This is a genomic window from Vibrio sp. St2, from assembly GCF_947311885.1.
Taxonomy (GTDB): Bacteria; Pseudomonadota; Gammaproteobacteria; order Enterobacterales; family Vibrionaceae; genus Vibrio; species Vibrio coralliilyticus.
Window position 1 is genome coordinate 402,707 of sequence record NZ_CAMZNA010000002.1, and the last position, 115,343, is coordinate 518,049.

The 115,343-nt window shown below is 45.4% G+C and carries 100 protein-coding genes (2 of these 100 running past the window's edge); 53 read left to right on the plus strand and 47 right to left on the minus strand.

All coding sequences use genetic code 11. The features are described from left to right. The 3 genes from QMA41_RS08310 to QMA41_RS08320 form a co-directional block, all read left to right on the plus strand. On the plus strand, positions 1 to 587 hold the final stretch of the coding sequence (locus QMA41_RS08310) for an ATP-binding protein (protein WP_171339524.1). The gene continues 1,354 nt to the left of window position 1, outside the view; only the last 587 of its 1,941 coding nucleotides appear in the window; its start codon lies off the left edge, out of view; its stop codon occupies positions 585 to 587. Between the two features lie 149 nt (positions 588 to 736). Beyond that, complete coding sequence (locus tag QMA41_RS08315) at positions 737 to 1,510, plus strand: transporter substrate-binding domain-containing protein (protein ID WP_171339525.1); 774 nt, start codon at positions 737 to 739, stop codon at positions 1,508 to 1,510. A gap of 84 nt (positions 1,511 to 1,594) precedes the next feature. Next, the gene (locus QMA41_RS08320; protein ID WP_281629355.1) at positions 1,595 to 2,254 is read left to right on the plus strand and encodes an HAD family hydrolase; all 660 of its coding nucleotides are present in this window, start codon (positions 1,595 to 1,597) and stop codon (positions 2,252 to 2,254) included. A 34-nt stretch (positions 2,255 to 2,288) separates the two neighbouring features. Here QMA41_RS08320 and QMA41_RS08325 read toward each other — a convergent pair whose 3' ends face one another. Then, a complete protein-coding gene (locus tag QMA41_RS08325) occupies positions 2,289 to 2,777 on the minus strand; it encodes a GNAT family N-acetyltransferase (protein ID WP_006961375.1) in 489 nt (162 codons plus the stop codon). Positions 2,778 to 2,953: 176 nt separating this feature from the next. Between QMA41_RS08325 and QMA41_RS08330 the strand changes: the two genes are divergently transcribed. From QMA41_RS08330 to QMA41_RS08345, 4 genes are all read left to right on the plus strand, one after another. After that, the gene (locus QMA41_RS08330; RefSeq protein ID WP_281629726.1) at positions 2,954 to 4,342 is read left to right on the plus strand and encodes a DUF3404 domain-containing protein; all 1,389 of its coding nucleotides are present in this window, start codon (positions 2,954 to 2,956) and stop codon (positions 4,340 to 4,342) included. Continuing rightward, positions 4,339 to 4,989: a response regulator transcription factor gene (locus QMA41_RS08335; protein ID WP_281629356.1), complete on the plus strand. Its 651-nt coding sequence runs from the start codon at positions 4,339 to 4,341 to the stop codon at positions 4,987 to 4,989. Before QMA41_RS08330 ends, QMA41_RS08335 begins: the two co-directional genes overlap by 4 nt. Continuing rightward, positions 4,986 to 5,795: a DUF2861 family protein gene (locus QMA41_RS08340; RefSeq protein WP_281629357.1), complete on the plus strand. Its 810-nt coding sequence runs from the start codon at positions 4,986 to 4,988 to the stop codon at positions 5,793 to 5,795. Before QMA41_RS08335 ends, QMA41_RS08340 begins: the two co-directional genes overlap by 4 nt. Before the next feature lie 93 nt (positions 5,796 to 5,888). Next, positions 5,889 to 8,162 carry a glycoside hydrolase gene (locus QMA41_RS08345; RefSeq protein WP_281629358.1) on the plus strand — a complete coding sequence of 758 codons (2,274 nt, stop codon included), beginning with the start codon at positions 5,889 to 5,891 and terminating at the stop codon, positions 8,160 to 8,162. Positions 8,163 to 8,189: 27 nt separating this feature from the next. On the opposite strand, the gene QMA41_RS08350 is transcribed toward QMA41_RS08345, so the two are convergent. Continuing rightward, positions 8,190 to 8,918, minus strand: coding sequence for an alpha/beta fold hydrolase (locus QMA41_RS08350; protein WP_172844781.1), 729 nt, complete (start codon positions 8,916 to 8,918; stop codon positions 8,190 to 8,192). A gap of 488 nt (positions 8,919 to 9,406) precedes the next feature. Here QMA41_RS08350 and QMA41_RS08355 point away from each other — a divergent pair, with 488 nt between their 5' ends. From QMA41_RS08355 to QMA41_RS08365, 3 genes are read left to right on the plus strand one after another with little or no spacing between them, the layout of a single operon-like run. Beyond that, positions 9,407 to 10,057, plus strand: coding sequence for a TetR/AcrR family transcriptional regulator (locus QMA41_RS08355; RefSeq protein WP_006961381.1), 651 nt, complete (start codon positions 9,407 to 9,409; stop codon positions 10,055 to 10,057). Between the two features lie 4 nt (positions 10,058 to 10,061). Further along, entirely contained in the window at positions 10,062 to 11,378 is a 1,317-nt protein-coding gene (locus tag QMA41_RS08360) for an HlyD family secretion protein (RefSeq protein WP_281629359.1), read from the plus strand. Beyond that, positions 11,375 to 14,476 carry an efflux RND transporter permease subunit gene (locus QMA41_RS08365; protein ID WP_281629360.1) on the plus strand — a complete coding sequence of 1,034 codons (3,102 nt, stop codon included), beginning with the start codon at positions 11,375 to 11,377 and terminating at the stop codon, positions 14,474 to 14,476. The genes QMA41_RS08360 and QMA41_RS08365 overlap by 4 nt, the downstream gene beginning before the upstream one ends. Positions 14,477 to 14,524: 48 nt before the next feature. On the opposite strand, the gene QMA41_RS08370 is transcribed toward QMA41_RS08365, so the two are convergent. The 3 genes from QMA41_RS08370 to QMA41_RS08380 all read right to left on the minus strand — a co-directional run bounded on the left by QMA41_RS08370 (position 14,525) and on the right by QMA41_RS08380 (position 20,081). After that, positions 14,525 to 15,685, minus strand: a complete 1,161-nt coding sequence (locus tag QMA41_RS08370; RefSeq protein ID WP_281629361.1) for a MerR family transcriptional regulator — start codon at positions 15,683 to 15,685, stop codon at positions 14,525 to 14,527. 120 nt (positions 15,686 to 15,805) lie between these two features. Next, on the minus strand, positions 15,806 to 18,931 hold the full coding sequence (locus QMA41_RS08375) for an efflux RND transporter permease subunit (RefSeq protein WP_281629362.1): 3,126 nt from the start codon (positions 18,929 to 18,931) through the stop codon (positions 15,806 to 15,808). A 10-nt stretch (positions 18,932 to 18,941) separates the two neighbouring features. Next, entirely contained in the window at positions 18,942 to 20,081 is a 1,140-nt protein-coding gene (locus QMA41_RS08380; RefSeq protein WP_281629363.1) for an efflux RND transporter periplasmic adaptor subunit, read from the minus strand. Between the two features lie 350 nt (positions 20,082 to 20,431). Between QMA41_RS08380 and QMA41_RS08385 the strand changes: the two genes are divergently transcribed. Beyond that, positions 20,432 to 20,905 carry an HAD family hydrolase gene (locus QMA41_RS08385; RefSeq protein ID WP_281629364.1) on the plus strand — a complete coding sequence of 158 codons (474 nt, stop codon included), beginning with the start codon at positions 20,432 to 20,434 and terminating at the stop codon, positions 20,903 to 20,905. A 40-nt stretch (positions 20,906 to 20,945) separates the two neighbouring features. Here QMA41_RS08385 and QMA41_RS08390 read toward each other — a convergent pair whose 3' ends face one another. The 3 genes from QMA41_RS08390 to QMA41_RS08400 form a co-directional block, all read right to left on the minus strand. Then, entirely contained in the window at positions 20,946 to 21,557 is a 612-nt protein-coding gene (locus QMA41_RS08390; RefSeq protein ID WP_006961391.1) for a YitT family protein, read from the minus strand. A gap of 188 nt (positions 21,558 to 21,745) precedes the next feature. After that, on the minus strand, positions 21,746 to 23,107 hold the full coding sequence (locus QMA41_RS08395; protein ID WP_043009996.1) for a diguanylate cyclase: 1,362 nt from the start codon (positions 23,105 to 23,107) through the stop codon (positions 21,746 to 21,748). 3 nt (positions 23,108 to 23,110) lie between these two features. Then, positions 23,111 to 24,082: an ABC transporter substrate-binding protein gene (locus QMA41_RS08400; protein ID WP_019275337.1), complete on the minus strand. Its 972-nt coding sequence runs from the start codon at positions 24,080 to 24,082 to the stop codon at positions 23,111 to 23,113. A gap of 310 nt (positions 24,083 to 24,392) precedes the next feature. On the opposite strand from QMA41_RS08400, the gene QMA41_RS08405 reads away from it, so the two are divergent. Further along, positions 24,393 to 25,100 carry an SDR family oxidoreductase gene (locus QMA41_RS08405; RefSeq protein ID WP_281629365.1) on the plus strand — a complete coding sequence of 236 codons (708 nt, stop codon included), beginning with the start codon at positions 24,393 to 24,395 and terminating at the stop codon, positions 25,098 to 25,100. Here the strand turns inward: QMA41_RS08405 and QMA41_RS08410 are convergent. Together QMA41_RS08410 and QMA41_RS08415 are read right to left on the minus strand one after the other, a co-directional pair. Next, positions 25,073 to 25,228, minus strand: coding sequence for a DUF2256 domain-containing protein (locus QMA41_RS08410; protein ID WP_095570931.1), 156 nt, complete (start codon positions 25,226 to 25,228; stop codon positions 25,073 to 25,075). The genes QMA41_RS08405 and QMA41_RS08410 overlap by 28 nt on opposite strands. A gap of 4 nt (positions 25,229 to 25,232) precedes the next feature. Then, positions 25,233 to 26,474 carry an NADH:ubiquinone reductase (Na(+)-transporting) subunit B gene (locus QMA41_RS08415; RefSeq protein ID WP_281629366.1) on the minus strand — a complete coding sequence of 414 codons (1,242 nt, stop codon included), beginning with the start codon at positions 26,472 to 26,474 and terminating at the stop codon, positions 25,233 to 25,235. 138 nt (positions 26,475 to 26,612) lie between these two features. On the opposite strand from QMA41_RS08415, the gene QMA41_RS08420 reads away from it, so the two are divergent. Both QMA41_RS08420 and cydB read left to right on the plus strand, forming a co-directional pair. Next, the gene (locus QMA41_RS08420) at positions 26,613 to 28,001 is read left to right on the plus strand and encodes a cytochrome ubiquinol oxidase subunit I (protein WP_281629367.1); all 1,389 of its coding nucleotides are present in this window, start codon (positions 26,613 to 26,615) and stop codon (positions 27,999 to 28,001) included. 10 nt (positions 28,002 to 28,011) lie between these two features. Then, a complete protein-coding gene (gene cydB / locus QMA41_RS08425; RefSeq protein ID WP_281629368.1) occupies positions 28,012 to 29,010 on the plus strand; it encodes a cytochrome d ubiquinol oxidase subunit II in 999 nt (332 codons plus the stop codon). A gap of 102 nt (positions 29,011 to 29,112) precedes the next feature. Here the strand turns inward: cydB and QMA41_RS08430 are convergent, their stop codons facing one another. Beyond that, positions 29,113 to 29,766, minus strand: coding sequence for a Qnr family pentapeptide repeat protein (locus tag QMA41_RS08430; RefSeq protein WP_006961398.1), 654 nt, complete (start codon positions 29,764 to 29,766; stop codon positions 29,113 to 29,115). A 283-nt stretch (positions 29,767 to 30,049) separates the two neighbouring features. Between QMA41_RS08430 and QMA41_RS08435 the strand changes: the two genes are divergently transcribed. Continuing rightward, entirely contained in the window at positions 30,050 to 30,526 is a 477-nt protein-coding gene (locus QMA41_RS08435) for a peptide-methionine (S)-S-oxide reductase (RefSeq protein ID WP_281629369.1), read from the plus strand. A gap of 53 nt (positions 30,527 to 30,579) precedes the next feature. Here the strand turns inward: QMA41_RS08435 and QMA41_RS08440 are convergent, their stop codons facing one another. The 3 genes from QMA41_RS08440 to QMA41_RS08450 form a co-directional block, all read right to left on the minus strand. Further along, entirely contained in the window at positions 30,580 to 32,271 is a 1,692-nt protein-coding gene (locus QMA41_RS08440) for a methyl-accepting chemotaxis protein (protein ID WP_281629370.1), read from the minus strand. Between the two features lie 11 nt (positions 32,272 to 32,282). After that, on the minus strand, positions 32,283 to 32,708 hold the full coding sequence (locus QMA41_RS08445) for a BLUF domain-containing protein (RefSeq protein WP_281629371.1): 426 nt from the start codon (positions 32,706 to 32,708) through the stop codon (positions 32,283 to 32,285). A gap of 391 nt (positions 32,709 to 33,099) precedes the next feature. Continuing rightward, a complete protein-coding gene (locus QMA41_RS08450) occupies positions 33,100 to 34,035 on the minus strand; it encodes a DMT family transporter (protein WP_281629372.1) in 936 nt (311 codons plus the stop codon). Between the two features lie 114 nt (positions 34,036 to 34,149). On the opposite strand from QMA41_RS08450, the gene QMA41_RS08455 reads away from it, so the two are divergent. Continuing rightward, a complete protein-coding gene (locus tag QMA41_RS08455) occupies positions 34,150 to 34,635 on the plus strand; it encodes an Lrp/AsnC family transcriptional regulator (protein ID WP_038159838.1) in 486 nt (161 codons plus the stop codon). A gap of 56 nt (positions 34,636 to 34,691) precedes the next feature. Here QMA41_RS08455 and QMA41_RS08460 read toward each other — a convergent pair whose 3' ends face one another. Next, positions 34,692 to 35,591: an EamA family transporter gene (locus QMA41_RS08460; protein WP_281629373.1), complete on the minus strand. Its 900-nt coding sequence runs from the start codon at positions 35,589 to 35,591 to the stop codon at positions 34,692 to 34,694. A gap of 101 nt (positions 35,592 to 35,692) precedes the next feature. Between QMA41_RS08460 and QMA41_RS08465 the strand changes: the two genes are divergently transcribed. Next, a complete protein-coding gene (locus tag QMA41_RS08465) occupies positions 35,693 to 37,078 on the plus strand; it encodes a PLP-dependent aminotransferase family protein (RefSeq protein ID WP_281629727.1) in 1,386 nt (461 codons plus the stop codon). Here the strand turns inward: QMA41_RS08465 and QMA41_RS08470 are convergent. Further along, positions 37,075 to 37,896 carry an AraC family transcriptional regulator gene (locus QMA41_RS08470; protein ID WP_281629374.1) on the minus strand — a complete coding sequence of 274 codons (822 nt, stop codon included), beginning with the start codon at positions 37,894 to 37,896 and terminating at the stop codon, positions 37,075 to 37,077. The genes QMA41_RS08465 and QMA41_RS08470 overlap by 4 nt on opposite strands. 249 nt (positions 37,897 to 38,145) lie before the next feature. Between QMA41_RS08470 and QMA41_RS08475 the strand changes: the two genes are divergently transcribed. Beyond that, positions 38,146 to 38,760 (plus strand): LysE family translocator, encoded by a 615-nt coding sequence (locus QMA41_RS08475; RefSeq protein ID WP_038159844.1) that lies wholly within the window; start codon positions 38,146 to 38,148, stop codon positions 38,758 to 38,760. Positions 38,761 to 38,919: 159 nt separating this feature from the next. Beyond that, entirely contained in the window at positions 38,920 to 39,969 is a 1,050-nt protein-coding gene (locus tag QMA41_RS08480) for an ArsO family NAD(P)H-dependent flavin-containing monooxygenase (protein WP_281629375.1), read from the plus strand. 62 nt (positions 39,970 to 40,031) lie between these two features. On the opposite strand, the gene QMA41_RS08485 is transcribed toward QMA41_RS08480, so the two are convergent. Next, positions 40,032 to 41,207, minus strand: coding sequence for a PLP-dependent aminotransferase family protein (locus QMA41_RS08485; RefSeq protein WP_038159865.1), 1,176 nt, complete (start codon positions 41,205 to 41,207; stop codon positions 40,032 to 40,034). A gap of 127 nt (positions 41,208 to 41,334) precedes the next feature. On the opposite strand from QMA41_RS08485, the gene QMA41_RS08490 reads away from it, so the two are divergent. Both QMA41_RS08490 and QMA41_RS08495 read left to right on the plus strand, forming a co-directional pair. After that, positions 41,335 to 42,204, plus strand: coding sequence for a GyrI-like domain-containing protein (locus tag QMA41_RS08490; protein WP_043009986.1), 870 nt, complete (start codon positions 41,335 to 41,337; stop codon positions 42,202 to 42,204). A gap of 94 nt (positions 42,205 to 42,298) precedes the next feature. Further along, complete coding sequence (locus QMA41_RS08495) at positions 42,299 to 43,099, plus strand: arylamine N-acetyltransferase (RefSeq protein WP_281629376.1); 801 nt, start codon at positions 42,299 to 42,301, stop codon at positions 43,097 to 43,099. A 116-nt stretch (positions 43,100 to 43,215) separates the two neighbouring features. Here the strand turns inward: QMA41_RS08495 and queF are convergent, their stop codons facing one another. From queF to QMA41_RS08510, 3 genes are read right to left on the minus strand one after another with little or no spacing between them, the layout of a single operon-like run. Then, positions 43,216 to 44,034 (minus strand): NADPH-dependent 7-cyano-7-deazaguanine reductase QueF, encoded by an 819-nt coding sequence (gene queF / locus QMA41_RS08500; RefSeq protein WP_281629377.1) that lies wholly within the window; start codon positions 44,032 to 44,034, stop codon positions 43,216 to 43,218. Further along, a complete protein-coding gene (locus tag QMA41_RS08505) occupies positions 44,021 to 44,902 on the minus strand; it encodes a queuosine precursor transporter (RefSeq protein WP_006961413.1) in 882 nt (293 codons plus the stop codon). The genes queF and QMA41_RS08505 overlap by 14 nt, the downstream gene beginning before the upstream one ends. Next, entirely contained in the window at positions 44,895 to 45,491 is a 597-nt protein-coding gene (locus QMA41_RS08510; protein ID WP_006961414.1) for a helix-turn-helix domain-containing protein, read from the minus strand. Before QMA41_RS08510 ends, QMA41_RS08505 begins: the two co-directional genes overlap by 8 nt. 143 nt (positions 45,492 to 45,634) lie before the next feature. Here QMA41_RS08510 and QMA41_RS08515 point away from each other — a divergent pair, with 143 nt between their 5' ends. Further along, the gene (locus QMA41_RS08515) at positions 45,635 to 45,808 is read left to right on the plus strand and encodes a hypothetical protein (RefSeq protein ID WP_006961415.1); all 174 of its coding nucleotides are present in this window, start codon (positions 45,635 to 45,637) and stop codon (positions 45,806 to 45,808) included. 139 nt (positions 45,809 to 45,947) lie between these two features. Here the strand turns inward: QMA41_RS08515 and pulA are convergent, their stop codons facing one another. Then, a complete protein-coding gene (gene pulA, locus QMA41_RS08520) occupies positions 45,948 to 51,992 on the minus strand; it encodes a pullulanase-type alpha-1,6-glucosidase (RefSeq protein WP_281629378.1) in 6,045 nt (2,014 codons plus the stop codon). Between the two features lie 400 nt (positions 51,993 to 52,392). Beyond that, the gene (locus tag QMA41_RS08525) at positions 52,393 to 52,872 is read right to left on the minus strand and encodes a MarR family transcriptional regulator (RefSeq protein WP_006961417.1); all 480 of its coding nucleotides are present in this window, start codon (positions 52,870 to 52,872) and stop codon (positions 52,393 to 52,395) included. A gap of 132 nt (positions 52,873 to 53,004) precedes the next feature. On the opposite strand from QMA41_RS08525, the gene QMA41_RS08530 reads away from it, so the two are divergent. Together QMA41_RS08530 and QMA41_RS08535 are read left to right on the plus strand one after the other, a co-directional pair. Then, positions 53,005 to 53,919 carry an EamA family transporter gene (locus QMA41_RS08530; protein WP_006961418.1) on the plus strand — a complete coding sequence of 305 codons (915 nt, stop codon included), beginning with the start codon at positions 53,005 to 53,007 and terminating at the stop codon, positions 53,917 to 53,919. Further along, on the plus strand, positions 53,916 to 54,509 hold the full coding sequence (locus QMA41_RS08535) for an NAD(P)H-dependent oxidoreductase (protein WP_281629379.1): 594 nt from the start codon (positions 53,916 to 53,918) through the stop codon (positions 54,507 to 54,509). Before QMA41_RS08530 ends, QMA41_RS08535 begins: the two co-directional genes overlap by 4 nt. A gap of 57 nt (positions 54,510 to 54,566) precedes the next feature. On the opposite strand, the gene QMA41_RS08540 is transcribed toward QMA41_RS08535, so the two are convergent. From QMA41_RS08540 to QMA41_RS08550, 3 genes are all read right to left on the minus strand, one after another. After that, positions 54,567 to 55,133, minus strand: a complete 567-nt coding sequence (locus QMA41_RS08540; RefSeq protein ID WP_281629380.1) for a hypothetical protein — start codon at positions 55,131 to 55,133, stop codon at positions 54,567 to 54,569. A 174-nt stretch (positions 55,134 to 55,307) separates the two neighbouring features. Beyond that, on the minus strand, positions 55,308 to 55,997 hold the full coding sequence (locus tag QMA41_RS08545) for a flavin reductase (protein ID WP_038159882.1): 690 nt from the start codon (positions 55,995 to 55,997) through the stop codon (positions 55,308 to 55,310). A gap of 174 nt (positions 55,998 to 56,171) precedes the next feature. Then, positions 56,172 to 57,635, minus strand: a complete 1,464-nt coding sequence (locus tag QMA41_RS08550) for a deoxyribodipyrimidine photo-lyase (protein ID WP_281629381.1) — start codon at positions 57,633 to 57,635, stop codon at positions 56,172 to 56,174. Between the two features lie 79 nt (positions 57,636 to 57,714). Here QMA41_RS08550 and QMA41_RS08555 point away from each other — a divergent pair, with 79 nt between their 5' ends. Next, positions 57,715 to 58,020 carry a DUF6482 family protein gene (locus QMA41_RS08555; protein WP_171339552.1) on the plus strand — a complete coding sequence of 102 codons (306 nt, stop codon included), beginning with the start codon at positions 57,715 to 57,717 and terminating at the stop codon, positions 58,018 to 58,020. Positions 58,021 to 58,106: 86 nt separating this feature from the next. Here QMA41_RS08555 and QMA41_RS08560 read toward each other — a convergent pair whose 3' ends face one another. After that, on the minus strand, positions 58,107 to 59,648 hold the full coding sequence (locus tag QMA41_RS08560; protein WP_281629382.1) for a sodium:solute symporter: 1,542 nt from the start codon (positions 59,646 to 59,648) through the stop codon (positions 58,107 to 58,109). A gap of 339 nt (positions 59,649 to 59,987) precedes the next feature. On the opposite strand from QMA41_RS08560, the gene QMA41_RS08565 reads away from it, so the two are divergent. The 3 genes from QMA41_RS08565 to QMA41_RS08575 all read left to right on the plus strand — a co-directional run bounded on the left by QMA41_RS08565 (position 59,988) and on the right by QMA41_RS08575 (position 63,449). Next, on the plus strand, positions 59,988 to 61,283 hold the full coding sequence (locus QMA41_RS08565; protein WP_281629383.1) for an MFS transporter: 1,296 nt from the start codon (positions 59,988 to 59,990) through the stop codon (positions 61,281 to 61,283). 99 nt (positions 61,284 to 61,382) lie between these two features. Beyond that, entirely contained in the window at positions 61,383 to 62,399 is a 1,017-nt protein-coding gene (locus tag QMA41_RS08570; RefSeq protein WP_281629384.1) for a nuclear transport factor 2 family protein, read from the plus strand. A gap of 171 nt (positions 62,400 to 62,570) precedes the next feature. After that, on the plus strand, positions 62,571 to 63,449 hold the full coding sequence (locus QMA41_RS08575) for an AEC family transporter (protein WP_281629385.1): 879 nt from the start codon (positions 62,571 to 62,573) through the stop codon (positions 63,447 to 63,449). Here the strand turns inward: QMA41_RS08575 and soxR are convergent. Next, entirely contained in the window at positions 63,420 to 63,887 is a 468-nt protein-coding gene (gene soxR / locus QMA41_RS08580; protein WP_021455811.1) for a redox-sensitive transcriptional activator SoxR, read from the minus strand. The genes QMA41_RS08575 and soxR overlap by 30 nt on opposite strands. Positions 63,888 to 64,002: 115 nt before the next feature. On the opposite strand from soxR, the gene QMA41_RS08585 reads away from it, so the two are divergent. Together QMA41_RS08585 and QMA41_RS08590 are read left to right on the plus strand one after the other, a co-directional pair. After that, complete coding sequence (locus QMA41_RS08585; protein WP_281629386.1) at positions 64,003 to 65,214, plus strand: MFS transporter; 1,212 nt, start codon at positions 64,003 to 64,005, stop codon at positions 65,212 to 65,214. 138 nt (positions 65,215 to 65,352) lie between these two features. Continuing rightward, the gene (locus tag QMA41_RS08590) at positions 65,353 to 66,945 is read left to right on the plus strand and encodes a bacteriohemerythrin (protein ID WP_043009976.1); all 1,593 of its coding nucleotides are present in this window, start codon (positions 65,353 to 65,355) and stop codon (positions 66,943 to 66,945) included. Here QMA41_RS08590 and QMA41_RS08595 read toward each other — a convergent pair. The 3 genes from QMA41_RS08595 to QMA41_RS08605 are packed head-to-tail and all read right to left on the minus strand — an operon-like array spanning position 66,937 to position 69,265. Beyond that, the gene (locus QMA41_RS08595; protein WP_281629387.1) at positions 66,937 to 67,806 is read right to left on the minus strand and encodes a DUF3626 domain-containing protein; all 870 of its coding nucleotides are present in this window, start codon (positions 67,804 to 67,806) and stop codon (positions 66,937 to 66,939) included. The two genes, QMA41_RS08590 and QMA41_RS08595, sit on opposite strands and share 9 nt — an antisense overlap. A gap of 8 nt (positions 67,807 to 67,814) precedes the next feature. Next, positions 67,815 to 68,336 carry a MerR family transcriptional regulator gene (locus QMA41_RS08600; protein ID WP_040121876.1) on the minus strand — a complete coding sequence of 174 codons (522 nt, stop codon included), beginning with the start codon at positions 68,334 to 68,336 and terminating at the stop codon, positions 67,815 to 67,817. An 8-nt stretch (positions 68,337 to 68,344) separates the two neighbouring features. Next, a complete protein-coding gene (locus tag QMA41_RS08605) occupies positions 68,345 to 69,265 on the minus strand; it encodes a DMT family transporter (protein WP_281629388.1) in 921 nt (306 codons plus the stop codon). 153 nt (positions 69,266 to 69,418) lie between these two features. On the opposite strand from QMA41_RS08605, the gene QMA41_RS08610 reads away from it, so the two are divergent. Further along, positions 69,419 to 70,051, plus strand: coding sequence for an SDR family NAD(P)-dependent oxidoreductase (locus QMA41_RS08610; protein ID WP_281629389.1), 633 nt, complete (start codon positions 69,419 to 69,421; stop codon positions 70,049 to 70,051). Positions 70,052 to 70,088: 37 nt separating this feature from the next. Here the strand turns inward: QMA41_RS08610 and QMA41_RS08615 are convergent, their stop codons facing one another. Both QMA41_RS08615 and QMA41_RS08620 read right to left on the minus strand, forming a co-directional pair. Then, a complete protein-coding gene (locus tag QMA41_RS08615) occupies positions 70,089 to 70,214 on the minus strand; it encodes a hypothetical protein (protein ID WP_257001158.1) in 126 nt (41 codons plus the stop codon). Positions 70,215 to 70,584: 370 nt separating this feature from the next. Further along, positions 70,585 to 72,495: a methyl-accepting chemotaxis protein gene (locus QMA41_RS08620; protein ID WP_040121879.1), complete on the minus strand. Its 1,911-nt coding sequence runs from the start codon at positions 72,493 to 72,495 to the stop codon at positions 70,585 to 70,587. A 373-nt stretch (positions 72,496 to 72,868) separates the two neighbouring features. Between QMA41_RS08620 and QMA41_RS08625 the strand changes: the two genes are divergently transcribed. Continuing rightward, complete coding sequence (locus tag QMA41_RS08625; RefSeq protein WP_006961438.1) at positions 72,869 to 74,488, plus strand: methyl-accepting chemotaxis protein; 1,620 nt, start codon at positions 72,869 to 72,871, stop codon at positions 74,486 to 74,488. A gap of 64 nt (positions 74,489 to 74,552) precedes the next feature. Here the strand turns inward: QMA41_RS08625 and QMA41_RS08630 are convergent, their stop codons facing one another. Both QMA41_RS08630 and lamB read right to left on the minus strand, forming a co-directional pair. After that, positions 74,553 to 75,392: a MalM family protein gene (locus QMA41_RS08630; RefSeq protein ID WP_019275957.1), complete on the minus strand. Its 840-nt coding sequence runs from the start codon at positions 75,390 to 75,392 to the stop codon at positions 74,553 to 74,555. 115 nt (positions 75,393 to 75,507) lie between these two features. Beyond that, a complete protein-coding gene (lamB, locus tag QMA41_RS08635; RefSeq protein ID WP_019275956.1) occupies positions 75,508 to 76,731 on the minus strand; it encodes a maltoporin LamB in 1,224 nt (407 codons plus the stop codon). 451 nt (positions 76,732 to 77,182) lie between these two features. Here lamB and glgX point away from each other — a divergent pair, with 451 nt between their 5' ends. Continuing rightward, positions 77,183 to 79,132, plus strand: a complete 1,950-nt coding sequence (glgX, locus tag QMA41_RS08640) for a glycogen debranching protein GlgX (RefSeq protein ID WP_281629390.1) — start codon at positions 77,183 to 77,185, stop codon at positions 79,130 to 79,132. A gap of 110 nt (positions 79,133 to 79,242) precedes the next feature. Then, entirely contained in the window at positions 79,243 to 80,109 is an 867-nt protein-coding gene (locus QMA41_RS08645) for a glycerol kinase (RefSeq protein WP_082315123.1), read from the plus strand. A gap of 117 nt (positions 80,110 to 80,226) precedes the next feature. Here QMA41_RS08645 and gcvT read toward each other — a convergent pair whose 3' ends face one another. Both gcvT and QMA41_RS08655 read right to left on the minus strand, forming a co-directional pair. Next, entirely contained in the window at positions 80,227 to 81,345 is a 1,119-nt protein-coding gene (gcvT, locus tag QMA41_RS08650; RefSeq protein ID WP_021458255.1) for a glycine cleavage system aminomethyltransferase GcvT, read from the minus strand. Positions 81,346 to 81,603: 258 nt separating this feature from the next. Then, positions 81,604 to 82,227, minus strand: coding sequence for an XRE family transcriptional regulator (locus QMA41_RS08655; RefSeq protein ID WP_006961443.1), 624 nt, complete (start codon positions 82,225 to 82,227; stop codon positions 81,604 to 81,606). Between the two features lie 382 nt (positions 82,228 to 82,609). Between QMA41_RS08655 and QMA41_RS08660 the strand changes: the two genes are divergently transcribed. From QMA41_RS08660 to QMA41_RS08675, 4 genes are all read left to right on the plus strand, one after another. Beyond that, positions 82,610 to 83,905 carry a serine hydroxymethyltransferase gene (locus tag QMA41_RS08660; RefSeq protein ID WP_281629391.1) on the plus strand — a complete coding sequence of 432 codons (1,296 nt, stop codon included), beginning with the start codon at positions 82,610 to 82,612 and terminating at the stop codon, positions 83,903 to 83,905. Between the two features lie 37 nt (positions 83,906 to 83,942). Further along, positions 83,943 to 84,323, plus strand: a complete 381-nt coding sequence (gene gcvH, locus QMA41_RS08665) for a glycine cleavage system protein GcvH (protein WP_006961445.1) — start codon at positions 83,943 to 83,945, stop codon at positions 84,321 to 84,323. A gap of 119 nt (positions 84,324 to 84,442) precedes the next feature. Then, on the plus strand, positions 84,443 to 87,307 hold the full coding sequence (gcvP, locus tag QMA41_RS08670) for an aminomethyl-transferring glycine dehydrogenase (protein ID WP_281629392.1): 2,865 nt from the start codon (positions 84,443 to 84,445) through the stop codon (positions 87,305 to 87,307). Positions 87,308 to 87,666: 359 nt separating this feature from the next. Then, the gene (locus tag QMA41_RS08675; RefSeq protein ID WP_281629393.1) at positions 87,667 to 89,391 is read left to right on the plus strand and encodes a BspA family leucine-rich repeat surface protein; all 1,725 of its coding nucleotides are present in this window, start codon (positions 87,667 to 87,669) and stop codon (positions 89,389 to 89,391) included. Positions 89,392 to 89,473: 82 nt separating this feature from the next. On the opposite strand, the gene QMA41_RS08680 is transcribed toward QMA41_RS08675, so the two are convergent. Beyond that, complete coding sequence (locus tag QMA41_RS08680; RefSeq protein WP_281629394.1) at positions 89,474 to 90,124, minus strand: glutathione S-transferase family protein; 651 nt, start codon at positions 90,122 to 90,124, stop codon at positions 89,474 to 89,476. 99 nt (positions 90,125 to 90,223) lie between these two features. Here QMA41_RS08680 and QMA41_RS08685 point away from each other — a divergent pair, with 99 nt between their 5' ends. Continuing rightward, on the plus strand, positions 90,224 to 90,652 hold the full coding sequence (locus QMA41_RS08685) for a helix-turn-helix domain-containing protein (RefSeq protein ID WP_021455563.1): 429 nt from the start codon (positions 90,224 to 90,226) through the stop codon (positions 90,650 to 90,652). A gap of 99 nt (positions 90,653 to 90,751) precedes the next feature. On the opposite strand, the gene QMA41_RS08690 is transcribed toward QMA41_RS08685, so the two are convergent. From QMA41_RS08690 to QMA41_RS08700, 3 genes are all read right to left on the minus strand, one after another. Then, complete coding sequence (locus QMA41_RS08690; protein WP_021455562.1) at positions 90,752 to 91,012, minus strand: DUF5062 family protein; 261 nt, start codon at positions 91,010 to 91,012, stop codon at positions 90,752 to 90,754. A gap of 107 nt (positions 91,013 to 91,119) precedes the next feature. Then, positions 91,120 to 92,196, minus strand: coding sequence for an aminotransferase class I/II-fold pyridoxal phosphate-dependent enzyme (locus QMA41_RS08695; RefSeq protein ID WP_281629395.1), 1,077 nt, complete (start codon positions 92,194 to 92,196; stop codon positions 91,120 to 91,122). A gap of 61 nt (positions 92,197 to 92,257) precedes the next feature. After that, entirely contained in the window at positions 92,258 to 94,078 is a 1,821-nt protein-coding gene (locus QMA41_RS08700) for an ABC transporter ATP-binding protein/permease (protein ID WP_281629396.1), read from the minus strand. Positions 94,079 to 94,444: 366 nt separating this feature from the next. Here QMA41_RS08700 and QMA41_RS08705 point away from each other — a divergent pair, with 366 nt between their 5' ends. The 8 genes from QMA41_RS08705 (at position 94,445) to mnhG (ending at position 101,395) form a co-directional block, all read left to right on the plus strand. Further along, the gene (locus QMA41_RS08705; protein ID WP_281629397.1) at positions 94,445 to 95,380 is read left to right on the plus strand and encodes a universal stress protein; all 936 of its coding nucleotides are present in this window, start codon (positions 94,445 to 94,447) and stop codon (positions 95,378 to 95,380) included. An 82-nt stretch (positions 95,381 to 95,462) separates the two neighbouring features. Next, positions 95,463 to 95,654: a hypothetical protein gene (locus QMA41_RS08710; RefSeq protein ID WP_006961455.1), complete on the plus strand. Its 192-nt coding sequence runs from the start codon at positions 95,463 to 95,465 to the stop codon at positions 95,652 to 95,654. A gap of 173 nt (positions 95,655 to 95,827) precedes the next feature. Further along, positions 95,828 to 98,434: a hydrogen gas-evolving membrane-bound hydrogenase subunit E gene (gene mbhE / locus QMA41_RS08715; protein WP_281629728.1), complete on the plus strand. Its 2,607-nt coding sequence runs from the start codon at positions 95,828 to 95,830 to the stop codon at positions 98,432 to 98,434. Continuing rightward, positions 98,434 to 98,787: a Na+/H+ antiporter subunit C gene (locus QMA41_RS08720; protein WP_039952165.1), complete on the plus strand. Its 354-nt coding sequence runs from the start codon at positions 98,434 to 98,436 to the stop codon at positions 98,785 to 98,787. The genes mbhE and QMA41_RS08720 overlap by 1 nt, the downstream gene beginning before the upstream one ends. Then, entirely contained in the window at positions 98,784 to 100,337 is a 1,554-nt protein-coding gene (locus QMA41_RS08725; protein ID WP_281629399.1) for a Na+/H+ antiporter subunit D, read from the plus strand. Before QMA41_RS08720 ends, QMA41_RS08725 begins: the two co-directional genes overlap by 4 nt. Continuing rightward, complete coding sequence (locus QMA41_RS08730; RefSeq protein ID WP_281629400.1) at positions 100,334 to 100,810, plus strand: Na+/H+ antiporter subunit E; 477 nt, start codon at positions 100,334 to 100,336, stop codon at positions 100,808 to 100,810. Before QMA41_RS08725 ends, QMA41_RS08730 begins: the two co-directional genes overlap by 4 nt. After that, the gene (locus tag QMA41_RS08735; RefSeq protein ID WP_095570976.1) at positions 100,803 to 101,102 is read left to right on the plus strand and encodes a cation:proton antiporter; all 300 of its coding nucleotides are present in this window, start codon (positions 100,803 to 100,805) and stop codon (positions 101,100 to 101,102) included. Before QMA41_RS08730 ends, QMA41_RS08735 begins: the two co-directional genes overlap by 8 nt. Then, the gene (gene mnhG, locus QMA41_RS08740; protein ID WP_006961469.1) at positions 101,099 to 101,395 is read left to right on the plus strand and encodes a monovalent cation/H(+) antiporter subunit G; all 297 of its coding nucleotides are present in this window, start codon (positions 101,099 to 101,101) and stop codon (positions 101,393 to 101,395) included. Before QMA41_RS08735 ends, mnhG begins: the two co-directional genes overlap by 4 nt. Before the next feature lie 9 nt (positions 101,396 to 101,404). Here the strand turns inward: mnhG and QMA41_RS08745 are convergent, their stop codons facing one another. The 4 genes from QMA41_RS08745 to QMA41_RS08760 form a co-directional block, all read right to left on the minus strand. Beyond that, complete coding sequence (locus QMA41_RS08745) at positions 101,405 to 103,399, minus strand: cache domain-containing protein (RefSeq protein ID WP_281629401.1); 1,995 nt, start codon at positions 103,397 to 103,399, stop codon at positions 101,405 to 101,407. Positions 103,400 to 103,545: 146 nt separating this feature from the next. Further along, complete coding sequence (locus QMA41_RS08750; RefSeq protein ID WP_019277988.1) at positions 103,546 to 103,836, minus strand: hypothetical protein; 291 nt, start codon at positions 103,834 to 103,836, stop codon at positions 103,546 to 103,548. A gap of 77 nt (positions 103,837 to 103,913) precedes the next feature. Then, complete coding sequence (locus QMA41_RS08755; RefSeq protein ID WP_281629402.1) at positions 103,914 to 104,954, minus strand: hypothetical protein; 1,041 nt, start codon at positions 104,952 to 104,954, stop codon at positions 103,914 to 103,916. 52 nt (positions 104,955 to 105,006) lie between these two features. After that, a complete protein-coding gene (locus tag QMA41_RS08760; protein ID WP_281629403.1) occupies positions 105,007 to 106,056 on the minus strand; it encodes a hypothetical protein in 1,050 nt (349 codons plus the stop codon). A 407-nt stretch (positions 106,057 to 106,463) separates the two neighbouring features. Here QMA41_RS08760 and QMA41_RS08765 point away from each other — a divergent pair, with 407 nt between their 5' ends. The 4 genes from QMA41_RS08765 (at position 106,464) to QMA41_RS08780 (ending at position 111,180) form a co-directional block, all read left to right on the plus strand. Beyond that, a complete protein-coding gene (locus QMA41_RS08765; protein WP_281629404.1) occupies positions 106,464 to 107,285 on the plus strand; it encodes an AraC family transcriptional regulator in 822 nt (273 codons plus the stop codon). Between the two features lie 71 nt (positions 107,286 to 107,356). Next, the gene (locus QMA41_RS08770) at positions 107,357 to 107,950 is read left to right on the plus strand and encodes a GNAT family protein (protein ID WP_281629405.1); all 594 of its coding nucleotides are present in this window, start codon (positions 107,357 to 107,359) and stop codon (positions 107,948 to 107,950) included. A 331-nt stretch (positions 107,951 to 108,281) separates the two neighbouring features. Next, entirely contained in the window at positions 108,282 to 110,030 is a 1,749-nt protein-coding gene (locus tag QMA41_RS08775) for an ABC-F family ATP-binding cassette domain-containing protein (protein ID WP_281629406.1), read from the plus strand. A gap of 142 nt (positions 110,031 to 110,172) precedes the next feature. Then, positions 110,173 to 111,180 (plus strand): Gfo/Idh/MocA family oxidoreductase, encoded by a 1,008-nt coding sequence (locus tag QMA41_RS08780; RefSeq protein WP_171351816.1) that lies wholly within the window; start codon positions 110,173 to 110,175, stop codon positions 111,178 to 111,180. Between the two features lie 38 nt (positions 111,181 to 111,218). On the opposite strand, the gene QMA41_RS08785 is transcribed toward QMA41_RS08780, so the two are convergent. Then, complete coding sequence (locus QMA41_RS08785; RefSeq protein WP_281629407.1) at positions 111,219 to 111,827, minus strand: LysE family translocator; 609 nt, start codon at positions 111,825 to 111,827, stop codon at positions 111,219 to 111,221. A gap of 161 nt (positions 111,828 to 111,988) precedes the next feature. Here QMA41_RS08785 and QMA41_RS08790 point away from each other — a divergent pair, with 161 nt between their 5' ends. After that, the gene (locus tag QMA41_RS08790) at positions 111,989 to 112,546 is read left to right on the plus strand and encodes an XRE family transcriptional regulator (protein ID WP_281629408.1); all 558 of its coding nucleotides are present in this window, start codon (positions 111,989 to 111,991) and stop codon (positions 112,544 to 112,546) included. Between the two features lie 54 nt (positions 112,547 to 112,600). Here QMA41_RS08790 and QMA41_RS08795 read toward each other — a convergent pair whose 3' ends face one another. Then, positions 112,601 to 113,194, minus strand: coding sequence for a cysteine dioxygenase family protein (locus QMA41_RS08795; protein ID WP_019275920.1), 594 nt, complete (start codon positions 113,192 to 113,194; stop codon positions 112,601 to 112,603). 268 nt (positions 113,195 to 113,462) lie between these two features. Between QMA41_RS08795 and QMA41_RS08800 the strand changes: the two genes are divergently transcribed. After that, entirely contained in the window at positions 113,463 to 114,176 is a 714-nt protein-coding gene (locus QMA41_RS08800; RefSeq protein WP_171339584.1) for an SDR family NAD(P)-dependent oxidoreductase, read from the plus strand. A gap of 63 nt (positions 114,177 to 114,239) precedes the next feature. Here the strand turns inward: QMA41_RS08800 and QMA41_RS08805 are convergent, their stop codons facing one another. Beyond that, positions 114,240 to 115,343: the 3' portion of a S8 family peptidase gene (locus QMA41_RS08805; RefSeq protein ID WP_281629409.1), read on the minus strand. The gene runs 606 nt beyond the window's last position; the window shows 1,104 of its 1,710 coding nt (coding positions 607–1,710); its start codon lies off the right edge, out of view; its stop codon occupies positions 114,240 to 114,242.

Consider the following 115,343-nt stretch of genomic DNA (forward strand, 5'->3'; position numbering starts at 1 on the left):
TTGATCTTGGCAGCAGCTTTTATTTTTCTATCCCAATAGATACTCCATCAACGGCTATTGGGGGTATTGTTCAATCGTCACCAAATCTGGTTGAGTTTCCAGCTTCTTCTGGTACCCAGATGAAGAAGTTGTCTCCGAAATACAAAACTGGCCTCAAAGTGCTGGTTGTTGAAGATACTCGAGTAAACCAACAAGTGATTCAAGTCATGCTTAATTTGCTTGGTTTGGAGGTAGATATAGCGAATAACGGTGTCGAAGCTTTGGAATATTGTCAGCAGAATGAGGTGGACGCCATCTTGATGGACTGTCATATGCCTGTCATGGATGGTTACGAAGCAACACAGAAAATTCGTCAGCTCGAAGGTTGGGCGGCCTATGTTCCTATAATTGCTGTCACAGCTAACGTGATCAAGGAGGATCGTGAGCGTTGTTTTGAAATCGGTATGAATGGTTTTCTCTCTAAACCGGTTAAGCCTAAAGAAATAGAAGAAGCACTAATTGATTACGTCCCAGCTTATCAGAGTGCACAGAACAGAGCCAAAGTCGCCAATGGCAATAGTTTGGACACACCAAGCTCGCGCTCTTAGTATGAGAGCTAAAACCTTGAAGCACCTAGAGGGGCCATACGAAAGGATGAGATAGAAGCATTCACAAATAGTTAATCTTCATGAGTCAGACTACTTATTAATCGAATTATCATCTAAATTTGAAGGTAGATGTGATCAAGGGACGAGCTATGAGTAGGATTTTTGCGATAATTTTGTTGTTCGTGTGCTCACCCTTATCTGTCGCCCAAAATAGTGACAAAGTCGTAAAATTGGTTGTCGGTGATTGGGAACCTTATACCAGCAGCCTTAATAACCCAAATTATAAAATTGCCGAAGACCTGGTCATCGCTGCTTACCAAACGCAAGGCTATAGTGTCACTATCGACTATCATCCTTGGAGCAGAGCTTACCGTTACGTTGAGTCAGGCAAATATGACGGAACATTCCCTTGGTTTAAGAACGATGAACGACAATCCCTTTTCATCTTCTCAGAATCCCTGTTCACACAAAAAATTGTCTTTTTCTACCATGTCGACAGCAACTTTGATTGGCAAAAATCTTTGGATTTAAACAACTACCATATTGGTGCCACACAAGCCTATGAAGTGACCCGCTTGCTCCAGTCTCAGGGCGTAAAAGTCGAGGTTGCCAATGAGGACCAAAGTAATTTTATTAAACTAGGGAAACAACGCATAGACGCTTACCCAGCGGCGGTTGAACGTGGTTACTACATGATGGGCACGATACTTTCTGCGATACAGATAAATAAGATCCGGATTCACCCTAAGCCAATAATGGAAAAAGACATGTACACTATGTTCTCTAAGCATGATCATGAGCGTAGTGCACGCCTTAGTGAAGCACTCAGTTTAGGCATCCAACAATTGATTCAATCGGGTGAATACCAAAAGATCATCAGTGTAGAAAATCAAATTTCTGTCTCTGATCCATCCGACTTATAGAAAGCGCTCTGAGTGAAAATAAACTGTCATAATTAGTCGTTACCCTGCCTTGCGAACACAACCTACATCACTGAGAGACGCTCCATGACCAAACCTTTGTACGTATTCGATCTAGATGAAACATTAATCAAAGCAGACAGTGCGATGATTTGGAATGAGTTTTTAGTCGAGAAAGGTATTGTCGATGATGCAAGTTTCCTCACAGAAGATCAGCGACTGATGGCATTGTATTCTCAGGGAAAGCTAGACATGGATGACTACCTTAAGTTTGCCATGGCCCCTATTACTCACCTCTCTTTAGGAGAAGTTGAGAAGCTGGTCAACGAATGCGTTGATAAATGGATTGCCCCAAAGCAATTTCAACAATCTATCCCGCTGTTAGAACAGCTCAATAAGCAAGGCGTCGATACATTAATTATCTCCGCTACCGTGAGCTTTATTGTCGAAGCCGTGGCACGGCATCTGGGCGTTGAGCAATCCATGGGGATCGAATTGGTCACCGAGGACGATCGCTACACGGCAAAAGTGTCCGGTGTTCCAAGCTATCGAGAGGGTAAGGTGACTAGACTAGAACAGTGGCTCAGTGCCAGAGACGAAGCCTATACAGAGATCCACTTTTACACTGATTCAATCAATGACCTGCCGTTATGTGAGCGCGCTGACTACGCCTACTTGGTCAACCCTTGCCCTCGATTAAAAGCCATCGCTGATCGTCCAAACTGGACCATTCTACATTGGGACTGATAATGTCAATTTAGGCGGTTGCACCGCCTTCAATTCAGGGTGTATACCTCAGCCCAAGCATGGTGCACCCGTCTTCGTAGTAACGACCCGTGATTACTTCAAACCCATAAGCACCGTAATAGTCTTTCAAATGTTCCTGCGATGAAATGAAAATAGAGCTGCTAGTATGTATCTCCCTCAGCGTATCAAAGCTCAATTTCATCAGTTCATGACCAATCTGACGGCCACGATGACTTATCGCAACGATCACTCGCCCGATACATACATCATTGGCGCTGGTATCAATCAGTTCTAACACTTCTTCCGGGTAACCTAGGCCCTGCGGCATCAATCGGCTATACGCAACCAGCTTTCCGTCTTCATAACCCATAACATGTCGCGTTTCAGGGTGAGTATCTTTTCCATCTAAGTCACTGTAGGGCGATTGTTGTTCAACAATAAAGATATCAACTCGTAGACGCAGAAAATCATACAGTTCATTCACGGATAATTCGGCAAACCTCTTTACTCGCCACTCTAACATTGCATTTCTCCTTACATTTGTGGAAGCCAAATTAATATTCACCTCATCAATAATCATTAACCTTTGTTAAGCTAGGCGACAAAACTTCTCAACCGACTAATGTTGACATACAGGTTACAAAGCAAGCCCAAAAGCCGCTAAAATCACAGTGAACCCTATATTTAATGAGTAAATTGATGCCTTTAGGTAAGTTGGCTGCGTGCTTTTTGTTTCTGTTTCCTCTAGCCGCACAAGCGCAGAGTCTCCAAGAAAATTGGCAATCGCTTTATCAGCAAAGTTGGCAGGCTACCGAACTCAAAGTCACACAGCAGCAGCTCAGCCAGTACCCTGCTGAATTACTCAAACAGCAGGCTCGCTACCCAGATTTCAAACAATACAACTGGCAAGAGATCGAGCAGGTTTATCGAGTGTCTCAAACCTGTCAGAAAAATGAGCAGCACAACGCTAACCTTAATGATGCCATCGAGTTTGAACTGGCAATGTGCAATGATCAGTTGCTCACCGATGATTGGTTTCAGGCGCACACGCTGTTGCACCCAGCTGGCGGGAGCTTTGCAGACCGCTACCTGGATCATCAACCTAACTACCAACCTAGCCATACGGTACGTCGCTACTTAACCATCGATAATCCTCAGCACCCTTTGCATGCGGCATTATCCACTCTGTCCAATGAAGGGCGTGAAGCCCTGCTGAACGGATACCGTGCATGGATGGAAAAAGACACGCTATGGCTAAGTGGAGAGCAAGGTTGGAAAGCCGTGACCGCTGAAACGTGGCAGCCTGTTGCAAAGAGACTGGACATCACGCTATCAGGCCCAAATTGCACCTTCCGCTACAGCAACCTTTGCATCAGTGAGGTTGCTGAGAACGTGCTCGCATTACGTTTATTTGTCGCAGGTTTGTCGATTTTGATTCTCTTTATGACGGTCAAAACCCTGTACACGAGACGCCAGCAAAGCCGTGAGAAACGCTTCATATTACAGTTGTTGACCCATGAACTGCGCACACCGATCACCAGCCTAGGCCTAACCGTGGAAATGTTCCGCAGTCAGTTTGATCGCTTACCAAACGACACTCAAGACGCCGTGTGGCGACTAATGTCTGATCACCAACGGCTTTCTCAACTGACTGAAAACAGTAAGATCTACCTCAGCACACAGCGTTCTCAACAATTGCTCAAACAAACGGCTTCTCTGGATGATTGGCTAGAACATACCTGTGAGAAGCACGCCCTTAGCTACCAGCTCAATCAAGATAGAGAACTCACTTTACCCTTTTACTGGTTGTCGATTTGTTTAGACAATTTGATTAAAAATGCCAAACAGCACGGGCATGGCAAGATTGAAATTCGTGCCACTCTCACCCATGAGCTCGTCATTGAAGTGACCGATCAAGGCGACTTTCCTTCCGCCATGGCTCAATTTTTCACTAAGTTCCAAGGGAAAACAAACCATGAAAACATGGGAATAGGCTTGAGCATTGTCGAGCATTTAATGAAACTCATGGGAGGTAAGTTGATTGTACGACGCCGCCCCACTCGCTGTATTTTGGAGCTACCGCTATGAAGAGCTTATTGCTGATCGAAGATGACAAACTACTTGGACAGGGATTAGTTTCTCTATTTGAATCCAATGGCTACCAATGCGTCTGGGTACAAGAAACCAGAAAAGTAGAACAACTCTGGTTTAAAGCGGATTTGGTTATCCTTGATCGACAACTGAGCGATGGAGACAGCCTGAAACATTTACCACACTGGCTGCTTCTCAAGGCCGTACCTGTCATTATCCTGACAGCCAAAATCGACACCGAGCAAAAAGTGGAAGGCCTGATGGCTGGTGCCAAAGATTACGTTACTAAGCCATTTTCCCATGCTGAATTGCTTGCCAGAGTAGTGAGTCAGCTGAGGCCCTTAGGCGCGAGCTCTCTCTGTTATGGCGGAATTGAACTCCATCTAGCGAAACGTGAAGCCATGTTCAACGATCAACTTGTCACGTTAAAACCCAAGGAGTTTCAGTTACTGGTGCTGTTGATTCAAAATCAGGGAAGAGTGTTCCACCGTGATGAACTGCTCAACAAAGTATGGGGCTATCAAGCCTTCCCGAGTACGAGAACGATAGACAACCATATTTTGCGACTGAGGCAAAAGCTCCCGGTCCTTAACATCGAAACACATCGAGGGGTAGGCTATCGTCTCAGTGAGGAGGCGCTATGAAACGTGGACTTTTGAGTATATTGGCCTGTCTCATCTTTCCGCTATCCGCTCACGCTAGTTGGTTTGAAGACACGCCACTTGCGCGCACTTATCAAGCGCTGCTTAACAATCAGCCTCAATTGGCCTGGCAGGAATTACATCTGGCCCTTAACCAGCAAGATATCGAACGTCAATATTGGTTACCGGTCAAACAAGAGATTTTGAACCAGTCTCAGTGTGGTCAGCAACTTATAGCTAACTCTTCACCGCTGCCCGCAGATCTGAGCGTCAGCTTTGTACGCCGTTCAGGCCTGTCTTCACAAGGTTTTCAAATCAAAATTTCGGCTGAAAGCACTCAGAATGACTTAACGATTGAGCTGATTGACCCGTCAGCCAAGCGCCTGTTAAGCGGCAAACTGTCTCAACAACGTGACTATCAGGAAATTGAAACCGACGAGTTGCTGATCGAACCCGTCTCCGGCCTGTATCAGCTCAAGTTAGGGAACACTCTTTACCCTTTGCTAGTGGCCATGCCAGAGAATCAAAATTGGATCCGCCTAGACAATTCGATGCAACAGATACATCTAACCCTTCCAGTAGCCGAAAGCAGCTGCACCAAGCCCACTGCTACGTGGCAATGGTTTGACAGCCAATATTTGATGCTGGGAATGAGAAAACCGATTTCGTCAATTGTTGCTCCTGTTCCTCGCTCAACGCAGATCCCTGACGGCGCCAAACACCTGAGTGCCACCGTGTCTGTGTTTGAATACCAACAAGGCTTAAAGATTGAGTACATTCAACGTATAGCCATTCCTTTTGCTCCCTAAATCCACGAATGGCTACGAATAGAGACAATTGGGTGACAATCATTTAAGCCGCCTCAGCTGTAATGGGCTCCTCAGTTTTTCAAGGAATTCATCATGCTTTTTCAAGCCAGTTCTTTAACGCGATATGCTGCATTGCCTTTGTTGGTATTAGCAACCAGTGCTCAAGCTCAATCCATCGCTCTTAGTGACAAAAACAATCAGATTTCTATTTCACCGCAGGATTTAGAAATTAGCTGGAATGATCTCATTGTTAACAGCCAAGCGATGAAAGTGAATCAACATACTCAGGTAGCTTCTGATGTGGTATCAGTTTCAAAAACAGAAGCCCGCTGGACGCTTCAGCCAAGTGGTATTCGTGTATCGACAAAGCTAGCTAAGGAGGCGTTAACAATAAGATTCGCCGCTCCGAGTAAGCCAGCAATTAAACGTAACCAGCCGCTCACGTTAAGCTGGTTTGATTTGCCTCAGGAGCGAACCAAAACACTCTTCCTTCCTTTCAGTGAAGGTATGCGCATCCCGACAGACAATCAAGTATGGGCAGATTATCTGGCCGAAGAGCACTCTGGTTCTAATACCACCCAAGGCCTCAAGATGCCCTTCTGGACAGCACAACAAGACAATCGCTACATCAGCTATCAGTTACTAAATGCCACTAACAACACGCTAAACTTCTCGAATACTCACCCCAAAATTGACATGTTGGCGGAGCATCAATTCACTCCTCTCAATCAACACCAAGATTTTACTGTTCAGATCAAGCTTGGTAATGATTGGATGGATGGAGCCAAAGCGTACAGGCAATGGCGCATTGATCATAATCAGTCAACGTCACTCGCAGAAAGAATGAAGCACACCCCTCAGCTAAAGCAACTGATTGGGGCAAACCAAGTGTATCTGTTTGGTAAGGATTTGCTGAGCACCGAAGATGTCACCAACTGGTGGGGACTGAAGCAGTGGTATTTTGAGCAGGCAGACCTGACTATTCCTCCACAAGCACTCAAAGAGATTCAACCACTGAAAAAAGGTAAGGACTGGCTAAGTCGCTACCACAAACAGTTGCTGGTTGATTCGCTCAATGATTCGCTACACCTGAAATTTCCTTCACCGGCACCGACACTCAGCAACAATGCGATTGCAGCTCAATATCACGCTGCCCAGCAGCAAAAGCTGTGGCTGAAAGAAAATGCGGCGTATTATCTGCTCAAACCTGAGCGCTGGGGGCAAGCATTATCAACAGATATGTTGACCAACTTAAAACAAGCTGGGCTCACCAAACTCTGGCTCGGTTTTGATAACTGGATGCCGGCGTTTTATCAACCAAACGTCGTGGACGACGCTAAGCAAGCGGGCTATCTGGTCGCCACTTACGACTCTTACAACACTGCCATTCCTCTAGGGCTTAATGACGGATGGCTGACGGCTCAGTTACCCGAACCAATGAGACAACATTGCTCAATAGAGCTTGCTAATGGAGAAAAGAAAAAAGGCTTCCGAGGCAACGGTTACTACCTTAACCCAAACTGCGAACTGGATTACGTAAAACAGCGAGTGCTGGATATCGTCAAATATGGTCGCTTCAACAGCCTATTTCTCGACGTCGATGCCACCGCGATGGCAAGAGAAGATTACAGCGATGGCAGTAGCGAGAACGATATGCTTGAAGCCTTTAACCAACGCATGGACTGGATAGCGAAACAAGACGGCCTCGTACTGGGGTCAGAAGATGGCAACAGCCTGACAACCCGAGGCATCGCGTTTGCTCATGGTCTTGAAACTGTCGGCTTTGGCTGGACAGACAACGAAATGAAAAACGATGCTCGTTCACCGTATTTTCTGGGCCGCTGGTATCCAGACCACAAACCGGACTTTTTCTTTAAACAGGCAAAAGTAAAAGAACCCTATAAAACCCTGCTCTTCGCTCCGCAATATCGAGTACCTCTGTACCAGATTGTTTTCCACGACGAAGTGATCAACAGTCATCATTGGCACAGTGACAGCCTCAAGTTTAGTAATGTGCAGGCAGAACGCGATTTGATCTCAATGCTCTACAACACGCCTCCAATGGTACACCTGACACGAGATGAAGCGAGATCTCCTGATAGCCCAAGACTCAAAGCACTGGCTCATTATCAGCAAGGTTATACCCCCATGCATGAACAGCTTTGGGATAAACAGCTTACCGAGTTCAAATGGCTCGACAAGTCTGGGTTGGTGCAGCAAACGACGTTCAGCGATGGAAGTACGATCACCGCCAATTTCAGCTCGAAACCGATCACCTACGCTAACATTACGCTCCCGGCTCAGTCTGTACTGGCACAACTCAGTACTGATCGAAATATCAAGTGGCAGGCCAATCCAAATCAATGACAACAGAGCGGCGAATACCGCTTTTATCTAGTGGAGAAAATGCCCGGTTTGAAGGTAGCTGATCGTTTGTTTCGCGACCTCGGCATCATAGCGCATCGCAGTGTGACTCACGTCTAAGGTGATAAAATCTGCCATATTGCTTACTTTCGCTGACTCAACAGACACCAGCCCATCGTTGAGTGAATGGAAAAGTTCGGCTGTTCCCGATGATTCTGAAGTACCAGCGATCACTCCAACTGGATAATAAGGAGGTGGCAATCTCTGCCCAAGGGATTGCTCTCCCGTTGTCAGCGACTGGCTGACTTCTCCCGCAATCGACATCAGAAAATGCCCTTTCATGCTGTCAGCCACTTCGCTACCTTTGTTCGGTGTGCCAAGCAGCACAACTTTACCGAGTCGCTTATCTTGCGCCAGTTGTTCATCGTTTGCTAGATATGAGCGAATCGCCAAGCCGCCAAGTGAATGACCGACAAAGTGAACGGTGGAGTAACCTGATACACATTGATCAATCTGGGAGGTGGTTTCTTCTTTCCACTTCTGTAGAGACTGACCAATGGAAGAATAATTGAGACGACACACCGCATACCCTGCGTCAGCAAGACTGTTTTTCAGGCCTCGCATCGCGAAGTCACTGCGACCTAAACCATGAGCGACAACAACAAGTGGCGTATCAGGCGAATACATTGGTGTGGAAGTACAGCCCAACAATAGGCTGGTGAGTATGAATAGAGTCGTCAGTTTAGGTTTGATGTTCATAAGAAATCTCTGATTCAGGGCAGCCTATGAATTATATTTCCCCTTACTCGTATCCGAGATTCATTTAACGCCATTGTGCATTCACATCACGCCATTCTAGCTGCAATCTGTCGCACGAATTTTTCATAAATGGAATTTATAATTTCATATTTATCATTTAAATTAAATTTACATTAATGTTACTTTAAACGGCGTTGGTTACACTGATACAAAGTCATTCTAAAGACCACGAATACTTTATAACAGTTTGGATACGGAAATTAGACCAACAATCTCCAAACTAAAAAATTTAAATTGTTGCCCTTGTTTGCCCGTACAGTCTGCCCACTGTGCGGGTATTTTCTTTCAACCCCACTCTAAAAACTCTACTCTGTTCACAATATTGCTTTAATTAATCATTTGATTAAATAGTGTTGAATTTTTCACATATCGGATACAAATACACCAATCTATAATTAATCAAACGTTTAATATTAGAGGCAGTATTCGTGGCTGATTCTCCCCGTAAAGCAGGCAGGCCGAGCAAAGACATCGATGCTCGGACTCAACTCATTGAACACGCCAGAGATCTCTTCACCGTAATGGCTTATGACAAAGTGTCGACCCGGTTAGTTGCTAAACGTGCGGGCGTGAATGTCGCTATGATTCGCTACTACTTCGGTAGCAAAGAAGGGCTGTTTGAAACCATGCTTCGAGAAACGCTCGAACCAATGAAGCAACAGCTCAAAACACTGGCTGCGGATAGCAATCAGAAGAACTTCCTCGACCTAATGCGCACCTATTATCGTGAAATGGTCAAAATACCCCAGTTTCCTCGGCTGGTCGCGCAAGTCATGAACATGCCACCGTCTGAAACACAACGAAAGCTATTGGAGAAAGTCTTTGACGACATTGGAAAACCGATGCAGCACGTCATCTTCGATCAACTGGCTGATAGTGGTGTACTACGTAAAGACGTTGACCCGACCTTATGCCGCGTTTCCTACGTTAGCTTAATGGTTTTTCCCTTTATTGCTCCGCAAGCCCTACTCAATATCCACGGCATTGAACTCAATGAAGAGTTCTTGAACCGCTTGTTCGAGCACAATATCAAACTTATGACGCAAGGTTTTCTGCAACCTTCACACACAACGGAATGACGTTATGAAACTCAATCGAAAGCTGCTCTTTTTCCCGGCACTTGCTGTCGGAATACTCATCTTAGTTCTCGCGGTTAAAATGAAGCCTGAGTTACCCGTCAAACCTGCTGGTGACCGAGCCCGACTGGTTGAAACTATGTCACTCGAACTAAAATCGGTTGCCCCCATCGCCATCGGATTTGGCAAAGTGGCACCGAAGCTAGAATGGAAGGCAATTGCGGAAGTGACAGGCAAAGTGGTTTATCGCCACCCCCAGCTCAACAAAGGGCAAGTGTTAAGAGCGGGAACGGAAATTCTCAGAATTGACCCACTCGATTATGAACTCAAACTTGTGCAGGCTCAGGCTGACCTTAAATCTTCTCAAACCTCTTTAGCCAAACTGACACTCGAAGAAGAAAACCTTAAGCAGACATTAAAGATTGAAACCAATCGTCTGAACATTGCTAACAAAGAGCTGGAACGCAAACAGAACCTGAGAAAGAAAGGGCTAACCTCTCAATCTGATGTCGACCAGCAAAAGCAGAGTGCGCTGTCACAGCGCAAATTAGTCCTCGACATCGACAATCAGATAGGCCTAATGCCAGATGAAAAACGAGTCGCGGAAGCACTGGTTAAAGTCAATGCCTCTAAAGTTGAAGAAGCACAGCGAGCACTGGAGAAAACCATTATTACGCTTCCATACGATCTCAGAATTGCTGATATAGAAATTGAGCAGAATCAGGTCGTGAACCTTCAACAAACCATGGTTACAGCGCACGGCATTGAAGTAATGGAAGTGGAAGCACAACTCTCGATCCACGATATGCACACCTTGGCGTCGAGCCTTGGTGAGTTCGGTCGTGATTCTGATGGGATTCCACAGCCTGACACCATTTTCATTGGTGCAACCATTGAACTGAACAGCGGTAATCTTAATGCAAGCTGGCCCGCGCGAGTGGCACGTATCAGCGAAACCGTTGACCCAAATCAGGCCACCGTCGGCGTCATCCTCGAAGTGCAGCAGGATTACCGTAACCTTAACCCAACGTCTGTCCCACCTTTAGTTAACGGTATGTTTGTCAGAGCTAAAATTGAAGGTCAGGAAAACCCAAGCTGGGTCATACCAGAACGCGCACTGCATGGCGACCGAATTTACATCAAAGGTCAAGACAACAAGCTGCAGATACGCACAGTGGAAGTGCTTTATCGCCGCGACAATAACGTCATTATCGACGGCAATCTGGAGCAAGGCGAAAAACTGATCATTAACGATCTGCTGCCTGCGATTGAAGGTATGCTGCTTAAGGAAGAGAACCGTGACGCAGAGGGGGCTGAATCATGACTCGATTCTTTGCTAAACACCCGACAGCCGCCAATCTGTTAATGCTGACGTTGCTGATTTTAGGTATCACTTCACTGCCTAATATTAAACGCGAAACCTTCCCCGAGTTTGATCCGCCTTACATTATGGCTGGGGTTACCTATCCAGGCGCTTCACCACAAGAAGTTGAGGAAAGCATCTGTGTACGATTAGAAGATGCCGTTGACGGCTTGGCCAACATTGAAGAAACCCAATGTGAAGCCATCGAAGGCTCTGCTCGTCTCATCTTAAAGCTAAATGAAAAAGCAGACATCGGCCGTATGCTAGTCGATGTTCAGACTCAAATTAACGCCATTAACGACTTTCCTCAGGAGATTGAATCTCCCGTGGTTCAGGAACTGGACTGGAATGAGCCTGTTGTTGATGTTGCGATTACCGCGGATACCACTTGGCCAGAACTGAAAGCCTATGCAGAGCAGCTTAAAAGAACGTTAAAGCTAGATTATGACGTCTCTCTAGTAGAAGTAGCGGGCTTCTCTGATCATCAATTTCGTGTGGAGCTGGATAATCAGGCTATACGACAGCTTGGTTTGAGTGTCGGCGACATTGCCGAACAGATTGGTCGCCAGAACGTCAAACTTCCGAGTGGTAATGTCGAAACACCAGATAAGAACTTTCTGATCCGTTTTGACGAAAGAAGAGTCACCCCACAAGAACTCGAATCCATTGTTGTAGGTTCCGGCCCGAATGGCTCGCTCATTCGTCTACGCGATATTGCGACCATTACCGATCGCTTTGAATTGGACGAACAAAAGGTGCTGTTTGACGGACACCCTTCCGCGCTGCTTAAAGTGAGCAAAAACAAAGAAGATGACGCATTGAGGATCAAAGAGCGTGTTGCTCAGTTTGTTGAAGACCAACAAGCAATAGCACCAGACGGCGTTAAGCTTGAGCTGACCAATGATTTGTCGTCGGTACTTTGGGATCGACTGACCATGATGGTCAAAAACGGTTGGCAAGGGATCATCTTGGTGTTTGCAACCATGTGGCTGTTCTTTAGCCTGCGCTATTCATTCTGGGTGGCAGCGGGATTACCTGTTGCATTTCTCGGTGGTTTGTTCCTCATGGCTCAATTGGGCCTATCCATCAATATCATGTCACTTGTCGGTCTGCTCATGGCCATCGGTATTATGATGGACGATGCGATTGTGATTGCAGAATCTATCGCTGCGCATCTGGATAGAGGAGAAAAGGTCGACGATGCAGTGACCAATGGCGTGAAAAAAGTTCTACCGGGTGTAATTTCGTCTTTCCTTACCACTGTGTGTATTTTTGGTAGCCTGCTGTTCTTACAAGGGGAGATGGGCGCCGTACTTAAAGCCGTACCGCAGGTATTGATCCTGGTACTGACACTCAGTCTTGTCGAAGCATTTCTGATCTTACCTAACCACCTTTCGCACTCATTACACAAAGAGAAAAAGGAAAAGCCACCAGCAAAATTCAAACAGAAATTGCTCGATGGATTTGAAAACTTCCGGAATACCAAATTGGTCAGTGCGGTTGAGAAAGTCGTAGAATACCGTTACGCCTTTATTGGTGGTGTCTTTGCGTTACTTCTGATTTCTGCTGCTACGTTAGCGGGCGGGTTACTCAAATTTCAGCCTTTTCCTGAGCTTGATGGGGATATTGCTGAAGCACGAATCATTCTTCCTCCCGGCTCTTCCCTTTCTCAGACTGAAGCGGTGGTCGATAAGATCGTCGCCTCAGCCCGAAAGCTGGACAAAGAATGGAGTGAGAAAGTCGAAAATGGCACCCCTTTAGTTCAACACATCACTAGCCAGTTCAACGCCAACGCGGACGCCAATGAGTCTGGGCCTCACATCGCCACTGTGCGCTTAGATTTACTCGGTGCTGAAAGCCGAAACACATTGATTGAGGAGTTCATTGCAGCTTGGCGTGAAGACGTCGGCGAGCTCGCTGATCCAATATCTTTGGTCTACAAACAACCAACAATGGGACCTGGCGGGCGTGCCATTGAGATCCGTGCTAAGCATGATGATCTCGACGCGCTTAAAGCCGCTTCTATCGAAATTCAGCAATATCTCAATGAGTTTGATGGCGTGCACGGAGTGTTGGATGACATGCGAATGGGCAAAGAGGAAGTGTTAGTCAAACTTCGCCCCGGTGCCGAAACCTATGGCGTTAACGGCCAGCTCATCGCCAATCAGTTACGCGCTGCCTTTTTTGGCCAAACGGCAGACGAAATTCAAGTAGGTGTGGAGAACATTTCGATCGAAGTGCGTTTGGACAAAGTCCAAGCTGGGGATCTACAACAATTGGCCAACTTCCCCATCATTTTATCTGATGGCAGCCAGATCCCGCTGGCCACTATCGCTACTCTGGATTTCCAACGTAACTATGTGCGAATCCAACGTATTGATGGGCTGCGTACCATCAGCGTATTCGGTGATATTGATAACACCAAAGCCAATTCCACAGCCATCATCGCCCAATTCCAAAAAGACGAAGCGCCTAAGTTGATGCAGAAATATCCGGGACTACGCTTCGATTTTGAAGGCGAAGCAAAAGACACCGCAGAAACGGGCGCTTCAATGGGTAAAGGCTTCTTACTTGGGCTATTTGGTGTGTTCGCCATCCTTAGTTACCAGTTCCGAAGCTACCTCGAACCATTCGTGGTGATGTTAGCCATTCCATTGGCGTTTGTTGGTGTCGTCTGGGGGCACATCCTGCTCGGTCACTCACTCAGCATGCCTAGTTTAATGGGCTTTGTTTCCCTTGCAGGGATTGTCGTCAATGATTCCATTCTACTGGTTCAGTACATCCGACATCATGTGGACGAAGGCGACAATGTTCATGACTCCGTTGTCAAAGCAAGCCGGGAACGTTTCAGGGCCGTCTTCCTCACCTCTATGACCACAGCCGCGGGCTTACTGCCCCTATTAACTGAAACCAGCTTGCAAGCGCAAGTTATCCAGCCATTAGTGATTTCAATTGTGTTTGGTATCTTCGCTTCAACTCTACTGGTTCTGTTTATGATCCCTGCCGCGTACGCTATCCTCGCCGATTTTGGCGTAGTGCGTAAGCATGAGGAGATTTAACAACCTCTATTAACAAGCAAGGGCTGTGAAGTTCACAGCCCTTTTCACTTACACTTTTCTTAGAACAAACATCTGGTAGCCGTATTGATGTAAGTAGTTCTGGTGCATATGTAATTCTGACTTCATATCGATTAGTGCCTGAGAAGCTTGTAAAGAGCTTTCCAGTTCATCAACTCTAGACACGAGAGGATCGACAAAGTTATTCCATGACTGTTGGCTTAGGGTAAACGTCTCTACTACTTCATAGCCTGCCTGACGCATTTGCGCGATGCGCTTATCTACGGTCACCATATCCGGATACTCTTTTTGATAGAAATTCGAGACGTCGGAGTCAGGGTTATCTGTTAACCACACAAGATCGCTCACGACAAGGTAACCGCTTGGTTTTAGGTGGGCTTTCCAGCTTTTGAGCGCATTCTCTACTCCCATGATGTAAGCACTGCCCTCAGACCAAATCACATCAAACTGAGCGGCTTCAAATGGCATGTCCGTCATGCTGGCACAAATCGCATTCACTTGTTTTTCAACGGGTATTCCTTCTTGTAAGCTCCTGAGGCTTGCTTCGTCATTGTCCAATGCGGTAATACGGAATTCCGAATGAGACGCTAAGACCCCGGTGGCGATGCCTTTACCACAGCCAACTTCCAGTAAAGCCCCTTTATTTTGGGATAACGCGCTCAATGCTCGCAATGTATCCTGCTCAGAGCCTGGTCCAAGTCTCTTCAAACCCGCAAAAATCTGCTCGAAATCTGCCATATATTGTTCGTGTTCATTCATATCTTTTGATAACCATTTCAATCTCAATGCCTGCTTTTCGCTGAAGCCCTGTTTTATCAACCATTCCATGTGAGCCGATGGGGCGTTCTCCTCCATCTCCTGATGCCAATCGCGCATTGAATTAATTCCCAACATGGCTGACAGCAGTTCTTTGGCTTTCTGCTTACGTTGGATCTCCTCATCCAGCGCGTTAAGCCTTTGCAGTAACTTGTTTCTGTCGATTTTCGACTCCAGACATTCAAGGCACTCTTCCAATGTCAAACCACCCGCCTGTAGCTGCTGCAACAGACGCACCCTTTGAACATCTTTGTCTGTGTACATCCGGTATCCGTTAGCTTGTCTGGTCCCTTGAATCAAACCCAGTTTTTCGTAATACAAAAGAGTGGAACGGCTTAAGCCGACTTGTTCTGCGAGTTGAGAAATTCGATACATGCTTCATCCTCATGTTGATATCAACACTATAAACTATGAAGCTTTAGACAGGTCAACAGAGAAAACTGGCTTTAGGTGGACTAAAGAAAAGGGGAGCCTAATTGCCCCCTTGTGTCTAAATTACTGTTCAACAACCTCCGCCGTTGAGCGACGGGTCAGTTTCTGTTTTATCCAGCGGAAGATACCCTTAATGTCATCCAACATCAGGTACAAGCAAGGAACGAGCACTAAAGTTAACAAGGTTGCAAATAGCACAGCGAAACCTAAAGCAACCGCCATTGGAATCACGAATCTTGCCTGCAAACTCGTTTCGAACATAATCGGCAAGACCCCAACGAACGTAGTGATTGAAGTCAGTGTAATTGCACGGAACCTTGCACAACCAGCTTCTATCACAGCTTCTTTAATTGCTACCCCACGAGCACGCACATGATTGACGTAATCGGTCATGACCAAGGAATCATTCACCACTACCCCTGCGGCCGCTATCAAACCAAAGGTCGACATCATGCTGAGATCTAAACCAAACCAGTAGTGCCCCCAGATGGCGCCAGTGAGACTAAACGGGATGACTGACATAATGATCAACGGCTGAGTGTAACTCTTCAACGGCACAGCCAATAAGATGTAGACGATGATCATTCCTGCAACAAAGAAGATTTTTTGCTCATCTTGCTGAGCTTGTTGCTCTTCAATGGTTCCACCCAACTGGCTTTTCACCCCAGGGTAACCAGATAAGATATCCGGAATGATCTGCTCATGGACCCGACCTACAATTTCACTTGGCTCCACCAGCTCTTCATCAATAGAGCCGTAGACATACACACTGCGGAAGCCACCTTCTCGGCGAATGCTACTCACTCCCGGCTTCTGGTTGATTTCCACCACGTCTCCCAGCATCACCTTTTTGCCTTCAGGAGTCGTGATCACCGCATATCGTAGAGAGGCGAAGGCTTCTCGCGTCAATTTAGGGTAACGAACCATGACTTTGATCTCTTCGCCATCCCTCAACACCCGTTGTGCTTCACCACCGTAAAAACTGCCACCGACCTGCAAGGCAATATCAGACAAATTAAGCCCGAGGTCGTAAGCGACAGGTGCCAGAGACAGTAAAACTTCCTGACTACCCGCATCAATAGAAGACGAAATATCAAATAAGCCTTCTTCTTGCTTCAGTTTCACAATCAGCGCACGTCCCGCTTCATTCAAAGTGTCAATGTCTGAGCCGTAAAGAAGGAAACCAAACTCGTCCCCTTTCTCATCGTCATTGACGTTGTCAGAGACATTGAGCATCTTCAGCCCCGGTATATTCGGCATCTCTTCACGCCAACGACGCGCCAACTCAAAGGTATTGAAAGGACGCAGTTCTTCGTCAACTAACGGGATCACCAATCGACCTTCTTTGCGACCCTGGCTGAAAGTCAGAATATCCCGGATCATCTTCTGGCCGGTTTGCTGCTCCGTTTCCCTATCGATACGTAACACAGTACTTTCGATCTGTTTGAGCGCTTCAATGGTCTGTTCACTCGACACATTGTCGTTCATCACCAGCTTAATGCTTGGGAAGTCATGCGGCACTTTCGGTGACGGTATAATTCTCACATAGTTCGCCATAACCAAAGCAATGCTGATCACAAGCAACGCTGCGAATCCCGCAAATACACTCCAGCGCCAGTAAGTACAAGTGGTAACAAAGCGCTTGTACGGGCCATAAACAAAACTAAAGAAGCGCTGGTTGAATCTATCTCGCCAGCTTCCCTTTTTAATCGGCTTAAAGTTCGAATGTGCCAAATGTGACGGTAAGATCAGCTTGGACTCAATCAAGCTGAAGATGAGACACAGAATCACTATCGCTGCGATACCAAAGAAAAAGGCACGCTCAATTCCCTTAGACATTAAAAATGGCGCAAATACAGCAATTGTGGTCAGGACACCAAAGGTTGCAGGAGTTGCCACACGCTTAACGCCGCGTACCACGTTATCAACCCCACCGCCGCTTTTCTCTATCTCAGAATAAGCACTCTCACCAATGACAATGGCATCATCGACGACTATCCCTAACACCATAATGAAAGCGAACAATGAGACAATATTGATGCTGACGCCAATCGCAGGCATTAACATCACCGCCCCAAGGAAGCAGACAGGTAAGCCTATCATTACCCACATCGCCAATTTGACACGCAAGAAAAGGCTGAGCATCAATGCAACCAGAACAGCACCTTGCAGCAGGTTTTTAAGCATCATATCGAGGCGTGCGTTGAGGTAATAGGTCATGTCGACCAGCGTTTTGATCTTCAGGTCTGCGGGTAAGCTTGTATTCTTCTGCTCTATATAAGCCTTTACTGACTCCGCTACCGTGACCATATTTTGGTCTTTGGTCGCTTTTACAGACAGGTAAATAGCATTCTCGCCAGAATACTTAAAGTAGCGATCATCTTCGGTAAAACCATCTTTGATGGTCGCAATATCTTGCAGCAAGACCCGACTGCCATTAGCACCTATCTTGACCGGAATATCACGAAACTCTTCACCGCTGTAATACTGATTCTCAATGCGAACCGAAATCATCCCTGCGTTGGTCCTGACCTCGCCCGCCGAGTAGTTAGCGGAATAGCGTTGAATCGCCTGACTCACATCATTGAGAGTGAGACTATATTTGCGTAATACCTGTGGTTCTACTTCAATCGCAATCTCATACTCTGGCGCACTCAGCTCTACCAGAGCAACATTTTGCAACTGCAGCAGCTCATCTTCGATCTGCTTAGCTATCGGTTTGAGTTCCAGTAGCGAACGGTTACCGACCAGCGCCATTTCAATCACATCCTGCCTAAACTCAAACTGGTAAACCTGAATCGGCTCCATCCCCGCTGGGAAGTTAGATACTGAGTCGACCTTTTGTTTGACTTTATCTAGCACGTCTTCGACGTCTTGATCAACATCGACCTCAATTTCAATGGCGCCGCTACCACGGGAAGCTGTAGTGACTGCCTTTTTTATTCCCGTTACATCTTTTAGAGATTCTTCCAGCTTAATGAGAATACTCTCTTCGATTTCTTGAGGCGAAGCGCCAGGATACTGCGCGCTAACATTGATGTAGTTAACCTCAATATTGGGGAACATTTGTCGCTGAATGAAGAAGAAGCTCACCGTTCCAACAATCAGGACAAATACCATCAGCAGGTTAGCGGCGACAGGATTGTGAGCAAAGTAGGCAATCAAGCCCTTTTGTTTAGAATCGTCCATGCTATAACCCCTACTGTTCACTTTCAGTGACGGCAACTTCTACCCGCATACCTTTTTGCGGATATTCAGGTACCGTCAGAACAATCTGGTCATCATCAGACAAGCCTTCGCTGATCAGCATAAACTCTTGCTCGGCGCGTAACACGTTGACGATACGAGGTTCCAATTCGTTATCTTCGTTGACAACCCAAACCTGTCGGTTGTTGACCAACTCCTGAGGTAAACGGTAAATGTGTTTGAGTTCTTTACCGATAAACTGCACTTCCACATAAGAGCCAAATTTGAGCGGTGAAGCGTCGGATTCAATGGCGTATGGGTCATCAACACGCACCACCATATTGATCATTCGAGTAGCGCTATCAACTACGCCAAGATCACGCTCAATTACTCCCTCTCGCTTCGCATCAATAATACCTCGTTGCACCACTGTGGCTGAGACTCCAGCGTAGTTTTCCGGCAAGAAAGCGCTGTCAAAGCCAGCAATCGGAATATGGACCTCACCTGCTTCAATATTGTTAAGCGTCGCGACATGTGCGCCAGCTGAAATATATTGCCCGACACCAATATCGCGCGATACCACCAGCGCATCATAGGGTGCAACGATTTTGCAGTTTTCAAGATCGCGCTTTGCCCGCTTCAGACCAGCCTGCGCTGATTTAACCTGTGCCATGGCACTCAGCACCTGGGGCTTGCGTAAATAAAGATCTGTTACCTGCTTAGCTGGCAGGTTTTTCGCCTGGCGCTTCGCCACCTCCGCTTTTGCTTTTTCTTCAATTAAAGATGCCTGAGCGCTGGCTAGATTTGCTTCTGCCTGTAATACCGCGGCCTGATAGTTATCGCTCTCGATTGAAAACAGCGTCTCTCCACGTTTAACGACCCCACCTGCAACAAAATTGGGGTGCCAGCTCGTTACCTCACCAGATACCTGAGCAGAAACTTGCGTCACCTCAACGGGCAGCAGTTCACCGTGACTGGTGATCAGTACTTTATGGTCGCTTGATTTCACTGACGCTACAGTCACAGTTAACGGCTTTTTCTCTGGTTTTGTTTCTGTGCTTTCTGCTGCGCTTGAGGCAATTGCAGCATAGCCACCGTAGGCTCCTCCGAGAATGACAACGGGAAGCAACCAACGTAACGGCTTAGTTTTCATAAAAAGTCCTTATTAGAATGACAGCCTATTATTTTTCTGCTCTTACGAGGCAGGCTTTGTTTTATACGAGTAAGCTATAGCTTCGACATCATAAAGATATGAAATATCCATAAAATTAGTGCTTTTAATTGGTGATCTCATTTCACCGATGACGAATTGCTTGCACTAAAGGCGTGAGCAAAGAGAATGCCAACAACAAAGTTTATAAAATACAAACAGTTAAATAGAACAAGTCAAACATCGAAATAAATAGATTAGGTGAATATGTTTATATGTTGGCGAAATTTACCTCTGGATTTATGGCAGCCGATTTAAAATAATGAAATCAGCCATGTTAAACGGAGAGAGTAATGAATAAGGTTTATCTTTTTGATTGGGGAAACACGCTCATGGCCGACTTCCCAGATCAGCAGGGGAAAATGTATCTATGGCCGAACGTAGAGGCCGTGGATAAAGCAGAACAGACGCTTAAGTCGCTCAGCCGCCATTTCCCAGTCTACGTAGCAACCAGTGCTCAAGACTCAACCGAACGTGAAATCCAACAAGCCTTTCAAAGAGTCGGATTAGATCCCTACATTAACGGCTATTTCTGCAAGGCTAACTTAGGCCTAGAGAAGAATAGTGCTGAGTTTTATCTCGAAATTGCCAAATCACTTTGCCATCACCCCTCTGAACTGGTGATGGTCGGCGACATTCTTGAGAAAGATATCTACCCCGCCGACAAAGCAGGATTGCAGACCATTTGGTACAACCCAACTAATCTTCCTGTTCCAAAAGGCGTTCACAGTATTCAAAGTCTAGAAGCGCTACTCGAAGACAAATAAAAACGGCTTAACATAGCATTAAACCGTTTGACTGCTTTATCTATGATGCTGAGGATTGCTGGGGTTGATAACGACCCGGTTTATGATTCATTGCCAAGATTAGATTTGTGGCAATGGCGCCAACTACTGAAAGCAGAATAAGAGAAAGATCGACAATAAACAGAGATAAAACAACGATTGTGCAATCCAGTACCATCTGAACTTTACCCGCTCGAATGCCAAAGCGCTCCTGAAGGAATAACGCCAGAATGTTAAACCCTCCTAGGCTCATTTTGTGGCGAAAGATAACTAGCATCCCCATGCCTATTAAGCCTCCACCCAGCAGAGCAGCGTATAAAGGTTCAATACGAGCTATCTCAATGACATGATGCAGATGATCAACAGCAAGGGAAACAATACTGACAGCGACAAATGTATTGACGGTAAATCGCCAACCCATGCGAGCGATAGACAGAGCATAGAACGGCAGGTTAAGCATAAAAAATACCTGACCGAAGCTAAAGTCGCTGACTTTCGTCAGGAAAATCGCCAAGCCAGCAGTCCCACCAGTCAGCAACCCAACTTTATTGAAGAAAATAACTCCGAGAGAGACCAAAGCGCTCCCTAAGATAAGTGCGAGCAAATTCTCACGTAAACTGTGTTCTTTATCCATGTTGGCTTCCTATCCAAATACGATTCACAAAACCATGCGTGAATCAAACGCGGATAAGATGTCGATAATTGACAATAATGTCGAGATAATGCGTTAAATCTATCAATAAACGGGTGTTTAAAGAAATGTACAACCTTTTAGAAAGGCCAGTGAATTTAAAGGCGATTTGAATCTATTCTGCCTTAATTTCAATCATTGATTGAAGTTAACCGAACAGACTTAGAACCTTTTTTGCAGACTGTAGTTTTCCCATCAAAACACGCGGATCCCGCCATCTGTTTCGCTCTGTACATCGCCTCGTCGGCAATACTTAATAAGACTTCTTTGTTCTTAGTCTGATCAGGGAAATAACTGACGCCAATACTGGCTCCTACTTTGAGGGTTCGGCCGTTGAACTCAATCGGTGCGTTAATCGCATCCAGCAGTTGCTCAGCCTTTTTTGCAACAATATCAAAGTCATGCAAAAGATCGAGGCAGATAACGAACTCATCCCCCCCAAAACGACCAACAAAATCAGATTCACGGATTGCCGCTGTGATACGACTTGCCACCTCAATAAGAATGGCGTCTCCCGCTTCATGGCCAAATGTGTCATTGACGGACTTAAAGTCATCCAAATCAATGAAGAAAATAGCCAGTTTGCACTGAGTACGGTTCGCTTTAACGATCGCATTCTCTAATGCTTTATCAAAGGCTCGGCGGTTGACGAGATTCGTCAGAGGATCGTGCTCAGATAAAAAGATCAGCTGCTCCTGCTTATGTTTGAGCTGCTGAGTCTGGCGCATCACCTCTTCTTCCAGTTCTTGCTTAGTCACTGTTGTTTCACACAATGACATTGTCATCTGATTAAAAAATTGCGCCATGATTCGAAACTCAGTATCCATTTTCACTGCTTCGACTTTTGAGTCTAATTTCCCTTCAGCCAAGTCGATAATCGCATTCTTCATGGCTTCGGCACCTGATTTAAAGCGGAACGAAATCAACCAAGCCGTCGCACTGACCAAGACTGAACAGATGATCAACCATGCTGCCGCATAAAGCATAACTTGATGCAGGCTGTTTGCATTACGGTTAAGTACAGACTGATGAACATAAGCCAGCTCTTCTGTCATGTTCTGAACGATCATGTTGTAACGAGAGTGGAGCAAACCTCGCGCATTGATGTTTGCGGACCCCTGCTCGTCGAGCCCATTGATGGATAAAAAGTACACTTGTTTTTCTTTGTTCAGCAGCGCATTTAAGCTGTGATTCATACGCTGAATATTTCCTAGCTGACTGTTGTTCTGCTTATAAGCTGTCAATTTGGTCGCTAATTCCGCCTGAGCCAATTCCACTTGATTGAGACTGGATTCATCACCAAACTGAAGGAAGACCCACAACTGGCTTCTGAGTAAATCGACACACAATTGTAAATCAATGATCTGATCCAATTCGGCTTTTGTTTCACGTTGTTCTCCCGCCACTTTCGCGAAAGAAATGATGATGAACAACGTCAGCATCAGGGTTGTCGTTGATAGTACAAACAGCTTTTTAAACAGTGAATCCAACATAGCTTACTCTCGCAAAGCAATGATTTGTTGATAGGGTTGAGTAAAGAACAAGTCTCTGAAATCGGGTTGCTCGCTCCCGACCAGTCCGCTTTCTACCGCCCATCTCGCTTGTAATTGCAGATTAGACAGCAACGAATTGCCCAGCGATAAACGGAAAACATAGTCTTCCCATGACCACTTAACTTGATTGGCAGGAATATTGAGGCGTTTAGTAATGATGCCCAAAGCCTTGTCCGGATTTGCATTGATCCATTCCACAGCTTCATCAAGAGCGCCCAATAATTGCGTAGGCTCATTACCGGCAAACTCAAGATAAGGAGTGGTCGACAGTAAATTGAAGGACTGTTGATAAATCCCCGGAGTACCCAGATTACTCACTTCGGCAGCAGATAAGATGTCGGCTTTGTAACCCATTGGCTCCCAAGCTGAAATCGCTTCCACACGATAGGACAGCAACGCTGGAACCAACTCATGAGGCTGGAGATAGACTTTTTCTACATTGAGGGTTTTGAGATTGTTGGCAATCAGCACAGAATCAAAATAAAACTCGCTGGCACTGCCTTTTACTACACCTACTTTCTTACCTTGTAGCGCTCCCACGTCTCCGATTTCAGAGGGGTTTAGCGTAAGCAGCTTAAGGTCATTATCTGACTCAACAAAGCTCACCAGCAATGCCAAATCTTTACGCTCAAAACTCTGAAACATCACTACCGATTCGGAGGCGGTCGCGTACTCGACATCTCGATTTAACATCAATTGGGTACAGGCTATTCCACTAGCACAAGGGTACAAAGTGACATCAAGATCATAGTCATCGAAAAGGCCAAGGTGTTCAGCAATCAAAAAGGGAGAAGCCAGCGGCGTCAAAGAGACACCGACTCTTATTTTGGTATCATTGGTCTTGTTTCGCGACTCATACTGACTGGCAAACAAAGCTGCTACTCCAATGAGTAAGGAGCCAAGACCTAAAGCCATTAAATTCCGTTTAACAAGTGGCATAACATACACACTCTAAAATAAGAAACCTAGCACATATAAAGTTAGCTTATAGAATTGTGACTTTGGAAGGGAACACGACTTTTTATAGAAATCTGTGTAACTCTTTATCATTTGCGTGAAATTAATCACATAAATCAGCGACTAAAGCATCACGTTTCTCAAAAAGCGGCGCTCAATAAAAAGTATTCGAACAGTAATCTCTCTCAACTTCTAGGTCGTAAAACAAACTATAAGTCATAGTTATACATTTGAATATCTCTCAAACAGCTTAACTCTAGGGTATCTAATGAAAGTACTTATTTTTGGTGGAAACGGCGGTATTGGACACGCAATTTGCCGGAATTTAGCCCAACATAGTCCTGATATTGAAGTACACGCTACTTATAGAAATCAGCAACCAACCCATTCTCATAAAACAATCATTTGGCACAAACTCGACGTGACAAATGAAGCGCAACTGCAATTACTAGCGAATAAGATAGAGCACCTAGATTGGATTATTAACGCGGTTGGATTGTTGCATGATGAACACCACGGGCCCGAAAAAAACCTCAAATCATTTGATCCCGATTTTTACCTGAAAAACATCATGAATAATGCGATGCCGACGATGCTGATCGCCAAACACTTTCAAAGCGCCTTGAAGCATAGTAGCCAGCCAAAGCTCGCAACTATCTCAGCCAAAGTCGGCAGCATTAAAGATAATCAATTGGGAGGCTGGTATAGCTATCGCTCATCTAAAGCGGCACTCAATATGCTACTCAAAACCCTCAGTATTGAATGGGGAAGAACTATGCCCAAAGCATGCGTTCTTTCACTGCATCCAGGGACAACGGACACCAAATTATCAAAACCTTTTCAAGCCAATGTGCCGGAGGGAAAACTGTTTGAACCTGATAGAGTGGCCGCAGATCTCGTCAAAATCATTTCCGAAGCAACTTCAGATATCAGCGGCAGCTTTCTTGCTTATAACGGCGAAGAACTGCCTTGGTGATTACGACTTCTTCGACATCGCTCCGAGCAATACTTAACCTCCTCCCAACAATGGCGCCACTTACGGCGCCATGTAAATGGTCTGCAGCAGACCACACACATTTTTTTAGGTAAATGCTGTTTCTTCATGCAGTTAGCGCTCACTACGCTTAAGTCTTCTTTTGATATTGCCTTCTTTGACCATGAAATCGAATAACGGCGCGAATAAATTAGCAAATAGAATAGCCAGCATTATCCCCTCCGGGTATGCAGGGTTAAGCGCTCTAATACCTATTGTCATAACACCAATGAGGATGCCATATGCCCATTTACCTTTGTTAGTAAACGCAGCCGAGACAGGGTCCGTGGCCATGAAGAAAGTGCCAAATGCCACACCACCCAATACTAAGTGCCAGTAGAAAGGCATCGAGAACATCGGGTTAGTTTGAGAGCCGATCACGTTAAGCAGTGTTGAAGCAACAGCCAAGCCTATGATAACCCCCGCGACAATCCGCCACGATGCGATTCTCATCGCTATGAGAAGCAAGCCAGCGAGCATGATCAGCAACGTAGAAACTTCTCCCATCGAACCGGGAAGATTACCCAAGAACGCGTCGCTCCAACGCAACACTTCACCAGTCATATTGTTTATCAGAGCACCTTGACCACCTTCATACCATTGACTCAGCGGTGTTGCTCCAGAATAACCATCAGCGGCAACCCATACCGCGCCTCCTGACATGTTGGCAGGATAGGCAAAGTAGAGAAACGCTCTCCCAGCCAGAGCAGGATTCAAAAAATTTCGACCTGTGCCACCAAATATCTCTTTTGCCACGACAATACCAAAGGTGATACCGAGTGCAGCTTGCCAAAGAGGGATGGTGGGAGGGAGAATGAGAGAGAAGAGTACAGAGCTCACGAAGAAACCTTCGTTTACTTCATGTTTCCTCACAACTGCAAACAATACTTCCCAAAAGCCTCCGACAACAAAAACGGTGGCGTAAACTGGTAGAAAGTAACTTGCCCCAAGCAGCATTTTACTCATCCAGCCGGCATCGGCGACACCCTGAGCGGAGCCGAATGCCAACATTAGTCTCCAACTATCAGCAACAACTGTCTCCAATTCAGCCACAGAGTATACGCTTAACAGAGCCATGGAGGACTGGTTACCAACATTGTACATCCCCCAAAACATGGCAGGGAAAGTAGCCAGCCACACCATTATCATAATGCGTTTCAAATCAATGCTGTCACGCACATGTGTCACACCTCTATTCACTAAACCTGGGGTATAAAATATGGTCGCAGCGGCCTCGAACACGGGATAAAACTTCTCATACTTACCGCCCGGTTCAAAATCGGGGGCTATGGCATCCAGTCTACTTTTCAAGCTCATATCTTTACTTCCGAATTAAGTTTTCAATCTTATCTACGAGCATTTTTGCCGTTTGGCGCACTACTAATTTTCTTACGTTGTGAACAATCAACTGCCAGACATCGTACATAACAGCATATTCGTCGCGAGGAGCATGTTATGGAAACGCTGGCAGTGGACTTAGCAAGATTTCAGTTCGCGTTCACAGTATCTTTTCACATCATTTTTCCAGCCTTTACCATTGGATTAGCAAGCTATTTAGCCGTGTTAGAGGGTTTGTGGCTTAAAACAAACAACGAAAAGTACTTACAGCTGTACAAGTATTGGCTGAAAATCTTCGCCATCAGTTTCGGTATGGGGGTAGTTAGCGGCATCGTGCTTAGCTATCAATTCGGCACGAACTGGAGTGTCTTCGCAGACAAGACAGGGCCAATACTCGGACCTTTGATGGGCTATGAGGTTTTCACCGCTTTCTTCCTTGAAGCAGGCTTTCTCGGCGTGATGCTATTCGGAATGGACAGGGTCGGTAAAAAGCTGCACTTTGCTTCGACGTGTGTTGTCGCTTTCGGCACATTTCTTTCTGCATTTTGGATACTTTCCGTTAACAGCTGGATGCAAACACCCGCAGGTTATTCAATCAATGAAGTGGGTCAATTCATCCCAGAAAGTTGGTTTGAAATCGTGTTCAACCCTTCTTTTCCATATCGATTAGTTCACATGCTACTCGCCGCCTACCTAACCACAGCCTTTGTCGTTGCTGCTGTAGGTGCCTACCACTTGCTATCGGCTCCCCACAACCCTCTGGCTAGGACAATGTTCTCAATGGCTATGTGGATGGCGGCCATTGTCACGCCAATACAGATTGTTGCCGGTGACATGCATGGTTTGAATACCTTGGAGCATCAACCAGCTAAAGTCGCGGCTATGGAAGGTCATTACCAATCACACAAAGGTGCGCCGCTAATCTTGTTTGGTATCCCCAATGATGAAACTCAGGAAGTGGAATATAAAGTCGAAGTCCCCAAACTTGGCAGCCTGATTCTGACACATGACTGGGATGGTGAAGTAAAAGGCTTAGATGCGTTTCCAGCCGACGAACACCCTCCTGTTGCTATCGTATTCTGGAGTTTCAGGATTATGGTCGGTATTGGCTTTGGCATGCTATTCATAGGTCTTTGTAGTTTATGGCTAAGAAAGAGAAAAACTCTGTTTAAAACGCCTTGGTTCCACAAACTGTGCGTACTCTTTGGCCCGGCAGGTTTTATTGCTGTACTAGCTGGCTGGATAACCACTGAAGTGGGTCGCCAACCATACACCGTATATGGACTGCTCACTACCGCCGATTCTGCGTCGCCTATTGACGCCGCAGCGATAAGCGTTTCCTTAACCGCGTTTATCGTTGTGTATTTTGTTGTCTTCGGAGCTGGATTCTTTTATCTGTTGCGCTTGATGCGTAAATCACCAACAAAATATGAAGAGTCGTTGGACAGTCGCCTCCCTGATGGCACAGATTCTCCACCTGCTTCTCATTCCAACCATCTAACGTGAGGAAGGCGATATGGATTACGCACTAATATGGTACGGATTAATCGGTTTAGCTGTCCTCATCTATGTAATTTTGGATGGGTTTGATCTGGGAATTGGTATTCTCTACCCCAGCGCTCACAGTAAAAACGAACGCGATCTCATGATGAATAGTATCGCTCCTGTGTGGGATGGTAACGAGACATGGCTGGTGTTGGGTGGTGGCGGCTTGTTCGCGGTATTCCCGCTGGCTTACGCCGTCGTCATGCCTGCACTTTATGCCCCGCTGATCCTTATGCTTTTAGGGCTCATACTACGAGGGGTTTCGTTTGAATACCGCTTTCGAACCAAACGAGGCAAATTCCTGTGGGACGGAGCCTTCTTTTTGGGTTCATTACTAGCAACAGCGATGCAAGGCATTATGCTCGGTGCCCTTCTTCAAGGTATCAAAGTGGATGGACGTTCGTATGCTGGCGGCTGGTTTGACTGGTTAAGCCCATTCAGCGTGTTCTGTGCTGTGGCCTTAGTTTGCGCTTATGTACTGTTAGGTGCTTGCTGGTTAATCATGAAATTGCCCGATGATCTGATCAACCGTTACTACACAGTCGCAAAACGTTGGGGGTTGGCACTCGTTATTTGTATCGCAATCGCTAGCTTATGGTTACCACTCAGTAATGGTTTGGTATTCGAGCGTTGGTTCAGTTTCCCTAACGCGCTGCTGTTCCTTTTCATTCCAATTGCTGCAGCATTGTGTATATGGACACTATTTTCCGCTTTGTTGGAACACAAGGCACTCAAGGCGTACCTATGCGGTATAGGGCTGTTTGTTATCTCTGCGCTTGGTTTTGGCGTAAGCACTTTCCCCTACCTAGTTCCATTTGCACTGACATACCAAGAGGTCGCAGGCCCAGATTCAAGCCTTGCTTTCTTGTTGGTCGGAGCGGCTATTTTGCTGCCCATGATCATCGCCTACAGCGCTTATTCATACTGGGTATTCAGAGGAAAGCTAAAACACGGTGAGGGGTACCACTGATGAAACAATTTGGATGGTTTTTCTTGATCTGGTTGGCGAGTGTTTTTTCACTCGCCGTTATTTCGATGTCAATTCGTTGGATACTTTTTTAGAGGAGTAGGTTTAACCAATCACAACCAAACCAAACTTCGACAGTAGCTGCTCTTGCTGCCAATCACAGATCTTCACACCGTTGAGTGAGACCCTACGCATGTCTAAACCTTCCAGGTCAACATGAGTTAAGTCTGCACTTTCCAAGTTGAATGTGCCCCACTGTTCTTTGCTGAATTCACCACGTGACAAATCCGCGCCCAACATACTGGCTCCGAACAGGTTGGCACCACTCCAACGATTTTCAAACAGCTCGCACTTTTCTAGCAATGCACGTTCAAAGTTGGCGTAACTCAGGTTACACCCAGTTATGTATGCAGAACAAAAGTAAGCTGAATGGCTAATACGATTAACAAAATTCGCTCGCTGAAAGTTCGCACCTTTTAAATCGCACTTTCTAAATTCGATACCAAAACAATCAGCACCAACAAACTGACTCATGGCTAACATACAGTTTTCAAAACTGGCATCCTTGAGGTTGGCATATTGGAAGCTGCACCCTTCCAGCGCTTGCGCTTCAATGAATTTGCAGTTGATGAACTTTGCATCACGTAAATCCGCTCGGTCAAAGCTGCATTTAATGAACTGACAACCCTCATACACCTGCTGCTGTAAGTCCTGATGAGAGAAGTCTTGCTGATGATACGTCTGATCTTTTATAGACATGTGTTCTCCTTAGTTGGCGCAAGACTAGCACTCTAAGCCTTTGTTTTTCCACAAAAATAAAACCTTAAACATCAAGAACTTAAAACACCCCAAAATCGCCAATTTAAGGCATCAAAATGGCGATTTAAGGGTGTGCTACTTTGAAATTCGAAGGCGCGTATCGAGAAAAAAGTTTCAACCTTTAAATTACTGTTCAGATGACCGTTTTAAAAAGTAAAAAGGCATAGAGCAATTGGAGCAGTTTTGCTCTAATACATGGCAGTTAATCTTAAGAGATCATGTAATGGAAGAAATCTATTTTGCCGGAGGCTGCTTATGGGGTGTACAGGAGTTTATGAAACATCTGCCCGGAGTAATCGTAACTGAAGCCGGGAGAGCCAATGGCACTAATCAGGATACCAAAGGGGAATATGATGGCTATGCGGAATGCGTCCGCACTCAGTTTGATCCTGAAAAAGTATCAGTTCTGGAATTGATGGATTTCTTCTTTGAAATTATCGATCCTTACAGCCTCAACAAGCAAGGCGAAGATATCGGTAAAAAATACCGCACTGGCGTATATAGCATAAACCATAAGCATTTAACTCAGGCTCAGGGCTTTATTGAGTCTCGTTCAGATCGCGAACGTATTGTGGTAGAGATACTTCCGCTGACCAACTATGTTAAAAGCGATGATGAACATCAGGATCGCCTAACCTTCCACCCAGACGATTATTGCCACATTCCGATAGATTTACTGCACAAATACAAAAACCAATAAACAAAAAGGCCAGAGCAATGCTCTGGCCTCTCGTTAGCAAGTTCAAACAGCTCTTACACTTGGAACTTGTTAAGGTTTTTGTGTAAATCAATCACATTCATCGCGATGGTTTCACTTGCAGCCGCTGTATTCTTTGTTTCTTCCGCGGTCTCTTCTGCTAACGTCTTGATGCTGGTCAGGTTATTGTCCAAATCTTGCGCCACCGTCGATTGTTCCTCAGCAGCAGCTGCAATTTGTAAGTTCAACCCAGCGATCTGATTGACCGATTCAGCAGCAACAGAGAAGGTATTGGCAGACTCCGAACTCTTCTCTAGACAGAGTTTTGCGGTATCTGTTCCTTTCTTCATACTTGATACGGCATTTTTCGCTTCCGACTGCAATGTATCGACTAACTTCTGAATATCAACGGTTGCTTCTTGAGTGCGCTGAGCGAGTGAACGAACCTCGTCCGCAACCACCGCAAAGCCACGCCCTGTTTCACCTGCGCGAGCCGCTTCGATGGCAGCATTCAAAGCAAGCAAGTTAGTTTGTTCAGCGATACCTTGAATAGATTCCAGTACTTGGCCGATATTGTTGGTCTCAGAAACAAGGTTTTCAATCACACCGGATGATGTGGTCACCTCATTCGCAAGCTCCTGGATAACCTCTTGAGTGGCTAGCGCTTCTTTCTGACCTTCCATTACGTGCTTTCTGACTTCATCAGTCACCGAAGACGCGTTTGCTGTACTGTTCGCCACTTCTTGTGTCGTCGCGTTCATTTGGTTAATCGCTGTCGCTACCTGCTCGATATCACAACGCTGCTTTTCAACGTTCTGCAACGTACGCTGCATAGCTGAAACTGCAACTTCTGATGACTGCCCAAGTTCTTCCGCCTTAGAGTTGATTTGAGTGATGGTTCCCATCAACACACCCAAGAACTTGTTGAATGCGTTTGCCACGGTACCCGTTTCATCGCGGGACGAGTCATCCAATCGAATGGTCAAGTCGCCATCACCTTCAGCCACCTGCTTAAGTCTGTCGATGAGATTCATTATTGGGGTACGAATAGCACGTGTGACCAAGAAAGGCATCAGGATACCTAAAACTATCGACACTGAAGCAATGATCGTCATCCACTTGATTGCGTATTTCTCATCCTCTTCAGCTTGCAGTGCACTGGCGAGAGTAAAGTTTTGCACTTCATCGAGAATCGAAATCAACGATTTATCAATTTCATCTTCATGTGCTTCCACTTTCTTAGAGAACTCGAGCATCTCTTCGATTTGACCATTGCTGCCGAAGTCCATTGTTTTGTCAACTTCATCAACAAGCGTGCTGTAAGACTTTTCGACAACTTTCAGCTTGCCAAGAAGCTTCTTGAATTTTCCTTGAGCCTCAACTGAGTGCAACAGTGGTATGGCTTTCTCTATGAATTCTTCAACTTCATAGAGTTCTTTTTCGGTTTTGACCGTCAGGTCATGAACCTTTTTCTTAGCTTCTTCGAATACACTCATCTGGGCCAATCCTTGCTCAACGCGGATCGCTTTAATGAGTGCTCTTTCGAACAGAATCGCTTGTTCCAACTGATGCTCTGTCACCACCGTCAACATTTTAGTTAACGGGATATCTTCTTCTGCGATATCAACCAGCTCGTTACCAATCTTGTTCATTTGATAAAGGGCAAAACCGCCCATAATCATCATGGCAAGCAATTGGGACAATCCGAGCAAATACACTTTCTGGGCAATGGTTAATCTAGATAACATGCCTATCCCCCTCAATCCTTTTTAACGAAATGCTTGATCATTCGCATGGCAAAGCTTTTATGTTCCAGCAGGTAATCGAAGTCTCCTTTGTGATCCATAAAATCACTAAATCCAGGAATCGACGACCCAAGGTGCTGGTCAAGAACTTTGAAGCCCATTTTCCAATCAGGGAAACTGCGAGTGCTTATATGATGAAAACCAATACGGTTAATGTTGGTGTGACGAGTGTCTTTCTGTATCTTACTGAATAGTGATTCGACGCTGTTTTCAGGCCCTTCTAAAACTTGGATGAAGGTGCCATAACCGTCATAAAGGAGAAGGCCAGTAATTTCGTTGTCCGTATTATTCTTACGTGCTTTCGACAGAATCGCTTCCAATTGATCTTGCTTAAGCCGTTGAACCGCTTTGCTGACATACACGAGTTCAATCATTTCCATTTATGGCTCCCATCACTTTTATGTCCTAAGCCAGGGTGTTCAATTTTTATGACTCGGGCATAACTTGTTCTGAACTGATTTTGCTCCATCAAGACGACAGATAAAGCTTTGATAACAGATTCTTATCAAAAGTGTTTCTTGTATTGAGATACTTTCAAAAGACTCTGCACTAAAACCTTATCACCTAATAGGTAACCAAACATTAACAATATGCTTACAATTTACATGCCAGATGAGAAAGCGTGAACAGCTGTGAGATTTGAGTGAAAACACATGATAATATCCATCAAGTGCATATTATCAATTGCATATTGCAACATAAGTCGCAATATGCAATTGCAATGTGGTTAAAGCCACCAATAGCCACACAAAGTATATGGAAAAGAATTGCTTAGATTTTTTGCTGACTTTTTACGGTTGGCATCAATGCGCCAATCCGCCAGTCAAATTTTACGGCACATACAGCCAACAATATCCCAATAACTCCCAAACCTTGCGATAGATTCATCACATTATCAAAGGCAAAGTAATCCACCACTAAAGCGGTCACGGGGTACACGAAAGATAAAATGGCGATGAGATGAGTGGTGAGTTTTTGAAAGGCGTCATACATGATGACGTACATAAATCCGGTATTTACCAAACCAAGTGTGAGTAACGCTCCCCACTGAACTGGAACCTTCGGCAGCGCCGACCAATCCACCATAGGTAATAGTAAGACAACACCCACACTGACCTGAACAAGTGCAATCAAGCTTGGCGATACTTGGCTGACTTCTTTGGTCAATAATGTCGTCACTGTGTACAACAGTGCAGCACCCAGCGCCAATAACAGCCCAAATAATATTTGCTGGCTGCCAACATCTTCACCTTGCAGCAAAGTACTTAGCTGCGTTAGATCCAGATCAGTCACTAACACCAACCCCAACACTGCTACTGATAGCCACACAATGAGATTCACGCTTGGTAGTTGCCTTGCCATCAGTGAACCAGCAACAACTAACATAATTGGTTGCATGTGGTAAGCAATCGTCGCAATAGAGAAAGGGATATAATCAAAAGAGGCAAAGAGCAAAACCCAGTTACCCACCAAAGTAATACCACCCGCCAAAATCAACCCAAGTACTTTTCTATTCAGGCCTGCAGTAAACGAACCATACTGCCATTTAACGTAACCAGCCAGAAACAGACCTGCGATCAAACAGCGAAAAAATACGACATTCCAAAACGACTGAGCTGACTCAATCACAAACAATCCTATGGTTCCCGATAACACCATAGCGGTAATCATTTTGATGGTGCCTGCTTCTGTATCATTCCTATACATAATTCATCCCCTTGAATCTACTAAGTAATACACATAGATTAAGAAGTAATCCCCCACAAAGGCATGGCGAAATGAAGCTCATTTATCAGTGAGGCTTAAAAAAGGAAGACAAATATGCGTAAGAACCTTAAAAACGAAGATTGGACGCTGGACGCCATCGATAGCCAACTACTCGACTTACTTAACGATAACGCGCGAATGCCAGTCGCAGAGCTAGCCCGAGAAGTGAAAATGTCGTCTCCGAGCGTTAACGAGCGACTCAAACGTATGGAAGAGTTCGGCGTTATTTCAGGATATCGGGTTCAACTCGCACCAGAAAATTTAGGATTCCCACTTGAAGCGATCGTACGTATGCGTCAACTACCAGGAAAGATAAAACAGCTGGAAGCCATGATCATCGAAACGCCAGAGTTTATTGAATGCGACAAAGTCACTGGTGAAGATTGTTTTTATGCTCGGATGCGTTTCGGCACAATGGAGCAATTGGATGAAATCCTAGACAAAGTATCCTCTCTGGCTGAAACCAATACCTCCATTGTGAAATCAACACCCGTCAAACGACGTAACGTGCCTTACCAATATTCTCGCTCACAAAAATAATGGGCGAGCAAAATTCTGCTCACCCATCTTGATCTTTGCTCAATGAATAAATCCATTCATCGACTTTGACCTGCTAACTTAGCGCTTGCAGCTCTGTGTTTTTCCGTGGCAGGTTTTACAATCAAACCGATGCCTAGCAGAAATAACACACTCGCGATGACTTGCGGCATAGAAAGCACTTCGTCATACATGAAATAGCCACTGACTAAAGCGAATACTGGAACAAGCAAAGTCAAAGGTGCTGCGGTGCTTAACGGGTACTTAATCAGCGTTCGATTCCAGACCCAGTAACCAAACAAGGTTGTTGGGTAAGCTTGAAAAACCACTGCAATTGTCGTGTTCATATCCCAGTTTTCATACGCTTGCCAAAGGATTTGTTCACCGTGCAATGCCGTCGCGAACAACACGAGCGGTACAGGCGCAAACAACATTCCCCATACATTAAATGCAAAAGCCTGTTTGGTTTTGGAAGCTTTAACGATGACTCCCATTAAGGTCCAACTGATTGCCGCAATCATAATCAGCATAAGGCCTGAAGCAGTAATATTACCGTTGGTCGCAGACACCAGCACCAGCAGCGCGACCATAGCAAGCAAAGCCCCCATCAATTTTCGAGGTGACGACTTTTCTTTAAAGACAAAAAGCCCGACCGCCATGCCGATCAATACGTTGCTCGACAGCAAAACCGAAGACATTCCGGAAGACAAACCCGCAGTAATCGACCAAGACGCCATGCCCCAGATCCCGACGCCAAACACTAACCCATAACTGACCAGATAGCGCCAAGCCACGTTTGGTCTGGCGATGAAAAAGATCGCCGGGATCACCGCAAGCGCGAAACGGGCGGCTGTCGCAATCAGTGGGTGAACATTGGTAATCCCCATTTTGATCATCGAGAAGTTGAATCCCCAAATAGCCATGACGAATACCGCAAGTATTAGGTCGTTTTTCTTCATTGTTATCCCTCCATTCATTCTGTGAATATGAGTATCGCTTGCGAGCAAAAAGGGATACAGATACAATTTTTCAAATAAAAACCAGTACAGTTGTTATGATGATGAGCATTTATAAGCAGTTAGCCAATCAATTCATTGAAGATATTCAACACGCTAAGCTGTGTGAAGGGGACAAAATGCCCTCTTTAAGGCAACTCTCACAGCAGCACTCTGTCAGTATGTCGACCGCCGTTAGTTGCTATCAGGAGTTGGAGTCACAAGGCTGGATCCAGTCCCGCCCTCAAGCGGGTTACTTCGTCGCACCTCGCCAGCACTCCCATCAGACCCCCGAGCTCAAACAGTTTGTCAGCACCGTATCAACAGTCCGCAACTTCAATTCCGTACATTCTGCACTGCGAGGCCCATTAGGTGTTTCCAGTACCGCTAATGATGAACAAGCCGTAACAGAGCTCGAACGCAGTTTTCGCCGAGCTTTGCGTCGAATGGGCGACCGACTCAACCACTATCCTGATGTTCAGGGAGAGCCTTTGCTGCGTCAGGCATTATCGACTCACTTTTCTAAAGTAGGCGTACACTTTTCTGCCAGTGATCTTGTCGTCACGGCTGGTTGTATGTCAGCGATAAAAGCAGCGATTGAATCCTGCACTGAGACAGGTGATGCCATCGCAATCAGTTCACCATGCTTCAACGGCATCATCGAACTACTTGGTCAGATGGCACGAAAAATTGTCGAGATTCCCTCTTTAGACGACGGCATCGATTTAGCACAACTGGAAGCACACTTTCAGCAAAGCAATGTCAAGGCGGGTATTTTCTGTACTTCTCATATGAACCCACAGGGGATCAGCATGTCGGCTCAGCAAAAACAAACGCTGGCGCACTTAGCAAATCAATACCAGATTCCCGTGATTGAAGACGACGTTTACCTAGAGCTCTCCTACTCTGAGCATACGCCTTTGCCTGCAAAATATTACGATCAAGCTGGTTATATTCTCTGGTGCGGCTCAGTTTCAAAGAGCCTGTCTCCGGGTTATCGATTAGGCTGGTGCTTACCCGGTCGTTACCAGTCAACCTATCAAGGTCAGTTTGGAGCGAGTTGCTATGGAGTATCGACTCCGGTTCAGTTAGCCGTGGCTGACTTCATTGATTCTGGCCAGTACGCCAAGCAACTCAGACGCAGAAAGCAAAAGCTACTTTCGCTAAGAAAAGACTATCTCGACTATCTAACCGCGCAGTTGCCCGAGCACATAAAGATCAGCAACCCACAAGGCGGTATGGTGCTTTGGATCCAAGCTCCGGGTTTGGACAGTAAACAGTTACAGAGCGAAATCGAAACTCACAAAATTGATATCCGCCTAGGGCATCTCTTTACCACTCTCGATCTCTATTCCGACTGTGTGAGAATTAATATGGGTTACCCGCTTGAAGGGCGTGCAAAAGAAGAATTGGACACGCTTATTGATCTTTTGATTACGCTTTCTGACTAACGGCGGCACACCTGCATGCCATTGAGATAGTGCTTAGGCGTCACGCCGAGGGCTTTTTTGAAGTGAGCAGACAAGTGGCTTTGATCGTAGAAGCCGCAATCTGTCGCGACAATCGACGGTGCCACACCTTGACGCAAAAGTGTCTGAGCATGGCGAATCCTCAGCTGTATCTGATATTGATGAGGTGCCAAACCGTAAGCCTGCTTAAACTGTCTCAATAATGTGTATTTGTTAATGCCAGCCAGATTTGCCAGCTCATCGATGGTTAAGTTTTGGTGTGAATACTCTCTAATATAATCACGCACTCGTTCAATGTTTGCCTTTGCACTGGTCGCCTCGCTATCAGGCAACTTAGAACCGGAGGCACGGGCAAGATTGGAGAGAAAAGTGATCAACAAGGATTCCAGCACCAGAGCAGGCGCATCAATATCCGAGTATTCAAATAAGGTGCGTAAGTGGTTCGTCAACGCCGGATTTTCAATTGTTGGCGTCTGAAACGAAGGGCTGTAGTGGCGACCATCGGTGTAATCAGCCAACACTTTGTTCACCACTTCAGGGGTTGGGTAAATGGCACGATAGCTCCACCCATTGTCACTGGCTGATTGCCCAGTGTGGATGGCATCCGCATTTACTGCCACTAAAGAGCCAGCACCAGACAAGTGATTGCCACCTTTGTAGAAGAATTTCTGTGCACCACGTTCAATGATGCCGATGGCATAACCTTCGTGAACGTGAGGAGAAAAGTGCTCATCTTTGTAATGGGCATAGACACTCTCGATGCCTTCAAAGCATTTGATTTGCGAATACGTTGAATTCACCCAGACTCCCTCCTTGATCATTCTATTACTTAACGCTAATCGAGTTTGAGAAAGGCTTCAAGTCAATTTCATCCTATTACTTTTCTACTCACAGTTAACCTAACTATCTAATAATTATAGAAATAACAAAGAAAGCTCTTATATTTGAACGAAAGCCAAGCAATAAAATGAGCTTAAAACGCCAATATCGTCCTATCTCGAAAGCATGAAACACAGAAAAATGGTGGAAAAAGAGATAGGAAAACCAAGATGCTTCAACACACTGACATGCTCGCTTATATCATGACTTGCCTAATCGCGGCAGGTACACCAGGCCCCGGCACTCTTGCCGTCATCAATTCTTCGATTATTAAAGGCACCAAACGCACCATTCCTCTTATGTGCGGGATTATTACCGGGATGGCGCTGGTTGCTACAGCTACGATTCTTGGGTTATCAGCCATCATTTTAAGTTCACAATCGCTGTTCAAAGCCGTTCAATTCATAGGAACTGTCTACATATTCTATCTTGGTGTTGTGAGCTTACTGCGCTCCCACCCTAGTGAAGGTGATGATGCTCCGCAAACCACTCACCGTACTACCGTATTCACTTCTGGGGTGGTGTTATCTGTGTTTAACCCCAAAACTATTGTCTTTTTTGTCGCACTACTGCCCGCTTTCATCAACACTGAAGCCAATAGCTTACAAACTGGTATAGAGCTCACTGTAATCCTTTTACTATGTACATTTTCCGTACACCTTATTTACGCGTTTGCTGGCAGTTATGCCGCCCAGTTTATTAAAGCGAAAACTCATTGGATCGAGGTTGCCACAGGTTTATTGTTCATCGCTCTTGCTATCTTTATGTTGATAAACACATTTTAAGTGAATCACACTCCCCTCTTTCTTCAGGCTTGTATTTCATCATTCACATCTAAATTTCCAATTTTGTCGAAATATATTGACGAACCAGTCACAAAACTTTAAATTTCGAATATTCTGGAAATTTAGATTTCATCAACATTTTGGTGTGGGAAGGTAAACATGACCGAGCAAGTAATCATTATTGGTGCAGGGCAAGCTGGGCTATCGACCGCTTACTATTTGAAAAGAAATGGTATTGACCCACTGATCTTAGATGCGAATCCAACACATGGCGGCGCTTGGTTACATGCATGGGATAGTCTGAGACTATTTTCACCAAAGGAGTACAGCTCGCTTTCTGGTTTTATGATGCCTAAAACTCGCGAGGCTTACCCTAGCCGTGATGAAGTGATCGACTATTTCGGCAAATATGAGCAGCGTTATCAGTTTCGTATTGAACGTCCTGTGAAAGTGCTGGATGTCACTAAGGTCGAAGACATTTTTCATATCACAACAGATAGCGGTGAATTCCTCGCGAAAACCGTTGTATCCGCAACCGGTAACTTTTCAGGCCAATTCATTCCAACTTTCCCCGGCCTAGAGCGTTTTACAGGTGATCAGGTACATTCTGCAGACTACAAAAACAATGCGATATTCGCTGGTAAGAACGTCGCGGTGATAGGCAGCGGTAACTCAGGATCTCAGATATTGGCTGAAGTATCTCAAGTCGCCAATACGCACTGGTTTACCAATCGCCCTCTCGATTACCTCGATGATGAACTGGATGGCCGTTACTTATTCGAGCTTTCTACAAAACGTTATTACGCTGCGATGAAGGGTGAAAAGCTAGAAAACACCGATGACTTCTCCAAAATCGTCATGGTTGACTCGGTCAAAGAAGCACGTGAACGCGGAGTGTTGATTCGTGAAGAAGACATTGAATCTTTTAGCGAGCATGAGATTATCACGGCTAACAAACGCATTGCCATTGATGCAGTTATCTGGTGCACAGGATTTAAGACTCAGCTCAACCACCTGAAAGGCTTACAGCTAAATACGGATCTACAAAGTTTGACTCAAGGCACCCGCTCTACTCAGCATTCAGGCCTATGGCTGATTGGTTATGGGGAATGGTCTGGCTACGCTTCGGCGACCATTATCGGCGTACAAAAGCATGCCCGAGAAACCGCCCGCCAGATAGCCGAGTCTTTTGAACTGCTTGCTGGCTAGAGTCTAGGCTCAGTAATGAAAAAGCCCCCACTCTCAATGAGTGGGGGCTTTTTTTGCATTCATTACGCGTTTTCGAGTTCAGGCTCGCTGATGGACGCTTTCAAGCCTTTAGCAAGACGCTCGACTGCTACCGTCAGCTCCTCTGGCGAGGCATTAGTGTAGTTAAGTCTTAATGCGGGCTTGGCTTCATCTGCATTTGGATAGAACACTGGGCTTGGCACAACCGCAACGCCATTCCCTAGTAACGCTTTTGCCAGTGCAAATGTGTCGCAAGATGGCAACGTCACCCAAATGAACATGCCTCCTTCAACAGGCTTCACTTCGCAGCCAGCTGGTAGTTGCTTTTGCAGCTCAGCAAATAGCTTCTCATAGCGAGATTGGTACAAGTCTCTAACCGTACCAATGTGCTGTTCAAAGCCTTGGTGTTTCAGTAAGCCCAGAAGTAGCGCTTGCATAGGAACACTTGAGTGTAAGTCAGCACCTTGCTTGATCTTGATGAGGGGTTCCAGATATTCACTCTTACCGCTTACGACACCAACTCGCAGACCCGGAGACGCAATCTTTGAAAAAGAGCGCAGCACAATAGAGTGTTGCGGACAGAAATCAGAGACCAATGGAATCGCTTGACCTGAGAATCTTAGTTCACGGTACGGTGCATCTTCAATCAGAACAACATTGTATTGCTCACACAACGCACCGACCTTCTGACGAGTTTCCAACGTCCAGCACACACCAGTTGGGTTATGAAAATCTGGTACGGCGTAGAACATCTTAGGTGATTGTTCAGCGAAGCTCTTCTCAAGCGCTTGTAAATCAGGGCCCGCCTCCGTCTGAGGTACAGTGACAATATCCGCCTGAACCAAACCAAACACCTGCATCGCACCAAGGTAGCTAGGTGCTTCCATGACCACTTTGTCACCTGGGTTTACATAAGCACGAGCGATCAGGTCTAGCCCTTGCTGCGATCCTGTACACGCCATTACTGAGTGCGTCTCTGGCAACTCAAAATACTCTGTCAGGAACTCTAGAAGTGGGGCGTAACCTGCAGTTGCCCCGTACTGGAAAACTTCCGGCATTGATGAAAGGCTTTCTAGTGTTGGCTTCATTAGTTCAATTGGAAATGTACTTTCATCTGGTAAGCCACCCGCAAGCGAGATGACATTTTTATCCGATGCGGCAGCGAGAATTTCACGAATATAAGACGACGAGATTTGTTGCAGGGAGCGAGCGATTTCCATAACAGTTCCTGAGTGTAATTTTAGAATTTTTATCGTCGAAAAGACGTTAATGAAGTGTATAACCCATTGATGAAAATAGGATGTCCGTTTATGCTGTTCAACATGTCCATTTATGCTATTTTTCTTTATGAGCCGACAACACATATTCCGAATCAATGACGTGCTTTATCACATTCATAAAGACATCAGTAAATCCTTACCAGCCAAGGAATTAGCGGACATCGCAGCGTATTCTGAGCAACACTTTCACCGCGTTTTTAAGCAGGTTGTCGGAGAATCCATCCATCAGTATATTCGCCGAACACGAATGGAGTACGCCGCAAATCAACTAATGTTTGATCCGCATTCCTCGGTATTGGACATCGCCAACAAATGTGGCTTTCACTCTGTTTCTTCGTTCAGCCGCGCATTTAAATCCACTTTCAGTGTCTCACCAGGAGAATGGCGAAAGCACGAGCAACAAAACATCGATAAGCCCTATCTCAAAGATCCTGAAATCGCCGCAGGCTATTATCGCGTCGCAAAGAAAACTCTTCCCGAGCCTAAAATTATCGAAACCTCCGATCGCCTCGCTGCCTATGTTCGCCATGTAGGTTACAGCCGAACCGTAAAAAATGCTTGGCGAGTCTTAAATGCGTGGGCAAGCAGCGAGGGGCGTGACACATCACGTCAATACGGTCTGCATCATTCAAACCCAGCGTTGGTTGAACTGGATAACTGTCGCTACGTAGCGTGTATCGAGATAGACAAACCAATCAAGGTTCGAGGTGTGGTTAATCAGTTAGTGATACCAGGTGGACTACATGCCGTGTTTCGTCTCACTGGAGTGTATGGAGAGCTGCTTCCTCAAATCAGTAAGGTTCATGAACAATGGTTACCCGAATCTGGCTTTAAATTGGGGTCAACACCAGCGTATGTTCACTATCATAGGAACCACTTCCTACATGACGATGAGCACTTTGAACTCGATTTTTACCTCCCTATCAGTTTCTATTAGGCAGTCACTTAGCTCGCAATCATCAAGGCTCGGATTGAATTAATTAAACCTCTTCTGTTAACGTGTTATTTCTCATTAACAACGGAGCTGTTCAATGGACTCAAGCAGACTAAACCAATATCTTTCTAAGATCGGTCTGTCATACATACCCCAAACCACAATCGACGATCTCACTGCCCTCCATCGTGCTCAACATCGCAGAATTCCTTTTGAAAACTTTGATGTAGCGCTACGTCGCACCATCCATTTATCTGAGGACGCTTTGTTCGAGAAACTGGTTCTGAGTGAACGTGGAGGCTACTGCTTTGAAGTGAACGCCTTACTTCTTAGTGCTCTCAAGAGTCTTGGCTTTGATGCAAAACCGCTGCTTGGTCGGGTACATCTTGGGCCAGAACCATCCAGCCGCAGCCATCAGGTATCGCTCGTTGTGCTTGAGGGGCAGGAATGGATTGTCGATGTTGGCTTCGGGGCTCAGACTCCACGTGCGCCTATACCCGTTGTTTTCGACAGGGAAATCACCACCGACTTACAGACCTTACGGTTTGTAAAGCATGTTCTGTTTGGTGCCATGCTTCAGGCAAAAATAGACAATAACTGGATTGATCTTTATAGCCTGGATTTCACTCACGTTTGCGAAAGCGATATTGCTTGCAGCAATTTCTACACCTCGACCAGCCCTGACTCCACCTTCTTGCAAAAGCGGGTGGCAACAATAACCACAGATAACGGCATCATCACGCTGCTTAACGGAACGTTAAAGATAAAAACAAACGAGCATACAGAGGAAAAAGAGATTGCTGAGGACGAAGGCTATCTTCGTGTTTTAAAAGAAACGTTTGGCATCGAACTGGACGCAAGCTTTGACGATTTAATACCACTTAGCCCAAATATTTAGCGGTGTTGGTAGAGCAGATGTAAGCAAGACATCTGCTCTGAACAACGGACCTGCAAGTTAAGCTCAATTCGGGTTCAGTCCCTCTTTCAAGCAGGCTTTTTAGTTTATGCCGTTGGTTACTGTCTCGGATTTCTACCAGAGCAGATTTCGCTTTCAAAGTCGCTACGATAAGGGTTTATATCAAGACCGCCTCGTCGCGTATATCTAGCAAAAACTGTCAGCTTTTCAGGAGCACAGCATCGTTTGATATCAGAATAGATACGCTCGACGCATTGCTCGTGAAACTCATTATGTTCACGAAATGAAATTAGGTACTTGAGAAGACTCTCATGATTGATTTTTGCTCCCGTATAACGAATGTATACGCTTCCCCAATCTGGCTGATTCGTCACCAAACAGTTCGATTTTAAGAGGTGAGAACATAAAGATTCAGAGACATACTCATCCACAGTGCTTCCGGAGAGCGAATCCGCATCATACTCAAACGAGTCTACGGTGATATCCAAACCATCAATGCAATCAAATTGCTTATTTATTGAGGTTTGTTGTGGTTCATCTACATCCATAAATGACACCGTCACTTCAGCACCAGCAGCATTAGTTAAGTCGGACTGCATTTTCTCAACAACAATATCTTTCGACTCAAAACGTGTTTGATTGAAGCTATTTAAATACAATTTGAATGACTTCGATTCAATCAAGTTGTTGGACGTGTGAGGAATAAGAAACTCCGCGATTGCGACGATCGGCTTACCTTTATTGTTCAACCACGACACTTCAAAAGCCGTCCATAAGTCATACCCAGCATGAGTGGCGACCTTAAGGTCTTTAATCTCATCTCTGCCTTTTTGTCTTGGGATAGGATCGAGTAACTCAGGTTGATACTGAGAGATATACTCGCTTTTTTTACCTAGGTTCTTATCATAGGTTGTCATTATTATTTAATTCCTTGACGTTGATTAAGCGGGAAAACAATTTCCTTGCGAAATAAATTGGCGCGACACTGAACAGTGCATATAAGATCTTAATAGTAACCTGGCTGAGAAACATTACGAACAGCACGTCATTTGGTAGTACATTAAAGAATGCAATACTAATAAATAGTGCGCTATCCACTACAGATGCGATACTGGTACTTGCTATGACTCGAATGGCAAGCCATCGAGATTGTGTGGCGATCTTTATTTTGTTCAGGACGTAAGCATTGATGTTCTCAGAAATAAAGTAAGAACTTAAAGAAGCTAAGAACACTGAGGTCATACTCGTGACAAGCGAAGTATACTGTTCATCCATCGCTTGCCACGGGCCTATGCTAGGAATAGTGGTGGATAAATAGAGAAGAACGAGTATCCCGGCATTGACCACTGTCGATTGTATGATGGCTTTTCTGGCGAGCTTTAAACCAAAGTATTCGTTTAATATATCAACAAATATAAATGAAATTGGGTAAAGAAATATTGCGGCAGGTACAATTAAGCCTGTGTTGAATATTTCTACAGGTTTAATTCCAGTAATGTTTGACAATGTAAAAAGAGAACACAGACAAAGTACGAGAAAAGAGTAACTCATCCAATAACTTTCATGTCTGTCCTCTAGCTCGTATGCTCCTTCAAAGCTCGATTTTGAATAAACTTTCTTACATACTTCAACTAATTCATTTCGATTTAGATCATCAGCAACTTCACTGGAAATAAGATCTTTAGCGGGCATATTCACGACCTTTCCAGTTCCCCGTATCATCACGCTAGCCATCATTTCAGGGGCACCATTAAAGCCAATCAATTTATATTTTTTATTAAACACAAAAACGTTCCTCGAGTATTACTCCAAAAAGAAAATCGCCTTCTAAAAGAGAAGTGTTAGGGGGAAGAGAATGCAATGCACCACCGCGAACAATGAGCTTACTCAGCTCTTTTTCATTGTGATTCGAGCGATCAATAATCAGTAGATTGCCCTTGGTAAAATAATTAGACAAAACCTGACCCACTCGAATCGCTACGATGTTACTCCCTTCAGAAAAGTGATAGGTCAGGGGATAATCAGTGACCAGGTCGCCGATGTAATATTCACTTTTCTGGATGAACTCCATTTCACTTAGAATCGGAACAGCAATTGGGTTCTTGTTTCCGCATACCGACACGACAGGTGTTTCAGATAGAAGATCTTCTAGGGATTCATTTTGAATGATATGACAGGTTGTTCCAAAAAAGTTAGCAATGCGTTCAACCGTCGAGGTCTGCACTCTTTCAACCTTGCCATCAAGTATTTTATAGATAGTTGAACGCGTAACACCAGTTTTGCGACTTAATGACGCCTTGGTTTCTTTACTCTTATTTAGGCCAAACTGTATGTTGTCTCTGAGTATGTCCAGTTGCTCACTGTTGTTCTTCATTTATGTGCCTTTTGGTCATAAAGCGAGGCCCGACCTCTCCCAAAAAACAAATGATATCAGTATCATATTAAAAAACAATTAAATATACACACACATGCATAATGTGTACACTAAAGTGTATCTTTTACTGTTGGTAAATAATCATGAATACAGAAGACCTAGAGTCTCGCCTTCAAGAGATAACCTACTGGTGCCGGTTGATTCACGCAGAGCCAGAGAAAAAAGAGGCGATAAGCTACCTCTATGTTCACACACAGCTACTACTGGACGAACTTCAGAATAAGAAACCTACCAACCAAGTGATTCACCAGAAATAAAACATTGGACTTGGTCATGACCAAAAGACTCAACCATTAAATGTTTATCAACAGCTGCATTGATAATTGGACTCTAAAACAAAAGGCTCTCCACATAGGAGAGCCTTTTTCGTTTCAGTCGACTTCTTATGACAAATGACTATTTGATTAAAAGAAGTCGCCCTGTCAGAGCTGGAACAGAAACCGCACCGGATGTTGCCTGAACATTAATCAGCTCACCACTCATCAAGTCTTCAAATTCGTCTGTCGATTTGACTCTTGTTAAGTCGACATTGAGTGTTTGTTCCGATGTTGATGTGTTCAGCACATAGATGATCTGCTCATCACCATTCACTTTCAGGTCAGCATACAGGTTGTCATCCAACCATAAGTTGCGCCGTTCACCCGCATAAAGCGCCGGATGTTCACTGCGAACCTGCATAATTTGAGTCAGATAGTTTTTCACATCTTGTTGCTCAGCAGTCAGCGTCACCCCAGTCACTCCTTGCACTTTCGCGCTTGAGCGAGCGACATGATCATCACACAGCCCCTGAGAAGCACAATCTGATGTAACCTTGTTCGAGAAGTTAGCGACTTCGTCACCAATCTCTTCACCGTAGTAAAGTGTGATTGGTCCAGAGTAAGCAGCTAGAAAGCTAAACGCGGCTTTGTGTCGCTTGACTGCTTCACCAAGATTGCCACGCTGAATCAGGTCACCGAAGCGCACCAAGTCATGGTTACCAAGCATTAAATTTGGCATCGCATGGTAAGGCGATTTGGCGCGGCTGTTCCACTCTGCATCCAAAACACGGGCATTGTTGCTCGCCCCTGATTCTTCAACCGCCAGAGCTTGAACTAAGCCGTAACGTAACGGGAAGTTGAACGCCGACGAAAGGCCCGGTTGTGAGTCACTGCCATAGGTTGTTGCCGTAATCTCATCTGCACCTTTCCAGACTTCACCGACCATGTAGCCCAGTGTTCCCCATTGCTTACCAGCATTCTTATTGTCCAGTGAGGCTTGCTCTACTGCAGCTCGAATGTTGCGCCATGCCTCTAGTGGAAGCTGATAAGATTGGTCGAGACGCCAGCCGTCAATACCAAACTCTTTCACCCAATAAGTTGCCACCTCTGTGAAGAAGGCTTCACTCGCTGCATCTGGGTAATTCACATACATACCCGGGTAACCCTCTTCCCCTCTCAGGCTTGGTAGCTTACCCGTTGGGGAAGGTTTCACACCAGTAAGGTTAGTATGACCGAACACCCCATCTAAAAGCACGTATAGACCTTTAGCGTGAGCAGCATCAACCAGTTCTTTCAGCTTCTCATTCGTGCCAAATTTAGGATCGACATTGAAGTAGTCACAAGCAAAATAGCCTGTGGCGTCAAGGCGATCATCACCAGCCTGGCCCGCACAAGAATCAAACACAGGTGTTAGCCACAACGCATTCACGTTTAAGCTTGCAATGTAATCAAGACTGTCAATGACGCCCTGAAGGTCTCCATTGTGGTGCGAATTGCCGTAGCCCACACCATAGTTATGGTCTGGGTCTCCATCGACAAATGACTCTACCATCACCTGATAGATCCTCAGATCACAAGCTTTGCTGTCATCCTGATAGCAGGCATAGTCAAGATTTGTATCTACAACAGATACTACCAACGCGGATTGGTCTGAAGCGTCTAACGTAAATTTGTACACGCCTTGCTCGGTCACTGTCACCTTGATATTGCCATTACCTGCATCCTCAAGTGTTACGGAACCGTTGCCAGTTGAGAAGCCACCAAAACCAAGATTGATCGTACTCCAGTCAGAAGAAGCCAGTTTGAACTCATACTCTCCCGGAGTGAGGTAGCCTTCAAAGGCGTACACACCGTCACCCTGATAGGCCATTTCATCACTGGTACTCCAGCCATTCATTGAGCCACGAACGTATACTTTTGTAGAACCGTAAGGCGCGACATCAACTGGCTTACTATCAATATTCAGCCCTTCTCCTTGCGCACCATTTTGTGTCTGGACAAAGACAGCCGCAGTTAATGGTGGAATAGTGAAAGCGCCGTCTCCAAACTTCGCCTGCTTAACGACTGAATCAGACGAGGCTTTCAACACAGGATGCAACTCAAAGCTTTGTGCTCCAGCAATCTGAATGGTTTGTGCTGAAGTATTGGCATTAATCGCAACAACAATTGAGTCGAAGTTGCTATCAAGGTCTGCGCCTACACTCACCCCATCATTCACCGACATCACAATCATGCCCGGTAATGTCGACGGCCCAGTATTATGGAAACGTACACGCTTCAAGACTTGCTCTTCACTCACTAAACGAAGCAATGGCGTGCCGGAACGAATCTTCAGCAGTTCCTTGAAGACCTTGTCTGTCCAAGCAATATGCTCCGGAGTTGCCACGGTATTCGGGTTGCTAATGATTGATTGGATAGCACTCCAGTTAGCCTGATCTTTGTCAGCACGTGGCAGACCAATGTTCCAGTTATTCGTCTGCTTGCTGAAATCGACTTTGTTGTACCAATCACCACTGTCGTAGCTATCGCGCTCCATGGATTTAGAGCGCAGTAATTCAGACCCCATGTGCAAGAATGGTACACCTTGTCCGAGCATTACAGTTGATAGACCTACGATCTGCATACGTGCACGGTCCGCTGGCGTAGCGCTGGCATCGGCTTTGTACTGGTTGAAATCCCACAACGTTTGGTTGTCATGCTTTGAAACGTAGTTAATGGATTCCTGAGGATCGAGCGTATAAGCCGCACCCTGCCCTCCGTACTGGAAGTCACGACCGTACACAGTGGCACCGCTATACGTTTCTAACGGGTAGTTTTGCAGATTACCTGTCATACCGTAACGGATAAGATCCATCTTCGATTTCAGATCATCATTGAATCGGCTACCCGCGTTAGCAAAACCCGGATTTTCAAGCAAGGCATCACCACTATCGAATGGACCACCACCGCGTACACCATCACGTAGACGATCGTTGTAAGTCCCTATGCCTGTACCCGCCATCGGCCATTGGGTTGCGTTTTCACCACGTTGACCATCAGCAACTTCTCCAAAGTTCCAACCTTCGCCATAGAACCAAGTATCTTCATCTACTAACTTGGTTTTCTCATACACGTGCAGCATGCTCGACTTCATCAGGTGTCCCATCAAATCGAAGCGGAAGCCATCGATCTTATAGTCCTGAGCCCACATCACTACACTGTCTGCCACCAGTTTCTCGAACATGCGGTTCTCAGACGCAGTGTTATCACAACAGGTTGAGTTCTCGACAGCACCCGTGATCGGATTCAGGCGATGGTAGTAACCTGGCACCGCTTTATCGAGCACAGATTTATCATACAAGCCTGACGAATAGGTATGGTTGTAGACAACATCCTGCACCACTCTGAAGCCCATATCATGAAGCTTCTGCACCATCTGACGGTACTCACGAATACGCGGAATGCCATCAGTTGCAACAGCATAGCTGCCTTCTGGTGCGTTGTAGTGGAATGGGTCATAACCCCAGTTGAATCCATCCAGTGGACGAACATCTGCGAGCAATTCCTGCGCCTCGCCGCTATTAGGATCCGTTTGTTCTAACAAAGACAGAATGGTTGCACCGCGTGAAGTGCCATCGCTACACAACTTGGCATCAGGATTAATGCCGCAAAGTTTTTCTACGGTATCGGTCAGATTCACCGTCTTCGCTGGATCTTCAGGGATGGAAGCCAAATCGTAAGTCGGTAGAAGATGGATCGTTGTCAGGCCAGCTTCTTTTAACGACTTCAACTGCTTAACACTGTCGCGTTCATCTTCTAAGAAGGCCAGATACTTACCGTTGTTTGCTGGTGTACCCTGCGTATCGCTGACACTAAAGTCACGTACGTGCAGCTCGTAAATGATGTGATCTTCTGGATTCTCCAGCTCTGGAATCGATTGACTGTCCCAACCTGCCGGTTTGGTTTCATCATCGGTGAGATCAACCAGTTGAGAGTGCAAACTGGACGTACTCAGAGAGAGAGAATAAGGGTCAGTAGTCATCATCCACTCAACGTGGTCGGTTTTCGGATGGTAAGCCTTCACACGGTAACGATAGAACACATTCTTCAGTGAAGCATCGCCTTGGTAATGCCAGATGCCAGTTGCTGAGTCGACAGTCAAACTGAATGGCGATTGTGCGATTAGTGCTTTATCCTGATCGTACAAATACAGTTCAACATCTTGAGCTGTTGGCGCCCAAAGCGCAAAGTTCGCACTATCGCCTTCAATCCAGCTACCCAGTTTTGCTTCATCCGCATCATTTGGCCCTGCGGTGTAAAGCGTGTCGACAACACCCGGAATCTGGACACGAGTTGCGACCAACGGTTTACCTTCATCATCGAGTGCCACTGCAATTAGCTGTGTTTTCAGCAACGCTTTAGCCGTCTCAGTATCAACATCCAGATAGAAATCGACACGATCTTTCAAGTGTGGAAAGTCAGGATTATCAACGTTGCCAGCAAATGAAATGTCGTATTTGATAAACTGTTCTGGCTGGTTGATATCACCGTTACCTGCAGCACGACTCCAGATTTGGTAACTGGCTGCTTCACTATGATCAAACCAAGCAATGGAACTAACATCGAGCCAGTGAGCAGCTGCACCGTCAAGTTTCACCACAATTTGCTCATCTGGTGAGTATTTGACGACTGAGCTGCCGTGTGTCGTATAAAGTGTATTACCTTTAGCAAATTCAGCCTTCAGATCATCACCGCCCAGCGCTTTTTCGTCACCTTTGTGCACGATGAAGTTCATACATGCACCGTGATCGGATTTGAGTGGTACAACAAACTTAGCACCATATTGCGGGTCGATTTCTCCCCAAACGTATGGGTTGCCCCAATCTACGCCGTTTAAGGCGTCAGGCGACACTGCGTCACAAGATGCGTTATTCCACAGGTGCAGTCCCCAGCCCGCGTAATTACCGTCATCTCGTTTGTAGTAAATGACCGATTCAGAATAGACAGGCGCAGGCTCGGATGAACTGTTATCTGGGCTGGTTGGGTTTGGATCGATGCTGTCTGGAATCCCATCCCCATCATCGTCGCTAGAGGCAAAGTCTCCTAGCCCGTCGCCATTGGTGTCTTTACTTTCAAATCGATCTTCAGGGAATGCGTCCACGCCATTATCGGCACCATCACCGTCTATATCACTGTCTTCGCTGTCAGTGATGCCATCACCATCACGATCGGCAGGTTGACTGGATGCCGAGTAAGGGTCCGTTCCTAAACGAGTTTCTTCTTCATTACTCCAACCGTCACCGTCGATATCTGAATCATGCGCATCTGGGATTTTGTCGCCATCAAGATCGGCGGGGAAGCTCGCCGATGAGTAAGGGTCGCTAGCGAGTTCTAACTCGACAACATCGCTGAAACCATCATTATCATCGTCCGTATCCGCATGATCGCCAATACCGTCATTATCGGCATCTGCCGACTCTTTAATATCGGTTGGGAACAGATCAATCGCGTCGGCTACACCGTCACCATCGCTATCTTGCGCAATAACCGGCACACCTCGCTCATCCAGCATTAACGTCTTGTTAAGCAGTTCATCACGACCACGTTTAAGCTCTTTTCCTAATGCTTTACTACCCAGCTCCAACGTATCCGCTAGCGCTTCCATATCCTTCTCTTCAATGGTCTCAGGCAGTAATTGCGTTAACGCCTTCGCGCTTCTTGCGACGACCATCTCTTGCTGATCAACATAATCGCTTTCAAGGTCAAGATGTGGCTGTTTGAGTTGTCGACGCAGTTTACGTAATGCTTTACGTTCGCTGACACCTTGCTGCATTTGCGCAGCAATGTAAGTCGAGAATGGTGTCACCAAAGAGTAATGGCTCGGTGCCATCAAGGTATAGTCCCTTGTCACAGCGACACCCGGAATATCAGCGTCAATCGATACGCCTCGTTGGGTTTTAGCGACAAGATAAACGTCTTCGTCTTCGATGATCAGACCTTCAAGGTCAATGGCAGCATATCCGTCTTTATCAGTGACGGCTGACGGCTCATAACGGTCTTGTCGACCATTTCCGTTGACGTCCAGCCAGACAGATGCCTTTTCGATGTAGCCATCCATCACGTTGACTTCTAGCGGGTCATTACAACCTGCCAAAAGCCCAAGTGACGCCATAGCTAGGCTCAGTTTTGTTAGCTTGATGTTCATTTTTATTTCCATTTATATTCACGTTCCACGAGCGATAAACTTTTCTGTTTGGTTAAATCGCTTCAAGCTAACGTTATATTTTTAAAACAGTTAATTTCCTCATCCTATAAAACTGATTGAGTAGGCGTAGACGGAGGGGAGGAGAAAAAATTTTAGAATCAGGCTCACAATTACAACCCTAAAAACGATCTAAAAATTACTCAGATGATGTGCAATCAGTGAGAAGTCTGACACTTTGTAGTGACGAATAAACCAACGGCTGTAGGATTACAACAAGCCGTTTCAATATTAAGAAATTGGATCTTTAACCCAAACTGATGTCAGGTAAACAAAAGGGAATTTTGATTCATGCGATACCGGTGGCAAAGTAGCGATTACCCTACCACCTCAATTCCATCAATCACTGATTTGCGAGCAGTACTTTTCGCATCATATTAGCCAGCTGGGCTTTTTCTTGCTCATCAAACATGCTCAACATTCCGTTCATATTTGATAAGTGTGATGCTAAAGCCTCATCGACTAATTGAGCACCCTGCTGGGTAAGCGTTACTTTACAACTGCGTCTATCATCGCCACTTGCTAATCGCTCAACCAAGCCTCGTTGGACCAACTTTTCAATCCGAGTGCTCATAGCGCCTGAGGAAATCATCAGGGTTTTGTACATTTCAGTCGGGGTCAGCGGTTGCTGATTTCGCATTAATGTCGCGAGAATATCAAACTCCAACATACTCAGTTGGTGCTGCTTAAACACATGTTCCAATTGACTGTGCCAGAGCCCATGAACACGCATCAGTCTACCGACAATTCCCATGTCAGAACAATCCAACTCAGGCTTCACATCGCCCCACTGCTTCAAGATGTGGTCGACAGGATCTTGCATATCTCATCCCTCTACTAATTTATCTTTTCAAAAAGATACTTGATAAAAAGACAAATCACCATTACTTTATAAAAAGTATCTTTCATAAAAGATACTTTTTATAAAGATAGAATACAACGAAAGGAGGCACCAATGACACGCACACAACGAATAGCGACGTTAGCCATTACGGCATTAGCGCCCATGGTCTGGGGAAGCACTTACATCGTCACCACTGAACTTCTGCCTGCCAACAGCCCTTTGTTAGCATCGATGCTGCGCGCTTTGCCTGCTGGGATAGTATTGGTGTTGTTTTCTCGCTCGATTCCAAATGGAAGTTGGTGGACGAAACTGGCCGTACTTGGCCTACTCAACATCGGATTTTTTTTCTACTGCCTATTTTATGCTGCCACATACTTACCCGGAGGTATGGCGGCTCTGATTATGTCCATCCAGCCTATTCTGGTTATGGGACTGAGCGTGCTTTTGTTGAGAAACACATTAACTTTCACGCAAATAATCGCTAGTGGTTTGGGGATAGGTGGCATCGCCATGCTTGTGGTCAATAACCCAGGTCAACTCAATACCTCGGGAGTTGTCATGGGGCTGCTCGGTACCGTTAGCATGGCGCTAGGCGTGGTGTTAACGAAAAAGTGGGGGCGACCTTCAAACATGTCCCTGCTGAGCTTCACTGGCTGGCAACTGTTGTTTGGAGGGCTGATGCTACTCCCTGTCGCCATCAGTACAGAGGGGCTACCTCAACAAATCACGTTAACCAATGTTGTCGGTTACAGCTATCTGGCAATTGTTGGCGCCATGCTTGCCTACTCACTCTGGTTCCGTGGAATTGAAAAGCTCAGCACAGTGTCTGTCTCATTCCTTGGCTTTCTCAGCAGTGTATCTGCTGTGGTCCTCGGTTACTTGATCCTTGGTCAGACTCTGACCTGGGTTCAGCTTATCGGTGCCCTAAGCGTATTAGTTTCAATTTTGCTGGCAGCCTCAGCCCCGACCTATTCAGCAACTAAAACAAACACATCATTTATTAATAGTAAAAAGGAACTCGCATGAAACTTACCATTATCTCAGGCAGCCAGCGTGCTGACTCACAAAGCCTAAAAGCAGCCCATTATTTATCGACACTGGCAGAGGCTGATTTTACGAATATCGATATTCTCGATCTCCACCAGCTCAATTTACCGTTATGGAATGAAGGCGTATGGACAGGTAGTGAGGAATGGGCTCCTTGGCGAAAGATTGCCATCCAGCTACAAGACAGTGATGCGTTTGTTTTCATCACCCCAGAGTGGCACGGTATGGCAACACCAGCTCTAAAGAACTTTTTAATGCTATCGACTGCTAAAGAGATGGCACACAAACCTGCTTTAGCCGTCAGTATCTCGGCCAGTGTTAATGGGGTTTATCCAATTAGTGAGCTTCGTTTAACCGGCAGTAAGAATAATCACGTGTGCCTGATTCCGGACCACTTAATCTTTCGCAACGTGGAAAGTCTGTTCAATCCAGACGGGAGCGTAAATGATGTGAACTTTCATGTTCGTAGTGAGTACACGATGAAGCTGTTATCCGCTTATGCACATGCACTAAAGCCAATACATCGGGATATGGTGGAGGCAGGAAAGCCATTTCAGTATGGAATGTAAAAAGAAGTGAAACATTCTTGAGCACATTCAACCGTGCTCAAGAATTTAAGCTATTTATCAGCCTTTAGCATTCGGCTGATAATGATACCTTTCGATGTTTTCACCAGTAATTACCTGGATTTCAAAAGGCTCACTGGTATCTAAACCATTGGTCGCAAGTTTGGAATCGTTACGCCACAGGCGTGATGGGTAATCCATATTTGGAACATCTCCTACAGCATCAAATACACCGAGCTGTACGACTTTTCCATCTTGCACTAATTTAACTTTGTACAAATCGCGGCTAACCGAGTTAATTGTTTCACCGTATACTCGTACAATAAATGCACCATTCGAATAAAGAGAATTTAATAGCTGAGTTTGATGCTCAACTTTCTCTTGCGACCACAGACCACTTTTCGCCTTTTTAGTGTATATCCCTTTTGATTGCTCACGAGAAATATACTCAACAGATGTCACCATAGATTGAGACTGATCGAACGCCATATTATAAGTAGTATTATTGACATCAATCTCGAACTGTTTATTTAGGTTATTTGCATCCTTTTGTATAGACGTGTTTGTGCTCTGACAACCAGTTAGTGCGACTAGTACTAAAGCACTAACTATAGAGCTTCTAAACATTGTTACTCCAACAACTGACAATTTAGTTATAAAACGCGGTGATTATACATATTAACAACTTATATAAAAGTCATTTATGGGAGCAATCTAATACTTATTAACTAATTAGTTGACAAGATGAATATAATTTCGATGTTATTTTGAGTGATGTGTTAATAACATCATTGAATTTGTTCAATCTGTTTCCGATTTCAAAGCCGCCCAAGAAGAAGGATCCCCTTCTAACGTTAGTGGATGTAACGACAAATTGGGCTTTGCATAGCTCAGTCGATACAACCTTTGAGTTACATGGTAACTATCCAGCCCTGAGATTGTGACCGCTTCCATCGATTCGATGTCGACGTATCCATCTGGTTGGATAAACTGATCCGGTATCAGTATTTCCTCCACTTCTCCAATAATTAAGCATGTATTATTTGCAGTGATATCAATGTATTCACTGAGCTTTAAACCGATTTTTAAGTTGCTCTCCAACACATATGGAGCGGGGAAACGCTCAGAAAAATACGGTGTTAAACCTGTCTCATCAAACTCTGACTGTGCTCTCGAGTATCGTGCTGATGTTTGATGTGCTGCTCTTGCAATGTCAGATTCGACTGAGTTAATAGAGAAAAAACCAGACTGCAAAACATTCTCGAGAGTGTGCCTGTCAACGGTGTTTGGTCTGCTGACAAAACCAAGAAGAGGAGGAGAAGAACCTATATGCACAACAGAGCTGACAATTGCGAGATTGTTGTTGCCGAATTTATCTTGGGTTCCAATCAAGTTGGCGCTTTTAAATCCCGACAAACTGTTTATTAGCCTAGCTCTCTTTCGCTCATCCATGGCAGTGATTTGAGATTTGGTAAAATTTTTATCTTTCATTGAACGTTATCTAAACCATTTAAGACATCAGAATTAACAGGCACGCAGCTAAGCGGCTAAATAGGAAAGAATCAGAAACAGTATTGCAGTCACTATCAAGGTTGGCTTCAACATAACGTGCTCCAAGAATTACAGAGATATAATCCACTTTTACGGTTCATTTATCCCATTAGATCAACTGCTTCTGACATGAGTGGACAATATTCTTTTTGCTTCCAAAACCACGTCTTCTTTCTTCTTCCATGCCCAAAGTCTGTCCCTCGCTTCCCTGCCTGCTGTATCAAGATCAATGATGGGATTTAGGTAAATGCTAGATCCTTCGATGTCATACATTAGCGCTTCCATTGCACTCATCTTCCAAGGTTCAAAAAGCAATGGAATCGGGATGTCCTTAAGTTCTGGTACCCATTTTTTAATGAACACTCCATCGGGGTCATGGTCAATTGCTTGTTTGGTCGGGTTATAGATTCTTATTGTGTTGATACCTGTAACGCCGGACTGCATTTGAAATTGCGCGTAGTGAATACCAGGCTCAAAGTCCAGAAATAAAGACGCGAGATGAGCGACTCCGTTACGCCAATCTTGAGCCAAATGATGGGTTAAAAAACTGACGAGCATCGCCCTCATCCTGAAGTTCAGATAACCAGTATGTGCGAGACATCTCATACAAGCATCAACCAAAGGATAGCCAGTATTGCCCTCTTTCCATGCTGTGAGATGATCGTTGTTTGTCTTGGCTGAATGTTGGATCAGTGATTCATAGCCTCGATTGACGCATCTGAATTCCATCTGATGCTCCGACTCAAATTTTTGAATAAAGTGACAATGCCAATGCAGCCGTGAAGAGAATGCAATTAAGCTTCTTCTCATTCCTTTGTCGTTCCAGTGACTCAGTAGAAACTGATACACCTCACGCAGTGACAAATTCCCCCAGGCCAAATAAGGCGACAATCGTGAGCACGCCTCCCGGGAAGCCGAAGGGCTAGAGATAGAGAAATAGTAGTGCTTGCCCCTCCGAGTAAAAAAGTCATTCAACGTTGCCCAGCCTACTTTAACACCCCCAGTCTGAATACCGGGCACCTTACTCAACCATGCTTCAGGAGGAGTGAAAACAATGCCAAAATCATCGTTGAGATTTGGAAGAAGAGCGTCAGCACTCAATGCGTTAGATTCGATCGGTGCGCGCATCACCCTCTGCCAATTCTTATCCCAATGTTGTCTTTCCTTACAACCTCTTACCACAGCACCATTAGCGAACTCATACCAACTAATTTGGCGGCCTTCACACCATTTCAAAACCTGTTTGTCTCGCTGAAATGTCACGTCTAGACCAGTTTCTTGGTGCGAATAGAGAGCTTCGATCTGAAATTGTTTCGCCATCTTTTCAAGAAAACTCAGTACATCACATCCACCAACCAACACTTTGGCATTGAAAGACTCTAAATGGCCGTTGATGTCACTGAGTGACTGCCATACAAAACGCCAATGTCGTTCTGAGTAATGTGCGTTTGCTAGAAGGTCTGGTTCGAAGAGATAAAAAATCAGAGTTGGAGTATCAGAGCATAATGCTGCATTAAGCGGAGCATGATCCGTTAGTCTCAGATCGCGTTTCAACCAGACTAAGTTAATCTTTTTCATAGGATTCCTCGTATCAAAGACTTGTACGAACAATCTGTATAGCAATATCAATTATTTTAGATAATTACTGGTGGGCACCATGAAAATGAGTTTGAGTAAGCTAGAGAAATTCTTCTTCATCGATAAATTGATCATTCATTCTCTGGATTTGTCACTGTATCAAGCATCTGTCGTTATAGAAGGGCAAGAATATTATGTATCGGATGAGCGGGGGCAGATGCTGAAAGCTCTATCTGTCGTTGAAATGCAAAAGAAATGTTCAAAGCTAAATGTCACTAAACAATACTTGCGACACACAAGCGCCTATGACGAGATGGTGGGCGGTCCTACAAAAGGATCCAGCAACGCTCTGGAGGTTCTGTTGTTGGACAATGAGTACTACTAAGTTGACCAATTACCATTATAAATCAGCAGCTCTGCGAATAACCTCTGTTCACTGATAATCAGCACCAGTCTGAAGATATCTAAACATTAGGACAATGCAGTATAAAGCCAGTCAGGAAGAATTAGACAAGCAGAAATAGAGACGATGGCAAACAGCAGCAAACCATAATGGCTGATGTTAGGCGTTGCAAAAAGATGCTTTTGATTTCGAATAAAAGACGCCTGTTGAGAGGTAATTCGCCCCCAGAATCGACTCGCTATTACGCCAAATACTAAGAAAACAACAGTGCCTATTGGCGCAAACCAAGGCCAAGCCACCTCTGCATACCTTGCTGCAAACACGGCAAATACACTGGTAATACTGCCTACAATCACCCCTATCTCGTTCGACCTAGACCAAAACAAACCAAGCACAAATGAGCCTAGTCGAATGCCGACAAAAATGGACGTGAGGCTGGCAATAGTTTTCAAAACAGATTCATTGGATACTGCCAGTAACGCAGGCACGACGACCATCGCCGCAGCAAGAAGGCTCGTCTTACGCGCAACTGACTCGTAGTGCTGAGCTGTTGCGTCGCGTTGAATAAAACGTTTATAGATATCGAATGTAGCTACTGTTGCCATCGAATTGTAAGTAGAGTCCAACGTCGACATCGCAGCGGCAGCCAATGCCGAAATAATCAAACCTACGACGACTGGATTTGTATGATTAAAAACGAAATCTAGAATCACTTCATTACTATTATCAAAGCTTTGATCTTGATAAAACACACTGAGCAATACGCCGATCAAGGCAAAAAAGAGGTAAATGAAAAAGGCGCCATACCCACACAGCAGCATCGACTTCTGCGCAGTGTGTTCATTTTTGGTTGCCAATGTTCTTTGAATAATGAGCTGATTGGTGCCATAAACACTTAAATGTAGAAAGCTCACAGCAACCACCCCAGCCCATAATGTTGTATCAATGCCCAGATCAAAGTCTGCATTGATAATATTGAGGTGCTGCTTCGAAAGATGCTCTGCGGTATTGATATCCATCAGTAAGATAACCAGTATGGCAATACTTCCAATTACTAACACCACAGATTGAAGCATGTCTGTCCAGATGACTGTTGATATACCACCCGCATAGGTGTAGCAAGCAGTAAAAAGACTGATATAGATAATAGCTTCGGAAATAGAAACGGGCAGAACCTGGACAAGAATCAGGGCGACGGCATACAGGATCACGCCAGCAGAAATACACTGAACAATCAGAAACACCATTGAGTTGATCGTTCTGGCATAAACACCGAAGCGCAGCTCTAGATACTCATAAATTGAGGTCAGACCGAGCTTATAGAACACTGGAACAAAGAAAATAACCGCAAAGAAAATTACGATGGGATAGTTGAGGTGGATACTCATCGCTTCCATACCTGAGCTGTACACCCAACCTGGCATTCCTACAAACGTCATTGCGCTAATGTAAGTCGCGAGAATCGAAACCCCAGCAGTAAACCAACCAAACTGCTTATCTCCAGTAGAAAAATCCCCACCAGCACGGCCACGTTTATTAACTAAGTAGCTGATCAGTATGGTTATAAATATATAAATAGCAACAATTGCAAAGCTTGAGTACGTAACCATTTTTAAATTTCACCTGATAGCATAGTGCCGTAAATCACGTACTCATCATACTTAAAAGGATCTGACACCAGGCATTTCTTCACCATTACTGTGATTACTGTCACTTGATTTGATTACTTTGCGCACGGTAACTGTTAGAACACTCAAAATGGCGATCTTGATCACCAAAAACAACAAAATGGGTACGTACTCATTTTAAAGTTGATTTTGATCACGGATCCAATCACAGCAAAAAAACTATGATCCACAGCGAAATACAGAGTGGTCAGATCCGAGAACGATCGTTTTAATTCTGACTTACAAAACTAAAGAACCGAGTAAAATAGAGGTTTATCGGTCATGAATTCGAAAAAACACATGAGCGAAGTTCCTATAATTCAAAGGGTCACCGCCTATCTAGCGATACTAGTCGGATACTTTTTCTATTGTTATAACTTTGTAATTATTGACTACGTACGCCCATATATTGTTGAAGCCTATGACGGCATTAGCCTGTCTGATACTGCTCAATTCTACACCTGGCAGTCAGTAGGCGCGCTGATCGGGGCGTTGAGCTGTGCCGGGTTTGCGACCAAGTTTGGTAAAAAATCAACTTTGATTACCATCACAGCTCTAAACGGCGGTGCCACCATCATCAATATGATGTTTACCGACTATACAACCTGGGCAGCGATGCGATTCATTATTGGATTATCGTTGGGTGGCTACTTCACGGTGGCAGTCAGCTTAATGATTGGCCTATTTACCCCAACGGTCCGAGGTAAGCTAACGGCATTTGCTTCATCGATGTTCTCAGTCGCTCTGATGGTAATGGGGGCTTATGCAGCGTTCATTTCCAGCATTGATGCTCCATGGGAAAGCTTGATGTGGGTCGGCGGTATTCCTCCATTAGTCGCCGCACTAGCGATGATTTTTGTTCTACCGAGTGACAAAAAGGTCATCGCCTATGGTGAAGAGGAGCAGGTTTCTGAATCAGGCACATCCACTCCAGCTAAACAAGGTTCTTGGGGTGAAATGCTCAGCAGACCCTATCGAACCTTGACCATCAGTTGCATTTTGTTGGCGGGCCTTAATTTCTATGGTTTCCAATTCTTCAGCGGCTTCGTAACCACTTACCTGAAAGAAGTTCGTCAGTTTGATGGAGCCACTATCGGAGTCATCTTCTCCATTTCTGCTTTTGGGTCTCTATTTGGAGCCTGGGTTTGGGGAGCAATCGCCGACAAATATGGACGAAAGGTTAACGCATTCGGATTCATCCTCGCAGGCGTGATGGCATCTGTATTCTTTATTGCGCCGAGTGACGTCATGATCGGGAGCCTGAACATGCTGGCTATCCTCGGTTTAATTTACAACTTCGGCTTATCTTCATCAGCAGTATGGGGTGGCTATTTCTCTGAGCTATTCCCTGCACACCTTCGCAGCTATGGCGCAGCTCTGTTCCATGGTGGTCGAATCATCGGTATGTGGGCGCCAATGGTATTGATCTTTATTCAGGAACGTACCGACCTACAAACTGCTATGTGGGGCTCACCGATTGTATGGATTGTCGCAGGCTTGCTCTGGCTATCACTGCCAGAAACCTTGAAAGGTGGCTTATTCGACAAGAAGAAACGAGCGGAAGCCGCTCAAGCATAACTGAATCAGATTTTCCGGCCTGAACACTGGGCAGGCCGGTTCCAAAAACTTTTCGAGTCCTGTTCCAACATCTGGCTCGACGTATCAAGAGAGCAAATTATGGCTAAATATCAAGAAGCAAAACGCATCGTGCGTGATTATTTCAACGCAATGGAAAACGCGACTCATGAGAATGTTGCAGAAGTACTAAAAGCACATACCTCAGAAGATTACTTGTGGCGCGGAGTCTACCCTTTCCGCGAGCAAGAAGGCGCTCAAGCTGTCGCCGAGGTTTTCTGGGCGCCGTTGATGAAATCAATGACACGCATGCAGCGCCGTCAGGATATTTTTATTGGCGGTAACAACGAAATCAATCCTGATGAAATTTGGGTAATGAGCATGGGGCACTTTATGGGCCTATTCGATGCAGAGTATCTCGGGATGCGCCCAACAGGGAAGATCATGAACGTTCGCTACGCTGAGTTTAACTGCGTAGAAAACGGTAAGATCACAAAAACAGGTTTGTTCCTCGATCTGCTTGGCGCGATGGATCAAGCTGGCTGTTACCCACTTCCTCCTTCAACTGGTCAGCATTTTGTTTATCCAGGGCCACGTAATCATGACGGCCTGCTATTTGAAGATGCCCAACCGGAAGAAGGCCAAGCAACACTCGACTTGGTTAACAAAATGGTCGATGACCTGTCTTCACTGAACGATAGCGGCGCTATGGGTTGCCCACCAGAAGTTCTCGAAAAGAGTTGGTCAAAAGACATGATTTGGTATGGTCCGTGTGGTATCGGCGCTTCTTACACAATTCCGCGTTACCAACAACAGCACCAGTTACCATTCCGCAATAACTTGAAGGACAAGAAGTTCAACGGCCACGTTTGTCGATTCGCAGAAGGTAACTTCTCTTGCTTCTTCGGTTGGCCAAATCTTTCCAATACGCCAATTGGAGGCTTCCTTGGAATGACAGGTGGTGAAATCCGTGCTGACATGCAGGTGGTTGACGTGTATTACCGTGACGGTGACAAACTATCTGAAAACTGGGTCTTGATTGATCTTCCATACTGGCTGAAACAACAAGGCCTTGATGTATTTGAGCGCACTCAGGCAATCCTAAACCCTTCTGTATAATTAGTCCTCAATGCCTGAGCAACTCTTCGCTCAGGCATTGAATCTCATCCGACATACGCACTCAGAAACAAAGCTTCTTAACGCAGCAAAGCTTTTGTTAATCTCATCGCGTTAAATTATCCATTTATCAGGTACTTTGCTTAAAGTACTCAATCGGATTCAAGGACGAATATGTTGGAGCAAGTTATCGGGATTCTATTCCCGGTCTTCGCGTTGGTTTTAGTCGGTTTTTCTGTTGGACGCTGGCTCAAACCTGACTTTCGCCCAATCAATCGCATCAATATGGATGCGTTTACGCCAGCATTAGTGTTTTCGTCATTAGTCTCAATGCCGTTGGACACCGAACAAGTACCGTTGCTCAGCGCTTCATTAATCGCGGTACTCTTGCCGGGGGTTTTAATGATCCCCATCTGTAAACTTGCAGGCCTGCGTTATAAAGCATGGGCTCCCCCTCACATGTTCCGCAACAGTGGTAATCTGGCGATTCCACTCTTTACCTATACCTTCGGTGATACAGCCTTAGCGTCCGCAGTGCTATTGTTCGTTGTTTCAGCCTGTATCCACGTGAGTCTTGGACTCGCGTTGCTCAGTGAAGGAAACCCTTTTAAGCAAGTCATTCGTATGCCGGTCTTTCTCGCTGCATTTGCCGCCATGGTGCTTAACTTGAGCGGGATCGGCGTATGGGATCCACTTTATGAAGCGACGGCGTTGCTTGGACAGGCGGCGGTGCCAGTGATGCTACTCTCATTGGGCGCGCAGATGTGTAATATGCGATTGAGCGGGCTTAGAGTGGGGATTTTCTGCACTCTTCAATCTCTGGCAACGGGTGCGTCTGCTTTCTGGGTAATTTATACCTTTATCCCTCTACCAGCCATGCAGTTACAAATGATGGTGCTGTTTACTATGCTACCGCCCGCCGTCATGAATTATATGTTTGCAGAACGATTTAACATCGAGCCGAATCGTGTGGCATCCATGGTACTGTTTGGCAACTTCTTCAGTATTCTAACCTTACCGCTATTATTGACTTTCGCTCTGTCCCTCGGCTGACCATTCTTCGGGATTAGTGAGCATTGTTTTCCCTTTGAATGTTTCAGCTCGGATGTCCTGTGGGTTATAAATGGCACAAGATTCCATCGATAAACAACCACAGCCTATGCAGCCTCCAAGGTCATCCTGTAATGCTTTAAGCTGTTGAATTCGATGATCCAGCAAATCATGCCAACCTGATGCCATGCGCTCCCATTGCTGACGATTGGGTGCTTGATGTTTAGGTAAATGAGACAGAGAATGGGCAATCTCTTCCAATGTCAGTCCGACTTCCTGCGCCGCTTTGATTACAGCGATTCGACGTAGCACACTGCGGTGATAGCGACGTTGATTGCCTTGATTCCGCCAACTGAAGATAAGCCCCTTCTGCTCGTAAAAGTGCAACGCAGAGACTTTTACCCCAGCACGCTTTGCGACCTCTCCGACAGTCATTTCCATATACCTCTCCCTCCTTTCTGGCTATTTCAGTTAAATAAACACAAAAAAGCGCTTTACCTTAAGTTAACTTGAGGTTTTAGAGTAACACCAAGTTGGCTTGCAGTGGAGAATAACAATGCAATTAATTATGAAAAACAGAACCATGCCCTACTTGAGTGGCCGTTTCTTTGATGGAATTTCTTCCGGTTTATTTATGATGGCTTTACCTTGGGTCATGCTGGAAACGCCAGGCATGGGCCCTTTTGTGGCTATGGTCGCCTTAGCGTGTACAGCAATTTCTTTTTTCCTGACCCCTTTGTTTTCCACTCTCATCGACAGGCATTCAAGAAAATCGCTGCTAGTACTGGTTCAGATTTTACAATCATCGACAGCTGCCATCGTCATGTTGGCCTACGGACTAGGCATTGAATCAAACTGGTTGCTGGCTATGGCACAATTAGTCTTCTGGGTTTCAAGCAACCTTGCTTGGACTGCAAACAACGCTTTTACACAGGAAAACTATGACCCACATGAGTACGCGGCGATTTCAGGCAAACAGGAAATTATTCTACAGGGTACTACGTTGGGTGCTGGTGCGTTGGGCGTTGTCTTACTGCAAATCTGGGGCATGCTCGAATTTGCGGCGTTTGCCTCCGCAGCATCTGGTTTATCGACATTAAGCTATCTAGTGACGCCATATCGTCAGAAATTGCGTCAGAGCAAAACCACATCCTTTATTGGCCAAATGAAAGAGAGTAAGGATATATTCACCGCTCAGCCTCGCTTTTACGCATTCTTGCTGCTCTCAGCACTGAGCTATCCGATTCTGACCTTCCTCAGCAAGCTGGTGCCGATCTGGTTTTCTGAAGCAGGAATCTCGGGAGACTGGTATGCAGGCTACAACATCGCCTTTGGTTTAGGATCATTGATGACAGGTTTGTTTGTCGCCAGATTACTCAATCTGGCATCTCACCAGTCCACCATGCTCTACTCGATGGCTATAGCGTCCGTAATGCTGATTGGCATGAGTTTCTCTGCTCACCCAGCATACTTATTGATATTCACTCTGTTTTTCGGTTCATTTAACGCTCTCAATCGCATTGCCCGAACCAATTGGATGCACCACACAATTAGGGTGCAGCAGAGAGGTCGAGCCGATGGTGGATTGCAGATGTTTGCGACCATGATACAGAGCGTCAGCTACACAGCAATTGCCTTACTAAGCCATTACGGAATCACTCAATATGGCTTCATGCTGGCGGCAGTCACTATGATAGGCGCAGTGTTAACGATGCATCAGCTCAATAAGCACGATGATATAGAGCCAGAAATCATCGTTCAGAACTAAAACACCATGATACAGCCTGAGAATTTCAGGCTGTATCGACAGAAAATATGGAAATACTCGCCTATAAGTAGGGATATCTGGATCTTTGGCCTAAATTTATTAGGTAGAACATTGAATATACCACCAAGGAGTTGGTGCATGTTTGACAGTCTTGCCGAAAAATTCAGTCAGTTTAATCCCATCCAGTGGATAATCGTTTTCTCCATTCTGGTTTCACCTGCAGCCCTCTATCTAATGTTTGCACAAGCGTGGATCGGGCTATTAGCACTCGTGCTATATCATTGCCTGATGCTGGCTATGTTTTATGCCTTAAGCCAGATGCTAAACCAAGTCCGAAATGCGGCTAGGCAGCTCTCAGAGGGGGATCTAACGGTACGTATTCCACTACAAGATCCCGAAGCGCGATCATTATCTCGGACAGTTAATCGCATCGGAGAAGATATCTCGCGTACCGTTCATGCCCTTGGTAAATCAACAGCAAGGCTGCTGGACGTTGCAGATACCGTGCAGAAAGACTCAGAAATATCGCAAGCTGGTGCCATTGGTCAAAAGCAAGATGTCGACAGCGCTAAAACCATCATCAATCAGTTGTCTGACATCACTCAGCAAGTCTCTGAACATTGTGAATCAACAGCGAATTTGGCGAACGAAGCCAAACTCAAAGCAGATCAGGGTTCACGCGACATGGTAGCGCTGGAGGAAGCACTCAACAGTGCTAACCAACATATTGAAAACTCCAATGAACACTTCCAGTCGCTCATGGAAGAAACCACTCAAATCAGCCAGGTAATGGAAACCATAAGCAGCATCGCAGACCAAACCAACTTACTGGCATTAAACGCAGCCATTGAAAGTGCACGTGCTGGTGAGCAAGGGCGAGGTTTTGCTGTCGTTGCTGATGAAGTCCGTACTCTGGCAATGCGAACACAGGAAGCAACAGAAGAGATCCGTGATAAGATCAACAACCTACAAGCAAAGACCGATGACGTGCTTGAAACCATGAAGGAGAACAAAACCAGCATGGATAAATCGTTAGCGTTAGCTTCAACTGCTGAACAGTCATTTAAGGCGCTAAATCTGCAAATTGAAGAAGTCCGCTCTTACGGCCAGCAGATAGCCCGTTCATCAGAAACGCAATTGAGGCAAACACATGACCTCGACAACTGTTTGCAGCAAATCACGCAAGAATCTGACAATAATGTCCAGTCAACACGTGAAACATTACGAGCCAGTATCACAGTACGAAACTTGTCGGGAGAAATTGATTCACTGCTGCACCGATTCGAAACCAATCAGACTCAGATTCAGCAGGAAGAGTCAAAACGCGACAAGCTGATGGAGTGGAATGAGCAGCTCGATATCGGGCTGGATGAAATTAACCGCCAACATCAAACCTTGCTGCATTTGATTAATGAACTGTATTACTTACTCAAACACAACTATGGTCTTTCTTCGATCAAACGCGTCGTACAAGGTTTGATCGATTACACGGCTAACCACTTTAAATATGAAGAAACTCTGTTTGCTCAGATTGGCTATGAGCAGACACAGGAACATATTGATAAACACGCTCAACTCGTCGATGAAGTGTTGGCGTTTCAAAAACGTGTTGAGCGCGGAGAAGACATAGGTGAAGAGCTGATGAGTTTTCTCAAAAACTGGTTAAGCCAGCATATTATGCGTGAAGATAAAGCTTACACCGATGCCTTTAAGCAGAACGGATTAAACTGAGCCTCTTTCGCCATAGCCAAAACGAGCAAGATAGTGCCACACCTTTTTCACATTTTGCTCGTCAAACCCTTGCTGGTAGATAGCATGAGCCAGCACATCAGGCGTGATCAAATTATTTACGGCAATCTGCTTAGCCAACTCAATAAATTCCTCACCACGGTATTCCGGAAAAGCAGAAAAAACATCCACCTCTGCTCGATAGCCTTCATGCCACTCGATTTTACAAGGTAACTCATTCGCCAGATTTTCTATGCTTGTCCCTTGGTATACTGGGTCGAGTACAAGGGCATCAACGTCTCTATCAATGCGGATTTCACCATGGATATGTGCTTCAACATAGCGATCCAACTCGTCCAGGATGTCACCCTCTGCTAATGCAATCAGGGCTGAGACTTGCTCAGCGGTAGCAAAATCTTCAGGCTCATAGAAACTGTCTGGATAACAAAAAGTGGTGCGTTCTAAAACATGGGGTTTCAGCCTGAAGTACGAAGAGCCAAAACGGGGAGCACCACCAGCGACGCTTTCGATAAAATGAAGTGCGCCATATTTCGGGCGCAGATGATCGCTGCTCTGATCGTACACGCCTTCAAAAACACGCTGCTCCCACTTCCAACGGTCACCACCATGGAATGCGGTCAAACCACCATTACTGGTGCCTGTTTGAAACTGAGACTTGAGCACGCCATCTTTCGCCATCGCGGACAATATAGGCTTCCCCTCTTTGGTCATTCGATCAGGGTGAAAGTTAATCGTGACGGGAAATGGACACAATGTATTCACGGTTGATGACTTAGCGCGAATAACCTCGATGGCCCGATTAATCAAATCCGCTTCTGAACATGGTTCAAATTTCTTGTCCAACCTTCCTCCTAGGCACGTGCCATAGAACGTATTTCTGCAATCTCATCTGCGTCAATCTGTAACGATTCAAGGAACTCTTGATGAGCATCAGGCTCCATTCGTTCAAATTGTTTATGCCAGTTAGCCATATCTTCTTCCGTCATGCCAGAACTTCTAAGCACGTTGACCCAGCGCTCTTTGGTCAGCAAGTTCTGGTCAAACAAAATCGGCTGCTCTAGGAGAGCTAAAATCGCTTTTTGTTGCTGGCGCAATGTCTGGATCTCGCGTTCCAAGGCAGTAAACTGATCGCGCAACGTCTGCTCTTGTTTATGCTCATCACTGCGGTCCAACAAAGGCTCAATTTCCTGAACCGGCAAACCAAATGATCGGTAAGACATGATGCTTTCTAAACGCCGACGCTCTTTCTCTCCATACCAACGGTAGCCATTGTCTGAGCGTGTGGCAGGCATCAGCAAACCAACACGCTCGTAGTACAGCACTGTGGTTCTCGAGACATTACACGCCTTGGCTAATTGAGTGACAGTCAACATAAGCAACCTTATGAAATCGTTTTGTTTTTATATAGCATAGGTAAGATAGCACTGGCTATGATGGTCATGGCGCCAACGATAGCCATCCAGTTTGGCATTTCAGCAAATAGCCAGTAGCCAAGCAGCAGCGAGTATAGGATTTTTGCGTATTCCACATTGGCAATCACATTCGCCTCACCATATTTGTAGGCGGTAATCCCGATCCATTGCGCAAAGGATGACAACACACCGACACAAATCAGTAACCCGAATTCAGAAGCCGAAGGCCATTGCCAGTTAAGTAAGCTAGGGATCAATGCCATCAAGCCAACAAAAATAGCCTGATAGGCCAGCAAAGTGATCTTGGGTTCGACTTGGGCCACTTTACGAACACACACCACCGCGACAGCAGCCCCTAACGCGCCGACTAAACCTAGCCCGACATAGAGTAATGATCCTTGTTCAAAACTCGGCTGTACCACCAGCATCACGCCGATAAACCCGACCATAATCGTAAACAGGCGTGATGCCGAAATACTCTCAGCCAAGAACAACCTCGAAATACAAGCAACAAACAACACTTGGGTAAAGCCTAATGCTGTTGCGTCTGCCAGAGGAATGTTGCTTACGGTAACAAACCCAAGATACAAAGCGGTGAATGCGCCAAGAATACGGAATGTATGCAATTTGAGTCTTTTGGGCTTTAGCAATACCTGAATATTGCTACAGATTGCGGGGGTGAGCAGCGCGACGAACACCAATTGGCGAAACAGCAGGATCTGAAATACCTCCATAGAGTCGCTCAAAATCCGAACAATCACCCCCACAACCGTGAAAGTCGCCGTCGAGATGAGTGCGAGCAGGACTCCTTTCCAAGTGTTAGGTAACAATGAGAATCGGTTTCGCAGTGACTGCAACCGACCTGAGGAATGGGTAAGACTGGACAACATAGTAACCTCCATTCAATGGACAAAATGGAAGGTTAAAGCCTTCACCTATAGACGGGTCAATGGTGACTTTACTTCTATTTTTGAACTCACCTATCGTCTAAGGTACGGAAAACTGTATAATGCGATTAATTTTCATTATCAGGTAAGGTACAGATGCAAACGATCGTTATTTGGGGCGCCGCAAGTGGGCTGGGGGCAGCGATGGCTGAACATTTCCACTCTCAAGATTACCAAGTGATTGGCATCGCCCGCAATCCAGAGAAAAACCCTCGCCTTGCTCAACTGGGCATCAAGACTTATCGTTGCGACGCCACCATTCAAGAACAAGTCGACAGTGTCGTACGCCAATTACCTCAGGGTGCACTGTCTGTCTCTTCAATGGGCAGTTATCGCGCAGATGTGCCTGTTGACTACATTGGTCATCGTCACTTGATCAATGCTATGGAAGCACATGGTCTGCGTCGATTCCTGTTAGTGACTTCACTTGGATGTGGTGATTCGTGGCAATACTTGTCTGAGCGTTCAAAGCAAGGTTTCGGGGCTGCAGTGCGAGAAAAGTCACTCGCAGAGGCTTGGCTAACCACCAGCCAGCTGGATTACACCATCTTACGACCGGGTGGCTTAAAAAATGGTGAACAGACAGGCAAGGGGGAGCTATCTCAGGCATGTGAGGTTCATGGCCTTATCTACCGAGAAGAAGTGGCTCGATTAGCCGAACAGTTGTTAAACGATGCCAGTAGCACCGGACAGATTTTCCAGTGCATTGATCCAACGTTAACCTATTAGTTCTAGATGTAACGAGCCTGTCAAAAACAGGCTCTGTTTATTTTTTAGATGGTAGGCCGTACGCAAGTCGGGTCAGGCGGTTTAACTCCTGGATCATCCCTTTAACGAACAAGAAATACATGGCAACACAGCCACCGCCAAATCCCCAAAAAAACTCTGCCATAGTCTGCTCCAGAAATGGATTGAGACCGCCATTATTCTTCCCGATAACGCAACCTCACTTCGATAAATCATCACTCCTACGACGACAGAAGCGTCTGGACCTCGTATGGCACAGAACGGTGAGAATCCTATCAACAAGATAAATAAAAAAGGTAAATAGTGACTATTTTTTATTTTTATTTGGACTTTTAGATAACGTGATGAGCGCCGCTAGCTCTGCATATAGCCTCTGAGTCATAGGACTATGTTAAGTGGATGAACTGGTGAGGAAGGAAAATGGTTTAGGTAACGGTTTTCCCATTGTTAGGATGGCAAAGGCTTCCAAAAAAAGAGCCTCGCGACTAGCAAGGCTCTTGATTAAACAACATTATTTAAGACAGCTTAAATCGATTCACGATACTCGATAAATGCGCATTAATGTCCGCAATACTGTGTGCATCTTCCAAAGCTTGCTGGCCGTTGCTGTCCAACTCACCAACAATATCGTTAATTGCACTCATATTACGACTCAACTCTTGGGTCACACTACTCTGCTCTTCCGCTGCTGTAGCGATTTGCGTGCTTAGGTCATTAATCTCCGTGACGAAGTCCGTCATCACGTCGAGACTTTCAGCAACTTCACCTGCACCTTCGGCTGTTTGGCCACATTTGTCTTTGGTCGAATCCATTGAATCTACCACCGACTGACTGCCTCGTAGGAGGCTGGCCAACGCCGACTCAATTTCTTCCGTACTGTCTTTAGTGCGACTCGCCAGTTTACGTACTTCATCTGCAACCACCGCAAAACCACGGCCTTGTTCGCCTGCACGAGCCGCCTCAATCGCCGCATTCAGTGCAAGTAAGTTGGTCTGCTCTGCGATATCACCAATGACACCCAAAATGGTATTAATACCATCGGTCTCTGCAGCCATCTTATTCACGTTTTCAGATGCAACACTGACATCATCTACTAAATCCTGCACGTTAGTCTGTGCCTGCGTCACCGTCACTTTTGATGCTGAGCCCGCTTCGTTCGCTTTGTGAGTGAGCTGAGCGGTATTCGCGGCATCCGTCGCCATCGCTTCTGCGGTTGAGTTCATTTCTTCTATAGCTGTTACCACCTGTTCCGTTTCCTGAACATGGCTTTGAAGAATAGACGAGTTACGCTGACTCTGATCCCGCATACGGTCTACGTTACCATTGAGTTGATTGGTTGCTTCACTAATCTCCAACATCATTGATTGTAAGCTGGCAATGAACTTATTCACACCTTCTGAAATCTGACCTAAGTCGTCATTGGTCGTGACCGTGATACGCTGGGTTAAATCACCATTACCTTCACTCAAACCAGCAATGGTTTCTTTGAGTACCAGAATTGGTCGATAAAGGATTTGCATGACAAACAGCGCGACAACAATACTGATGATGGTAGCAATCACCGCGGTCAGGATGGCAGCTTGCTTAGCGGAAGCCAGGTCTGCAAATGCAATGTCTTTGTCCAGACCGACGACAAAATACCACTTTTTACCTGCGATATTGATTTCATGGGAAAAGAACAGTTTTTCAATATCATCTTGGTGGCCATCATAAACCACATCCGTCTGACCAATAGCTTTGTTGGCTACCGTGTTGAGCCAAGGATATTTGTCAGTCTTGTTGCCTGCCTCAACATTATCCATTGAAGAAGCCAAAATTGTCGTATCGCTATTCAAGATAACAGCAACCGCTCCTGGGATACTATTGGCGCTCTTAGCAATCTCATTAAGAAAACCCAGCTGCATATCGACGGAAATCATACCACTTAAGGTCTTACGTACTATTGATACCCAGTACTCACCGCCTCCGCTACCTTGATAAGGTTCAGTAATCGATGCTGTCGAGCTCTGTCGACCTGCCTGATACCATCCTCGGGTGGTGACATCACCCTCAAATTTGTGGTTGGGCCAAGTAGCGGCATCTTGGTTCCAATAGGCATCGCCATTAGTAAACGCAACAACGGAGCTATTTAGATTGGTTGCATTAGCGATGATATGAGTGAGCTCAATAAAATCATCAGATGTACCTGTGATTTCCTTATTTTCAAATTGCTTACCCAGTTTCTCTAAACCACCAACTTTCTCTCCAAGCTGGTCGGCAATTTTCTGCGCTTGCCCTTTCACATAGCTCTGGTTTGAAGCGGTAATTAACTCCACAAGTGTCTCTTCCTGCTTCACATAAGCTACGTAACTTGAAACAGACACTGATACAACCACCAGTGCAATAATGGACATGAGCAATAACTTTTTAAAACCCAGATTTCTCATTTCTTTTCGTCCCTATGCATCTTAAATTCATTCATCATAAACTTTCCATACACCATTCCATTAGGAGATATGCACGACCTAATCAACAAGTTTATTAATAGATTGTGGTAGGAATATGCCCAAACACCAAATTTGATAACTAATTGAAACAGCTTAATTGCATTCACAACAGCGATATATCCAAATATGTGAACCGATACACCAAAGTAAACAAATATCAAGTGTCTCACTTTTGAGCCAGCGCACTATATAAATATGTAACAATATGAATACAAAATATTCATGACAGAAATCAATTTTCAACTTTGGAACATTGAATAGCCTTTCTACTCACCTTCAAAATCAAAACATAAACTATAAGAATGGCTTAACGATGAAACTCAGCGATCTCACCGTCAAATATAAACTGGCGACCATTGTTGCCTTGGCAATAATTTTTATTGCGATGGCGTGTACCTATAATTTGATCCAACAACGGACAAGCTCCCTGAATGAACGAGAAGACAAACTCAGTGCTCAAGTGGAAGCGACCGTGAGTTTGGTTCAGCACTATTACGATCAGAGACAAACTCTTGGGGAGGAAGCTGCAAAGCAGCAAGCATTGGATGCGATTAAAGCGCTGCGTTATGACGAGTCCAACTATTTTTGGATTCTCGACCAGAAGATGCAGGTGGTCATGCATCCGATTAAACCAGCACTCAACGGGCAAAATGCCGAGAACTTTAAAGACGGTGCTGGTAAATTTCACTGGCGAGAAATGGTCGCTATTTCTCAAACAAGCGCGCAGAAAGGGTTCCTTGACTATCAGTGGAAGAGCCCGCAAGGCGAGCTTAAAGATAAGATTTCCTACGTTCAACTTTTCCCTGAGTGGGGCTGGATTATCGGTTCAGGTCTACTAGTAGCTGATATTCAAGAGGCATTTTATGCACTTGCCTTAAAGGAGGCGTTTGTTGCTTCTATCCTGTCAGCCATCTTGCTCGCCATGGGCTACACAATTTCAAACAACATCATCACACCATTGCACCGATTGATCGATAACACCCACAAGATCGCGGATGGCGATCTTCGTGTACGTATGAATATGTCGAGGAAAGATGAGCTGGGCGAAATGAGCCAGCAAATCGACAAAATGCTGAGCAAGCTTCAGGATACTTTACGCACTGCGCACCAGTCTGCAGAACAGTCCAGTGCTATGGCATGTAATATTGCTCAAGCCAGTGAAGAGGCCGCAACCAGCGTAAATTCTCAACATGCACAGTTAGAGCTTTTGTCGACAGCAATGACTGAAATGAGTGCGACGATTTCAGATGTTGCAACCAACGCAGAGAACACCGCAGTAAGTACTAACAAAGTGGTCGAACACGCTCATCGCAATGATCAAACTATGCAAACCACTTCAAATACGATTGCGGAGGTGTCTCGCAATATTTCTACGGCTCATGATTTGGTGACGGATCTCCAAACTGGCGTCAACGAAATCAGCAATGTGGTCGGTGTGATTAGAGACGTTTCTGAACAAACAAACTTACTCGCCTTAAATGCCGCCATTGAAGCAGCCCGTGCAGGTGAACAAGGCCGTGGTTTTGCGGTAGTCGCTGATGAAGTGCGTAATTTGGCTAGCCGAACACAGAATTCCACCAACGAAGTCCAAGTGACAATTGAAAAGCTCATTGAACAAGCTGGCAGAACCTTTACGGCAATGCAAAGCAGCAATGAAAAAGTTGACGAAAGTGTCTCGGCATCGAACAAAACTCGCGAGCAGCTCGATGTAATAGTGTCAGAGATGCAGAATGCCAACGATATGGTGGCACAGATTGCTGCTGCTTCGGAACAACAAAGTACTGTGGCCACAGAAATGAACGAAAATGTGTCTGGTATTCATTTAGCCGCCAATGAGGTACTTCAGGCTTCTCATTCATTAGCTGAAGACAGTCAACTGATGGCTAACACAGCTGAACACCTCACAGACCAACTAAAATATTTTAAAGTTTAATCCATCGCGATCAAAAAGCCGCTGCCAGATGAATCTGGCAGCGGCTTTTTAGTGTTGGTTATTTTTACTTTTTAGCGTTCACTGCTTTTACGAAGATTTCCTGTGCACCTTCAACATTAAGTGCCTTCGCTTCTTCCAACAGACTGATTGCCTTGTTTAAGTCATTCGACTCAACCGCAGCGGTAATCGCCTGATGGTAGTATTTTTGAGTTTCAGGCTGTACAACTTCAACACTCTTTGCCATTGCTGGTTTGGTGTTGGTCTCTGCTGAGCTTGAAGAGCCCAACTGCTTGAAGAAGCCTAAGCGATCAATTGAAACTTCCACTTTGCCGTACTCAGAGTTTGGAATGGCAATATCTTTTACTTCTGGTAGATAGTTTCCGCGCCCCTCTGCATCTAATCTTGCTGGGTGGGCAACCATGGTCGCTTTGCCCAGTTCACTCTTATCGGTGTAGACAATCAGGTAAACAGACTCAGTATGAGTTGGTGGAAAGAAATCAACTTCTGCAACTAAGCGGTTACCAAGATTCAGGCGAGGCTTAGTATATTCAAATTTTTCGCTTCCGTAGTTTTCTAGCTCACGACCATTTTTGTCGACAATTATCGCTCTAGGAACAAACGCCGTGTCCCCAATCATACTAGTGATGGTGATTGAGTACTCACCACGGTCTGCAGGTAATTCAAACATCGCAACAGGGCTGTTGATGTCTTGGTACTTTAACGTCTGAGACTTAGGGGTAATTTCTACGATGGTGCTACTTGGCAACTTCATCGTCACAGCCTGCAACGCAGAGATTGAGTCTACTTGCTCAGCTTGTGCAGTTTGAACTTGTTGGATTACTTCAGGAGATTGGCAGCCTGCTAGTGCAACGCAGCCACTAAGGACAAGGGCACGAAAATACATAGGGTTTTCCTTATTTTATTTTTTTAAATACTCAGGGGAAAAGTGCTTAAAAAAATAGCCGACAATTGTCGGCTATCATAATCGGACTTAGACAATTAGGACAGTAATTTGTCTATTACCACCAAGCTTCTACCTGAACACCAACAACGTATTCAGAATCTTCGCCTGTACCAAATGCGTTGTCGTTTTCTGTATCAGTGATGTAAGAACCGTACACGCGTAGTTCTGGACGAGCCCAGAAGCTGTCACCCATCGCCCAACCTTGAGCGACAGTCAGTTTAGTGTTGCCGAAGTCTTCAGTCGCAGTACCTGCAGAGTTGATCTTCTCACCTGAGTTTACACCCGCTTCAAAGATAGTACGCATTGTGTCGTTCCACTTGTACATAGGGCGAACAACTACAGAGTATTGGTCAACATCAAACTTAGAAGAGGTGGTATCGTTACCGATGTCGCTACCAGCTAAATATGCTAGCTGATGGCCCATTTCCCAGTTTTCACCTAGGTTCATTACACCCCAGTTGATCAAGCGGTAACCAGATGCATCATTTTGCGAGTCATTACCACGCTTGTAGTATGCGCCAGAGCCGAAGTTAGCAACTTGAGTACCGTAACCATTTGTACCAAATTGAAGCACAGTCTGGTTGAAACCGTTAGACATACCTTGGTGGATAATTGCAGACGCTAGTAGACCGTCATCTGCAGGCTCAGAGCCAGCAGCTGTTTCTGTAGAGAAGTTGTAAGCAAGTGCTAGCTCAAGAGATGCATCTTCCCAAAGGCCAATGTTTGCAAGACGAGTATCTAGAATGTAGCCAGCAGACTGTTTTACGTCGTTTGTCGTAACTTCGCCGTCTTGAATAATCGCAACAGAAAGCTTCTGATTACCTACTGAAAGGTTTTCAATACCACCACCAGTACCAGAAGTGTTTAGGAAGTAGAAGTCAGTGATGTGGATATCTTTACGTTGGTAGTATGTTTTACCCGCCCACATGGTTGCTTCTTTATCTGATGCAATCAGACCTTTTGCTTTTACAGCAAACTGAGCAACGTTAAAGTCACCATCTTCCCAGCCGTTCGCACCATTGTTGCCTTGTGCAATCATTGATTCAACGCGCCAAGTTTGTTCACCCGTTTTTAGCTCTTCTGCAAAACCAAACTCGTAGTAGTTGTCGTTTTCGTTACCTAGACGACCAATACCGTTTTTGCTTACAGAGACATCACCACCAGTGTTGTCACTGATACCAGTGCCAGCACGGAAGTAACCATTGAAATCTACTGCGAAAGCAGAACCAGCAGCTAATGTCGCAGCCACTGCGGCAGCAATTACACTTACTTTTTTCATTTTTAACTCCATTTAGGGTTTATTATTCTTTTAACTCGCTCGTTGATTCGCTCTGAAAAGGCAGGAACAGAACCCATCAAAAAGAGAGGTAAGATGGGCTAAGCTATTTTGCCTAAACCCCATTTGCTTCAACTGCTGACAAGATTACCGATAAGGTTCAAGAATGACTTCCTCCACCTAAAACTTATTTTGGGGGGATGAGAAGGGAGGAGAAAAATAACCGAACGCCGTACATTAGGCTTATGTCACAAATATAAGGGGGAGGAGGTATAAGATTCTTTTATAGCTACCTCACAAAATGTCACATAGCTCACCTTTTAAACAAAAAAACATCTCCGCCATGAAATAAAATTACATTTTTATTTTATACATAAGGTTCTTGACGTCTCTTCGACAAAGCTATTTACTTACTTGTAGTTACTAAATTACAAACTAATACCAAATATTAACGATGCCTTGTTCTCGCCCCTATCCTCTTGGTGCTACGTTGAATCACGAAGGCTGTAACTTCGCGATTTACGCACCTAAGAATAAAGATCTCCAACTTGCGCTTTTTGATGAAAACAATAATTACCAAACCTTTTCACTCACCAATGAATATGCAGGGATAAAACACACTTTTATTCCCGAAGTTAAGGCTGGGCAAAGATACGGTTTTATAATTGGTGACGAAGATAACCTTCGGTTAATTTCAGATCCGTATGCAAAAGCGCTGGATAAACCACTTTTTTACGAAACCCCTTTTAATTCAGCAAAGAGCTTTGATTTATCCAAATGTGTGGTCATTCAAAATGAGTTTGATTGGCAGGGCATAGAGAAGCCATATCGCCCGCGCGAAGAAATGGTGTTGTTTGAAACTCATGTTAAAGGAGTCTCAAAACTAAACCCCAACGTACCAACGCAATACCAGGGGAGCTATCTTGGTTTAGTTAGCGATGCAATGCTTGCGTTCTACAAAGAGCAGCAGATTAATACTTTACAACTGTTGCCCATTGCCGCTTGTATGCACGAGCCGCACCTACTCAAGATGGATAAGGTCAATTACTGGGGCTACAACCCTTATGTGTTTATGGCTCCGGACCCTCGCTACGCTGATCAAGATGCAGTAACTGAACTCAAAACAGCGATTCGTGAACTTCACCGACATGGTATAGAGGTAATCCTCGATGTTGTGTATAACCACACTGCAGAAGGCGATGAAAAAGGCCCAGTGTTTAACTTAAAAGCACTGGATGATCGTTACTACTTTAAGCACGGTGAGCATTTTGCGAATTTTACAGGTTGCGGGAACACTCTCGACTTATCCTACCAACCAGCCCTCAATCTAGTGATGGATACCCTGAGGTATTGGGTTGAGGAGTATCAAATCGATGGTTTCCGCTTTGATCTTGCGGCAACTTTGGGGAGAGAAGGTGAAGACTTCAATCCAAGTTCTGGCTTTTTTAAAGCGGTCGCTCAAGACCCTGTCCTTAAAGAGGTAAAGCTTATCGCTGAGCCATGGGATATCGGCCCTAACGGCTATCAAGTGGGTAACTTCCCATTTGGCTGGAATGAATGTAACGACCGACTACGGGATATTACTCGCAGCTTCTGGCGAGGCGATCAAGGTTACCTGAAAGAGTTTGCGACGCGTCTGATGGGCTCACGTGACCTGTACAGCGCTGCAAACTGGCCATACAAGCTGACCGTTAACTACATAACTTATCACGATGGCTTCTCGATGCAGGATCTGGTGTCTTACCGTCACAAACACAATGAGGCCAATGGTGAACAAAACCGAGATGGCCACGGGGACAATCGTTCCGATAACTATGGCGTTGAAGGTGACACTGAAAACCCAAGCATCATCGAAAAACGTGAGAAGCAAAAGCGTAATTTTATGGCCAGCCTACTATTCGCTTTTGGTATTCCTCATATACTGACCGCTGACGTACTTTCACATAGCCAAAAAGGTAACAACAATGCCTATTGTCAGGACAATGAGCTTAGCTGGCTAAATTGGCAGCCCTCTCATGAAAAAGACGAGTTTAAAACCTGGCTAGCGAATATGGTTCAGGCACGACAAACTTACATGGTGCCATTTATTCGAGCATTCAGTGGGGAGAACAGAAACGACAATCGCATCCATTGGCGACGTATTGACGGCACCTTCATGGAGCACGACGATTGGAATCAGCTTAGTTCGGTTGCCCTTCAGTTGGGTATCGGCAAACAAGGTGATGAGTTGTTCTACTGTATCAACCAAACCAACGCGCCAGCACGCTTCAGTTTGCCAAGCGAGAATCATCAACAGTGGACCATGGTGTGCAATACTGACAATCACGAGTTGCATCAGACCATAGATCACAAGCAAGTCCTCATCGCTCCTAGTTCAATGGCTATCTTCCACGCGAAAGCCTAATCCTGCGCTGTTCTGATAAGTCACCATCAGAACAGCGACTATCTACTTGATTAGATAACCTTTTTCTCCAACAATATCCCTAAGCTGGTAACACTGGCAAAGGAGGACACATGGCTGAAAAAATCTCTACGACTGCACTTGCAAAATTACGTCAAACTGACGCTAAGCAGTTGTTTCAGGAACTTAAGCTGGCGGGTTATATCAATCGCTCAGAGGATGCGTGGGTATTGACGGAGCTCGGGGAAAAGTTTGGCGGAGAGTATGTCCAGCACCAGAAGTTTGGTCAGTTTATCGTCTGGCCAGAAAACCTCCTGATAGATACCGCCGCAACGAGTGGTAAGTCTTTGAGTGCGACCCAAATTGGCGAGCGTTTCTCGCTCAATGCGAAGAAGATCAATCAACTCCTTCAGGAGCTAGGGTGGTTGCAAAAGGTGGACGCTGGATGGGAAGTCACAGCTAATGGTCTCAAAGTGGGTGGCTACCAGAGAGAAGACAAAGAAAGTGGCAATCACTTTGCTGTCTGGCATGACTCCATCATCCGCAACAAACGTCTGAAACAGTCAGTCATAGAATTTTCCGGCCAAGATGCTGAAGCTCACGCAACAGACAAATCCATATCGAGTTTTCGGCAAAAGTTCGAAGCTAAGCACCGCACGTTAGACGGGCACTACGTACGCTCAAAAGCAGAGTTGAAGATTGATAACTGGCTCTATATGAATGGCATTGTTCACGCCTATGACCGTCAGTTACCTATTGAAGAAGATGTCCTCAGCGATTTCTATCTGCCCACGGGCAAAGTCTACTTGCAATATTGGGGCCGTGATACCGGAGCATTCCCCGAGAACGAAAAAGCCGACATCAAACGAATATACGAGCAACATCAATTTGATTTGATTGAAGTCGAGCCTGATGACATCGACAAACTTGACGATGTTCTCCCAGCCAAATTAAGAGAGTTTGGCATTTCGGCGTACTGAGCAAAAACCTACCTCAGGCAGCCAACTTAATCCTCCCTCTTCATAACGTAAAAATCCGATATTGGTCGCCCAATATCGGATTTTAAAATTCAATCAAATACTGTTTATTTTGAAAGATTAGCCACGGTAGTAACGTTGAGGAACAAATGGCATTTTTTCAATGGTCATAGGCAGTTTCTTACCACGAACATCTGCAAACAATTCAGTGCCGATTGCTGCAAGATCTGCACGTACATAAGCCATTGAGACAGGCTTACCTGCGTTTGGACCCGCGGTACCACTGGTCACGACACCGACTTTGTTGTCATCGGCATCAAACAGCTCCGCACCTTCACGTACTGGCGCTTTCGTCTGGCCTACTAGACCAACACGCTTACGTGATACGTCTTTAGTTTCAATCTGCTTAAGGATGATATCCGCACCTGGGAAGCCACCAGCGCGCTCGCCGTCTGCACGACGAATTTTCTGAATACCCCAAAGAAGGCTTGCTTCTACAGGTGTCGTCGTTGTATCAAGATCGTGTCCGTATAGGCACAGACCACACTCTAGCCGAAGTGAATCACGTGCACCAAGACCAATCCACTCCACTTCTTCTTCCGCTGTTAGCTTCTGCGCAAGTTCTTCAGCATGCGTGTTCGGTACAGAGATTTCGTAACCGTCTTCACCTGTGTAGCCACTACGGCTAACGATGCACTCAACACCTAGGATGTCTAACTTCTTCACATCCATAAATAGCATCTCGGCAACTTCTGGGTTGAAGCGCTTAAGCACATCGACTGCTTTAGGACCTTGAAGAGCCAGCAATGCGCGATCATCGATGATCTCTAGCTCAACACCCGCTGGTAAGTGAGCTTCAAGGTGATTGATGTCCTGCTCTTTACACGCCGCGTTAACCACAACAAATAGGTGGTCGCCTAGGTTTGCCACCATTAGGTCATCCATGATGCCGCCTTCTTCATTAGTAAAGAAAGCATAGCGCTGGTTGCCCTGTGGTAGGTCAATGATGTCAACTGGAACTAACGACTCAAGAAACGCTGCGGCACCTTCACCGTGCAAACGAAGTTGTCCCATGTGAGACACATCAAAAAGACCCGCAGCGTCGCGAGTGTGTAAGTGCTCTTTCTTTACACCCAGTTTGTATTGGACTGGCATGTCGTAGCCTGCGAAAGGAACCATTTTCGCACCAGCTTCTACGTGAAGCGTATGAAGTGGTGTTTTGAGTAGATCTTGAGTCATTGTTGTCTCCATTTAATCAGGTTCGTTTTCCGTTCAAGGAAACCTTGTTTCCAATAATAAACACGAGTGGAGAATTTTTGCACCATTAACAGCAGGGGAACAGTCTAAAGTGTGACATTTAACATCATATTCACATTCAAAGGAGCAAAAAGAAAGCGCCATCTCAGACCGATTAAGTCCGAGATGGCGCTATTGTACTCATCTAAATCGCAAAAGCAAACGTTTGCTTTCACTATACGAAATTCTTTATAAATCGCGTTATTTAGCGGTCACCCACAAAATATTGGCATCCTGCTCACTGGTTGAGATGAGCATATGGCCCATGTTCGCGTCATAGTAAACACTGTCACCTTCACTCAATTCTACCGGCTCGTAAAACTCCGAATAGAACATGACAGAGCCAGACAAAATCAGCAAAAACTCTTCACCGTCATGACGTACCCAATCACCGTACTCTTCAAAGTTTCGCGCATGAACTTGGCTTTTAAAAGGCATCATTTTCTTATTGGAAAGCTGAGTCGCCAAGAGCTCATGTTCGTAGGTCGGTGTCGGGTGTGGTTTTCCCTGCTTATTCTTAGTGATATCCCTACGTCCTGTTGCCACCTTTTTTCTAGGTGGTTCAAAGAGTTGAGGCATATCTATCTGCAATCCAAGCGCCAGTTTCTGCATCGCCTGAAACGTAGGAGAAATCTGCTCATTCTCTATCTTACTTAGGGTCGAACGAGCGAGACCAGTGCGTTGACTTGCCTCTTCAAGAGTAATCCCTAACTTACCGCGAATATCCTTGATTCTCTCACCCAATTTTAGGGGTTCGATGTTTTGATCGACGGCCTCTTTTGCCAGAGTCAAAGATGGGTACTCATCATAGATATCTTCGGGCATGCTTCCCTCTTATTAAACGTCCACTTCCTGTTCCATTTTCATTGTGCACGAACCCATTCAGAGAGGAAAGATAACAATAGGAAATAAAGCGTGCTCTCGGTAACAGTTTTAGAAACCATGTTTCCAATAGGAAATTTTTGGTTGATTGTTCCTTCGACAACCGCTATGTTACCAACTTGTTAGTTGTAGAGATGCTATTTCCGAACTGACTGATAAAGTGATTTAACAGTGAGATTCGGCTTTTCCCCAAGATTTGACACATCGCTTAGGGGTATAGAATTCACCCTGTCTTCGTTTTTTGAGGGCAGTAAATAGAAAGAGGACTAACGAGAGCGATAACCCTATTAATAATCTCGTTAGCACGAATGGAAGGTCATCTACCATGAACAACACTTACCAAAATCACAGCCTAGAGAACTTTTTCTCGACTAATCTTGCTGCTACAGACGACGCGGTTTTCGCAGGTATCCAAGCGGAAAACACTCGTCAGAACGAACAAATCGAGCTCATTGCTTCAGAAAACATTGTTTCAAAAGCAGTGATGCAAGCTCAAGGCACTTGCCTAACCAACAAATACGCAGAAGGCTACCCTGGTCGTCGTTACTACGGCGGTTGTGAACATGTTGATACCGTAGAAGCAATCGCGATTGAGCGCGCTAAACAGCTGTTCAAATGCGATTTCGCTAACGTTCAGCCTCACTCTGGCGCACAGGCAAACGGCGCAGTTAAGCTCGCTCTGCTTCAACCTGGCGATACTATCCTAGGCATGTCTCTGGATGCTGGCGGCCACCTAACTCACGGTGCGCGCCCTGCTCTTTCTGGTAAATGGTTCAACGCTGTTCAGTACGGTGTGGATCGTGATTCACTAGAAATCAACTACGAAGACGTTCGTGCTCTGGCACTTGAGCACAAACCAAAAATGATCATCGCAGGTGGTAGTGCTATTCCTCGTACCATCGACTTCGCAAAATTCCGTGAAATCGCTGATGAAGTTGATGCGATTCTAATGGTTGATATGGCGCACATCGCAGGTCTGATTGCGACCGGTGCTCATCCTAGCCCACTGCCACACGCTCACGTTGTTACAACAACAACGCATAAAACATTGCGTGGCCCACGCGGCGGTATGATTCTGACTAACCACGAAGACATCATCAAGAAAATCAACTCAGCGGTATTCCCAGGCCTTCAAGGTGGCCCACTGATGCACGTGATCGCCGCTAAAGCCGTCGCTTTCGGTGAAGCTTTAGGCCCTGAATTCAATACTTATATTGATTCAGTGATCAATAACGCAAAAGTTCTGGCGGAAGTATTGCAAACTCGCGGTTGTGACATTGTGACTGGCGGTACTGACACGCACCTGATGCTGGTTGACCTTCGTCCTAAGGGTTTGAAAGGTAATAAAGCAGAAGAAGCGTTGGAGCGTGCAGGGATCACATGTAACAAAAATGGCATCCCATTCGATTCAGAGAAGCCTATGATTACATCGGGCATCCGTTTAGGGACGCCTGCGGGGACAAGCCGCGGCTTTGGCGCTGAAGAATTCAAACTCATCGGTAACTGGATTGGCGATGTACTGGACGGATTGGTGAACAACCCTGAAGGTGATGCAGAAGTAGAACAACGCGTTCGCAAAGAAGTGAAAGCGCTGTGTAATCGCTACCCACTTTACCAATAAACAATTTAATCAAAGTTATATTTTTGGAGATTAAGCAATGGACAACACACTGAAGTTTGCAGATAGCCACGAGTGGGTACGTGACAACGGTGACGGCACAGTAACTATCGGTATTTCAGAGCATGCACAAGAAATGCTAGGTGACGTTGTATTCGTAGACCTACCTGAAGTTGAAGCAGAAATCGAAGCGGGTGATAGCTTCTCTTTGGTTGAATCTGTAAAAGCAGCTTCAGATATCTACGCGCCAATCACTGGTGAGATTCTAGAAATCAACGAAGAGTTAGAAGATAGCCCAGAGCTAATCAACGAAGAACCTTTCGAAGGCGGTTGGATTGTTAAAGTGAAGATGTCAGATGCATCAGAGCTAGACAATCTGAAAAGCGCAGAAGAGTACCTAAACTCGATCGAAGACGAGTAATTAGGGCGAGTTTAAAGCTGCCCCCAAACGGGAGGCAGCTTTTTTTCAAAGTTCGGACGTATAATTATTTATATCAGTAATGATATCCGATACCCGAATGATGGAGTAGGTAAAGGACAATGACTGAATTACTTCAAAGCCTCAGCACACAAAATGAGTTCGTTGCTCGCCACAACGGCCCAAATAAATCTGACCAACAAAAAATGTTGGATGCGATCAATGTTGCCAGTCTTGACGCACTGATCGACGAAACCGTACCAGCTCAAATTCGCCTAGAACAGCCAATGACTATGGCTGAAGCATTGAGCGAAGCAGACATGCTGGCTGCGATGCGTGAATTCGCAGATCAAAACCAAATTAAACGTACGTTCATCGGTCAGGGTTACTACAACACCTTTACGCCAAACGTGATTCTACGTAACGTATTGGAAAACCCAGGCTGGTACACAGCTTATACCCCTTACCAACCAGAAATTTCTCAAGGCCGTCTAGAAGCATTGCTGAACTATCAGCAAATGGTGATGGACTTGACGGGAATGGATATCGCTAACGCGTCTCTTCTTGATGAAGCGACGGCGGCTGGTGAAGCGATGACGCTTTGTAAGCGTGCGGGCAAGAGCAAGAGCAACGTCTTCTTCGTCGCAGACGATGTTCACCCACAAACGCTAGAAGTGGTTAAGACTCGTGCTAAATACATCGGCTTTGACGTACAAGTCGGTTCTCTTGAGTCACTTCCTGAGCAAGATGTCTTCGGTGCACTGGTACAGTACCCAGGTACTACGGGTGAAGTTCGCGACCTAACGGACATCATCGCCAAAGCACAAGCCAACAAAACTCTAGTTGCCGTAGCCACTGACCTACTTGCATCAGCACTATTGAAGCCTGCAGGCGAAATGGGTGCAGACGTTGTCATCGGTTCTGCTCAACGTTTCGGCGTACCTATGGGTTACGGTGGTCCACACGCAGCCTTTATGGCAACACGTGAAAAGCACAAGCGTACAATCCCAGGCCGTGTTATCGGTGTATCTATCGATACTAAGGGCAATCAAGCTCTACGTATGGCTATGCAAACTCGTGAGCAGCACATTCGCCGCGAGAAAGCGACATCAAACATCTGTACGGCTCAGGCGCTACTGGCAAACATGGCTTCATTCTACGCGGTTTACCACGGCGCAGAAGGTCTACGTACTATTGCTCGTCGTACTCACCACATGACAGCTATTCTTGCAGCTGGGCTGACTAAGTCAGGCTTTGAGCTCGCGCACAACAGCTTCTTCGATACCATTACTATCAACACTGCTGGTAAGACAGAAGAGCTGTACGCGAAAGCACAAGCGGCAGACATCAACCTACGTAAGCTAGACGGCAAGCTAGGTGTGAGCTTCGATGAGACAACGACAACAGGTGACATCGAAGCACTATTTGCCGTATTCGGCGTAAATGAAGAAATCAACGCGCTTTCTTCTGAAATCGCAGGCAACGAGTTCGCGGCAATTCCTGAAGCACTTCGTCGTACTTCAGAATACCTAACTCACCCAGTATTCAACACGCACCACAGTGAAACGCAGATGATGCGTTACCTGAAACAGCTTGAGAACAAAGACTTCTCGCTGACGCACGGTATGATTCCACTGGGCAGCTGTACAATGAAGCTGAATGCTGCGGCTGAGATGATTCCTGTGACTTGGCCTGAATTTGGCTCAATTCACCCATTCGCACCAATCGAACAAGCAGCAGGCTACTCAGCTCTAGCGAAAGACTTGAAAGAGAAACTGTGTGAAATCACAGGTTACGATGCATTCTCACTACAACCAAACTCTGGTGCGTCTGGTGAGTACGCGGGTCTTATCGCGATTCAGCGCTACCATGACAGCCGTGGTGAAGGTCACCGTAACGTTTGTTTGATCCCAAGCTCTGCGCACGGTACTAACCCTGCGACCGCATCTATGGTGTCAATGAAAGTAGTCGTGGTGAAATGTGATGACGACGGTAACATTGATATCGACGATCTAGCGGAAAAAATCGAGAAGCACAAAGACAACCTTTCTAGCATTATGATCACTTACCCTTCTACGCACGGTGTGTACGAAGAGCAAGTGAAAGAAGTGTGTGAAATGGTTCATGCTGCTGGCGGTCAGGTTTACCTAGACGGCGCAAACATGAACGCACAGGTTGGCTTGACGTCTCCAGGCTTCATCGGCTCTGACGTTTCTCACCTGAACCTGCACAAAACCTTCTGTATCCCCCACGGTGGTGGCGGTCCGGGTATGGGCCCTATCGGTGTGAAATCGCACTTAGCGCCATTCCTTCCTGGTCACATCGAGAACGGTGTTGAAGGTGATGACTTTGCTATCTCGGCAGCTGACCTAGGCAGCGCTTCTATTCTACCTATCTCTTGGGCTTACATCGCCATGATGGGTGAAGCTGGTCTTACAGATGCAACTAAAGTTGCGATTCTGAACGCGAACTACATGATGGAGCGCCTACGCCCTCACTACCCTGTTCTTTACCGTGGTACGAACGGCCGCGTAGCTCACGAATGTATTATTGATATTCGTCCGCTAAAAGAAGAAACAGGCATCAGCGAAGAAGATATCGCGAAGCGTCTGATGGACTACGGCTTCCATGCACCAACTATGTCGTTCCCTGTTGCAGGTACGCTAATGGTTGAGCCAACAGAATCCGAAGATCTAGAAGAGATCGACCGCTTCTGTGAAGCAATGATCGCAATTCGCGAAGAAATGGCTAAAGTGAAGAATGGTGAATGGCCACTAGAGAATAACCCTCTGGTTAATGCACCGCATACTCAAGTTGATCTTTCTGCTGCAGAATGGGATCGCCCATACTCGCGTGAGCTTGGCTGTTTCCCTTCACCTGCCACTAAGTCTTGGAAGTACTGGCCTACCGTTAACCGTGTAGATAACGTATATGGTGACCGTAACCTAATCTGTTCTTGTCCTAGCATCGAGAACTACGAAGACTAAGTTCATTTTTCCTATACAGATAAATCAAAGGCGAACCTCTGGGTTCGCCTTTTTATTTTCTTCTTCATCACCCTGCCAATACACCACTAAAAACACATTCATCACTTAAATATATAAGTTCTGTGCTTTAGAGCTAAAACTCACCAAATTGCATATAAAAACACATAACTCATTATTTTATAAAGTGAATCTCATCAATATAATCCCACCCAATTTATATTGAGAGAAACATTGAATAATGAAATTGAAAGTCTATTTATTACTTTCGATTCTCACCTGAACACTCTCTTTCGCAAAAACACCCTTGTCTATTCACTAGTGTTGTTTCAACTCAAAACTATCTATCAGGAAAAATAACAATGAAAACATCAACGTTCGCCAGAAAAGCTTTGCTAAGCTGCGCTTTGCTTGGAATAAGTAGCACAGCCTATGCTATCGATATCGCGGTAAAGTGCCCCGATGTACCCGTTAACTCAGTGATCCTCGATAAAGGGTACGTGTACATAGTGGTTGATAACAAACTAATCAATGATAAGACGTTATTGGATAACCTAGAAAAAGGCCATATCCGTTTTTGCACCACCCAAGTCACCTCTCTGTCAGGGCTCTTCCGTGACCGCGAATCTTTCAATAGCGATATTAGTGATTGGGATACTTCAAGTGTAACTAGTATGTACTTCACATTTTCTGGTGCCACGGCTTTTAATCAGGACATTGGGCACTGGGACACTTCAAATGTAAATAATATGCAATACACGTTCATGGATGCATCCAATTTTAATCAAGATATCGGGCATTGGGATACTTCAAATGTAACTAATATGGAACTCATGTTTGCTGATGCGACGGCTTTTAATCAAGATATTGGCCACTGGGATACCTCAAATGTGACAACTATGCAATTTATGTTCAGAGGGGCATACCATTTCAATCAAGACATCGGCTACTGGAATACACCAAATGTCACAAATATGGCGTATATGTTCAAGGATGCTAAGACGTTTAATCAGGATATCGGCTACTGGAATACATCAAAAGTCACTGACATGAAGTACATGTTTAGAGGAGCCAAAGCGTTTAATCAGGATATTGGCCGATGGGACACTTCAAAAGTCACCAATATGGCAGCCATGTTTGGTGGAACCGAATCTTTTGACCAAGATATAGGTTCTTGGAACACTTCTAATGTCACTGATATGAACCATATGTTTAGTCAAGCGAAAGCATTTAATCAAAATATTGGAAATTGGGATACCTCTAGTGTTACAAACATGTCGTATATGTTCAATACATCCACTAATTTCAATCAAGATATTGGCCAATGGGATACTTCAAAAGTAACGGATATGAGAGGCATGTTCCACTCAGCCGTATCTTTTGTTCACGATATTGGTCAATGGGATACTTCCAATGTTACAGGCATGCGGTCCATGTTTAGCCAAGCATCTAACTTCAACCAAAACATTGGGCTTTGGGATACTTCTAGTGTTACAGATATGGAGGGCATGTTCCGTTCTGCCGAGAAATTCAACCAAGATATTGGCAGCTGGAATACATCTAAAGTCAAAAACATGAAAACAATGTTCTACGCAGCATTTAGTTTTAATCAAGATATAGGTCAGTGGGATACATCTAGTGTCACTAATATGGAATCGATGTTCCACATGACGAGTAGATTTAATCAAAATATAGGCCAGTGGGATACGTCTAATGTCACTAATATGAAAGGCACATTTTATGGAACCACAGACTTCAATCAAGATATAGGCCAATGGGATACATCTAGTGTTACTAATATGAAAAGCACATTTTCTAATGCCAAAGCCTTCAATCAAGATATTGGGGCTTGGGTTACCGCAAACGTGACCAACATGGACTGGATGTTCAATAGCGCAGCTAGTTTCAATCAAGATATTGGGGCTTGGGCTACCGCTAACGTGACTAACATGGACCAGATGTTCAGTGGCGCAGCTAGTTTCAGTCAAGATCTAAAGAGCTGGGATGTGAGTAAAGTAACCAGTTATGAAAACTTTTCTAACAGAAGTTCTTTAACTGAAGAACAGCTTCCAGTCTTTGTTCACTAGAAGCCATATTAACTAATCATGTAAAGGCGAACCAAGTGGTTCGCCTTTTTATTCAACGCCTTAAGTATCGTTGCTTTCAGGTTTACCCTTGAGTTGCCCTACCAATATCTTCAATTTTGCTTGGCGCTGTAGCGGCCCAATGCTGTTCATTGCGCATTCGGGCAAAGTAATCGTTTATGTTTGGATAGGAATCCCAATCAAAAGGTATGCTTTCTTTAAAGAATTCTACATGCACTATTGCGTAGTCAGCCAATGTTATTGCATCACCAACCATGAACTTGCGCCCTTCTAGGTGGCGTTCCAATACCTCAGAAAATCGAACCAAATTCTGCTTGGCCCAATTAATGACTGCGTCATCTCCTTTCACACCCAAGAACCCGGGTTTGGCAACGGCTTCTAAAGCTAAAGTCCCAAAAGCTTGGTTGAAATGGGCTAGCTCCCAACATAGCCAGCGATTTATATCTGCCCTTACTTTGAGCTCATTTGGATATAGATCATTGATACCTGAATTTTCGGCGAGATACTGAATTATGGCATTAGACTCCCACAGTGAAACATCACCATCAACAAGCGTTGGAACCATCGCATTGGGGTTTAAGCTTACGTATTCCGGTTGTTTGTGTTCGCCAGAAAACAAACCCAGATACTCGATTTCTATATCTAGCCCTAGATGATTGATCACTGCCAACACCTTGCGAGAGTTGGGCGATCCTACAATTGTGTACAGCTTCATTTTTCCCCCTTGAATTTAACTTGTTTTTTGCAAGTAAAATAAACCTAGGAAATTAACTTTCATTTTGCAAGTTAATTTTAAAAGGAGTACGATGAATGAATGGTGGATAAGAAAACTAAAGAATGGTCAGGTTGCCCAGTTCGTTTTGGCATGAGCCAATTTGGAGACAAATGGAGCTTTCTGATTCTTCGTGACTTGATGTTTAAAGGTAAGCATTACTATCAAGAGTTTTTGGAGGCTGGTGAAGGCATCTCTACTAACATCTTGGCCAGCCGACTTGCCGACTTAGAATCAAATGGGTTGATCAGCAAACAACGCGATGCTGTTAAGCGCTCTAAGTTTGTCTACACATTGACCGATAAAGGCATCGATTTGCTACCTATGATGCTGGCAATGATCGATTGGTCCGAAAAATACGATGCAAAAACCGAAGTCCCTTCTGATTTCATTCGCAAGCTGCGCAGAGACCCCGAGTCGTTACATCAAGAGTTACGACAAGGCTTGGCTCAAGAATCCAAAGATAAGTAAGGGCAACATACCTGTTGCCCTTCGAGATAAGATTTCCAGTATCATCAAAATATCTGTGAACCCACAAAACGTATAGGTATGTAGGCCACTTGAGTGCATTTACTTTAACGGGTCGTTATCAGGTAATGCACTATGAATCCAAAGCGCGAGTCTGTGCTTGATATTAGCACCATCAAGTTTACTGTCAGGTAACGGAGCAATTTGTTTGGCATCGACCAAAAACAGATAAACCGCTTTCACTCTGACAGGCTGCGGTGACTTAGGCAAATCAAAGCCCTGCATCTTCGCCATTTTCTCACCGATTTCCAGTGCCTTCTTTACCAGTTTGTCTTCATTGTGAAGCTTTGAACTTTTTGACATTAATAGAATTCCTCTTTCCTGACTCTGCCTAGAATACATGAAGCTTCAAACTAGGCGTGTTATCGCACTCTCAGATTGAACAATAGAGAATTAGATGTACGGGCATACTACCTAGAGCTACTCAGTAACTCATCAAAGATTGTTCTTAGCTCTTCATCACTTATGTTGAGCAGGTTATCGCCCACATACCACTCGACAACCGACTGGTGTGGGTGACCTGTAACCTGCGGATGCCCAATCCAGATCCCCTTTTCTTTCGCCAACTGCTTTTGCACTTCTAACGCTTTTTCATGACTAAACGGCAGTATCAAATGCAGCATATTCGATTGTGGTTGCAGTGGATTGGCGACTAGCGTCGGATACTCTTCAAGGATTCGGTAGATTTGTTTGGTGCGCTCAAACAGAGTTGGGAGCTGCTTAAGCCTCTGATCAAACTGCATGGCCGCTGAGACAACATAAGGGGTACGATGATAAACATTGCCTCCCTGACGCTTCATCCAAATCGATGCTCGCTCAACAAATTCCTTTGAGCCAAGCAACATAGAACCACCTAAACCATTGATACCTTTGTATAGAGAAACATAAGCCGTATCAAAACCTTTCGCGATTTGATGGTGCTCTTTCTGATAGTAGGCAGCGGTTTCCCATAGCCTAGCACCATCCATGTGTAGATGAATGCCATTCGTCGCGCAGTAGGACTTAATCTCCTCCAGACTTTCCCAGTCAGGCAACTGCCCACCAATTTCACGCATAGGCAGTTCATACAATACCGCCGCAATTTCATCAGGCCACGCTTTCAGATCTTTCAGTGACCATGTTTGATATTGGTTACCAATCGGAAGAATACTGAAACGATTTTGCAACTGATAACCTTGCCTTTCATGGATATAGATGTGGCTGGAAGGATGCATTGCCACCACTAGGTTGCGCTTCTCTTTAGTGACCAATTCCAATACGGTGGGCTGCGTCATCGTCCCCGTAATCACGAACAACGCCGCCTCGTAACCAAGCAAGTCCGCAATTTTTTGTTCAAACGCCTGAATGGTTTCTCCTTCGCCATAAACGTCGTGAGCCACATTGTGTTCTTCACACCATGCGGCCATTTTGGCAAAGTGCTCTGCCGGCGTATCTTCTTTGTTACCGGGTAAAATCGTATGACAAAGCTGTTTCAACTGACTGCTCATTATTATTCTTTCCTTGAGTTTGTAGAGGTATATGTCTTCTGCCGTCACCTATGGCTAAGTGTTATCGGTCCATATGCTTAAACTGCAATTCAACCAAACGCTGGTAGAGCTCACAGCTTTGCAGTAGCTCATTATGGTTACCCACATCCACAAGCTTGCCGTGGTCTAACACGGCAATCTGATCGGCATGCTGAATTGTCGACAAGCGATGAGCAATGATAATGGTGGTTCGGTTGCGCATCAGCTCTTCCAACGCCTGTTGAACATGATGTTCACTTTCGCTGTCCAGTGCACTGGTCGCTTCGTCCAACAATAAAATATTCGGGTCTTTGAGAATGGCCCGTGCAATTGCAATACGCTGGCGCTGGCCGCCTGACAAGCGCACTCCACGCTCACCAAGGAAGCTATCGTAACCTTCTGGTAATTTCATAATGAAATCATGAGCGTGTGCTTTTTTCGCCGCTTCAATCACCTGTTCATCGGTCGCATCTGGGTTGCCATAACGGATGTTGTGAAGGACATTATTGCTGAACAAAGCAGGTTGTTGAGGCACCAAAGCCATTTGCTGACGCAGTTCATTAGGATCCATTTGGCGAACATCAACGCCCCCCAAAGTCACTTGCCCTGATTGCGGATCATAGAAGCGCTGCAGAAGCTCGAACAACGTGGTTTTCCCTGCCCCAGAAGGCCCAACCAATGCCAGTACTTTTCCTTCTTCAGCCTTGAGAGCTAAGTTCTCAATCGCGGCATGTTCAGGTCTCGAAGGGTAATGGAAAGTGACATCATCAAATATTACTTCGCTGGCGAGTTGTTGGGTCGATACCACCTTATCACTAGGAGCAACAATGTGGCTCTCAACCTGCAGAATCTCAATAAGCCTTTCGGTTGCCCCTGCCGCTCGTTGCAGTTCTCCCAACACCTCAGAGATAGTCGCCAATGAAGAGGCCACCATAATGGCGTAGAAAACAAACGCACCAAGATCACCACCAGACATAGTGCCATTGATGACATCACTACCGCCAACCCAGAGCATACCTGTGATCGCGCTGAAGACGATGACAATCACACCCGAAATCAATATCGCGCGCTGCTTTACTCTTTGTCGGCCAATCTCGAACGCTCGCTCGACTTCCGTAGCAAATGACGCTCTTTCCTGGGCTTCATGGCTGTAGCTCTGGACGGTTTTGATATGTTCAATCGCTTCACCTGCATAGCTACCTACATCAGCCATTGAGTCCTGACTTTGACGGGATAAAGCTCTTACCCGTCGGCCATAAAACAAAATAGGTACAAGGATAAAGGGTACCGATGCTAAAACGATAAGCGTCAGTTTGATGTTAGTGGCAAACAGCATGATCACTGCGCCAACGCACATCAAAGCGCTACGCATCGCCATTGAAAACGACGACCCAATGATGCTTTGCAACAATGTGGTATCAGTGGTGATTCGCGACATAATGTCGCCGCTGCCATTGGTTTCAAAGTAGCTAGGGTGAAGGGTAATCACATGGTTAAACACCGCTAGCCTGATGTCAGCACTCACCCTTTCCCCTACTGAAGAAACAAGGTAAAAGCGGAAGAAAGTGCCAATGGAAATCATCACAGTCAGTGCAAGAATGAGTTGAATGGCGCTACTAAGCTCTTGTGTCGACTGCTGAGCAAATCCTTCATCGATCAACAGGCGCACACCTTGGCCAACAGACAGTGTTAATGACGCTGTGAAAACCAACGCCACCAGCGCGGCGATAACTTTCCACTGATACGGTCTGATGAATTCAATCAGTTCTAGAAGAATACCGAGATTCTTACTTTTTCCTTGAGAAGATGAGCTGGTTTGTTGATTAAGAGTGGAACCTGTCTGATGCTGCTCAGCACTTTGCATAAATACGCCTTGGTTATTGGGCAGTTCAGGTCAAAAGCAAAGGCTTGCTTTCACCATACTATGCGAGAGAACTGTCTCTGAGATTACCACTGGGTCTTGATATCATTCAATACCTGTCACCTAGGTGACCAAGCTCAACGCCAGATCACTACCTCTTCAAGTAACCACCATTTCTTCGCGTATCCCGTATTATTTTGTTACATCCGGTCTGAAAATCTATTCGTTTTTTGCATAAAAACCATTTGAATATGGATGCAACTACCTGACTGAGAACAAATATCATTTCCCTAATAAGCCGTTACAATTGTGTGCTGGCGAATACGTTTCTTGATTGGTTAAAATTTATCCAATACCAAGGAGGTATGTATGAAACGATTCGAGAACATACTTTTTGCTACACAGGGATTCCCCGGCCACAGCGATGCCTTAGGTCAAGCTCTTCGTATTGCCGCCAGCAATCAGGTTCGTGTCTCAGGCTTAGTTGCCTGCCCTGAGTTTCCAGATGACATGCAACAATACCAACAAACCTACCAGCAAGCTCTGCGCAATTCGGTACAGCAGAGCATTGAGCAACTTCGAAACCAACAAGACATTTCAGCTGAGCAGGTTCCATTTCCGCTCACCATCCGAAGCAGCGAACAGCCCGCGGTTTGTGTTATTAAAGAAGCCATTGCAGCACATCATGATCTAGTTATTAAGGAAGCAGAGCCTCTCAACGAAGGCGCTGAAGGTTTTAAAGCGATCGACATGACGCTACTGCGTAAGTGTCCATGCCCGGTCTGGCTACAAAGGCCAAGTGAAAAGCCAAGAGGCGCAAGGCGGGTAGCTGTCGCAATTGATCCCATGACCTTAGATGCAGATCATCACGCCCTCTCACTACGATTGCTGGAACTCTCCCGTTCAATTGCAGATACATGTGATAGCCGACTCCATATCATTTCATGTTGGGAACATTACTTAGAGAGTTACCTCGACAATCATGTCTGGATCCAGGTAGATGAAGCACAACTTGCCAGCGACGTGCTAAGTGCGAGAAGAAACCATGAGCAGGCTCTTCAAGTTCTGATAGACGAAGCAGGAATATCGGGAGAAATGGTTATACACCACATTCACGGCAAGCCAGACGAGAAAATCCCTGAAAGCGTCGATGAACAGGAAATCGATGTGTTAGTCATGGGCACATTGGCAAGAACTGGTATTTCAGGTTTTGTCATCGGCAACACCGCGGAGAACATACTGCAATCCATCAATTGTTCTTTGGTAGCACTTAAGCCCGAAGGCTTCATTTCCCCTATAAGTTAGAACGCACCAGTACTGTTATTGATGAAAACAACCCATTTCGTGTTTTGAACATTAGCTTACTAAAGCTATTCAGGAGGAAGGTATGAAACCATTATGCCCACTTTGCCATACGGAAATGCTTGAACGCTCAAACATCCACATCTGTCCAAGAAATGACATCGGTGATTGCTCATATGATGCACTTGGTATGGAAGAGGATGAGCCAGCGATTATCTTCAATCAAGAAACAGCCATGAGTGAATTGCGCTCGTACTCGGTATCCGAATGTAAGTAATTCTTAGCGAGGAGTACAACGTAATTGGGCCGCCCGCAACTCGTTCCGGCGGCCCTGAGGTAATGCAGATTAAACGTTCTTAATCTCCATCATCAACTCAACGGGTGGTGCTATTGAATAAGCTAATTAACGGTAATCACACTCATAGTTTGACAGGCCAATCTCTCGTTTGGTTGCTGTTCCCCTTACTGCCGATAGCCATTTTTTCTGCGCTCATCAGCTTCTATCAATCGGGAGGAGTCAACTGGCAAACGAACTGGGTTCCTGGGCTGGGTATAAACTTCAGTTTCAAGTTGGACGGATTATCGTTCTTATTCGCTTGCTTGATTAGCGCTATCGGTGCACTTATTCAGATATACGCAATAGCTTACCTCAAGGACAATCCCTCTCGGTTTTCATTCCATGTCTATTTAACGCTATTTATGCTCGCAATGCTTGGTGTAGTTACGAGCGATAACGTTCTTCTTCTCTTTGTTTTCTGGGAATTGACGACCATTACCTCTTACCTCCTGATTGGCTTTAATCATGAGAAAGAAAAATCACGCAAAAACGCACTGCAATCTCTTATAGTCACTGGCGCGGGGGGCCTTGCCTTATTGGCTGGCTTGATCCTGCTCGGCGAGATGGCAGGCAGTTACGAAATAAGTGTGATTGTGAGAAACAGTACGGTGATCGCACAACATGAGTGGTTTATTGTTTCACTGTTACTGATTTTGCTCGGCGCGTTTACTAAATCAGCACAATTCCCGTTTCATTTCTGGTTACCCAATGCCATGGCAGCCCCAACACCAGTGAGCGCCTATCTGCATTCGGCCACCATGGTTAAAGCTGGTGTTTACCTGCTTGCACGTGTTTCGCCCGTTTATTCACACAGTGATATTTGGTTTTATACGCTGGGCATAGTTGGTGGATTCACTGCCATTTGGTGTGCGCTACTTGCACTCAAGCAAACCGACCTAAAGCTGATGCTAGCTTATAGCACTAACGTTGCACTGGGAAAATTAGTCCTTCTGATTGGCATGGGGACCGAGTTTGCGATCACAACGGCGCTGCTGTTCATATTGGCACATTCGTTCTACAAAGCAGCCCTGTTTATGGTCGTGGGTAACATAGATAAAGCTACCGGAACTCGCGACATTCGACGACTTCACAGCTTGAAAGCTGTGTTGGTACTGAGTTTCAGTGCTGCCGTTATCGCGGCACTATCAAAGTCAGGCGTCCCTCCTTTGCTCGGTTTTTTGAGCAAAGAGTACATGTACAAGTCGGGGCTAGAAGTAAATATTCTCATCACCACCGTATTTCTGATTGTTAACATCACTATGGTGGCGCTTGTGCTTGCTTTACTCGTAAAACCCTTTTTCAGCAACCATGAAGAAAACCCTATTCCAGCGAAGACCGTAGAAGTAAGCAAAGGGTTATGGATACCAGCAATGCTACTTGCCATAGGAAGTGTGCTCGTGCCGACGCTGGGTTTAGATTGGATCAACAACAACATTGTCATACCTGGTGTTTTGTCGAGTTTGCCAAATTCAACACCAGAAGCGGCCAAACTGTGGCTGGGGGTTAACCTACCTCTGGTATTGAGTGCTTTCACCTTGTTGCTGGGTTATGCCTTATATCGTGTATACCCAAGGTTATTGGAAAATTGGCACCACAAAATACCCCCATTGCCCAAAGCAGAGTCTGTGTTCGATAAAATAATGTCGAGTATGATGCGCTTCGCGAAATGGCAAACGCAGTTACTGCAGCCAAAACGGTTGAGTCACTACGTGCTAATGTTCTTTTTTGTATTGGCTGGTGTGTTGTTAAGTAGTCCGCTGTCGATACCACAAGAACGCTTCGCCGCTTTGGGTAACATCAGTTTTTATGAGAGCAGCATAGCTTTGCTGCTCATCTCAGCAGCCTTAGTATGCACGTTTACCACCTCTCGCTTATTGGCCGTTTCAGCGCTAGGCGTGGTGGGCTTTATGACAACGTTGGTTTTCATGCTTTATAGCGCACCAGATGTTGCCAAGACCTTGCTGCTGGTCGAAACCTTGATGGTCGTATTTGTAGTGCTCTTGATACGTCATATTCCAGGCTTACTCACCGTCCCCCAGCACCCAATCCATCGTAAGCTACTGCACGGTGCTATTGCGATTGTTATTGGTGTATCAGTAACAGCACTACTCATCCACATTACATCACAACCTCTAGATTCGACACTCGCAAACTTCTTTGCGCAGAACAGCGTACCAGGCGGACATGGTCGCAACATAGTAAACGTGATTCTAGTGGATTTTCGTGCCTTTGATACGTTAGGGGAAGTGATCGTCGTCGTCATGGCTGGCATTGCTGCCGTGAGCTTAGTAAAAACGCATTATCACAAACGCAACCGTATCCACTCTCTCATCTTTGCAACGACGGCACACATCGTAGCGGCGTTGATGTTGGTGTTCTCCCTTTATCTCTTATTACGTGGTCACAATGAACCCGGCGGAGGTTTTATCGGTGCACTGATTGCGGTAATCGGTTTTGCACTCTTGATGTTTGCAGAATCTCCACAGTACGTGCGAGACCGCTTGTATTACTCACCATTTAGGATTGCTCTGTTTGGTATCTTTCTTAGCTTTATTGCGGGCTTGATGAGCCTTGCTTTCAATTTACCCTTCTTAACCGGTTTATGGTGGAAAGACATTTTGCCACTCGGCACACCGTTAATATTCGATGTGGGCATTTATCTCGCCATCTTTGGTGGCGTCATGGGTATGTTGCTGCGCATCAATGAGGAGCTAGAGTAATGGAAATACTATGGAGTCTCGTTGTGGGTGTGTTCGTTGCTGCCAGCATTTACCTCATGCTGGAGCGACACATACTGCGCTTACTATTCGGTTTGATCTTATTAAGCAGCGCTATAAACATCGCAATTTTCACCGCAGGACGATTAACACCAGGATTGCCTCCGCTGATAGATGCGCATTCCGTACTGCCACCAGAAGGAGCTGCAAACCCTCTCCCTCAAGCCTTAATCCTGACTGCAATTGTGATCGGCTTCGGGCTGCTGGTTTTTGCATTGATGCTGTTTTACCGCGCCTATTCAGAGGCAGGGTCGGCGGATATCGATGCTATGAGACGCTCAGAGGAGGATGAATGACCACGATTTGGCTGACATTACCCGTAGTAGTATCACTCCTCACTGCTGTCGCTATATTTTGCGCAAAGCGCAGAAACGATCTGGTCGATGTGATAAGTAGCACGAGCGCAATCTCTGTTCCAGTGATTGCCGCCTTGCTGACACATGACGTGATTCAAAGTGGGCCTCAAGCAGTAGCTTTTGGTCAATGGGCGGCTCCATTTGGCATCGCCTTTGTTGCAGATTATCTAGCTGCGGCCATGGTGATGGTAACGTCCATCATTGGTGTTATCAGTGTGTTTTATGCAAAGGCAGATCTTCAAGATAAGCGCTCATACGGCACTTTCCATGCGCTCATACACGTATTGCTTGCAGGCGTGTACGGTGCGTTTCTTACAGGAGATATTTTTAATCTCTATGTCTGGTTCGAGGTGATGTTGATTGCATCATTTGGTTTAATGGTTTTGGACGGTTCAAAGAAACAAGTGGATGGAGCCGTCAAATACGTGATGCTCAACTTGATTTCAACGTTAGTCTTTTTACTGGCGATCGGCTTACTTTATGGCGCAACAGGTACTCTGAATCTCGCCGATTTACACGCCAAAACTGGGCTTATACCACCAGATACAAAAACCTTACTCGCGGCACTATTTTTATTTGCTTTTGCTATAAAAGCGGCTTTGTTCCCTGTTTTTGCTTGGCTTCCAGCCTCTTACCATACCTTGCCGAGTGCTGTTGTCGCCCTGTTCGCTGCCTTACTAACCAAGGTTGGGGTGTACGCTCTAGTCCGTACATTCACTTTAGTTTTCCCATTGTCAGAAAGTGGTTGGCAACCCACGTTGATGTGGGTTGCAGGGCTTACTATGCTGACTGGCGTGTTAGGCGCAGCGAGTCAGCAAAATATCAAAAAGATCCTATCATTCCATATCATTAGCCAAATTGGTTACATGATCATGGGGTTAGCCGTCTATACCCCGATTGCAATCGCGGGTGCGGTTTTCTATATCATCCACCACATATTAGTTAAAGCGAACTTATTCCTAATTGGTGGGTTCATAGAGCGTAAAAATGGCTCTGGCGACCTCAGACAATTAGGGGGCGTATATAAAGCGATGCCATGGCTCGCCTTTCTGTTTCTTATATCTGCGTTTTCTTTGGCGGGCTTTCCACCTCTGTCTGGGTTTTGGGGGAAGTTTCTTGTTATCAAAGCCAGCTTGCAAACCGAGCATTATTGGCTGGCAGGGTCAGCGCTTTTAGTTGGTCTTTTAACAGTATTTTCTATGACCAAAATCTGGAACGAAGTATTTTGGAAAGCCGCTCCACAAGGTGTAGAAGAGAAGCCGCTAACTCAGCCTACAAAATGGCTCTACTGCGCGCCCATCGCAATATTAACAGCGCTGAGTCTGACCATAGGTTTAGCTGCCGAGCCATTGTATCAGTTTGCTGTTGAAGCAGCAGAACAGCTACTTGAGCCGCAAGACTACATTCAAGCCGTCCTTGGGGAAAGCCGAGTCGAACATGATTCTGGGCTAACACGTTTTGTCGAGAAAACGACGGGAGGAAGCCAATGATTTACCTTTTTTTGAATCTCTTCCTCGCTCTGGCATGGATGTTACTCAATGGCGACTACACTAGTCTTAACTTTATTGTAGGGTTTGCTGTCGGCTTCGTTGCATTGAGACTAAGCCAACCTTTCGGTTTGAAAACCAGTTACTTCCGACGTTTTCGGGCCTTGGTTGGTTTACTTCTCTACTTCTGTTACGAGATGGTGATATCCGTCGCCAGGGTCTGTTGGGATGTCATCACTCCGACGCATCTAAGTGATCCAGATATTGTTCATGTACCGCTGGATGTTTCCACCGATTTAGAGATATCCCTACTGGCGAATATGGTCTCACTTACACCGGGTAGTTTGAGCCTAGATATCACCGCAGATAAAAAGCATATGGTGGTGCACGCGATGTTCGCTCCTGAACATGAAAAGGTCATCAGGGAAATTAAAGATGGTTTGGAGAAGCGAATTTTGGAGGTAACTCGTGGCTGAATGGTTACAAATAAGTGACTGGCTACAAGCCAGCACGACGATAGCTTACACAGGGTTACTACTCAGCGTCGTCATGGCGTTCATCCGTTTGATTCTTGGGCCAACACTGGCAGACAGAGTTATCGCACTTGATTTGATTGCATTTATCACAGTGGGATTCATTGCCGTTTATACGTTGGATAGTGGACAACAGTCATTGTTGGATGTCGCAATTACACTCGGTCTGGTTGCGTTTCTCGGAACTATCGCGTTTGCAAGACTGATTTTCAAAAGAAAAGGAGAGGCATCATGAACATTATCGTTGGTGTACTGCTTTGCCTCGGTACCCTGTTTATTCTAATCGCAAGCCTGGGTATTTTGCGAATGCCAGACCTTTATATGAGAATGCACGCAGCTACAAAGGCGGGAACAGTCGGGTTGGCCTCGCTTCTACTGGCTGTGGCAATAGCGATTCCGGATATCACCGTCATTTCCAGAGTAATCGGGACCATGTTGTTTATCTTTATTACCGCTCCCGTCGCTGCACATTTGCTTGGTAAGGCAACGAAAGAAAGCGGTTATCAAATCTGGCGCAGGATGAAATAGGCGGATAATCTAGGGCAAGCGTTTTGGCAATCGGATCGTAAAACTCACACCTTGGTTAGAAGTAAATTCCAACGTTCCTTTGAGCTTCTGAGTCACCAGATTAAACACCAAATTCAAGCCAATGCCCGTCCCGCCGCGTGCTCTTCGACTGGTATAGAAAGGCTCAAATATCTTTTTGTGTAGCTCCTGTTTCACACCGCAACCATTATCGTCAAACTGAAACACCACCATGTCGCCTTCAAGCCGCACATCTATGTCAATCCGAGGATTAGGCTGCTGTTCAAACGCATGGTGGATACTATTGAGAATCAGATGAGAAAATACTTGTGTCAACGCACCAGATAAACTGAACATCGTAAGACCTGGTTCAACAATCAGTCTTGGCTCGACCCCAGCTTTATGAGTCTCTGGATGTAGGCTTGCGAGAAGCGCTTGAAGCACTTCATCAACCTCGAAGTCCGTGCGATCTTCAGAAACCTGATTCACTGCCGTTTGCTTAAAGCTCTGCACCAGTTTAGAAGCCCGATTCAAGTTATCCATAAGTAATTCGATGGCCTGTGCCTGCTGCGTCACATAATTATCAAACTGTTCGCTGGTCAGAGACTGAGCTTCGAAGGCAGCCTTGAGCTTGGTATTTGATTCATGGATTAGCGACGATGACGTGATCGCAATACCTAATGGTGTATTGACCTCATGAGCAATCCCCGCGACTAACCCACCCAACGCTGATAGCTTTTCTGATTCGATTAACTGCTCTTGCGTTCTCTTCAATTGCTCCATGCTTTGCTCTAAAGCCAGAGTTCGTTCTGCGACTTTCTCTTCTAGTGTCTCATTGAGATTTTCTAGCTTACTCTGAGCATTGACCCTCTCTTGAATCTCCTGATAAAGCTCTTGGTTTGATTTTTCCAGCTCCGAGAGAAAGTGATTAAAGTAATTTGCCAACTGAGCTAACTCATCATTCGAGCCCGAATTATCTTCCACTCGCACGCTATAGTTACCATCAGAGGCCTTACCTATCCACTGCATGACATTTTTCAACGGCAATACGATAGAACGACTGAGAAGTAAGTTAGACGGTACGATGAGCAAAATGGAGACTAACAGCACAATGGCATGAATAACCTTAAGGTCGAACAGCGGCTGGTTAAGTTCTTGAACATAAGTAGAGGAGACGATGTACCATTTGTACTCGGGTAAATATCGAAAAACTGCGATTTTCTCACGATGTTCCGGCTCTTGTGGGTTCTTCCACGTATATTTGATCGTGCCGTTTTTTTCTTTAAGCATTTGTTGAACGAACAGCTGACCTCTTGAGTCTCGCACGTTATAGAAGTTGCCATCGTAATAGGGGTGAACAATGGCGTCTCCTTGATCGTTGAGCACGTAAGAATACCCAGTTTCATCAAAGTGAAGCTTGGATATTGACTCACTGAAATCCTCGATATCCACCAAACTGGCAAACTCTTCACGATAAGAAGATGAAGTGATGATCCAATCCCACGGCTCAAAATACACCATGTACAGCGCCTTTGGTCGCTCAACGAGCTCATCAGGGTTTTTCCACTGATATTCAAGATAACCTTGTCTGGCCGCTACTTGCTTCTGAATAAATTCGTACTTCATCAAGCTCACGTCAAGCAATGGCTGCTTTGGATGGACTCGGATGATCCCTTCGGAGTCGACAACATAAGGGTACCCTGTAACACCGATTTGTTGATTTAGTAGGAAATTAGCGGCGCGTTGCTTAGCTTGTTGCTCAGACAGATTGCCTGACTGATATTGACGATACTGCTGCTCTACATATTGCAGATTGAACTCTGAGATACCTCGCAAGTAATTCCTGATCGTAATATCGACCGTAGTCGCAATATTATTGGTGATAGACTCAGTTGCCGTTGTGAGCTCTTTCTCTACGCCTTTTTCTACAAGATCTCGCATCAAGACGTAATTCGAGAGATTGGCGATGTTAAGGACAAGCAAAAACAGTAGCAGATAACCGAACATGAGTCGGTTTCTAATAGAAAGTTTACGAAAAAAGGTCTGAAGCAGCTGCATAACCATCCGCTATTGGCATATCGGTTAATAAAGCATAGACCTGATTCTAATGAGCTGTGTACACAAGTCAGCGGTAAAGCGCCAAAGAGTCTAGGTTAACGATGTTCACCAGCGAAGATGCCAAAAGTCAGAACATTGAGCGTATCGGTCACACTTTCCAGTGAACTTAGAATTTGCCGAGTCGGCTCATTATCAAGCAGAGCTTGTCCATCAATACCCTTGCCTTTTGACTCAGATTTGTCTGCGGTCGTTACTTCTTTGATATCCGTTGTTTCTTCAACGATATGTTCTTCTGTCACTTTATCTGAAGAGATATCCTCAGTACTTGCACAGGCTGTAGCGGTACAACAGAAACTAAACAAAAGAAAGAACTTAGTACGAAACATAGCGGCTCTATAGCAATAAAACATCGTTCAATTGTATTGCAACAATTGCTTTCTATCCAGTGTATTAACCAAATACCTCACAGCAGTTGCTGCAGAAAAGCCAGTTGCTGCTTTTCCTGCTCTGTCATTTGGTACTCTTCATCCGTCAGCGTACCGGAATCAAATCGACCAACAGGGTAACTCTCAGCATCGCTCTGTCCATAACCTGCTTTCTCTCCAGGATGACCAGACATACGTTCAATCACCACATCGCGTAACTCTAGATCAATAGCTCCCTCTGGCAAGACTCGTTTAAACGCTTTTAAATCCACTGTTTGCTCACCTTCTGACAATCGTTGCTTCTCAACTAAAGATGCAATGGCTTTACCGCCTTGCTGATAGAGGTTCGCACGGAGTCTGAATATGCCTTCTTTATCGATTTGTAACGTGACCGGAATCTTCATATCAGGCCCCTGCGCATATCCCTCTGACACCGACACCACACTTGCTACTGAATGATACAAACGCACATCGGCACTCACAATATCTTCTCCTCGCTCAAAGTCGACACGTGCGATTAATCTCAGTTCTTCTGGCCAATCTTTACCCGGCATGATTTGCCACTGCATTTCATCCGCAGGCAATGTCGTTAGGGTTTGCTGCGTGACAACAGAAACGACATCCAATGAAGCACCAAGAACGGTTTGCTGCGTTTTGAGCTCAACCAGTATCGGTTCAGGGTAGAAGTGCCGGAACTTTTTAACGCCCAACGAAGCCGTTGATTTACCATCCAGTATCGGAGTTTCAACCACTTCAAATGCATTCCAGTTCAAGTAGGGACTGCTCTCATTAACTATCGGTTGAGAGTATGATGGGTATTGAAGAATTTGTTGATGTCTGATGGCCACCTGCTTTAACTTCAGTGCCACAGCCTTCGTCTCGATGGGGGTTCCCCCGCCTATCGAGGCCTGCTTTGAAACAATAAAGCGATTGTCCGCTTCAGGAAGGGGAGCTGCATCATGACCCACTTTTCCCCTAGGCTTGGCGTATTCGGATGTCTCAACGGGGTTTGGCCAGAAAATGAAGCCTGCTGCTGTCAACGCAGTGATGAAGCTGAATACCCATAACTTAGTCTTCATAAGGTTCTCCAGAAAATCAGGACTGAGACATCTTACCCAGCCCTGCATACGATCAGTTTAGGCCAACCGCAATTTCAGACATGGTGTCTTTGTTGGACCCTTGTACGTACAGGTATTTGGTTCCCCACCAGCCGTTTTCCTTGTAAGTTGTAACCCCGACAGATTGGCCATTGGCTAGCGTCACATCCGTCACACTGGAGGTGACTTCCCCTTTGTGTTTAGGGCCTACAACATCACTGTGGCTGTAGTCGTCTCCCATGATCAAGGGATAGTGCTCAGGCATAAAGTTAGAAACACCTTTGTTTTGAGAAGCTATCTTACCGTTCATCGCTAAACTTGTTGAACAGCTGTCGTAACTTCCTGACTCTGCTGCGCCACAAGCGGAATGTGCAGCTACAACACCATCATCATTGCCGGGAAGAAAAACCGACGTCGTTTTGAAATAGTCAGTCCCGTTCCCAATAAACCGAATTCGTGGGATGCGGTGCTCTGACAGACGTGCTATCTGGCGCGCATTGGAGACTTTTAGATCATTGAGTACACCTGAGTTTTCCTGATTAGGCATTTCCCCCAGCCACAGTGAAATAGCGTAGCGCATCGCACTGTTTGCCCAGCCTCCCCCTTCGATGATGTTGACCACAATATCCCCAAGCTCAGAGCCACCACCAGCACCAGCAAAATCGTAAGTAGCGACAACATTGAGAGGCTCTAATCCAGCGTTAGTCAGCCAGTTTTCCTGATTATCTAGCAGGTATCGTGCAACAAGATCGCCAGCGGAGTGCGTCACAAAAATACACCCTGACTGGCAGGTTCTATTGCGGGACAGCTCTTGGAGTTTAGGCCAAGCGTATTCGCTGGAGATTTTGCCTTCAACACGTTCATAAGCAGGCCAGTCAATCCGAGCGTCAGCGTATTGGAGCCAGTACTCTTTCCAGTAGTCTTCACCTTCCAGCTCAACCTGAGCAGCATTAGGTTTGGACTGTAATTGATCCGATTGAAAGCCGTGAATCAGCACGACCTTGTAGTTTCCTATGGCAGCATGTGTGAAACTAGAAAACGCAATTGCCACTGCAATGGAGGCAATCTTTGTCATTATTTTCATGATGTTATTAACCTTTTCGTCCTGAAATTAGCGTTATTTGCTTTGTCATCAGCGAGCAAAATTCCAAACATCGAAACCACTTTTGCTCGTTAAATAGGATTAGTCTTCGGCTCTCTTTTATTCAACTCATCCGATGAGAGCCTTTGCACTAGGTTAAAAAAACAACACATAAATGTTAACAATTTGAGATCTAAGACAGATTTACAATAACTATTGATATGAATTTTATTGCTTATCGTTTAAGTGTCACTAAAACGACATGTTTTACTGATATGAGGATCAACCCACGAAATGCTTAACTATCCGGAATGATTGACTTTTTATACCACACTGATAAGTAAGAGCACTTTGCTAGGTTGCCGTGTTATCACGTAGACTGTTTAGTAAACCCCTGAATTAAATATGCCATGATTACTTGGAAACAACCGCTGCAAGATTTCGAATGGTTAATACATCAAGTCTGGTATCTGGAGCTAGAGGCAGACGATGTCATCACGCAACAACCAAGGCTCATTCCCAATCCAAGGGCTCATTTACTCTTTACGCCGGACGAACAAAAGTACAGTTACGACAGCGGCATAACTAAATTTGAAGGTAAAGGGAGTCACCTGCTTTCGGTGAGCGATCAGTTACTGTCATTAGACGACTCTGCTCCACTAAAACGTATCGGTGTCACTTTCAGGCCCGAGGGGCTGTACCTACTCAATTCTTCTGTCGGTCATCATCTTAACCAATGCAGCTGGCCTACTTGGTTGGATACGTTTTTCGGGCCCGCACTCCACAACCAGCTATGGCAATCGAATGACAAATCACACCTGCTTGATGTGTTTCATCATCATTTCCATCAGCTCAACCTAAACCGCAAAAAAGACCGCGCTTTCTCTATTACACAGCAAGCGACCAAAATGATAGAAAATCGCCTATCCGACTGGAGTATCGAGCAGATTGCCGACCAATGTACATGTTCTAGAAGAACCTTAGAAAGGCACTTCAAACAAGTTACAGGGCTCAGCGTTAAGCAATATCTCATGATAATGAAACTGGAAGAAATAGTGTTGTCTATCTTTGAGCAAGATGCCGATCCCGACTGGGCTGAATTTGCACAAGCATTTGGTTTTAGTGATCAGTCCCATTTAATCCGCCAACTCAAACATCAGCTAAATCGCACACCGGCCAAATACCTCAAAGACCGAGACCTCACCATCGACATCTACGGGGACTTCGAATAACACTTGTCGCAAATATCCAATTTTCGGCGCAGATGTTGATCTACCATGCTGAGCAAATTGAGAGGTACACAATGACATACAAAAAACTAAAACGTGGTGAATCAATCTCCTTTGGCGACTCACTAAACATCAAACTGATTCAACGCGAAGATTTAAACGACATCATCCCAATGCTTAACGACCAAGAGGTCAACGCCTACTTGTTCTTTGCTCCCGCAGAGGAAAGCATGTTTCACGCGTTTTTTACCCCAATCATTGAAAACACTGAACACGCAATAAACAAAAGTAATTGGCCAGACAGCCCAACATTTGTCATTCGGGACAAACAAGGCCACTACATGGGTATGTGCGGATTATCTAAGGTGATGTTTCTCGAAGGTAACTACGAAGTCGGGTATCAACTTCCCGTCCACGCATGGGGCAAAGGGATCGCTACTCGTGCCTGTCGCTTGCTCACCGATATTGCATTTACCGAGTTAGGTAGCCACAAAGTCAGTGCCGACTGCTATGGCGCTAACACAGGTTCGTACAAAACGATGGAGAAATGCGGTTTTACCTTTGAAGGTCGCCAAATTGACTACTACAAGGTTGGATCTGGATTCGACGATAAAGTGTATTACGGTATAACGGCTAAGCAGTACTTCCAAAAATCACCCAATCAATAAGCTTTCCTCTGATGGGCCATAAAATATTGCCAGACAGGCTATGTTTTCGAGAGATTACACTAGACCACAAAGGAGAAGCTCTCCTACAATCTCGACATTGGGCCCATCAAACTAATATAAGGAGGAACCCCATGACTAAGTGTGAATTACATTTCGCGCGCTTCTTCAGCAATCACGCAAGCTCAAGTTTTATTGGTATCGTGCTGCGATAACCTTTGCTTGAGCGAAGATTAATACATACAGACTAGAGTCTCTTCTCTCTGGCTTACCGGGTTATCGTCAGCAATGTTTGACGAAAGGCATCTTCATGCCTGTAATTCTTGAGTAAGTTATGAGCACTTTACTATCTGCACAATCTATTTCTTATCAAACGACTTCAGCTCCTTTGCTTGAAGACATCTCATTCACCCTAAAAAAAGGCGATCGAATCGGCTTAGTCGGTCACAACGGTTGCGGTAAAAGTACCCTTCTAAATCTACTTCATGGCGGGATTCAGGCAAATTCCGGAACCATTACAACAGCCAGTCATTGCCAGTTAGAATGCGTGGAGCAGCATCTTCCACAATCTCTGAAGCACCGGTCGATGATTGATGCGGTACTTGATCGTTTGCCTGACAATGAGCGACTCAGCTTGCGCTGGCGTGCTGAACTCATCCTTTCCGACATGGGATTCGATTCATCACATTGGGCATTAATTACTTCTAGCTTAAGTGGAGGCCAACATACCCGTTTGCTGTTAGCCAGAGCATTGATCGTGGAACCTGACCTACTCTTGCTGGATGAACCCAGTAACCACCTCGATCTGACGACATTGCTGTGGTTAGAGCAATTCTTGTTAGGTTGGAACGGCAGCTTTGTGCTTGTATCACATGACCGAAGATTGCTAGACAACACCACCAATTGCACCTGGATACTGCGTGACAATAGCCTGCACTTCTTTCAACTGCCCTGCTCCGAAGCTTTGGAAATGCTTGAAGCACGTGATGAAGCTGACATGCATCGTCATCAAGCGGAGCAAAAAGAAATTGACCGTATTGAGAAGAGCGCGAAACGCCTCGCTGTTTGGGGGCATGTTTACGACAATGAAGACTTGTCGCGAAAAGCCAAGAACATGGAAAAGCGAGTCGAGAAGCTCAAAGACGATCAGACGACACTCACGTCTGGGGCACCCTGGAAGTTGAAGTTAAAAGGCGAACGCTTAAAAGCGGACCGCTTACTGCAAATATCCGATCTAGATGTCTCTCCATCGTCCGAAGCTCCATGCTTATTCAATATCGTGGCTAACCAATTGAAAAGTGGCGATCGAGTGGCCATTGTTGGCAAAAATGGAGGGGGTAAATCAACCTTGTTGAAAACGCTATGGCAAAGCTACCAGCAGGAAGACGCGGTGAAACAAGGTATTGTTTTCCATCCTAGGGCGAACGTTGGTTTTTACGATCAGAGCCTTAAGCAACTGGACGATAACAAAACCTTATTGGACGCTCTGGCGAGCTTCACTTCTGTACCAGAAGAAAAGCGTAAGATGGCGTTGATCAGCGCTGGATTCCCGTACCTTAGACACAATCAGAAAGTTCATCAACTGAGTGGTGGTGAACGCTCACGCTTGTTGCTTATCGGGTTAACTCTAGCGAACTACCACCTTCTCCTGCTCGATGAGCCAACCAATCACTTGGATCTCAAAGGCAAAGAAGAACTGGCAGAAACGCTAACTAATTTTGCAGGCGGACTATTACTCGTCACGCATGACAGAGAGTTAATTGAAGCAAGCTGCAATCGCTTTTGGTATATCAAGGGTAACTCTCTGGAGGAGTGGTTAGACCCACAACAGCTGTATCAAGCAATGAGCTCAGAGTCATCTCTTACCTCAGACGAAACAATAACCGAGGAAGCGGGAGTAGCGTCTCATTTACCTCTAGCGGACGGGCTTGATGATGAAGAGCAATTGATTGAAAAGCTCTATCACCTCGAAGCGAAACTGGAGGAAGATGTATCTAGAAAAACCAAACATCAAAAGCCAAAGCTTCAGGCTCTGTGGCGCAATGAGATTGCTCTCATCAATCAACAACTCGGTATTGAGTGATACACCGTTTGGTGAATTACAACCTAATGCAAGGCCGCCGACACCGGCGGCTTTCTCATTCAGTTCAACCACTTCTATTTGACGTAAACCCGTGCTCATCGCTAGTATCAGCCTCACAAATACTAGAATGATAAAAATTAATATGACAGAACAAAAAGTACGTTGGGGCATTGCCGGACTGGGTAAAATTGCACATCGATTTGCCGCCGATCTCACTCAGCATGTCGACAACGCTTGTCTATATGCCGTCGCAGCCAGAGATGAACAACGCGCTGATGCTTTTGCCCAGCAATATCAGGCTGAGCACGCTTATTCTTCTTATCAAGCCATGGCAGAAGACCCAAATGTTGATGCCGTATACATTGCGACTATCCATCCGTTTCACAAAAGCATGGTTGAACTGTTCTTGAACCACGGCAAGCATGTTCTGGTTGAAAAGCCAGCTTTCACTAACACCCAAGACTGGGACGACATGAAGGCACTGGCAGATAAACAAGGCCTAGTGCTCATGGAAGCAATGAAGTCAGTGACTTTCCCAGCTTACCGAGCGCTACGGGATTTCATTCAAAAAAACAGTATTGAGATAGAATCAATCGAAGCAGCGTTCGGCAACTGGCATGAATTTGATGTTCAACAGCAGATTTTCAACCCTAATTTATGCGGCGGTGCGACTTTAGATGTCGGCGTTTATGCGCTCTGGCTATACGCGGATCTTTGCCAGCTCAAGCAAAGTGAGATCCAACCGCCATCGGTGTCCTATCAGAAGCACAACAATGAATCCAAGGTCGATGAAACTGTAGAGTTTACGTTTACTCACGGTATCAAGGGGAAGATTGGCGCTTCAATCAGCCAAGACCTAAAACGTGTCGCGACAATACGTGGGCCCGAGGTCGAAATTGTTATCCAAGATAAGTGGTGGAATCCAACCGTCATTGATGTCACTTACAAAGGTGAACATACCCAGATCTCACACTTACCTGCAGGCGGTGGATTTGAGTTTGAAGCTTCTCATTTATCCCAGCTGATCATTGATGGTAAATCGAGCTCGGACTTCGTTCCTCATGAAACCAGTCGCCAGGTGATTGCTCTCATGGAGCGAAGCCTAAAAGACAACGGATTCTCGCACTTGCTTCACGCCTCTCATCAATAGTCGTCATAGCGCCGAGCTTTTCGCTTGGCGCTTTTCATTCAGAATTGCCCAATAATCTCTCCAACCACAGGTATGACGGATACGACGAGTAGCAACGCCATCAGCTTATTGAAGGCTTTCAAATAGGCTGGTTTGTCTAAGTATCGGCGTAACGAAGAGCCAAACACCAACCACACGCCAACACAAGGGAACGAGGCAATAAAAAACATCGAAGCTATGGTCAGGTTTTGAGTCATATACCCTTCACCTATTGTCGTAAATGCAGATATCGCTCCAATTGCCACCACCCAAGCTTTGGCATTGACCCACTGAAACAAAGCTCCGTTTAGAAAACCAAGCGGTCGACTTCGACCTTTCTCAGCACTCACACTGTCAGCCATGGCGATCTGCAATGCGAGATATAAAAGATAAAGCGTTCCCATGACTTTGACCGCCAAAGAAAGCTGAGGGAACAAAGAAAACAGTTCGCCAAAGCCCAGCCCTACCAATAGCAACATCAAAGTAAATCCGACACAAATACCAGTTAACAGCGGCAGGCTGCGTTTTACTCCAAAATTCAGTCCAGATGTCATCACCATGATGTTATTTGGCCCCGGGGTCACTGAAGATGAAACGGCAAACAAAGCGACGGAGAGTATATATTCCATAATAAAAGCCTCGACGTTTATTGGTTACCACCACCGAATGCAACCGAAAGCAAACATTATAATGAACGAATGAATTTTATAATGAACACCAGAAAAACGTTTGTCAAATCATGCCATCGTTTTTTATAATGAACGGAAACACACTGACCAGAGAGAGCGTTGTGGATCAAAATAAACCGCCAATCGAACAAATCGCTGCCATTCTTAATGCCGAAAGATTGAATGCTGGCTTAAGTATCGCCGAGGTCGCAAGGCGCGCTAACATCGCAAAATCGACGCTCTCGCAACTCGAAAATGGCATTGGAAACCCTAGTATTGAGACGCTCTGGTCCATCTGCGTTGTCCTTGATATTCCTTTTTCTCGTCTAATCGAAACACCAGCTCCAACGACCAAAGTCATTCGCTACGGTAAGGGAGTCAGCGTGTTTTCGGAGCAAAAGGATTACCAAGCCGTGTTACTCGCAGCCAGCCCAGCGAATGCATGCCGCGACATCTATTGGATTGAAGTTAAACCCGGTCAGCCATTTATCTCGGAACCTCATCACCCGGGTGTTGTAGAGCATGTGGTTATTGTCAAAGGCCGAGCGAAACTCGGGTTGCAATCGGACCCTCATGAACTAGAGGAAGGGGATTACATTTCGTACCCTGGAGACTTACCGCATATGTTTGAAGCGCTGGAAGAAGATACACGAGCAATGTTGATTTCAGAATACCGGTAGAAGTGTAAAGGCGAGCAACATTGCTCGCCTTTTGCATTAGCCGTCAGCTCGATATCAAATTTCATAGAACCAAGAGTCTTGCTGCAAATCTAGGAGCTCTGGCTCACCCCCTTCAAGTTGGTACAAATGAAACTGTTGTAACGGCGGAGAATAGACATGCAGCGTAACCAGAGGCTCATCATCAGCCTGCAAATTGGAAATTTGGTGAATATCGTTGTCTTTGCTGACAGTCACGCTACCTTGCTGGTAATGGGATGACTGAGACGCGTAAATATGGCCGTTCGCTGCCGTTTCAAATAAGGTCTCTGTCGCTTCACCATGCAGTACACGCACGCCACAGGCGGTATTTAAGTGGTCATGAATTTTGCTTCTCTGACCATTTAGCCAACTCAAGATGAGCACTTCACAGTGGTCATTTTTAAACAGTCGCTTTCGACAGTAGCTGTCTTCATCAAAGCTGGCTAATGCCTTTATTTCGGAGTCATTCAAAGCCACGTTTTCAAGTATGAATCTTATCGTTGCAAGCGACAGTGGTTTGTTAGACAACTTAATTTGCTCCATAAGCTCCTGAAAATTAAGTCGGTAGTCACTATCAAGTAACGCAGCCAGTGCTGGAGCTTGCTGCTGAGTTATCGCTGAATGTCGCAAATTGTCCTCCTCACACATCCTGTTATGTTTTGGCAAGCACGCCTAATTGCCTTTAGATGTTGCATGAGTAGACAATTAGCTGCATAAAAAGTGTCACATAGAAATGTCATTCGTAGAAGGTCATCACGATTTTACAAGTAATTAACAATTGGACGAGTTACTTTATAAAATCGAAAAAATTAAGAATCTGCTACGACCTCTGAGACATCGCTTACGCCGCACTGAGAATCGCTGTACAGTATGCACAAACAAAAACAGGACATCGTCAATGACAAAAACGGCTTTAATCACAGGTGCCAGTCGAGGGATTGGTAAAGCACTATCGCACTACTTTGCTAAACAAGGTTACAACTTGGTATTGATTGCAAAGCATGAAGCAACTCTTAACCGTGTGTTTGATGAGTTAAGTGAAGAGTTTCCTCATCTCAACATCAAAACTCACAGCCTAGATTTCGCGCAGCCTGAAGTCACTGCCAATTCTTTTAAGGAGATTTTAGAGCAGCATGAGTCCATTGATGTCTTGGTAAACAGTGCTGGTGTCCTAAAAGCAGGTCATATTGATCTGACGTTCCATCAGTTGTCTGAGTTAATGAATGTCAACCTACTTTCTACCATTGCAGTGTGTAATGCCGTGGCAGAAAAAATGAAACAACAAGGGTTCGGGGAAATCTATAATCTAGGGTCGACCGCAGGGCTATCTCCTGTACCAAAGATTGCGGCTTACTCAGCCACTAAAGCAGCAATGGTAAGCTATAGTCAGTCTCTCTATCAGGAACTACTGCCTCACAATGTTCAAGTGTGTTGCTTGTGTCCAAGCGTTGTAGATACAGATATGACCAATGATGGACGAATCAAAAACGAGCTTAAGATCGAACCTGAAGACTTAGCAAAAGCGATTGATTTTGCCCGTAGCCTCTCAACAGGCGCAGCGATGTCTATCTTACCTATTCGTTGTAAAGTCATCGACTTAGAAAATAGCTGATTCGCGATGAAGCAATAAAAAAAGGGCTACCAATGGTAGCCCTTAGCATTTTCCTTTAACTTATTAGCGACTTTCTAGCTCTTCGAAAATCGCTTCCGCATCAACAACACCACCAGAGATTGACAGTGTGCTGAACGGTACAAGTTCTTCAGGAGTAGAAGGTTTCTTAACCAATAGTTCTGGGTAAGTACGCGCTTTGCTCTTCAGCAGTTCTTTAAGCTCAACGGCAGACAGGTCTGGATAGTGCGACCATACCATTGCAGCTACACCAGAAACGACTGGCGCTGCCATACTTGTGCCGCTGTACGCGGCGTAGTTGTTGTCTGGAGTTGAAGACAGAACACGGTAACCCGGAGCAAAGACATCAACCGTCTCCTGACCAAAGTTACTGAAGCTCGCAACCAGTGAGTCATCCGCATATTTCGCTGATGCACCGATGTCCATCCATGTTGAGATTGGCTTAGACCAAGAGTGCTTAGCAAAACGGTTCGGGAAGCTTGGCTTGATGTCGTTATCGTTGCGGCTGTTACCAGCAGAATGTACAATCAGCACGCCTTTACGTGCTGCGTAACGGAATGCGTGGTCAACGATGTACTTACGTGGCGAGTAGCTCTTACCAAAGCTCATGTTGATGATCTTCGCACCGTTATCAACAGCGTAGCGTACCGCGTTAGCGATATCTTTATCCCTTTCGTCACCGTTTGGTACCATACGTACCGCCATGATTTGCGCGTAATCTGCCAGGCCATCAATACCAATACCGTTGCGGCGTTCTGCGGCAATAATTCCTGCTACGTGAGTACCATGCGCACCAACTGGACCTTTCACATCATTGTTACCGTAACCCTTTTCCCAAGGGTTGTTGATGTTATCCATCACGATGTCACGACGCGTGTCTAGCTCTAGGTTGTAGTGGTAGTCCAGAGACTCTTGGTAGCGGCTTCTGCGTGATTCTAGGTAATCAAACGAGTACCAAGATTCAAATACGCCAAGCAGACCTTTAGCGGCTGCAACCACTTCAGGGTTTGAGTGCTCAAGTAAAATTTGTAGGCCGTCGACAGTAAAGTCTTTGTGATCCGTCAACTGAGTGATTTGATCTTTGTACTGATTCGCTTGCTCAGTCGCTGCCGTCACTTGATCAAGAGAAGTCTGGTTGTATTCAACTGA

Bases quoted from the DNA above. Each gene is read 5' to 3' on its own strand.
- QMA41_RS08725 (WP_281629399.1), top strand. From the start codon at position 98,784: ATGACCACGATTTGGCTGACATTACCCGTAGTAGTATCACTCCTCACT.
- QMA41_RS08700 (WP_281629396.1), bottom strand. From the start codon at position 94,078: ATGCAAAGTGCTGAGCAGCATCAGACAGGTTCCACTCTTAATCAACAA.
- QMA41_RS08720 (WP_039952165.1), top strand. From the start codon at position 98,434: ATGGAAATACTATGGAGTCTCGTTGTGGGTGTGTTCGTTGCTGCCAGC.
- QMA41_RS08415 (WP_281629366.1), bottom strand. From the start codon at position 26,474: ATGAGCTTGAAAAGTAGACTGGATGCCATAGCCCCCGATTTTGAACCG.
- QMA41_RS08390 (WP_006961391.1), bottom strand. From the start codon at position 21,557: ATGGATAAAGAACACAGTTTACGTGAGAATTTGCTCGCACTTATCTTA.
- QMA41_RS08395 (WP_043009996.1), bottom strand. From the start codon at position 23,107: ATGTTGGATTCACTGTTTAAAAAGCTGTTTGTACTATCAACGACAACC.
- QMA41_RS08330 (WP_281629726.1), top strand. From the start codon at position 2,954: ATGCCTTTAGGTAAGTTGGCTGCGTGCTTTTTGTTTCTGTTTCCTCTA.
- QMA41_RS08750 (WP_019277988.1), bottom strand. From the start codon at position 103,836: ATGTTTCGTACTAAGTTCTTTCTTTTGTTTAGTTTCTGTTGTACCGCT.
- cydB (WP_281629368.1), top strand. From the start codon at position 28,012: ATGGATTACGCACTAATATGGTACGGATTAATCGGTTTAGCTGTCCTC.
- QMA41_RS08485 (WP_038159865.1), bottom strand. From the start codon at position 41,207: ATGGAAATCGCTCGCTCCCTGCAACAAATCTCGTCGTCTTATATTCGT.
- QMA41_RS08655 (WP_006961443.1), bottom strand. From the start codon at position 82,227: ATGCCCGAAGATATCTATGATGAGTACCCATCTTTGACTCTGGCAAAA.
- QMA41_RS08575 (WP_281629385.1), top strand. From the start codon at position 62,571: ATGTTGGAGCAAGTTATCGGGATTCTATTCCCGGTCTTCGCGTTGGTT.
- QMA41_RS08495 (WP_281629376.1), top strand. From the start codon at position 42,299: ATGGACTCAAGCAGACTAAACCAATATCTTTCTAAGATCGGTCTGTCA.
- QMA41_RS08335 (WP_281629356.1), top strand. From the start codon at position 4,339: ATGAAGAGCTTATTGCTGATCGAAGATGACAAACTACTTGGACAGGGA.
- QMA41_RS08360 (WP_281629359.1), top strand. From the start codon at position 10,062: ATGAAACTCAATCGAAAGCTGCTCTTTTTCCCGGCACTTGCTGTCGGA.
- QMA41_RS08565 (WP_281629383.1), top strand. From the start codon at position 59,988: ATGAATTCGAAAAAACACATGAGCGAAGTTCCTATAATTCAAAGGGTC.
- QMA41_RS08680 (WP_281629394.1), bottom strand. From the start codon at position 90,124: ATGAAGCTGTACACAATTGTAGGATCGCCCAACTCTCGCAAGGTGTTG.
- lamB (WP_019275956.1), bottom strand. From the start codon at position 76,731: ATGAAAAAAGTAAGTGTAATTGCTGCCGCAGTGGCTGCGACATTAGCT.
- QMA41_RS08540 (WP_281629380.1), bottom strand. From the start codon at position 55,133: ATGTTTAGAAGCTCTATAGTTAGTGCTTTAGTACTAGTCGCACTAACT.
- QMA41_RS08630 (WP_019275957.1), bottom strand. From the start codon at position 75,392: ATGTATTTTCGTGCCCTTGTCCTTAGTGGCTGCGTTGCACTAGCAGGC.
- QMA41_RS08430 (WP_006961398.1), bottom strand. From the start codon at position 29,766: ATGTCTATAAAAGATCAGACGTATCATCAGCAAGACTTCTCTCATCAG.
- QMA41_RS08465 (WP_281629727.1), top strand. From the start codon at position 35,693: ATGAGCATTTATAAGCAGTTAGCCAATCAATTCATTGAAGATATTCAA.
- QMA41_RS08490 (WP_043009986.1), top strand. From the start codon at position 41,335: ATGAGCCGACAACACATATTCCGAATCAATGACGTGCTTTATCACATT.
- QMA41_RS08660 (WP_281629391.1), top strand. From the start codon at position 82,610: ATGAACAACACTTACCAAAATCACAGCCTAGAGAACTTTTTCTCGACT.
- QMA41_RS08475 (WP_038159844.1), top strand. From the start codon at position 38,146: ATGCTTCAACACACTGACATGCTCGCTTATATCATGACTTGCCTAATC.
- QMA41_RS08435 (WP_281629369.1), top strand. From the start codon at position 30,050: ATGGAAGAAATCTATTTTGCCGGAGGCTGCTTATGGGGTGTACAGGAG.
- QMA41_RS08380 (WP_281629363.1), bottom strand. From the start codon at position 20,081: ATGAAAACTAAGCCGTTACGTTGGTTGCTTCCCGTTGTCATTCTCGGA.
- QMA41_RS08405 (WP_281629365.1), top strand. From the start codon at position 24,393: ATGAAAGTACTTATTTTTGGTGGAAACGGCGGTATTGGACACGCAATT.
- QMA41_RS08755 (WP_281629402.1), bottom strand. From the start codon at position 104,954: ATGAAGACTAAGTTATGGGTATTCAGCTTCATCACTGCGTTGACAGCA.
- QMA41_RS08770 (WP_281629405.1), top strand. From the start codon at position 107,357: ATGACATACAAAAAACTAAAACGTGGTGAATCAATCTCCTTTGGCGAC.
- queF (WP_281629377.1), bottom strand. From the start codon at position 44,034: ATGACAACCTATGATAAGAACCTAGGTAAAAAAAGCGAGTATATCTCT.
- QMA41_RS08400 (WP_019275337.1), bottom strand. From the start codon at position 24,082: ATGGCTTTAGGTCTTGGCTCCTTACTCATTGGAGTAGCAGCTTTGTTT.
- QMA41_RS08515 (WP_006961415.1), top strand. From the start codon at position 45,635: ATGAATACAGAAGACCTAGAGTCTCGCCTTCAAGAGATAACCTACTGG.
- glgX (WP_281629390.1), top strand. From the start codon at position 77,183: ATGCCTTGTTCTCGCCCCTATCCTCTTGGTGCTACGTTGAATCACGAA.
- QMA41_RS08555 (WP_171339552.1), top strand. From the start codon at position 57,715: ATGAAAATGAGTTTGAGTAAGCTAGAGAAATTCTTCTTCATCGATAAA.
- QMA41_RS08710 (WP_006961455.1), top strand. From the start codon at position 95,463: ATGAAACCATTATGCCCACTTTGCCATACGGAAATGCTTGAACGCTCA.
- QMA41_RS08760 (WP_281629403.1), bottom strand. From the start codon at position 106,056: ATGAAAATAATGACAAAGATTGCCTCCATTGCAGTGGCAATTGCGTTT.
- QMA41_RS08410 (WP_095570931.1), bottom strand. From the start codon at position 25,228: ATGAAGAAACAGCATTTACCTAAAAAAATGTGTGTGGTCTGCTGCAGA.
- QMA41_RS08420 (WP_281629367.1), top strand. From the start codon at position 26,613: ATGGAAACGCTGGCAGTGGACTTAGCAAGATTTCAGTTCGCGTTCACA.
- QMA41_RS08730 (WP_281629400.1), top strand. From the start codon at position 100,334: ATGATTTACCTTTTTTTGAATCTCTTCCTCGCTCTGGCATGGATGTTA.
- QMA41_RS08610 (WP_281629389.1), top strand. From the start codon at position 69,419: ATGCAAACGATCGTTATTTGGGGCGCCGCAAGTGGGCTGGGGGCAGCG.
- QMA41_RS08440 (WP_281629370.1), bottom strand. From the start codon at position 32,271: ATGTTATCTAGATTAACCATTGCCCAGAAAGTGTATTTGCTCGGATTG.
- gcvP (WP_281629392.1), top strand. From the start codon at position 84,443: ATGACTGAATTACTTCAAAGCCTCAGCACACAAAATGAGTTCGTTGCT.
- QMA41_RS08690 (WP_021455562.1), bottom strand. From the start codon at position 91,012: ATGTCAAAAAGTTCAAAGCTTCACAATGAAGACAAACTGGTAAAGAAG.
- QMA41_RS08460 (WP_281629373.1), bottom strand. From the start codon at position 35,591: ATGAAGAAAAACGACCTAATACTTGCGGTATTCGTCATGGCTATTTGG.
- mnhG (WP_006961469.1), top strand. From the start codon at position 101,099: ATGAACATTATCGTTGGTGTACTGCTTTGCCTCGGTACCCTGTTTATT.
- QMA41_RS08620 (WP_040121879.1), bottom strand. From the start codon at position 72,495: ATGAGAAATCTGGGTTTTAAAAAGTTATTGCTCATGTCCATTATTGCA.
- QMA41_RS08800 (WP_171339584.1), top strand. From the start codon at position 113,463: ATGACAAAAACGGCTTTAATCACAGGTGCCAGTCGAGGGATTGGTAAA.
- QMA41_RS08550 (WP_281629381.1), bottom strand. From the start codon at position 57,635: ATGAAAAAGATTAACTTAGTCTGGTTGAAACGCGATCTGAGACTAACG.
- QMA41_RS08315 (WP_171339525.1), top strand. From the start codon at position 737: ATGAGTAGGATTTTTGCGATAATTTTGTTGTTCGTGTGCTCACCCTTA.
- QMA41_RS08615 (WP_257001158.1), bottom strand. From the start codon at position 70,214: ATGGCAGAGTTTTTTTGGGGATTTGGCGGTGGCTGTGTTGCCATGTAT.
- QMA41_RS08675 (WP_281629393.1), top strand. From the start codon at position 87,667: ATGAAAACATCAACGTTCGCCAGAAAAGCTTTGCTAAGCTGCGCTTTG.
- QMA41_RS08510 (WP_006961414.1), bottom strand. From the start codon at position 45,491: ATGAAGAACAACAGTGAGCAACTGGACATACTCAGAGACAACATACAG.
- QMA41_RS08695 (WP_281629395.1), bottom strand. From the start codon at position 92,196: ATGAGCAGTCAGTTGAAACAGCTTTGTCATACGATTTTACCCGGTAAC.
- QMA41_RS08685 (WP_021455563.1), top strand. From the start codon at position 90,224: ATGGTGGATAAGAAAACTAAAGAATGGTCAGGTTGCCCAGTTCGTTTT.
- QMA41_RS08765 (WP_281629404.1), top strand. From the start codon at position 106,464: ATGATTACTTGGAAACAACCGCTGCAAGATTTCGAATGGTTAATACAT.
- QMA41_RS08345 (WP_281629358.1), top strand. From the start codon at position 5,889: ATGCTTTTTCAAGCCAGTTCTTTAACGCGATATGCTGCATTGCCTTTG.
- QMA41_RS08480 (WP_281629375.1), top strand. From the start codon at position 38,920: ATGACCGAGCAAGTAATCATTATTGGTGCAGGGCAAGCTGGGCTATCG.
- pulA (WP_281629378.1), bottom strand. From the start codon at position 51,992: ATGAACATCAAGCTAACAAAACTGAGCCTAGCTATGGCGTCACTTGGG.
- QMA41_RS08785 (WP_281629407.1), bottom strand. From the start codon at position 111,827: ATGGAATATATACTCTCCGTCGCTTTGTTTGCCGTTTCATCTTCAGTG.
- QMA41_RS08525 (WP_006961417.1), bottom strand. From the start codon at position 52,872: ATGCAAGATCCTGTCGACCACATCTTGAAGCAGTGGGGCGATGTGAAG.
- soxR (WP_021455811.1), bottom strand. From the start codon at position 63,887: ATGGAAATGACTGTCGGAGAGGTCGCAAAGCGTGCTGGGGTAAAAGTC.
- QMA41_RS08625 (WP_006961438.1), top strand. From the start codon at position 72,869: ATGAAACTCAGCGATCTCACCGTCAAATATAAACTGGCGACCATTGTT.
- QMA41_RS08320 (WP_281629355.1), top strand. From the start codon at position 1,595: ATGACCAAACCTTTGTACGTATTCGATCTAGATGAAACATTAATCAAA.
- QMA41_RS08450 (WP_281629372.1), bottom strand. From the start codon at position 34,035: ATGTATAGGAATGATACAGAAGCAGGCACCATCAAAATGATTACCGCT.
- QMA41_RS08705 (WP_281629397.1), top strand. From the start codon at position 94,445: ATGAAACGATTCGAGAACATACTTTTTGCTACACAGGGATTCCCCGGC.
- gcvT (WP_021458255.1), bottom strand. From the start codon at position 81,345: ATGACTCAAGATCTACTCAAAACACCACTTCATACGCTTCACGTAGAA.
- QMA41_RS08780 (WP_171351816.1), top strand. From the start codon at position 110,173: ATGACAGAACAAAAAGTACGTTGGGGCATTGCCGGACTGGGTAAAATT.
- QMA41_RS08645 (WP_082315123.1), top strand. From the start codon at position 79,243: ATGGCTGAAAAAATCTCTACGACTGCACTTGCAAAATTACGTCAAACT.
- QMA41_RS08600 (WP_040121876.1), bottom strand. From the start codon at position 68,336: ATGTTGACTGTCACTCAATTAGCCAAGGCGTGTAATGTCTCGAGAACC.
- QMA41_RS08590 (WP_043009976.1), top strand. From the start codon at position 65,353: ATGTTTGACAGTCTTGCCGAAAAATTCAGTCAGTTTAATCCCATCCAG.
- QMA41_RS08445 (WP_281629371.1), bottom strand. From the start codon at position 32,708: ATGGAAATGATTGAACTCGTGTATGTCAGCAAAGCGGTTCAACGGCTT.
- QMA41_RS08775 (WP_281629406.1), top strand. From the start codon at position 108,282: ATGAGCACTTTACTATCTGCACAATCTATTTCTTATCAAACGACTTCA.
- QMA41_RS08585 (WP_281629386.1), top strand. From the start codon at position 64,003: ATGCAATTAATTATGAAAAACAGAACCATGCCCTACTTGAGTGGCCGT.
- QMA41_RS08545 (WP_038159882.1), bottom strand. From the start codon at position 55,997: ATGAAAGATAAAAATTTTACCAAATCTCAAATCACTGCCATGGATGAG.
- QMA41_RS08350 (WP_172844781.1), bottom strand. From the start codon at position 8,918: ATGAACATCAAACCTAAACTGACGACTCTATTCATACTCACCAGCCTA.
- QMA41_RS08605 (WP_281629388.1), bottom strand. From the start codon at position 69,265: ATGTTGTCCAGTCTTACCCATTCCTCAGGTCGGTTGCAGTCACTGCGA.
- QMA41_RS08325 (WP_006961375.1), bottom strand. From the start codon at position 2,777: ATGTTAGAGTGGCGAGTAAAGAGGTTTGCCGAATTATCCGTGAATGAA.
- gcvH (WP_006961445.1), top strand. From the start codon at position 83,943: ATGGACAACACACTGAAGTTTGCAGATAGCCACGAGTGGGTACGTGAC.
- QMA41_RS08385 (WP_281629364.1), top strand. From the start codon at position 20,432: ATGAATAAGGTTTATCTTTTTGATTGGGGAAACACGCTCATGGCCGAC.
- QMA41_RS08370 (WP_281629361.1), bottom strand. From the start codon at position 15,685: ATGTATCGAATTTCTCAACTCGCAGAACAAGTCGGCTTAAGCCGTTCC.
- QMA41_RS08745 (WP_281629401.1), bottom strand. From the start codon at position 103,399: ATGTTCGGTTATCTGCTACTGTTTTTGCTTGTCCTTAACATCGCCAAT.
- QMA41_RS08455 (WP_038159838.1), top strand. From the start codon at position 34,150: ATGCGTAAGAACCTTAAAAACGAAGATTGGACGCTGGACGCCATCGAT.
- QMA41_RS08530 (WP_006961418.1), top strand. From the start codon at position 53,005: ATGACACGCACACAACGAATAGCGACGTTAGCCATTACGGCATTAGCG.
- QMA41_RS08535 (WP_281629379.1), top strand. From the start codon at position 53,916: ATGAAACTTACCATTATCTCAGGCAGCCAGCGTGCTGACTCACAAAGC.
- QMA41_RS08365 (WP_281629360.1), top strand. From the start codon at position 11,375: ATGACTCGATTCTTTGCTAAACACCCGACAGCCGCCAATCTGTTAATG.
- QMA41_RS08375 (WP_281629362.1), bottom strand. From the start codon at position 18,931: ATGGACGATTCTAAACAAAAGGGCTTGATTGCCTACTTTGCTCACAAT.
- QMA41_RS08570 (WP_281629384.1), top strand. From the start codon at position 61,383: ATGGCTAAATATCAAGAAGCAAAACGCATCGTGCGTGATTATTTCAAC.
- QMA41_RS08340 (WP_281629357.1), top strand. From the start codon at position 4,986: ATGAAACGTGGACTTTTGAGTATATTGGCCTGTCTCATCTTTCCGCTA.
- QMA41_RS08560 (WP_281629382.1), bottom strand. From the start codon at position 59,648: ATGGTTACGTACTCAAGCTTTGCAATTGTTGCTATTTATATATTTATA.